99 protein-coding genes and 1 pseudogene (2 of these 100 running past the window's edge) are annotated in these 115,343 nt (G+C 46.5%); 18 read left to right on the top strand and 82 right to left on the bottom strand.

Annotated elements, in window-relative coordinates:
- From MKY73_RS03205 to xylA, 7 genes are all read right to left on the bottom strand, one after another.
- A protein-coding gene (locus MKY73_RS03205) for an S-layer homology domain-containing protein (protein WP_339305624.1) crosses the window boundary here: on the bottom strand, nucleotides 1–1,096 show its start. The gene continues 1,298 nt to the left of window position 1, outside the view; 1,096 of the gene's 2,394 nt are visible here — the first part of the coding sequence; it begins with the start codon at nucleotides 1,094–1,096; the stop codon falls past the left edge of the window.
- A 226-nt stretch (nucleotides 1,097–1,322) separates the two neighbouring features.
- Complete coding sequence (locus MKY73_RS03200) at nucleotides 1,323–2,249, bottom strand: alpha/beta fold hydrolase (protein WP_339305622.1); 927 nt, start codon at nucleotides 2,247–2,249, stop codon at nucleotides 1,323–1,325.
- Nucleotides 2,250–2,415: 166 nt separating this feature from the next.
- Complete coding sequence (locus MKY73_RS03195) at nucleotides 2,416–3,042, bottom strand: bifunctional 4-hydroxy-2-oxoglutarate aldolase/2-dehydro-3-deoxy-phosphogluconate aldolase (RefSeq protein WP_339305620.1); 627 nt, start codon at nucleotides 3,040–3,042, stop codon at nucleotides 2,416–2,418.
- Nucleotides 3,043–3,291: 249 nt separating this feature from the next.
- Complete coding sequence (locus MKY73_RS03190) at nucleotides 3,292–5,448, bottom strand: glycosyltransferase (protein WP_339305618.1); 2,157 nt, start codon at nucleotides 5,446–5,448, stop codon at nucleotides 3,292–3,294.
- 11 nt (nucleotides 5,449–5,459) lie between these two features.
- Nucleotides 5,460–6,176: a glycosyltransferase family 2 protein gene (locus MKY73_RS03185; protein WP_339257428.1), complete on the bottom strand. Its 717-nt coding sequence runs from the start codon at nucleotides 6,174–6,176 to the stop codon at nucleotides 5,460–5,462.
- Nucleotides 6,177–6,394: 218 nt separating this feature from the next.
- Complete coding sequence (xylB, locus tag MKY73_RS03180; protein WP_339305617.1) at nucleotides 6,395–7,888, bottom strand: xylulokinase; 1,494 nt, start codon at nucleotides 7,886–7,888, stop codon at nucleotides 6,395–6,397.
- A 981-nt stretch (nucleotides 7,889–8,869) separates the two neighbouring features.
- A complete protein-coding gene (xylA, locus tag MKY73_RS03175) occupies nucleotides 8,870–10,186 on the bottom strand; it encodes a xylose isomerase (RefSeq protein WP_253440956.1) in 1,317 nt (438 codons plus the stop codon).
- 198 nt (nucleotides 10,187–10,384) lie between these two features.
- Between xylA and MKY73_RS03170 the strand changes: the two genes are divergently transcribed.
- Both MKY73_RS03170 and MKY73_RS03165 read left to right on the top strand, forming a co-directional pair.
- Complete coding sequence (locus MKY73_RS03170; RefSeq protein WP_339305614.1) at nucleotides 10,385–11,551, top strand: ROK family protein; 1,167 nt, start codon at nucleotides 10,385–10,387, stop codon at nucleotides 11,549–11,551.
- Nucleotides 11,552–11,698: 147 nt separating this feature from the next.
- Nucleotides 11,699–11,896 (top strand): hypothetical protein, encoded by a 198-nt coding sequence (locus tag MKY73_RS03165; RefSeq protein ID WP_339237780.1) that lies wholly within the window; start codon nucleotides 11,699–11,701, stop codon nucleotides 11,894–11,896.
- Nucleotides 11,897–12,720: 824 nt separating this feature from the next.
- Here MKY73_RS03165 and MKY73_RS03160 read toward each other — a convergent pair.
- The gene (locus MKY73_RS03160) at nucleotides 12,721–12,951 is read right to left on the bottom strand and encodes a glutaredoxin family protein (protein ID WP_339237784.1); all 231 of its coding nucleotides are present in this window, start codon (nucleotides 12,949–12,951) and stop codon (nucleotides 12,721–12,723) included.
- 62 nt (nucleotides 12,952–13,013) lie between these two features.
- Entirely contained in the window at nucleotides 13,014–13,955 is a 942-nt protein-coding gene (gene trxB, locus MKY73_RS03155) for a thioredoxin-disulfide reductase (protein WP_105601888.1), read from the bottom strand.
- A 256-nt stretch (nucleotides 13,956–14,211) separates the two neighbouring features.
- Between trxB and MKY73_RS03150 the strand changes: the two genes are divergently transcribed.
- Entirely contained in the window at nucleotides 14,212–14,943 is a 732-nt protein-coding gene (locus tag MKY73_RS03150; protein ID WP_253440965.1) for a ZIP family metal transporter, read from the top strand.
- Between the two features lie 176 nt (nucleotides 14,944–15,119).
- Here the strand turns inward: MKY73_RS03150 and MKY73_RS03145 are convergent, their stop codons facing one another.
- The 27 genes from MKY73_RS03145 to MKY73_RS03015 all read right to left on the bottom strand — a co-directional run bounded on the left by MKY73_RS03145 (nucleotide 15,120) and on the right by MKY73_RS03015 (nucleotide 51,005).
- Nucleotides 15,120–15,929, bottom strand: a complete 810-nt coding sequence (locus tag MKY73_RS03145) for an alpha/beta hydrolase (protein WP_339305613.1) — start codon at nucleotides 15,927–15,929, stop codon at nucleotides 15,120–15,122.
- A gap of 142 nt (nucleotides 15,930–16,071) precedes the next feature.
- Complete coding sequence (locus MKY73_RS03140; RefSeq protein ID WP_339305612.1) at nucleotides 16,072–18,087, bottom strand: heavy metal translocating P-type ATPase; 2,016 nt, start codon at nucleotides 18,085–18,087, stop codon at nucleotides 16,072–16,074.
- 427 nt (nucleotides 18,088–18,514) lie between these two features.
- Complete coding sequence (locus tag MKY73_RS03135) at nucleotides 18,515–19,822, bottom strand: homocysteine synthase (protein WP_091019287.1); 1,308 nt, start codon at nucleotides 19,820–19,822, stop codon at nucleotides 18,515–18,517.
- A gap of 244 nt (nucleotides 19,823–20,066) precedes the next feature.
- The gene (locus MKY73_RS03130; RefSeq protein WP_339237793.1) at nucleotides 20,067–20,912 is read right to left on the bottom strand and encodes a sugar phosphate isomerase/epimerase; all 846 of its coding nucleotides are present in this window, start codon (nucleotides 20,910–20,912) and stop codon (nucleotides 20,067–20,069) included.
- 37 nt (nucleotides 20,913–20,949) lie between these two features.
- Complete coding sequence (gene kduD, locus MKY73_RS03125) at nucleotides 20,950–21,702, bottom strand: 2-dehydro-3-deoxy-D-gluconate 5-dehydrogenase KduD (RefSeq protein ID WP_339237795.1); 753 nt, start codon at nucleotides 21,700–21,702, stop codon at nucleotides 20,950–20,952.
- A 76-nt stretch (nucleotides 21,703–21,778) separates the two neighbouring features.
- The gene (locus tag MKY73_RS03120) at nucleotides 21,779–22,537 is read right to left on the bottom strand and encodes a DeoR/GlpR family DNA-binding transcription regulator (RefSeq protein WP_339237797.1); all 759 of its coding nucleotides are present in this window, start codon (nucleotides 22,535–22,537) and stop codon (nucleotides 21,779–21,781) included.
- Between the two features lie 86 nt (nucleotides 22,538–22,623).
- The gene (gene kduI / locus MKY73_RS03115; RefSeq protein ID WP_124118136.1) at nucleotides 22,624–23,463 is read right to left on the bottom strand and encodes a 5-dehydro-4-deoxy-D-glucuronate isomerase; all 840 of its coding nucleotides are present in this window, start codon (nucleotides 23,461–23,463) and stop codon (nucleotides 22,624–22,626) included.
- Between the two features lie 214 nt (nucleotides 23,464–23,677).
- Nucleotides 23,678–24,007, bottom strand: coding sequence for a cytochrome o ubiquinol oxidase subunit IV (cyoD, locus tag MKY73_RS03110; RefSeq protein WP_091019256.1), 330 nt, complete (start codon nucleotides 24,005–24,007; stop codon nucleotides 23,678–23,680).
- On the bottom strand, nucleotides 24,008–24,628 hold the full coding sequence (gene cyoC / locus MKY73_RS03105; protein ID WP_253440979.1) for a cytochrome o ubiquinol oxidase subunit III: 621 nt from the start codon (nucleotides 24,626–24,628) through the stop codon (nucleotides 24,008–24,010).
- Nucleotides 24,629–26,599: a cbb3-type cytochrome c oxidase subunit I gene (locus MKY73_RS03100; RefSeq protein ID WP_339305609.1), complete on the bottom strand. Its 1,971-nt coding sequence runs from the start codon at nucleotides 26,597–26,599 to the stop codon at nucleotides 24,629–24,631.
- A gap of 21 nt (nucleotides 26,600–26,620) precedes the next feature.
- Entirely contained in the window at nucleotides 26,621–27,595 is a 975-nt protein-coding gene (cyoA, locus tag MKY73_RS03095; protein WP_339305607.1) for a ubiquinol oxidase subunit II, read from the bottom strand.
- Nucleotides 27,596–27,913: 318 nt separating this feature from the next.
- Nucleotides 27,914–28,177, bottom strand: coding sequence for a hypothetical protein (locus tag MKY73_RS03090; RefSeq protein WP_091038518.1), 264 nt, complete (start codon nucleotides 28,175–28,177; stop codon nucleotides 27,914–27,916).
- Nucleotides 28,178–28,550: 373 nt separating this feature from the next.
- Complete coding sequence (locus MKY73_RS03085; protein WP_339305606.1) at nucleotides 28,551–29,897, bottom strand: GH1 family beta-glucosidase; 1,347 nt, start codon at nucleotides 29,895–29,897, stop codon at nucleotides 28,551–28,553.
- A 16-nt stretch (nucleotides 29,898–29,913) separates the two neighbouring features.
- A complete protein-coding gene (locus tag MKY73_RS03080) occupies nucleotides 29,914–32,298 on the bottom strand; it encodes a glycoside hydrolase family 95 protein (RefSeq protein WP_339305605.1) in 2,385 nt (794 codons plus the stop codon).
- A gap of 191 nt (nucleotides 32,299–32,489) precedes the next feature.
- A complete protein-coding gene (locus tag MKY73_RS03075) occupies nucleotides 32,490–34,175 on the bottom strand; it encodes an ABC transporter substrate-binding protein (RefSeq protein ID WP_339243209.1) in 1,686 nt (561 codons plus the stop codon).
- A 334-nt stretch (nucleotides 34,176–34,509) separates the two neighbouring features.
- Nucleotides 34,510–36,213: an ABC transporter substrate-binding protein gene (locus tag MKY73_RS03070; RefSeq protein WP_339305604.1), complete on the bottom strand. Its 1,704-nt coding sequence runs from the start codon at nucleotides 36,211–36,213 to the stop codon at nucleotides 34,510–34,512.
- A gap of 375 nt (nucleotides 36,214–36,588) precedes the next feature.
- Nucleotides 36,589–38,277, bottom strand: coding sequence for an ABC transporter substrate-binding protein (locus tag MKY73_RS03065; protein WP_339305603.1), 1,689 nt, complete (start codon nucleotides 38,275–38,277; stop codon nucleotides 36,589–36,591).
- Between the two features lie 187 nt (nucleotides 38,278–38,464).
- On the bottom strand, nucleotides 38,465–39,367 hold the full coding sequence (locus MKY73_RS03060; protein ID WP_278298248.1) for a carbohydrate ABC transporter permease: 903 nt from the start codon (nucleotides 39,365–39,367) through the stop codon (nucleotides 38,465–38,467).
- 15 nt (nucleotides 39,368–39,382) lie between these two features.
- Entirely contained in the window at nucleotides 39,383–40,366 is a 984-nt protein-coding gene (locus MKY73_RS03055) for a sugar ABC transporter permease (protein WP_339257451.1), read from the bottom strand.
- A 277-nt stretch (nucleotides 40,367–40,643) separates the two neighbouring features.
- Nucleotides 40,644–43,553 carry a sugar-binding domain-containing protein gene (locus tag MKY73_RS03050; RefSeq protein WP_339305602.1) on the bottom strand — a complete coding sequence of 970 codons (2,910 nt, stop codon included), beginning with the start codon at nucleotides 43,551–43,553 and terminating at the stop codon, nucleotides 40,644–40,646.
- Nucleotides 43,554–43,727: 174 nt separating this feature from the next.
- Nucleotides 43,728–45,329 (bottom strand): response regulator transcription factor, encoded by a 1,602-nt coding sequence (locus MKY73_RS03045; protein ID WP_339305600.1) that lies wholly within the window; start codon nucleotides 45,327–45,329, stop codon nucleotides 43,728–43,730.
- On the bottom strand, nucleotides 45,322–47,112 hold the full coding sequence (locus tag MKY73_RS03040) for a histidine kinase (protein WP_339305598.1): 1,791 nt from the start codon (nucleotides 47,110–47,112) through the stop codon (nucleotides 45,322–45,324). The genes MKY73_RS03045 and MKY73_RS03040 overlap by 8 nt, the downstream gene beginning before the upstream one ends.
- 286 nt (nucleotides 47,113–47,398) lie before the next feature.
- Complete coding sequence (locus MKY73_RS03035; RefSeq protein WP_017692209.1) at nucleotides 47,399–47,821, bottom strand: OsmC family protein; 423 nt, start codon at nucleotides 47,819–47,821, stop codon at nucleotides 47,399–47,401.
- Between the two features lie 101 nt (nucleotides 47,822–47,922).
- Nucleotides 47,923–48,669 carry an amino acid ABC transporter ATP-binding protein gene (locus MKY73_RS03030; protein WP_339257462.1) on the bottom strand — a complete coding sequence of 249 codons (747 nt, stop codon included), beginning with the start codon at nucleotides 48,667–48,669 and terminating at the stop codon, nucleotides 47,923–47,925.
- Nucleotides 48,670–48,685: 16 nt separating this feature from the next.
- Entirely contained in the window at nucleotides 48,686–49,330 is a 645-nt protein-coding gene (locus tag MKY73_RS03025) for an amino acid ABC transporter permease (protein ID WP_253441002.1), read from the bottom strand.
- Between the two features lie 32 nt (nucleotides 49,331–49,362).
- Nucleotides 49,363–50,214: a transporter substrate-binding domain-containing protein gene (locus MKY73_RS03020; protein ID WP_339257464.1), complete on the bottom strand. Its 852-nt coding sequence runs from the start codon at nucleotides 50,212–50,214 to the stop codon at nucleotides 49,363–49,365.
- Between the two features lie 158 nt (nucleotides 50,215–50,372).
- Complete coding sequence (locus MKY73_RS03015) at nucleotides 50,373–51,005, bottom strand: TetR/AcrR family transcriptional regulator (RefSeq protein ID WP_339305597.1); 633 nt, start codon at nucleotides 51,003–51,005, stop codon at nucleotides 50,373–50,375.
- A gap of 214 nt (nucleotides 51,006–51,219) precedes the next feature.
- Between MKY73_RS03015 and bacA the strand changes: the two genes are divergently transcribed.
- Complete coding sequence (bacA, locus tag MKY73_RS03010) at nucleotides 51,220–52,029, top strand: undecaprenyl-diphosphate phosphatase (protein WP_339305595.1); 810 nt, start codon at nucleotides 51,220–51,222, stop codon at nucleotides 52,027–52,029.
- A 678-nt stretch (nucleotides 52,030–52,707) separates the two neighbouring features.
- On the opposite strand, the gene MKY73_RS03005 is transcribed toward bacA, so the two are convergent.
- The 5 genes from MKY73_RS03005 to MKY73_RS02985 form a co-directional block, all read right to left on the bottom strand.
- Entirely contained in the window at nucleotides 52,708–53,034 is a 327-nt protein-coding gene (locus MKY73_RS03005; protein ID WP_017692202.1) for a thioredoxin family protein, read from the bottom strand.
- Between the two features lie 86 nt (nucleotides 53,035–53,120).
- Nucleotides 53,121–54,029, bottom strand: a complete 909-nt coding sequence (locus MKY73_RS03000) for an aldo/keto reductase (protein WP_339305594.1) — start codon at nucleotides 54,027–54,029, stop codon at nucleotides 53,121–53,123.
- A 181-nt stretch (nucleotides 54,030–54,210) separates the two neighbouring features.
- A complete protein-coding gene (locus MKY73_RS02995; protein ID WP_339305593.1) occupies nucleotides 54,211–54,381 on the bottom strand; it encodes a hypothetical protein in 171 nt (56 codons plus the stop codon).
- A 160-nt stretch (nucleotides 54,382–54,541) separates the two neighbouring features.
- The gene (gpmA, locus tag MKY73_RS02990) at nucleotides 54,542–55,285 is read right to left on the bottom strand and encodes a 2,3-diphosphoglycerate-dependent phosphoglycerate mutase (RefSeq protein WP_339305592.1); all 744 of its coding nucleotides are present in this window, start codon (nucleotides 55,283–55,285) and stop codon (nucleotides 54,542–54,544) included.
- Between the two features lie 63 nt (nucleotides 55,286–55,348).
- Complete coding sequence (locus MKY73_RS02985; protein WP_017692198.1) at nucleotides 55,349–55,921, bottom strand: DUF420 domain-containing protein; 573 nt, start codon at nucleotides 55,919–55,921, stop codon at nucleotides 55,349–55,351.
- A 376-nt stretch (nucleotides 55,922–56,297) separates the two neighbouring features.
- On the opposite strand from MKY73_RS02985, the gene MKY73_RS02980 reads away from it, so the two are divergent.
- Nucleotides 56,298–57,488, top strand: coding sequence for a cation:proton antiporter (locus tag MKY73_RS02980; protein WP_339305591.1), 1,191 nt, complete (start codon nucleotides 56,298–56,300; stop codon nucleotides 57,486–57,488).
- 370 nt (nucleotides 57,489–57,858) lie between these two features.
- Entirely contained in the window at nucleotides 57,859–58,044 is a 186-nt protein-coding gene (locus tag MKY73_RS02975; RefSeq protein ID WP_339305589.1) for a hypothetical protein, read from the top strand.
- A 181-nt stretch (nucleotides 58,045–58,225) separates the two neighbouring features.
- On the opposite strand, the gene MKY73_RS02970 is transcribed toward MKY73_RS02975, so the two are convergent.
- From MKY73_RS02970 to MKY73_RS02925, 10 genes are all read right to left on the bottom strand, one after another.
- On the bottom strand, nucleotides 58,226–58,711 hold the full coding sequence (locus MKY73_RS02970) for a DedA family protein (protein WP_339237841.1): 486 nt from the start codon (nucleotides 58,709–58,711) through the stop codon (nucleotides 58,226–58,228).
- 13 nt (nucleotides 58,712–58,724) lie between these two features.
- Nucleotides 58,725–59,270: a CDP-diacylglycerol--serine O-phosphatidyltransferase gene (pssA, locus tag MKY73_RS02965; protein WP_253441014.1), complete on the bottom strand. Its 546-nt coding sequence runs from the start codon at nucleotides 59,268–59,270 to the stop codon at nucleotides 58,725–58,727.
- Between the two features lie 21 nt (nucleotides 59,271–59,291).
- The gene (locus MKY73_RS02960; RefSeq protein WP_339237846.1) at nucleotides 59,292–61,040 is read right to left on the bottom strand and encodes a HAMP domain-containing sensor histidine kinase; all 1,749 of its coding nucleotides are present in this window, start codon (nucleotides 61,038–61,040) and stop codon (nucleotides 59,292–59,294) included.
- A complete protein-coding gene (locus tag MKY73_RS02955; RefSeq protein ID WP_339305588.1) occupies nucleotides 61,037–61,717 on the bottom strand; it encodes a response regulator transcription factor in 681 nt (226 codons plus the stop codon). Before MKY73_RS02955 ends, MKY73_RS02960 begins: the two co-directional genes overlap by 4 nt.
- Nucleotides 61,718–61,968: 251 nt before the next feature.
- Nucleotides 61,969–62,781 carry a bifunctional hydroxymethylpyrimidine kinase/phosphomethylpyrimidine kinase gene (thiD, locus tag MKY73_RS02950; RefSeq protein WP_278298228.1) on the bottom strand — a complete coding sequence of 271 codons (813 nt, stop codon included), beginning with the start codon at nucleotides 62,779–62,781 and terminating at the stop codon, nucleotides 61,969–61,971.
- Nucleotides 62,782–62,886: 105 nt separating this feature from the next.
- On the bottom strand, nucleotides 62,887–63,585 hold the full coding sequence (locus MKY73_RS02945; protein ID WP_339305586.1) for an ABC transporter permease: 699 nt from the start codon (nucleotides 63,583–63,585) through the stop codon (nucleotides 62,887–62,889).
- On the bottom strand, nucleotides 63,578–64,501 hold the full coding sequence (locus tag MKY73_RS02940) for an ABC transporter ATP-binding protein (RefSeq protein WP_339305585.1): 924 nt from the start codon (nucleotides 64,499–64,501) through the stop codon (nucleotides 63,578–63,580). The genes MKY73_RS02945 and MKY73_RS02940 overlap by 8 nt, the downstream gene beginning before the upstream one ends.
- A gap of 125 nt (nucleotides 64,502–64,626) precedes the next feature.
- The gene (locus tag MKY73_RS02935) at nucleotides 64,627–65,559 is read right to left on the bottom strand and encodes a sensor histidine kinase (RefSeq protein ID WP_339305583.1); all 933 of its coding nucleotides are present in this window, start codon (nucleotides 65,557–65,559) and stop codon (nucleotides 64,627–64,629) included.
- Complete coding sequence (locus MKY73_RS02930; RefSeq protein ID WP_339305582.1) at nucleotides 65,556–66,272, bottom strand: response regulator transcription factor; 717 nt, start codon at nucleotides 66,270–66,272, stop codon at nucleotides 65,556–65,558. The genes MKY73_RS02935 and MKY73_RS02930 overlap by 4 nt, the downstream gene beginning before the upstream one ends.
- A gap of 162 nt (nucleotides 66,273–66,434) precedes the next feature.
- Nucleotides 66,435–67,280 (bottom strand): DegV family protein, encoded by an 846-nt coding sequence (locus MKY73_RS02925; protein ID WP_339237859.1) that lies wholly within the window; start codon nucleotides 67,278–67,280, stop codon nucleotides 66,435–66,437.
- 305 nt (nucleotides 67,281–67,585) lie between these two features.
- On the opposite strand from MKY73_RS02925, the gene MKY73_RS02920 reads away from it, so the two are divergent.
- The 4 genes from MKY73_RS02920 (at nucleotide 67,586) to MKY73_RS02905 (ending at nucleotide 70,924) form a co-directional block, all read left to right on the top strand.
- Nucleotides 67,586–68,362, top strand: a complete 777-nt coding sequence (locus MKY73_RS02920) for an ABC-2 family transporter protein (protein ID WP_339305581.1) — start codon at nucleotides 67,586–67,588, stop codon at nucleotides 68,360–68,362.
- Nucleotides 68,359–69,159 (top strand): ABC-2 family transporter protein, encoded by an 801-nt coding sequence (locus MKY73_RS02915; RefSeq protein WP_339305580.1) that lies wholly within the window; start codon nucleotides 68,359–68,361, stop codon nucleotides 69,157–69,159. Before MKY73_RS02920 ends, MKY73_RS02915 begins: the two co-directional genes overlap by 4 nt.
- Nucleotides 69,160–69,181: 22 nt before the next feature.
- Nucleotides 69,182–70,150 (top strand): ATP-binding cassette domain-containing protein, encoded by a 969-nt coding sequence (locus tag MKY73_RS02910; RefSeq protein WP_339308469.1) that lies wholly within the window; start codon nucleotides 69,182–69,184, stop codon nucleotides 70,148–70,150.
- A gap of 96 nt (nucleotides 70,151–70,246) precedes the next feature.
- On the top strand, nucleotides 70,247–70,924 hold the full coding sequence (locus MKY73_RS02905; RefSeq protein WP_339305579.1) for a succinylglutamate desuccinylase/aspartoacylase family protein: 678 nt from the start codon (nucleotides 70,247–70,249) through the stop codon (nucleotides 70,922–70,924).
- A 90-nt stretch (nucleotides 70,925–71,014) separates the two neighbouring features.
- Here the strand turns inward: MKY73_RS02905 and MKY73_RS02900 are convergent, their stop codons facing one another.
- The 10 genes from MKY73_RS02900 to MKY73_RS02855 all read right to left on the bottom strand — a co-directional run bounded on the left by MKY73_RS02900 (nucleotide 71,015) and on the right by MKY73_RS02855 (nucleotide 81,779).
- On the bottom strand, nucleotides 71,015–71,416 hold the full coding sequence (locus MKY73_RS02900) for a MerR family transcriptional regulator (protein ID WP_339305578.1): 402 nt from the start codon (nucleotides 71,414–71,416) through the stop codon (nucleotides 71,015–71,017).
- 26 nt (nucleotides 71,417–71,442) lie between these two features.
- Entirely contained in the window at nucleotides 71,443–72,939 is a 1,497-nt protein-coding gene (locus MKY73_RS02895) for a prolyl oligopeptidase family serine peptidase (RefSeq protein WP_339305576.1), read from the bottom strand.
- A gap of 81 nt (nucleotides 72,940–73,020) precedes the next feature.
- Nucleotides 73,021–74,583 carry a glycoside hydrolase family 32 protein gene (locus MKY73_RS02890; protein ID WP_339305574.1) on the bottom strand — a complete coding sequence of 521 codons (1,563 nt, stop codon included), beginning with the start codon at nucleotides 74,581–74,583 and terminating at the stop codon, nucleotides 73,021–73,023.
- Between the two features lie 42 nt (nucleotides 74,584–74,625).
- Nucleotides 74,626–75,453, bottom strand: a complete 828-nt coding sequence (locus MKY73_RS02885) for a carbohydrate ABC transporter permease (RefSeq protein WP_339308467.1) — start codon at nucleotides 75,451–75,453, stop codon at nucleotides 74,626–74,628.
- Nucleotides 75,453–76,337: a sugar ABC transporter permease gene (locus MKY73_RS02880; protein ID WP_339305572.1), complete on the bottom strand. Its 885-nt coding sequence runs from the start codon at nucleotides 76,335–76,337 to the stop codon at nucleotides 75,453–75,455. Before MKY73_RS02880 ends, MKY73_RS02885 begins: the two co-directional genes overlap by 1 nt.
- 147 nt (nucleotides 76,338–76,484) lie before the next feature.
- The gene (locus MKY73_RS02875; protein WP_339305571.1) at nucleotides 76,485–77,813 is read right to left on the bottom strand and encodes an ABC transporter substrate-binding protein; all 1,329 of its coding nucleotides are present in this window, start codon (nucleotides 77,811–77,813) and stop codon (nucleotides 76,485–76,487) included.
- Nucleotides 77,814–77,973: 160 nt separating this feature from the next.
- Nucleotides 77,974–78,954 carry a LacI family DNA-binding transcriptional regulator gene (locus MKY73_RS02870; RefSeq protein WP_339305569.1) on the bottom strand — a complete coding sequence of 327 codons (981 nt, stop codon included), beginning with the start codon at nucleotides 78,952–78,954 and terminating at the stop codon, nucleotides 77,974–77,976.
- Between the two features lie 92 nt (nucleotides 78,955–79,046).
- Nucleotides 79,047–79,490, bottom strand: a complete 444-nt coding sequence (locus MKY73_RS02865) for a FixH family protein (protein WP_339305567.1) — start codon at nucleotides 79,488–79,490, stop codon at nucleotides 79,047–79,049.
- A gap of 19 nt (nucleotides 79,491–79,509) precedes the next feature.
- A complete protein-coding gene (locus tag MKY73_RS02860) occupies nucleotides 79,510–79,959 on the bottom strand; it encodes a disulfide oxidoreductase (RefSeq protein ID WP_339237880.1) in 450 nt (149 codons plus the stop codon).
- A 191-nt stretch (nucleotides 79,960–80,150) separates the two neighbouring features.
- Nucleotides 80,151–81,779 (bottom strand): copper amine oxidase N-terminal domain-containing protein, encoded by a 1,629-nt coding sequence (locus MKY73_RS02855; protein WP_339305566.1) that lies wholly within the window; start codon nucleotides 81,777–81,779, stop codon nucleotides 80,151–80,153.
- Between the two features lie 329 nt (nucleotides 81,780–82,108).
- Here MKY73_RS02855 and MKY73_RS02850 point away from each other — a divergent pair, with 329 nt between their 5' ends.
- Together MKY73_RS02850 and MKY73_RS02845 are read left to right on the top strand one after the other, a co-directional pair.
- On the top strand, nucleotides 82,109–82,315 hold the full coding sequence (locus tag MKY73_RS02850) for a hypothetical protein (RefSeq protein ID WP_339305564.1): 207 nt from the start codon (nucleotides 82,109–82,111) through the stop codon (nucleotides 82,313–82,315).
- 200 nt (nucleotides 82,316–82,515) lie between these two features.
- Entirely contained in the window at nucleotides 82,516–83,625 is a 1,110-nt protein-coding gene (locus tag MKY73_RS02845) for a hypothetical protein (protein WP_339305562.1), read from the top strand.
- Nucleotides 83,626–83,748: 123 nt separating this feature from the next.
- Here the strand turns inward: MKY73_RS02845 and MKY73_RS02840 are convergent, their stop codons facing one another.
- The gene (locus MKY73_RS02840) at nucleotides 83,749–85,218 is read right to left on the bottom strand and encodes an amidohydrolase family protein (RefSeq protein ID WP_339305560.1); all 1,470 of its coding nucleotides are present in this window, start codon (nucleotides 85,216–85,218) and stop codon (nucleotides 83,749–83,751) included.
- A gap of 277 nt (nucleotides 85,219–85,495) precedes the next feature.
- On the opposite strand from MKY73_RS02840, the gene MKY73_RS02835 reads away from it, so the two are divergent.
- Complete coding sequence (locus MKY73_RS02835) at nucleotides 85,496–86,191, top strand: ABC transporter permease (RefSeq protein ID WP_339305558.1); 696 nt, start codon at nucleotides 85,496–85,498, stop codon at nucleotides 86,189–86,191.
- 85 nt (nucleotides 86,192–86,276) lie between these two features.
- Here MKY73_RS02835 and MKY73_RS02830 read toward each other — a convergent pair whose 3' ends face one another.
- Nucleotides 86,277–87,329 (bottom strand): hypothetical protein, encoded by a 1,053-nt coding sequence (locus MKY73_RS02830; protein ID WP_339305556.1) that lies wholly within the window; start codon nucleotides 87,327–87,329, stop codon nucleotides 86,277–86,279.
- 90 nt (nucleotides 87,330–87,419) lie between these two features.
- Nucleotides 87,420–89,135, bottom strand: a complete 1,716-nt coding sequence (locus MKY73_RS02825) for a DUF6138 family protein (RefSeq protein ID WP_339305554.1) — start codon at nucleotides 89,133–89,135, stop codon at nucleotides 87,420–87,422.
- 332 nt (nucleotides 89,136–89,467) lie between these two features.
- On the opposite strand from MKY73_RS02825, the gene MKY73_RS02820 reads away from it, so the two are divergent.
- Nucleotides 89,468–89,719 carry a hypothetical protein gene (locus tag MKY73_RS02820; RefSeq protein ID WP_339305552.1) on the top strand — a complete coding sequence of 84 codons (252 nt, stop codon included), beginning with the start codon at nucleotides 89,468–89,470 and terminating at the stop codon, nucleotides 89,717–89,719.
- A 58-nt stretch (nucleotides 89,720–89,777) separates the two neighbouring features.
- Here the strand turns inward: MKY73_RS02820 and MKY73_RS02815 are convergent, their stop codons facing one another.
- The 3 genes from MKY73_RS02815 to MKY73_RS02805 form a co-directional block, all read right to left on the bottom strand.
- Nucleotides 89,778–91,430, bottom strand: coding sequence for an extracellular solute-binding protein (locus tag MKY73_RS02815; RefSeq protein WP_339305550.1), 1,653 nt, complete (start codon nucleotides 91,428–91,430; stop codon nucleotides 89,778–89,780).
- Nucleotides 91,431–91,550: 120 nt separating this feature from the next.
- The gene (locus MKY73_RS02810; RefSeq protein WP_339305548.1) at nucleotides 91,551–93,143 is read right to left on the bottom strand and encodes a response regulator; all 1,593 of its coding nucleotides are present in this window, start codon (nucleotides 93,141–93,143) and stop codon (nucleotides 91,551–91,553) included.
- Complete coding sequence (locus tag MKY73_RS02805) at nucleotides 93,118–94,878, bottom strand: histidine kinase (protein ID WP_339305546.1); 1,761 nt, start codon at nucleotides 94,876–94,878, stop codon at nucleotides 93,118–93,120. The genes MKY73_RS02810 and MKY73_RS02805 overlap by 26 nt, the downstream gene beginning before the upstream one ends.
- Before the next feature lie 317 nt (nucleotides 94,879–95,195).
- Between MKY73_RS02805 and MKY73_RS02800 the strand changes: the two genes are divergently transcribed.
- Nucleotides 95,196–96,116 (top strand): ABC transporter permease subunit, encoded by a 921-nt coding sequence (locus MKY73_RS02800; protein ID WP_339308466.1) that lies wholly within the window; start codon nucleotides 95,196–95,198, stop codon nucleotides 96,114–96,116.
- Between the two features lie 34 nt (nucleotides 96,117–96,150).
- Complete coding sequence (locus MKY73_RS02795; protein WP_017692164.1) at nucleotides 96,151–97,029, top strand: carbohydrate ABC transporter permease; 879 nt, start codon at nucleotides 96,151–96,153, stop codon at nucleotides 97,027–97,029.
- 64 nt (nucleotides 97,030–97,093) lie between these two features.
- Here the strand turns inward: MKY73_RS02795 and MKY73_RS02790 are convergent, their stop codons facing one another.
- From MKY73_RS02790 to MKY73_RS02780, 3 genes are all read right to left on the bottom strand, one after another.
- On the bottom strand, nucleotides 97,094–97,282 hold the full coding sequence (locus MKY73_RS02790; protein WP_339257504.1) for an aspartyl-phosphate phosphatase Spo0E family protein: 189 nt from the start codon (nucleotides 97,280–97,282) through the stop codon (nucleotides 97,094–97,096).
- Nucleotides 97,283–97,531: 249 nt separating this feature from the next.
- A complete protein-coding gene (locus tag MKY73_RS02785) occupies nucleotides 97,532–98,554 on the bottom strand; it encodes a hypothetical protein (protein ID WP_339305544.1) in 1,023 nt (340 codons plus the stop codon).
- A 24-nt stretch (nucleotides 98,555–98,578) separates the two neighbouring features.
- Nucleotides 98,579–99,577: a hypothetical protein gene (locus MKY73_RS02780; protein ID WP_339305543.1), complete on the bottom strand. Its 999-nt coding sequence runs from the start codon at nucleotides 99,575–99,577 to the stop codon at nucleotides 98,579–98,581.
- On the opposite strand from MKY73_RS02780, the pseudogene MKY73_RS02775 reads away from it, so the two are divergent.
- Nucleotides 99,546–100,364, top strand: a pseudogene (locus tag MKY73_RS02775) (WYL domain-containing protein); the annotation flags it as partial. The gene MKY73_RS02780 and the pseudogene MKY73_RS02775 sit on opposite strands and share 32 nt — an antisense overlap.
- 290 nt (nucleotides 100,365–100,654) lie before the next feature.
- Here the strand turns inward: MKY73_RS02775 and MKY73_RS02770 are convergent.
- Together MKY73_RS02770 and MKY73_RS02765 are read right to left on the bottom strand one after the other, a co-directional pair.
- A complete protein-coding gene (locus MKY73_RS02770) occupies nucleotides 100,655–100,843 on the bottom strand; it encodes a hypothetical protein (protein ID WP_076253532.1) in 189 nt (62 codons plus the stop codon).
- Nucleotides 100,844–100,985: 142 nt separating this feature from the next.
- Nucleotides 100,986–101,309, bottom strand: coding sequence for a helix-turn-helix transcriptional regulator (locus MKY73_RS02765; protein ID WP_339237907.1), 324 nt, complete (start codon nucleotides 101,307–101,309; stop codon nucleotides 100,986–100,988).
- A gap of 205 nt (nucleotides 101,310–101,514) precedes the next feature.
- Between MKY73_RS02765 and MKY73_RS02760 the strand changes: the two genes are divergently transcribed.
- Nucleotides 101,515–102,885 carry an MFS transporter gene (locus MKY73_RS02760; protein ID WP_339305541.1) on the top strand — a complete coding sequence of 457 codons (1,371 nt, stop codon included), beginning with the start codon at nucleotides 101,515–101,517 and terminating at the stop codon, nucleotides 102,883–102,885.
- Between the two features lie 120 nt (nucleotides 102,886–103,005).
- On the opposite strand, the gene MKY73_RS02755 is transcribed toward MKY73_RS02760, so the two are convergent.
- The 10 genes from MKY73_RS02755 to fabD all read right to left on the bottom strand — a co-directional run.
- On the bottom strand, nucleotides 103,006–103,290 hold the full coding sequence (locus tag MKY73_RS02755; protein ID WP_339305539.1) for a hypothetical protein: 285 nt from the start codon (nucleotides 103,288–103,290) through the stop codon (nucleotides 103,006–103,008).
- A 40-nt stretch (nucleotides 103,291–103,330) separates the two neighbouring features.
- Nucleotides 103,331–104,197 carry a hypothetical protein gene (locus tag MKY73_RS02750; protein WP_339305537.1) on the bottom strand — a complete coding sequence of 289 codons (867 nt, stop codon included), beginning with the start codon at nucleotides 104,195–104,197 and terminating at the stop codon, nucleotides 103,331–103,333.
- Nucleotides 104,198–105,137: 940 nt separating this feature from the next.
- Nucleotides 105,138–106,160, bottom strand: coding sequence for a BtrH N-terminal domain-containing protein (locus MKY73_RS02745; protein ID WP_339305536.1), 1,023 nt, complete (start codon nucleotides 106,158–106,160; stop codon nucleotides 105,138–105,140).
- Entirely contained in the window at nucleotides 106,157–106,720 is a 564-nt protein-coding gene (locus tag MKY73_RS02740) for a hypothetical protein (protein WP_339305535.1), read from the bottom strand. The genes MKY73_RS02745 and MKY73_RS02740 overlap by 4 nt, the downstream gene beginning before the upstream one ends.
- Before the next feature lie 32 nt (nucleotides 106,721–106,752).
- Entirely contained in the window at nucleotides 106,753–108,519 is a 1,767-nt protein-coding gene (locus MKY73_RS02735; protein WP_339305534.1) for an ABC transporter ATP-binding protein, read from the bottom strand.
- Nucleotides 108,516–110,261: an ABC transporter ATP-binding protein gene (locus MKY73_RS02730; RefSeq protein WP_339305533.1), complete on the bottom strand. Its 1,746-nt coding sequence runs from the start codon at nucleotides 110,259–110,261 to the stop codon at nucleotides 108,516–108,518. The genes MKY73_RS02735 and MKY73_RS02730 overlap by 4 nt, the downstream gene beginning before the upstream one ends.
- A gap of 11 nt (nucleotides 110,262–110,272) precedes the next feature.
- The gene (locus MKY73_RS02725) at nucleotides 110,273–110,746 is read right to left on the bottom strand and encodes a hypothetical protein (protein WP_339305531.1); all 474 of its coding nucleotides are present in this window, start codon (nucleotides 110,744–110,746) and stop codon (nucleotides 110,273–110,275) included.
- Nucleotides 110,733–111,002, bottom strand: coding sequence for a phosphopantetheine-binding protein (locus MKY73_RS02720; RefSeq protein WP_339305529.1), 270 nt, complete (start codon nucleotides 111,000–111,002; stop codon nucleotides 110,733–110,735). Before MKY73_RS02720 ends, MKY73_RS02725 begins: the two co-directional genes overlap by 14 nt.
- Nucleotides 111,003–114,659: an amino acid adenylation domain-containing protein gene (locus MKY73_RS02715; protein ID WP_339305528.1), complete on the bottom strand. Its 3,657-nt coding sequence runs from the start codon at nucleotides 114,657–114,659 to the stop codon at nucleotides 111,003–111,005.
- A gap of 83 nt (nucleotides 114,660–114,742) precedes the next feature.
- On the bottom strand, nucleotides 114,743–115,343 hold the final stretch of the coding sequence (gene fabD / locus MKY73_RS02710) for an ACP S-malonyltransferase (RefSeq protein ID WP_339305527.1). Its footprint extends 659 nt past the window's final position; the window shows 601 of its 1,260 coding nt (coding positions 660–1,260); its start codon lies beyond the right edge, outside the window — the gene reads right to left on this strand; it ends in the stop codon at nucleotides 114,743–114,745.

Genomic DNA, 115,343 nt, shown 5'->3' with positions numbered 1-115,343 from the left:
ACTGGCTATGTTCCAGCTTATAACCCTTGGGAATATCAAAGTTTGTTGCGACCCGATTGGCGGCCTGCTGAACATTTAATCTCGTACCATTGGCCGGGACAAAAGGAGTCACATCACCTTTTAACTTCGTATCCTGCTGTAAAGAGTTCTCATCTACAGCTTTACCTGTTAATGTATTAATCCGTTCCAACGTATTGGCTTCGATCGGAACGATACTGATATTTTTCGGTGTATATGCGAGGTAATACTGCTGACCCTGCTTGGAAGACAAACGATCTTTGGCGATATAAGCCAGTTCCACATCGAACTGTTCTTCAAACAGCTGTCTGGCCTTCTCTTCTGAAGCTGCCGGTTTTGATGAGGGATACTTGGCTTCGGTCGTACCTCGTGAGTAACCTGTCACCAAACCACTTTCGTCCACATTGATGTAGACTGTCTCTGCGTCAGATAACAATCCGTCATGTTTTAACTGGTACCCGTATCGATACTCAGTTCTACCAAACAATGACTGTTGTTCGATCGAAGAATACAGATCTCCAAGCGGAGCATAATCGTTGTCTTTAAGACCTGGAATCGCTTGGTACAACAGTGCCACGGCCTTTTCTTCAGCTTCAGCTTTGGTTAACTTCACATCCGACTCCGAGACATGTTTATCCAGAATATCCGATGGTAGATGTACACTTAGCACTTCCCCTGTGCCTGCATGTACAGTCCCACTGAATCCCGATGTATGATTGCCTTGTGTAATCTGGAATCCAATCTCCCATGCCTTGTAGTCTGGCGGTGGATAGGAATTAGGTGAATCGAATCGTGCAGATGAGATCGTTGCTTTTTTTAACAATGGAAATAATCTAAGTATATTTTCACTGGCTTGCCTGGATGAGATTTTCGCTCCCTCTGGCACGTCATTGCTGGTTGCGTCTAGTTGTTCATTTTCCCCCGTTGTCGCTTCATTCACCTGCTCTGCTTGCGCGGCTGATGCACTGCCTGCAAAACCTGGTGTTTGCGAAGCAAGCAGCAGTGTTGCCATCGCTGCAGTTGTTGCTTTGGTGGCGAACATTTTGATGCGTACATTAAACTTCCAATTCAAACTCAAATCTGGACCTCTCCCTTCAATTTCATACAAAGAAGCATAACAAATAACCTCGCATGAATATTGCCAGTCTACTCTATGATACCATAAGCTTCCTTTTTAATCGTCTTTTCCCGTCAATTTTACAATTGTGAATTTCTGCATATTGCTCATAACAGCAAAAAAACGCCAACCACGTTGGCGTTTTTTCTGTTAGCCTGCACGCTTATATGTAGGCTGTTCTATCCTGTTAACTACTCGCTATAGACGAATCATTCGACTTCGCCTGACCATGGACATGGGTTTTCAAAAATGGAATAACGGTATCCCAGAAGGCAGGATCTTCCTCGGAACAACTGTGGCCTCCGCTATTAACCCATAGATGTTCCACAGGCGGATCGGCTTTGGACATAAAATATTCAAGCTCACTCGGAGGAATGAAATTATCTCCCTTGGAGTGCACCATGAGCAACGGGAGTTGCATCCCCCTGCGCCGTTCATTCAGCATCATCACCGGATCGCGCTGACGATAGGATTTCAGAGATTCACCCAGTCGCCAGAACCAGATTCTCGGAATTAACTGGGCCAGGGGAAACAGAGGCAGACGTCGGCGTCTCAGCTCCGAACTGACAATAACCTCAAATTGCGATGGCATGGAATCCGTAATTACTGCTGATACCGGAATGCCTTCCGTCACTGCAAGAATCGTACCCAGTCCACCCAGTGAATGTCCAAGCACTCCGATAGCAGATGCATCAATCTCTGGCCGTGCAGACGCATACTGCAATGCCGCCAGCAGATCATCCCGGAACAGATAGGCAGATGCAGCACGAACCGGATCACTGGCCCCATGACTGCGGACATCATACATAAACAGGGCATATCCTGCTTCCCAGATCGGCCTCGCATAACGTAGAACACGAGAGCGATTGGAGCCCCAGCCATGTGCAATAATCACGAGCGGCCATGGTTTCGGAATATCAGCTCTGGCCGGGATGAACCACCCATGCACCCGACCTCCCCCACTGTCAAAGGTCACGTCCTCAAATGGCATTGGAGGTGTCAGTGTGATTGGAATCTTCTTGGGTGTCTGGCTCTTTACCGCCGCCTTCCATAATCCACCTGCCGTTACTGCAGCAACGGCCAGCATGCCGCCAATCATTGTTTTAGCTTTCACAGGGCATCTCTCCTCTCCGAATTCTGGCATACATCCATCATACGACACTAGAATGAACGGCACGTTAAACGACATCGGTTCTTATGATAACGAATAATCCAGCAATTGATCTAAAGCTACCTTAATATATACCCAAATGGACATATCCCTCATCTTTTGCTGAAGTCTAAACTTCAGCTGCTTCCACAAATCTCCGTGCACATGCTGCAATCTGCTCATGATCTCCTGCTACAAGGGCTTCACGTGGTAAAAGTGCACTTCCCAGACCTACGGCAGCAGCACCTGCTGCATAATAGTCAGCAATATTCTCCAGTGTAGCGCCGCCTGTTGCCAACAGCGGGATATGGTTCAGCGGAACTTTAATCTCCCTCAGATACGGTATGCCCAGGCTCGCCATTGGAAACAGCTTCACAACACGTGCTCCTGCCTCATGGGCTGCGACAATCTCCGTCGGTGTCATGGCTCCAGGCCAGATCTCGACACCATGTTCTACAGCATATTCAATGACAGACAGATCGACATTGGGGGACACCAGAAACTGTGCTCCTGCAGCGACCGCTTCCTTCGCCATCTGCACATTCAGTACCGTACCAGCTCCGACATAAGCCTTTCCTTCATGCCGTTCACGCCAGTCTGCAATAATATCATGTGCTCCAGGTGTGTTCAGCGTGACTTCCATCAGTCGAATTCCACCACTCGTCATGCCTTGTCCAGCTGTAACTGCCGCTTCACGGCTAATACCGCGCACAATCGCGACCAGCCTCGACTCCAATAGTACTTCCGTCAGATTCATATCCAGTTCCCCTTATTTCATCAATTCGGCAGCCGAAGACAGGTAATCATGTTCACTGCTTTTCCGTTATTCATTATTGTAAAGCATATCCTCCCCTGGATGAAATACATTAATCCATTTCCAAAGTGAATCCGTATTCAATCGATACTATGGAGTCATTGCATTGCAACGTAAAAAAACCTCTTCATGGAACATGGGACTGATTCACCCATTCAATTCCACGAAAGAGGCATCATTGAGACCTTAATGCTAAGCCTTTTCCAATACGTTATCCTTCTCCAGATCTTTAAAGTAACGATCGTTATATAACATGCTCGGATGTGTTGGATGATAGGAGAGTGCGATATCATTATGTTCCCGGGCCTTGGCACGGTTACCCATCCGGTCATAACAGACACATAGTTGCAGATGCGGCATCCAGGTCCAGGCTGCTTCATTTAGCACCACCATAGGATCATCAGGACGTACAGCACGAGTCGCCTGTTCGTACCAGAACAGGGCTTTGCGATAATCTTCACGGTCGGCAAAATAACCACCCAATCGACAGCAAATCTCGGCTCTTGGCAGATCATAGGCGAATGATCGGAACAACGCTGTTACTTCCTGTTCTGATCGTTTAAGTGCAGCTTCACAATCCGCAATTTTCTGGCAAGCCGCAATCTGGTCTTCCACCCAACCCAGCCCGGTGTCCAGAAACTTTTCATAGTACTTCACCGCATCCTCATGCTGTCCATGGTCCTTCAGTTCATTGCCAAAATAGTATAAGTCACGCGGTGAGAATTCCTCTCCGGCCTGTTCCCTCTTGCGATAGATCCGCAGATTCCGATCGGTGTACTCCTTATCTTTCTTGTGGGTAACCGCTATATCACTATGCAGCAGATTGCCTGCTACAGCCAGATATTCATGCACCGCGCCAATCCAGCGAAATTGCCGATCCCGACGCACCAGGCGATTCCGGCGCAGACTGTAGGATACTCTGCCTTCTGCCGTAAATGACAGATTGTAATCCATTGTGACACTATCAACAGCCGGATCCAGCGAACGTTTCAAGGCAATAAGCTTCGCCCGATCTTCTGCTTCAAATACATCGTCGGCATCCAGCCACAGAATATATTCGCTCTTCGCCTGATCGAAGGCAAAGTTGCGTGCTGCTGCAAAGTCATCCACCCATTCAAAATCAACGATACGATCCGTATATCTGGAAGCAATCTGACGGGTACGATCCGTTGAACCGGTATCAACGATCACAATCTCATCGGTAATGCCGTTGACCGAGTCCAGACATCTGGCGAGGGATGCTTCTTCATTTTTCACAATCATACAGAGCGTAATGCTGATCGTCTCTTCGCCACGTTTGGCTCTGCGGTTAAAGGCAGCTACCCCCGGCAGTTCGGACAAACGGTAGATGTGGTACGCAGGGAGATGCGTATCAACGAAAAGGCGAAAACCAAGTGCCTGCGCACGGATACAGAAATGACGATCTTCGCCCCAGAAGGATACATTCGGAATCTGGTCATAGGAAACCCCGGCGGCCAGAACATTTTTGCGAATGAGCGTACATGCCCCCAACCCTCCAACTTCGTAACAACCTGGTATCCGCAGTTGATTCAGAAAAGCAGTCGTTTGCGCGCCCTCGTCTTCCGCTTCATTTCCGGCTGAAGATTTGCCGCCTCGACGATACAAAGCATACTCATCTTGCAGCCATACCTGAGGCATTTCCCTGGCCCCCGGCTGCCACCGGGTCCAAAAGATATTGGACACGATGTCTTTGCCACTCGATACGAGTTGTTCCAATGTCCGCGGATGCAGCACCAGATCAGAGTCTATCAAGAAAACAGCATCGTACTCGTTGTCGCGTGTATAATTCAAAATGCGGTTTTTCAGACCAGCTACACGCCAAATCTGTTCATCCTGCCAATAGTGGCCTCCCTCATCCTTGGTGTACAACCCTTTGTTGTCAGGACTATCACTGCTATGTTCATCTGCCTGAATAACCGTCCCTTCATGCTGGAGCACAAATTCACGTAATATATTCGACGCAGCTTCTTCCTCGTTATCGTCAACAAACAGATAATCCGTCTTCACTGTTGTTCGTTCCAGTGCATGCAGAGAATCCAAAAATTCACGCAGCACCGGAGTTGTCTGACGAACCGGGCTGGCAATCAGTATTCTTTCCTGGACAAGCGTTTCAAGATTTTCCGGTTGGCGGGTTTCCTTCGATATAACAGAACGCCTGGACGGTCGATGATTACTCTGGCTCTTTATTTGGCTCTCTACATGGCTTTCATGTTGGTTTTCATGTTGCTTCTCTTTCTGTTCCTCATTTTCTTGGGAATTCGGCTCTATTGGAGGTTTCGATTCCTCTTGCGATTGGTGTAACGGGTCTTTCTTGCTCAACGTGCTCACTCCTCCTCTCCTTATTCGACCCATGCCAACAGTCGTGGCTCTTGATCCAATATCGATTCGTACTGTTCCTTCCAACCGTATCTTGCTTCAGGGTCCAATGCTTGATAGCGCTCATATTTGCGGATGCGGTCTTCTTCCCGCGCCCATCCATAATGCTTCACCCGGGGAGCATGACATCCATAACTCCAATGCTGGATCGTTAACGGAAAACGCCCACAATGCTGGGGTGTTTCCTTCCATTCATAGCTCATCCCCGGATGATAACGAATCAGAAACGGCCGATAGTAGGCATGGGCTTGCCAGAACTCATCTTCCCGGTAATGCGTATCACTCCACATATCAAACAATCTGAAATAAATCGCATCCTCGTTGCCACGAAGCAGCAGATCGCGTACAGCCCCAAAGTCACTGGTTAGAATCTCATCCGCATCCAGATTCAAAATCCATTCCGGATCGGTCGCCACTGTTTCTTCCCATTGTTGTTTCCTCAAGCTTACTTCGTCTGCAAAACGTGAAGAAGCGTTCTCCACCAATACAAGTGGAATACCGTCCAGAAGTTCCCGGCACATCGCCACCGTTCCATCCGTGCTTCCATCATCAATAATTACCGCGCGATCAATCCAGGCACGATGTGTCTCCAAAGCCTGCTTGAGATAGCGATTCTCCTCATTACGAACGATCATCGACAAGGTAATATGTGGTCTTCCATGTACCTCATGTTCATCCAAAGCTTCACCCCCCACGCTCAAACTTCCACCTATTAAAATCGCCGGACACCCGATGTCTGGACAGATCACAATCCTCTATTCTCAATCTATGCAGAGCCGGAATGTGGATATGCAGGACAAGGAAACCTTTCATGGGGTTAATCTTGTTGAACGACAAAAAAAGCACCCGCCTGTGCGGATGCTTCTGCATGTATGATATACATGTTTAATGTGATGAATTAACGGTATTCAGCCAAACGATCATTGAGACTACGTGTCTGTCCATAGACTTCCTGGTACAGCGCGAACAATCCATCATAGACAGCAACCGTTTCCGGGTTCGGCTCATAGGACTTCGCTGGACGAATAAACGCCGTTGCACATTCTTGCAAAGACGGGAACCAGCCACATCCATAGGCAGCCAGCATTGCTGCCCCCATAGCCGGACCCTGTTCGCTCTCCAACTTCACAATTGTGGCGTTGAAGACATCTGCCTGCATTTGCAACCAGGCTTCATTTTTGGCACCACCCCCAATGGAGATGACTTCATTAACGGTTTTACCTGCGCCGCGCAGAATATCAATGGATTCACGCAGCGAGAAGGTGATGCCCTCCATCACCGCACGTCCAAAGTGCTCCAGCTTGTGCCCGGCATCCATACCGATGAAGCTGCCCCGGATATTCGCATCTGGATGAGGTGTACGCTCCCCAACGATATAAGGTGTGAACAATAATCCGTTGCTGCCGGCCGGAATCTGATCAATGCCCTGTAAGAGCACATCAAAGGATTTGTCCGCTGCAAACGTATCCTTGAACCAGGACAAGCTATATCCTGCGGCAAGTGTTACCCCCATAATATAGAAGGCATCTTTCTCCCCATGATTGAAAAAGTGTACTTTGCCTTCGAAATCGAGATCTTTACGCTCTTCGTAGGAAAGCACCACCCCGGACGTTCCGATGCTGCACATCGTCTGTCCTTCACTCAGAATGCCTGCGCCAATGGCACCGCATGCATTGTCCGCGCCACCTGCGTACACTTTCGTCGCAGCTGCCAGACCTGTTTGATCCGCAATCTCAGGTAGCAAGGTACCCACTTCCTCAAACGATTCCACAAGACGTGGACATAGGGAGATCGGCAGCTTGAATGCTTCTGCAATCTCATTGCTCCACTGCTTGCCCGCAACGTCCAGCAGCAAGGTACCTGCTGCATCGGAATAATCCATGGCATAATCCCCTGTCAGGCGATAACGCACATAGTCTTTGGGTAACAGGAATAAGGATGCTTGCTGTAACAATTCAGGCTCGTTCTCCTGAACCCACAGAATTTTTGGCAAGGTAAAACCTTCAAGGGCGCGGTTCCGGGCAATGCTTAACAGCTTGCCATCCAGCACTTTTTCAATCCGGCGGCACTGAGCCGTTGTGCGTGTATCATTCCACAAGATTGCATTCCGCAGTGGTTTACCTTCGGCATCCACCAAAACCAGTCCATGCATCTGTCCGGAGAAGCTCATACCTTCAATTTCCGAAGGCTGCACGCCAGATACTTCGAGCAATTTGCGCAGGGAAACAATCGTCTGCTCTACCCAATCTTCGGGATTTTGTTCACTGTATCCAGCCTTGGGCTGGTACAACGGGTATGCCTCCGATGCTTCAAATGCCACTTTTCCTTCACGATTGACCAACACGGTTTTAACCGCACTGGTTCCCAGATCGACACCAATTACGTAACTCATAGGTTAACTCCTCTCGTTTGTAACAGGATTGTATAAATGAAACCCTTGATGCTCATGTGGCCACTCCGTGATCAGAAAACCCTCGGATCGCCGTTACCCCCGGATTTCCTTTAACCCCTTTAGCAAGGGTGAAATCCGGGGATAAATGCGACCGCTTTGCTTCCTTAGGTCCTTTCTGCTCACTTCGTTCTGCATGCACCATCTTAGACAAACATTTATATCAAAACAGTAAAAACGTACTCGTTTTTGTAGCAAAAAGATGATCCAATGACCTTGATTCGTCATTGGTTATAAATGAAACCTTGATGCTCACATGGTCACTACGTGATCAGAAAACCCTCGGATCGCCGTTACCCCCGGATTTCCTTTAACCCTTTAGCAAGGGTGAAATCCGGGGATAAATGCGACCGCTTCGCTTCTTCGGGTCCTTTCTGCTCACTTCGTTCTGCATGCACCATCTTAGACAAACATTTATATCAAAACAGTAAAAACATACTCGTTTTTGTAGCGAAAAGATGATCCAATGACCTTGATTCGTCATTGGTTATAAATGAAACCCTTGATGCTCATGTAGTCACTCCGTGATCAGAAAACCCTCGGATCGCCGTTACCCCCGGATTTCCTTTAACCCCCTTTAGCAAGGGTGAAATCCGGGGATAAGCCTATGCTTCCGAAGCCAGCTTTCTTTCAGAAAGCTCTTAGCGCACGCTTCGCTTCCTCGGGTCCTTTCTGCTCACTCCGTTCTGCATGTACCATCTTAGAAGAACATTTATATCAGCAATTTAAAAACCTCATTGTTTGTTTAACCAAAAAACCGCCCCCGTCTTCCCAAGGGAAAGTCGGGGACGGTCCGAATGTCATGCTTGTTCAGGCGTTCCGTGGTACAAGCTAATCTTGTGCATAGGCTGGCTTGGATATAATGTCCAACCACATATGAATAACCATCGGTGGTCGTCGTGACCAACCCTGCCTAACCCGCTATTAGTCAGCCAAGATGTATTGGTTCAGTTGCGCTCTCAGCAATTCCTGACGTCCGGATTGGTTTTTGCGTGGGTTTTCATTGTTGAGTGCATACTCAGCAAGGGAAGCAAGTGTTGCTTTACCTGCAACCACATCTGCACCAATGCCTTCGCTGAAGCTGCTGTAACGTTTTTCGATGAAGTCATCGAATACACGATCTTCGATCAGTTTTGCAGCTACTTTCAGACCTTTGGCATACGTATCCATACCTGCGATGTGTGCCAGGAACAGATCGTCTGCTTCGAAGGAACCACGACGTACTTTCGCGTCAAAGTTCACACCGCCGCGGCCGATACCACCGTTTTTCAATACTTCATACATTGTCAAAGTCGCATCGTACATATCAACTGGGAACTCATCTGTATCCCAACCGATCAGCATATCACCTTGGTTCGCATCAAGGGAACCGAGCATACCGTTGGTACGAGCAACGCGGATTTCGTGATCGAATGTATGACCAGCCAGTGTAGCGTGGTTTGCTTCCAGGTTGAGTTTGAAGTGTTTGTCCAAACCGTATTTTTGCAAGAAAGCAATGGAAGTTGCTGCATCATAGTCATATTGGTGTTTCGTTGGCTCTTTCGGTTTAGGCTCGATCAGGAATTGTGCGTCAAAGCCAATTTCCTTCGCGTAGTCTACAGCCATATGGAACATGCGAGCAATGTTATCTTGCTCCAGTTGCATGTCTGTGTTCAGCAATGTGTCGTAACCTTCACGTCCGCCCCAGAATACATAGTTTTCAGCGCCCAGACGTTTACCCACTTCCAGACCTTTCTTGATCTGTGCTGCAGCATGAGCATACACGTCTGCGTTACAAGTCGAAGCTGCACCGAACATGAAACGTGGGTTCGAGAACATGTTCGCTGTGTTCCAGAGCAGTTTTTTGCCGCTGGATTTCATATGATCTTCAATCAGATCAACGATTGTATCAATGTTGCTGTAGAACTCGCGCAGGTTGTTGCCTTCTGGTGCAATGTCCACATCGTGGAAACAGAAGAACGGGAGATTCATTTTTTCCAAAAATTCAAATGCCGCTTCCACGCGCACTTTCGCGAGGTCCAGACCCGAGTATTTATCCCACGAACGAACAGCTGTCTCTGCACCAAACGGGTCACTTCCGCCTGCAGTTAATGTATGCCAATAAGCCATACCGAAACGGAAATGTTCTTCCATCGATTTGCCGGCTACCACTTCTTCTGGATTATAATGTTTAAAAGCAAAAGGATTCTTGGAATCTTTACCTTCGAATGAAATTTTATTAACGGATTCAAAATAGGCCATGTGTAAAATGCCTCCTCAATAGTTTTAAGAAATCGTTTACACCGTTATCCTAACACATCGAATTTACTTTGTCTATTGGTTAAACAAAGTAAAATAAAATTGTTTTTTACACGCTTGTTTACGCTATAATAGTCGAATAACTTGTTTCGGATGTGGGTCAGAACCCTTTGATCAGAAGAATAGGAGTGCCTTAACGATATGAAAATAACCGGAGACCAGATGCTGGTCAAAAAAATAAACAAATCGATTGTTCTGGATACGATCCGGCGCCATGCCCCTCTTTCTCGCGCGCGAGTGTCCGAGGTTACCGGGCTGAACAAAGCAACGGTATCCAACCTGGTTGCTGATCTGATCAGTGATGATCTGGTGCAGGAGATTGGCCCTGGGGAATCCAGTGGCGGACGCAAACCACTCATGTTGCTGTTTCGGGGGACATCCGGCTATGCAGTCGGCCTGGAACTCAGTGTGACCCATTTAAAAGGCGTACTCACAGATCTGGAAGGACACATCATTACAGAGTACGCAGTGACCTTGGAGCATCATGACGTGTCCTCTGTATTGGAGCAATTGAAATTGGCAGCAAAACAGCTCATTGAAGCGGCTCCTGCTTCCCCTCACGGTGTCATAGGCATCGGTATCGGAGTACCCGGCATGGTCGATGAGGCAGGAACAGTCCTGTTTGCACCCAACTTGGGGTGGGAGAAGGTAGCGCTGCGCTCCATGCTTGAAGAAGAATTTGAACTGCCTGTCACCATCGATAATGAAGCCAATGCTGGCGCTCATGGAGAGTTAAATTTTGGTGCAGGCATCGGTGTCCGTCACATGATCTATATCAGTGCAGGCATGGGGATTGGTTCAGGCATCATGGTAGATGGTGAATTATACAAAGGCGCGTGGGGTTACGCAGGGGAAACAGGCCACATGTCCATTGAAGCGGAAGGTCTGCCCTGCTCCTGTGGAAATCGTGGTTGTTGGGAGTTATACGCTTCGGAAAAAGCCTATGAACACCCAGATCATCAGCTGAAATTACCTGCTCATACCACACGTGAGCTGATCCATTATGCGGAGCAAGGCCATAAGAATGTTCAGGAATTATACGACACGATTGGACGCAAACTGGGTATTGGCATCACCAATATCGTCAACAGTTTCAACCCGGAACGTATTATCATTGGTGGCCCGCTCTCTGAAGCAGGTCCCTGGATAGAAACAGCTTTAAAACAGGTTGTGGAGGAACGTACATTACCTTATCACCGTCGCAGTTTGCAGATTGAATGGGCAGCTCTGGGCAGCCGTTCCACCCGTGTTGGTGCCGCTTACTCTGCAATATCCCAATTTTTAGGTAAAATAAGAGTTTCCGTCTAATAACAGCTGAAAATTGACATCATTTCGCCCCATTTCCTCCCTTTTTGTTAAAGAAATCCAGATGTATAATGGGGTTATGTGATTTTTGTCATGGCTGTGTCGATATAGCTGTGTTAATTCCGATAATGAAACGGAGTGAAAAGAAGCGTGACCTACGTGGATACTTCAGATATCTCGGCGCCAGTATTTGTCACCGTCCTCCTGTTCCTGATTGTGCTTGCGCCCCTGTTCAGCCTTGGCATACTCCGATTGTTCCAGAGCAAAAAGAAGGCTGGTTTCATGTACATGCTGTCAGGAGTGCTGGTATATGTTGTGTTTCAGACTTTCATGAGTATTTTTTTCTAGAGTAATCATTTGATTTTATGCAAAACCCCTTTCGCAGTAATTCAATTGTACACGTGATCATGTACTCTGAATTACGGGCGCAAGGTTTTTTTTGCTTCTATTTTCCCATTATTAACATAGATGCCGGATTATTACAAATCGAGAATTCTTTCTTCCATCATATAAAGGAATATCCTGTATTTTCCTATTACGAAAAAGATAAGAGAGGAGCTTTAATATGCTTAAAAAGACATTTGGTTTCCTGTTTGATTTTATACTTTGTTCTATTCTTTATTTTATTGGTATAACCTTACTATGGGGTATAGAACTGCAAGTTTATCCTATGATGGGTGTTAATCCAAAAGACTATATTTTGATATTCTTTGTAATTAATTGTTTGATAACTTTTCTTATTCATTCTAGATTTTATAATTTTGGAGAATGGTATACTTCGCGAAAACTAATGATCAAATCCCAAACAAAAAAAATAATAATATCGGTTATAATAATACTGGCCTTAATTCCAGTTGTTTTAACTAGTATGTGAGCGTGGATATCTCTAACTCGCCTGTTACCAGAATCGAAAATGCTGCTCTTAATCTTATAATCATGCTGCTTGTTCACCTCAATTATGCTCTGCGTCTTAGAAAAATGATATCGTACTTCTGTATATCGGACAATTCTGAATGATGTTTACGACCATCCGATCCACTCAAAGAAAACGCACAAAAAACCGTACCCTTCGGGGTACGGTTCTTTCTATATCCTAACGGCTCGCGAAAACCGGAATTGCATATGAATTGAAACGTTCTTCAACACATCATGTTCCAGATGATCAGCGTAATTTAAGCGTCCAATACTTTGGCAAATTGAGTTTTGTTCATACCCAGAATGCGGTGTTCACCAATGACAGTCAATGGCACGGCACGTACACCCATGTCCCACACTTGTTGTGCAAATTCATCGCTAGTTTCGATGTTGCGCTCTTCATAAGAGATCCCTTTGTCAGCCAGGAATGTTTTAACGGATTTGCAGTTCGGGCAGTTCGTTGATGTATATACAATTACGTTTTCCATGTTTAATTCACCTCATATGGTTTTATATTAATCTATAGTCTGGTTGAAAACAGCTCATTCTATTACAGAACAACGGCGCTGTGCTCCAAGCTTTCAATGTATTTCTCGGTGTCCATAGCAGCCATACATCCGCTACCAGCCGCTGTAATTGCTTGTTTGTAACGTGTATCCTGAACGTCACCACATGCGAATACGCCTGGGATGTTTGTCTCGGATGTACCTGGTGTAGTCAGGATATAACCGTGTTCGTCCGTAGTGATCTGTCCGCCAAGGAATCCGGTATTTGGTGTGTGACCGATAGCTACGAATACGCCGCTTGCCGGAATCACTTCTTCTACACCTGTTTCGTTGTTCAATACTTTCAGACCTGTTACGCCGTTGTCACCAGCAAGGACTTCAAGTGGTGTACGATTCAAAGCCATTTCTACTTTTTCGTTGCTGCGTGCACGATCCTGCATGATTTTGGAGCCACGCAGTTCTTCACGACGGTGTACCAGCGTTACTTTGGAACCGAAACGGGACAGGAAGCTTGCTTCCTCAAGGGCAGAGTCACCGCCGCCGATCACGATGATTTCTTTGTTACGGAAGAAGAATCCATCACATGTTGCACATGTGCTGACACCGCGGCCCACATTTGTTTCTTCACCAGGGATACCCAGGTATTTAGCAGATGCACCTGTAGAGAGGATCAATGTTTCCGATACGAGTTCACCCATACCTTCAACTTGAATCTTGAACGGACGCTCGCTCATGTCGATGTTGTTCACCCAGCCTGTACGGAATTCAGCACCGAAACGTTCTGCTTGTTTACGCATGTTGTCCATAAGTTCAGGACCCATGATGCCATCAGGGAAACCTGGGAAGTTCTCCACTTCCGTTGTTGTTGTCAGTTGGCCACCAGGTTGTGGACCTTCAATAACGAGCGGGTTCAAGTTGGCACGTGCCAGATAGATTGCTGCTGTCAGCCCTGCAGGGCCTGTTCCAATAATAATTGATTTATACATGTATAGTTCCTCCCCCGGGTTCTGCAAAAAGGTTAGTCCCTCCGGCATCAAAAGCTGTTGCTTTTGCATACACTAGAACGAAAAGCCTAGATCATGTCCACAAGACCTGCCTGCGTAATGACAATAATCCTATGCAGAAACGGAATTCTAATTTATAATCATTCTAATCTGTTGTTCATTATGATCTCTTTTATGTACGGTGTCAATGCTCGGCAGCGATTATGAAGAAGTCTTCATCAGGAGGGAAAATGGAAGCATGAACGATGCACTCATTGGCAGTATTATATCAGCCATGTCTACCGGCCTAGGGGCCGTACCGATTCTATTTATGCGCAAAATATCGCACCGTCTGCGTGATATCTTGCTGGCATACGCTGCAGGTATTATGACCTCAGCCTCGGTTTATAATCTCATTCCGGAAGCGCTCGGCCAATCGAATCTCTTTGTACTCGCATTTGGTATTATGCTTGGTAGCCTGGTGCTACTGGTGCTCGAGATGAAGATTCCACACGTTGATCTGGAGAATCCCGAGAAAATGCCTTTCAAAATTGAAGCCAAAGCTTTCATGATTATTGCAGCGATTACCATGCATAACCTGCCAGAGGGGTTATCGGTTGGTGTCAGCTACGCAAGCTCCGATGAGAACCTGGGCAATCTTATTGCCTTCTCCATCGGATTGCAGAATGCGCCGGAGGGATTCCTGGTCGCCCTCTTTCTAGTGAACCAGAATATTGGCCGCTTCAAAGCACTGGGCATTGCCACCCTCACCGGAGCAGTAGAGATTATTACAGCGATGATTGGTTATACATTAAGCAGTCTCGTATCCGGCCTTGTCCCTTATGGTCTGGCATTTGCAGCCGGTGCGATGATGTTCATTGTGTATAAAGAACTCATTCCCGAAAGTCACGGCGACGGCAATGCACGAGTGGCAACTATCTCGTTTTTACTCGGACTCATCACGATGATCGGTCTGACCGAGCTGTTTTAAATGAAGAATGTATACTTACTATGCACGTTAAACCTTGTTTAAGACTCTTACAGTACAGAAAAAAGAACCCGAGCGAACAGCGCCTAAAGCTGTCGACCGGGTTCTTTTTTTAGCCACAAATGAAGATTCCATGAAATTAATGGGATCGCCTGTAAGGTTGTGATGCCCTCTTCTGATCAGGATTGAATGAAACGAATCAATTCCGAATTGAATTTTTCCAATTCATCATAGAAAGCACCATGACCACTCTCTTCAAAAGCAATCAATTGAGACGAAGCAATGCCTTTATGCATCTGCTCTGCGAATTCGAACGGACAGATCTCATCCTTTTTCCCGTGCAAAATGGCCGTCGGCACCTGAATTGAACTCAGGTCACCTCGTAGATCCTCATCCCGCAGGGCAATTGCACTGCGAATGGTACCATAAGATGAAGCCTCCATACCAAGCGCGTGGAACCAATCCATGAATGGCTGGCTGTGTTTCTTCGCGAAGAACATGCCGCCAAATGTCTCCAGCAACTTCGGACGATCTGCAAAAATCGGCTCAATGATCTGCTCGTTCAGCTGCTCTGGAGTCAATCCATACGGATAACCTTCGCGCTGTGTGAACACAGGGGCTGCCGCAGATAACAAGGCCAGCTTGGAGACACCATGCCCCTTATGTCTGGCCATGTAATGTACTGCAATCGCTCCACCCATGGAGAACCCTGCGAGTACCGCGTCTTTCAGCTCCAAATCATCGATAACGGCACGAACATCGTCTGCCATCCGATCATAATCGTATCCGGTGGAAGGCTTATCTGATAAGCCGTATCCTCTAAAATCTATCGCAATGGCACGAATGCCATGGTTCGGAAGTACGTTCAATTGATATTCAAACATTTTATAATTAACAGGCCAGCCGTGCAAAAAGACAACCGGGGTTCCTTCACCGATATCTTCAATATATACTTTTACATTCGGTTCCACTTGTACATAACGTCCCATATTTCACAGCTCCCTTTGTCCTCGAATGATTGCAACTTTCTCTTCGAATCATTACCCTCTGACCCAAGGTTCAAACGTGAGCCGTTCAACCAGCGGCATACTAATCACGAAACCAATCAACCATTTTTCTCTCCAAATCTGATTACCGTAGCAGCCTAAGCCCATTCAGAATAACCAGAATTGTACTGCCTTCATGACCTACCACACCCAGTGGCAATGCCACGTCTTGGAGGAAGTTACCAGCAATTAAGGCCAGAATAACGGTGATGGCAAAACACATATTTTGCTTCACCGTACGCTGTGCTCGGCGTGCCTGCCCAATCACCCAAGCGATCTCTTCGATATTGTCGTTCATCAGCACCGCATCCGCTACCTCCAGTGCAGTTCCGCTACCCGACAGTCCCATTCCCATACCCACAGTGGCTGCTGCAAGTGCAGGTGCATCATTAACCCCATCCCCTACCATCAGCACAGGACCATATTGTTTGCGGAGCGCTTGCACCTGCTTCACTTTATCTTCCGGCAGCAAGTCTGCATAAACCATACTTACTCCCGTTTCATGGGCAATTACAGAGGCCGATCTCGCTCGATCTCCTGTTAACATCGCAACTTTAACCCCCATCGCTTCAAGCCTTCTCACTGCAGCTGCTGCCTGAGGGCGTACCGTATCCCGCATGGCGATCAGCCCAGCCATTTCACCATCAGCCATAACAACGGATACCGTTTTTCCCTCACCCTCAAGACGGGAGCGTACTTCGTTCCACGCTGTAGATACCTTTACACGGTTAACACCCTGTTTATCTGAACCATCAAGGTTTTCATCCTTCATCTTCTCTGACTGCATCGATTCCATTACATTTGTTTTGCCAATACGCCAGAGCACATCGTTTACCGTTCCTTCGATACCCCAACCCGTTAGGGCCTGTACGTGCTCCGCTTCCTGAAGTGTTAGGTTCTCCTTAATCGCCTGATCTACGATCGCACGAGCCAGGGGGTGCATGGAGATGTTCTCAATCGCTGCTACCGCAGCTAACAGCTGGGCGCGATCTATCTTTTCAGCCGTAATAATATCTGTAACTTGCGGGGTGCCCATGGTCAATGTACCTGTTTTGTCAAAAGCAACGACCCGCGTGCGTGCCATATTCTCCATATGGGCACCACCCTTGAAGAGAATGCCACGGCGCGCACTGCTGGACATCGCGGACAGCATGACAGGCATGATGGAAGACACCAGAGCACAAGGCGAAGCAACAACCAGAAATACCATCGCTTTATAAAATGCCTCGTTCCATGTCCAGCCAAGCAGCAGTGGAGTTCCTGCAATCACAAGTAAAGTCACCCCTACAACAATGCGTGCGTATATTCCTTCGAACCGCTCCATAAAGCGCTGGGAATCCGGTACTTCTGCCTGCGCTTCTTCCACCATTTTAATGATTTTTCCGAACAGTGACCCTTCAGCCGATTTGGTGACCTCTACGTATAAGGCGCCCTCCCCGTTTACCGTACCTGCATAGACTTCATCCCCCGCAGCTTTGTCCACAGGTAGGGATTCTCCGGTGATGGACGATTGATTGATAAAAGAGCTCCCCCGGTACACGACACCATCTGCTGGAATGAGTTCTCCCGGTTTCACCAACAGCAGATCACCTGGCTGGAGATCATCAATAGCAACAAGGTTCATCTGTCCATCCTCAATACGCAGTGCTGTCTCCGGCTTCAGCGCGAGCAACGATGAGATATCCTTATGACTGCGCTCTGTCGCATAACTTTCCAACGCACCACTGAGTGCAAAAATAAAGATCAGCATCGCGCCTTCATTCCAGTAACCGATAGCTGCTGCCCCAAGGGATGCGGCAATCATCAGCAGATTTACATCCAGATCACGGTCCTTGACCAGGGTCTCGATGCCTTCCTTCGCTTTGGTCCACCCCCCCACGGCATACGCCACAATGTAGAGCATGATGGATAAGGTACCAAAATAAGGTGCAGTTCCCCAGGCAATCAGCATCAACAGCCCACTGCCCAATGCAGATTGCATCTCTTTATTCTGCACCATGGCTCGAAAATCAGGCTTTTTGCCTCGATTGGGGCCAGGTGTTTGGGACGAGCGTTGTTCTGTTTGTTTCTGTCTGTGTAGCGGTTGATGTATCGCTTGCATATAAATCACAATCCTTTCGAATGTTAGATTTGCGGATGACGAGTCTGCCTATTCCGCTTCCAGAAATGAAGTTGTATTGAGAATGAGAGCCATTGTTAATGCCCTAAAAATGACACATGCTGCTGCGGGAATCCCGCAGCAGCATGGTTTTGTGAATGGTTTTGCAATCATCTTGAATGAGAATGATAATCATTTTTGTACTTATGCAATTATTTTTACCCAATACAACTTTTAATCAGTATATGCCTGTAATCCTCATTTGTAAATGGGTATTTTTCGGACGGTTACTTTTACTCCTACATGCATATTAAAAAAGACAAAAAGCCGCTGTCCCCAAAGACAGCGGCTTAAAGCATCTATTGATAGGCGTTTGACCAATTTTATACCATATCGCTTAAGTGAATGTTTCACATCAACCCAATACCATTTACGCGCCTACACTTGCTCCCTGACTTGCTTTGATCGCTTGCTCCAGATCATGGATAATGTCTTGAATGTTCTCTGTGCCAATAGACAGACGAATCAACTCCGGATTAACCCCTGCGGCAGTTTGTTCATCTTCAGTCAACTGCGCGTGAGTCGTACTTGCCGGGTGAATGATCAGTGACTTGGAATCGCCCACGTTTGCAAGGTGAGAGAACAGTTTAACATTTTCAATCAATTTACGCCCCGCTTCCGCACCACCTTTGATTCCAAAGGTCAGAATGGCGCCCTGCCCTCTTGGCAGATACTTCTGGGCAAGCTCGTAAGAATCGTGGCTTGGCAGACCCGCATAACTTACCCAGGACACATCCTCATGTTTCTCAAGGAATTCCGCAACCGCAAGGGCGTTGCTACTATGGCGCTCTACGCGCAGATGTAATGTCTCCAGTCCCTGCAGCAACAACCAGGAGTTAAATGGAGAGATCGTTGCACCCAAGTCACGGAGAAGTTGTACACGAGCTTTGATAATATAAGCAATCGGTCCAACTGCTTCCGTATATATAACACCGTTATAACTGGCGTCAGGCTCCGTCAAACCAGGGAACTTGCCGCTTGCTTTCCAGTCAAATTTTCCGCTATCCACGATAACGCCACCAATGGATGTACCATGACCGCCAATGAATTTCGTTGCAGAGTGAACGACAATATCTGCTCCATGTTCGATTGGACGAAGAAGGTACGGGCTCGGGAACGTATTATCCACGATCAAAGGAATGCCATGTTCATGAGCGATCGCTGCCACCGCTTCAATATCCAGTACATTCCCCTTTGGATTACCGATCGTTTCGGCATACAGTGCTTTCGTTTTCTCCGTAATCGCTGCCCGGAAATTCTCAGGATCACTGGAATCCACAAATTTCACGTCCAGACCCAGTTTCGGCAAAGTTGTCGAGAACAGATTGTATGTACCTCCATACAAACTCGCTGAAGACACGATCTCATCGCCTGCACCGGCAATATTCAGAAGCGAAAACGTAATGGCTGCTTGACCAGAAGCAGTAGCCAGCGCCCCAGCTCCGCCTTCCAACGCAGCAATCCGTTGCTCAAACACGTCAGTGGTTGGATTCATCAGACGGGTATAGATGTTGCCAAACTCTTTCAAACCAAACAGATTAGCTGCATGCTCAGTGTCCTTGAAGCCATAGGATGTTGTCTGATACAAGGGAACTGCTCGTGCGTTGGTAGTTGGATCAATCTCCTGACCTGCATGAATTGCCAATGTTTCAAATGAAAGCTCACGTTCGTTTGACATAAATCTGAATCCTCCCTTGATATATACGTTCTATAAGTTCATGATGTCTTGACATGGTGGTGTATGTTTTCCATATTCTCTCACAAGATGTCGCATTTGAAAAGACTTATTTCCGATTTTTCCGATGAGAAATACTAAATATGTACATTATCATTTCTATACCAAAAAAACCTTTGCCCTCGCAAAGGTTTTTCGGTTGCAGATGCTGCAGATGCGCTGCATCACTTTTCAACCCGACTGTCTTTTAGACTCGAACTGCATCCCATACTTCACGCAAATGTTTGGCCGCAGGCACAGCTTGCTCCGCAGTTACACCTTCAAGTGAAATATCGATATGCGGCTTATACGTTTTTAGCAATTCAAAAAATAACGGGTAATCCAGTATGCCTGCCCCAGGTACCGGATTAAACTTCTCTCCCTGTGCATCGAAGGCGACATCCTTGGCATGGATCACAATCATGCGCTGATATAGCGATTCCATCACCTCGCGCAAGAAAGCTCCTTGATCTGCTGCATGTGGTTGTTTGATCAGATTACACGGGTCGAACAGCATTCCCAGATTGGATGAAGGAATCTCTTCAAACAAACGTGTCATATGTTCATGCGTATGAAGGGTATGTGTGGACACAGGCTCAATCGCTGCATGCACGCCCCATTTCTCCGCTTCCTCGGCCAACTCCTCAACCGTTTCTTTCAGCACACTCCACGCCTTCTCTTCATATCCATCCGGATGCGTATCCTGATAGGTGTCCAAGCTTCCGGTCTCCGTTGCTACCATGCTGCAACCGAAATCCCGGGCATAACGCAGATGTTCCTTGAATCGATCAATATCCGCACGGCGGCTTACCGGATCAGGGTCAATCGGATTAATATAACAGCCCAGTACCGCAATCTTCACTCCGCGCTGTGCAAATTGATCTCCAATCTCATTCGCCAGACCGGGGCTCAGCTTGCCATTCGATGAGTCCACATCGGATAATGCTTTGGCAAGTGCCAGCTGTACAGAGTTGAATCCGTTATCTGCAATTGTCTGCGCGAGCTGTGCTGTAGGCTGTTTACCAAATGTATGTGCCAGAATACCAAGTTTCATCTCACTGCCTCCTTATGCTAATCCGATGATCAAGCGATTAACGCGCCATCCAGCCACCATCGACATTCAGCACATGTCCATTCAGATAATCCGAAGCGGCAGATGCCAGAAAGACAACCGGGCCTTTCAGATCTTCCGGTGTTCCCCAACGCCCCGCAGGAATACGGGCTGTAATATCCCGGTAACGATTCTCGTCCGCACGGATCTGAGTAGTATTATCGGTTTCCATATAACCAGGTGCGATACCGTTAATCTGGATTCCCTTCCCTGCCCATTCGTTGGCGAGTGCTTTGGTTAAACCGGCAACACCATGTTTGCTGGCTGTGTACCCTGGCACGTTAATCCCACCTTGATAGGACAACATGGATGCGATATTAATGATTTTGCCGCTTCCGCGTTCGATCATATGTCTGCCAGCCAATTGGCTCAGGAAAAATACCGTGTTCAGGTTCAGACCAATGACATCATGCCAGTCCTTCCCTGCATGGTCAGCCGCAGGTGTGCGGCGAATGATTCCCGCATTGTTGACGAGAATGTCAATTCTGCCCTGGAACGCAAGCGCTTGTTCGAACACAGCCGCCAACTCATCTTCACGACTTAAATCCGCTTCAATCACGTAAGCTTTGCGTCCGAGTGCTTCAATGGCACTTGCCGTTTCGGCAGGTTTGGAATAAGAGACCAGCACCACATCAGCACCCGCTTCCGCCAAGCCGATGGCCATCCCTTGTCCAAGTCCTCCCGAGGTACCTGTTACCATTGCAACTTGTCCGCTTAAATCAAATGGGTTCATGAATGATTCCTCCGCATGGTTTTGATATGCAATCCATAGATCCTTCGTTCTTTAATCCCATGAATAATAAATGAGGTTAACTTTGATAATCCACTGTGACACCGCTCTGCTCGTATAAGGCAACTGTCTCTTCATCCAAACGATGATCACTGATAATATAGTCCAGTTCCGAACACTGGGCGAAAGTTCGCAGTGCGAATTGTCCGAATTTATAATGATCCACAACGCCATATACCTGCTGGGAGGCAGATATCATTGCTTTTTTCAAAGGAACCAGATCTCCCGTGTATATGGATAATCCAAATTCCGGATGAAGTGCTGTCGTGGATATAAAGGCTTTATGAATGTTAAGACCGGAGATAAATGCAGCCGTGTCATCCCCCACGAGCATATTCCGTACACGAGCCCCGCCAGGCACAACCAGTCGTACTTGCTCCTTCTTGGTAAGCTCCGCAATAATGAACAGGTCATTGGTCACCACCGTCAGCGGCTGATTGTCGAGACGTTTAGCCATCTCCAGCGTGGTGCTGCCACCATCAAGAGCAACGATATCTCCAGGTCGAATGTAAGCCAGGGCCCTTTCAGCAATCTCCGTTTTCTCCGATTGATGCTTCTCGGTAACTCCCCGGCTGTTCAAGATGCCATACTGGTCATTCTGAGCCAGCATAGCACCACCATGAACACGTACGAGCAGACCCATACTCTCCAACTTGTCGAGATCCTCTCGCACTGTTTTCCCAGTCACCTGCAACAGCTCACTCAGATCACTGACGGTTACTTCCTGGCGCTCCAGCAGAGCCTCCATAATTTTTTCATGTCTTTTCAATGGATTCATCCTAATCAACTTCCTATACTACCTGAGTTAATTGAATGAGTGTTCTAGTGTCTACTCTGCCAATTAACTCAGACATCTGTAATTTATTATTTCAGGTCTTTCATCGCTACGCCGTCCATATCTTCGAACGTCTGGTTCTCACCAGCCATCGCCCAACAGAAGGTGTAATTGCTCGTACCCACACCACTGTGAATGGACCAGCTTGGGGAGATGATCGCCTGACGGTCGCGTACAACCAGATGCCGCGTCTCGTCCGGCTCACCCATCATGTGGAATACAACGCCATCCTCAGGCAGATTCCAGTACAAGTATACTTCGGAACGGCGGTTATGGGTATGTGCAGGCATGGTATTCCACATGTTACCCTTGTCGAGTTCGGTAATACCCATTACCAGCTGACAACTCTGAATTCCACCTTCTCCTTGGTGAATGTAACGATAGATCGTACGCTCATTGGAAGTTTCGATGCTGCCCAGATGATTCGGCTGAGCCTGCTCTTGTGTTGCTTTTACTGTTGGATAGGTATGGTGAGCCGGTGTGGATACAAAATAGAATTGTGCAGGTTGAGCCTTGTCACTGCTCGTGAACACAACTTCTTTCACACCTCTACCGATATAGAGACATTCCTTTGCTCCAATCTCATAACCTTGGCCATCCGCTGTTACTGTTCCATGACCACCTACATTAATGATACCGATTTCACGACGCTCCAGGAAAAAGTTCGTTCCGATATCCTTCAGGTTCACTTCAAGGGTAATGTCTTTGCTCTCAGGTACAGCCGTTCCCACAATATAACGATCCACATGAGAATATACCGTTACCAATTCATCGGTAGCAAACAGTTGCTCCATCAAAAATTCCTCACGCAGGCGAGATGTATCATACGTTTTCACTTCATTGGGATGTGCAGCATAACGATTTTCCATTATTAATCCATTCCTTTCGTCATTTAAATTAGTTGGAATTGAGTTTGAACATGTTCATATAAGTTCATTTTAGTTCATTATATATCTTTTGTGTACCTTTATTTTTAAAATGATTTATTTCATTAATAATTAACGATGTTTATTTCTTAATAAGAACAAAAAAAGATCTCCCCAGTCTGTATCACAGACCGGGAGATCTTCTTTGATTCACATATTAATGTGCAACAGCGTTGTTAAGCATAATCCAGATCGAACCAATTACGATGGTCATCATAATCAGCAATCCGAATATAAGTGCCATTACATTCCAGCGTGGTTTTTCTGTTTCACGAATATGCATGAAGAAGAAGAGTTGAACCACAAACTGAAGTGCTGCTGTACCCAGAATCACAATAAGTGTTCCTGTTTTGCCCATCATGTCGTTCAGAACCACCACAAGTGGAATGATTGTCAGTACGACGGACAGAATGAAGCCGATGACATAAGACTTCAGTGAGCCATGTTGTTCATGGCCGTGGGAATCATGTGAGTTGTGCTCTGCCATCTACATCACCCCCATGAGATAGACGATCGACAGGAGGAAGATCCATACGACGTCCAAGAAGTGCCAGTACAAGCTGATAACGTTGATCTTACCACGAGTAACGTCGGTAATCCCACGTTTTTTCAGTTGGAACATGAGTCCGATCATCCAGATCAGACCAAGCGATACGTGAAGTCCGTGAGTACCCACGAGGGTGAAGAATGCACCCGAAGCTGCACTCGTCGTGTAACTGAATCCTTCGTGAACCATCTCAATAAACTCATAAACCTCCAGGGCGATAAAGCTTGCACCCAGAACAGCTGTAACAATCAGCCAGTTAATCAATTGTTTCACTTTACCCTGGTTCATTGCCAGAACGGCAAGTCCGCTCGTAAATGAACTCGTGAGCAAGATAAATGTCTCGGCGATAACGCCAGGCATTTTGATCAGTTCGGACAAAATCGGTCCGCCCGCCGAATTGTCACGCAACACAATGAAGGTTGCGAACAATACGGAGAACAAGATAACGTCGGAAATCAGGAAGAACCAGAAACCGAGAATTTTCATTTCCTGTGGATCATGGTGGCCATGGTCATGACCATGCGCATGATTCTCACCGTGCTTAGCGGCTGCTTGAGCCATCTATACCGACCCCCTTAACGACGCTTCGGTACGCTTGATTTCGTCGACCGGAATGTAATAATCCGTATCGTAAGAGAATGAACGGGCGATCATACAGATGCCTACGCCAGCAAGTCCGAGAATCGCCATCCACAGCCAACCGAATACGAAGCCAAAGCCGGCTACAAACCAGAAGACAGACATGATGAACGGAATGGAAGAATTCTTCGGCATATGAATTGGCTCATATACAGGCTCAGGCGGATGAATGCCTTTCGCACGACGTTCTTTCTCTTCCCACCACTCATCAATATCATCTCCGCGCGGTGTAACAGCGAAGTTGTACTCTGGAGCTGGTGAAGGAATCGACCACTCGAGCGTACGACCATCCCATGGATCGCCGGAAGCTTTAAGTGTTTTGTATTTGCGAATACCGTCTGCAATTTGTGCAACTTGGAACAAGAATCCGACACCCATCAGGAATGCCCCGATTGTGGATACGAAGTTCAGTTCCCACCAGCCAGTATCCCAGCCGTATGTGCTCAGACGACGTGTCATACCCATCAGACCGACAGCGTACTGCGGCATGAAGCAGACATAGAAACCAATATTCCAAGTCCAGAATGCCCATTTGCCCAGTTTCTCTTCGAGTTGGAAACCGAACATTTTAGGCCACCAGTAATACAGACCAGCGAAGTATCCGAAGACAACGCCACCGATCAATACTTGGTGGAAGTGGGCAATCAGGAAGTAACTGTTGTGGAACTGGAAGTCAGCAGGAGCAACGGATAACAGAACGCCTGTCATACCCCCGACAATAAAGCACGGGATAAAGGCAAGTGTCCACATCATCGGAGTCGCCATGCGAATCCTTCCTCGATACATGGTAAACAGCCAGTTAAATATCTTAACCCCTGTTGGAATGGCAATCAACATCGTAGTTACGGCGAAGAATGCATTCACGTCCGCTCCTGAACCCATCGTGAAGAAGTGATGCGCCCATGTGAAGAAGGACAGGAAGCTGATGATTAACATTGCAAATACCATTGACTTGTAACCAAACAGTTTTTTCCGCGAGAAGGTACTTACAATCTCGGAGAACACACCGAATGCCGGCAAGACGACAATGTATACCTCAGGGTGACCCCACATCCAGATCAAGTTGATATACATCATTGGGTTACCGCCCAGATCAAGTGTGAAGAAATGCGCCCCGGCAAACCTGTCGAGGAATAGCAATGCAAGTGTCACAGTCAAGATCGGGAAAGCAAACAAGATAATGATACATGTGGAGAATACCGACCATGTGAACATCGGCATTTTCATCCATCTCATACCTGGCGCACGCATTTTAATGATGGTAACCAGGAAGTTGATACCGGTAGCCAGGGAACCGATACCCGATATCTGTATACCCCATATATAGAAGTTCTGTCCGACCCCCGGACTGTGTGACAGCTCCGATAGAGGTGGATAACTCAGCCATCCCGCATCCGGTGAACCACCGATAACGAAGGACAGGTTAAACAGCATTGCTCCCAGGAAGAATAACCAGAAGCTCAATGCATTCAAGAACGGGAAGGCGACATCCCTTGCTCCGATCTGTAATGGCACGATAACGTTAAATAAACCAAACATAAATGGCATCGCCATGAACAGGATCATGATCGTGCCGTGAGTTGTAAAGACCTGATTATAATGCTCAGGATGTAAGAAATCCATGTTAGGCATAGCCAGCTGCAGACGCATCATCAATGCATCTACACCACCACGGAACAACATGATAATAGAAGCAATGATATACATAATACCGATCTTTTTATGATCGACGGTAGTTAACCAGTTACGCCAGAGCCAGCCCCATTTTTTGAAATAAGTCAGCACCGCTACGATCGTAATCATCGTAATACCGATGGCCACGTCTGCTCCATAGATCAGCGGGTCGCCAGTTACGAAAAACTCCGATGCAAACTCTTTTAGTCTCTCTAACATTGGGGGCCTCCTTTCGAATCTTTAGTTAGCACTCTTGTCCTCGTCTTGATTGGACGCATTGCTTGGACTTTGAACGGCTCCAGAAGCTTCACTTGAACTTCCATGCTTGCTGTGAGCACTTTGACCATCTACAACATACTTGGTCACGATATTTTGGAACAATCCTTCTGGGAACGCAGAATAATAAGCTACATTGCTCGTTCCTGGTTCAGCCAGCGCTTTGTAACCTTCTGTAGTCAATTCCTGAGAATTCTGTTTCACTTCAGCGACCCATTTGTCAAAATCTTCGTCCGATGTAGCATTCACATCAAAACGCATTTCTCCGAAATGCTCACCTGTGAAGTTGGCGCCTGAACCCCAGTACTTGCCTTCATGATCTGCCTGCAGATACAAGGTCATCGCCATACCCGACATCGTATAAATCTGTCCTCCGAGTTGCGGAATCCAGAATGAGTTCATTGGTGAATCCGCAGTGAGTTCAAATTTCACGGGCCGGTCTGCCGGAATATTCAGCGTGTTGACCGTTGCAATCCCTTGCTCCGGATACATAAACAGCCATTTCCAGTCCAGTGAAGAAACTTGGATGGTGATTGGTTCCTTCTCATGAGCCAGCGGCTTCGAAGGCTCCAGATCATACGTGTAACGAATCGTTACAATTGCAAGTATTCCAATAATGATAATTGGAACCGTCCACCAGATTGCCTCCGCTTTCGTACTATGAGACCAGTTAGGCTCATAAGCAGCTTTGTTATCCGGCTTGTCGCGGTAACGCCATACGATTACGGCAGACAAAATGAGTACTGGCACAATGATGACAGCACACAAAATTGTCGAGATGACAATCAAATCTCTCTGCGAAGCGCCAATTGGCCCCTTCGGATCCAGAACAACGTACTGCCCGCCTGCCAGCATTGGCCAGACAATCAATGCAATTGTAACCAACGTCAGGACAACCGGAATGATAATCCGGATTAGCGACCTAGGTTTCTTGTTCATTTTGATCCCCTCTCCTTAAATTCGCTCATACTGAAAAATCAGTATACTACTCTCTTCCTACTAAAGATATCAGAAATGAACAACTTTTTTGTTCTTGTTAACAAATTTGTCGATTTTACACCTTAAATGTGTGAATTTTTTCTCACAAATCGCTTGCGTGCTTGATATTTGTACTTCGTAATCTTTACACATCAAGTCACAAAATAAAACCCTTTGCAGTCCCGTTGATCAGTGTCAACGAATCCGCAAAGGGCTTTATTGACTGGATTCCGGGTACTTATCCAGTCTTATTATGAACGAATTAACGCAGGATTATAATCAATCGGCGCCTTCGTCTTCCCGGCGTGTATGAACAAGGCCAATTGCTTTGGCAATTACGTAAATAAACACACTACCTACAAGGAATCCAATACCGACCATCAAGCCAAGATTACGATCATTAAAATCATTCAAATTGATCAGACACATGACCACTCCCGTAATGAGTGCGACCCATGCCAGAACTGTCATCGTCAAGACGGCGCGCCGCATATTTTTGTCTTTGCGCTCCAATTGGCTGACCATTGCTGTCTTCGATGCCATAGTAAACACTTCCTTTTCCCTTTTTGTAAGTGCTTTCCTTATACCAATATACCACATCAGTATGAATTTTAGTCAACAAATGTTCAAATTTCATTCGCAATTTGGACACTTTATTTTATTTTCAACTGTTGACAAAACATTAATCCATTTACTCATACTTCTTATAACCCAAAAATCGTCTTTTCATAACAGGAACTCTACTTGACCTTATGAAACCTTTATGAACTACTCTTTGATAACTGTAAAAATACAAAAAAGACGGTGCATTGGAATACTCCAATGTTACCGTCTTTTTCTTCATTAATAAGGTAGCCATGTATAATGCGAACCTGATTTCCCCTTAAAAATACTTTTGCATTTATTGGGGAACCCCTTAGTTCCGTGTCTCTAACCAATTATTCTTGATGACATTCTGATACCAGTAATAGCTCTCTTTCGGCGTTCTCACGAGTGAGCGATAGTCCACATGAACAAGACCAAAACGCATCCGGTAGCCTTCTGCCCACTCGAAGTTATCCATCAATGACCATGCCATGTATCCTTTCAGATTAATGCCATCGTTAATGATGCGATGAATTTGAGCCAAATGCTGTTCATAATAGGCAATCCGGCGATCATCATTAATTTTGCCATTCTCCAAATCATCATTAATACAGGCACCATTCTCCGTGATATATACATCCACATTGCCGTACTTTTGCAAGTAATGCATGAATTCATACAAACCGCGTGATTCCACCGGCCAGCCGATATCTGTCTTGGTCAAGCCCATGTCCACTTCTTCCGATTGAAGAACACCCGCTTCCGGATTGAATCGATTAATTCCCATCGTATAATAGTTAATGCCGAGCAGATCGATTGGTTGCGAGATAATCTCCATATCGCCTTCCTGGATTGGCACCGTAGCTCCTGCTTCTGCGAACCAGTCCACCATAAACTGCGGATACGTGCCTTTGTAGATCGGGTCTAGGAACCAATCGGTATTGAGCGCAATGGATCGATCACACGCTGCCTGGTCTTCAGGAGATTTGCTGTACGGCTCAGCCCAGCACACGTTCGGAGCGATACCAATCTGACCGGTTGTTCCCAGGCGACGGAACGATTGAACGGCTTTACCATGAGCAACCAGCAATCCATGTGCTACATTAATTGATGTTTGCAGGTCTTTGTTTCCTGGCGCATGAATCCCGAGAAGGTTCGACAGGAATGCGATGCACCAGGGTTCATTAAATGTTAGCCAAAAGTTGATCTTGCCCGAGAATTCCTTGAAAATCACTTCGGCATATTTCACAAAAGCGTCTACAGTTCTGCGATTGCCCCAGCCACCGTCATCCTCCAGCGTTTGTGGAAGGTCCCAGTGATACAGGGTGAGGAACGGTTCGATACCCGCCTCTATCAATGCATCCACGAAGCGATGGTAGAAGTCCAGTCCTTCCCGATTGATCTCTCCATCTCCGTCAGGAATAATGCGCGGCCATGCAATGGAGAACCGATACGTATTAATTCCGAGTTTCTTCATCAGTTCGATGTCTTCCTCATACCGGTGGTAACTGTCACATGCGACATCCCCATTGTCTCCGTTAAATACTTTGCCAGGTGTGCGAGCAAATGTATCCCAGATGGATACCCCGCGTCCACCTTCCTGTGCCGCTCCTTCTATTTGATAGGAAGCAGTTGCTGTTCCCCATCGAAAATCTTGTGGAAATTGAAAAATGGTCATGGTTAGCTCCTCCGTCTCATGATGACACGCGGATCGTCTGTCCTGCGGTCATCGTTAAAATAGTTACATAATCGCCCTGGGGCGTAAGCTCTGCCTTCGCTTGTTCATTTCCTTCCACACGTAGCGGATAAGTACTGCGAAGGGTTAGTGAATCACTTCGATCTGCTTTGATAACCGCTGACGCAAGCTTGTTGTCCGTCCACGTAATTGCTACCGTATAACCACCTCTAGCACGAAGCCCTTCAACACGACCTTGAGTCCAGAGTTCAGGCAGTGCAGGTAGCAAATGTAACTCGTTCAAGTGGCTCTGCAACAACATCTCGGCAATTCCAGCCGTACCTCCAAAGTTACCATCGATCTGGAATGGTGGATGGTCATCGAACAGATTCGGATGTGTGGATCGGGCCAGTAACGTGCGCACAAACTGATGTGCATGGCTGCTATCCAGCAGTCGTGCATACAGATTGATTAACCATGCACAGCTCCATCCTGTATGCCCGCCACCTTGTGAGATACGACGTTCCAGCGATATTCGTGCTGCTTCCACCAGTTCCGGTGAGTGCACTCGATTGATCTGCTCCCCGGGATACAGTCCATACAGGTGAGAGACGTGACGATGCCCTGGCTCGGATTCGGCAAAATCCTTAAACCACTCCAGCAATTGTCCTTCACTTCCAATACGGAATGGATAGAGTTTGTCCAGCGCCTCACTCCACTCACTTGCCAACGATTCATCTATATTTAGTTGCTTCGAGGCTTCAATACAACGGCTAAACAATTCACGAATCAAAGTCATATCCATCGTTGAAGCCATGGATATACTGCGTGACTCTCCAGCTTCTGTCAGAAACTTGTTCTCTGGTGAAGTGGATGGAATTGTAACCAGATATCCCTCAGGTCCTTCCACCAGCCAGTCGAGACAGAACAACGCCGCTTCCTTCATGATGGGGTAGGCACGTTCCTCAAGAAAACGTTGATTACCGGTAAATTGATAGTGCTCCCATAGATCCGAGGTAAGCCACACACCGCCCATCGGCCAAAAAGCCCAGCTTGCATCTCCACCTGTCGGCGTAGTGGTTCTCCAGATATCTACATTATGATGAGCAGCCCATCCACGGGCTCCATACAGAATACGCGCCGTTCTGCGTCCTGTATCACTGAGATCGGTCAGCATATCAAACAGCGGCTCATGACATTCACTGAGATTGCAGACTTCTGCCGGCCAGTAATTCATCTCCGTGTTGATGTTGATGGTATAGTCACTATGCCACGGCGGTTCTACCTGATGGTTCCAGATTCCCTGAAGATTGGCAGGCTGGCTGCCCGGCCGCGAACTAGCCATTAACAGATATCTTCCATATTGGAAATAAAGTGCCTCCAATCCGGGGTCTTGTTCCCCGTCCTGATAGGCCTGCAGCCGTTCATCCGTAGGCAATTCTGCGTTAACCGATGCACCTAAATCAATAGAGACTCTGTTAAACAATGCGCGATGATCTTGTACATGTCTTTCCCGAAGCACTTCCGCACCATGTGTGATCGCTTTGGAGATCATATCCACGCATTCCTTTTCGAGCAACCAGTTATCCTTCACAGGCAACACATCGTAACTTTCAAAGGACGTAGCCGCTGCCAGATAGAAAACAACCTGATCAGCACCCTGAATGTGCAACTTGCCTTCCAGATTGGAGACCTTTGCGTGCTCCCCTGTTGCCGTAACTGCTACACGCACTGCATATGCGGTTCCCCGATCTTCTTCATACAGGACGGATTCCGGGTGATCTCTGAAATAATTGGATTCCACGTGACTCGGGCAACGGCTAAACATCGTGAGTGCATCTCCTGAGGTCTCAATGCGATAAGGGTGGGGACTGTCTAGCGTAACGCTGGCATTCAAAGCAGCCTTTCGATCCGCAGTCCATGTGCAAACCATCAGATTATCCGAAGCACTGGAATACACTTCACGTACATAACGAATTCCTCCCCGTGAATACGTCGTGGTAGCAATACCCGACTCCAGATCAAGTTCACGCTCAAATGCTTCATACGAAAGATCGTCCAGACCCTCATGGTGTAACAGAAAATGCCCCATTGGCTGGTAAGCCTCCACGTCACGGCCGAGCATCTCTCGGTTCAACAAATCCTCAGCTTCACCATACTGTCCAGACATGATTAACTCACGCGTCTGCTTCAAATACCGCTGACTGCTGTATTGAATCGTATCCCGCGGAAATCCTGACCATAATGTATCTTCATTGAGCTGAATTCGTTCATCCGCTGCGCCGCCATACACCATGCCTCCAAGACGGCCATTTCCGATGGGTAGTGCTTCTTCCCAGCGTTTTGCCGGTTGTCGATACCATAAACGGTTGATTTTAGTTAGGTTATTGTGTAGGGACATCATTAGCTCCTTTTCCTCAATTAGCTATTGAAGTATTTATGACATAAAACGTTTTCGGTAAGTGCTTACATTAAGGAGATTATATGTGATTTCCAAATTTGCGTCAATGTAAATCATCACACCTCATCCACATAAAAAAAGGCCCCTATGAAGGGGCCTTTTTTTATTTCAGCATGGGTTGAGGACAATGCATGTTATTTTATATCTTTTCCTGTCCAAAGGGAGACACGGTCTTTCACCCAAACGGTATATTGTTTCTCCATCTCCACTGCACCTGCTTTGTCCAATTCATCCAGGAAAGCATCATAGGTTGCGTCAAAGTTTGCTGGTGAAGTCAGAACAGCCTCCGGAATACGTTTACGAACGATATCCTGTGTTTTTCGGAACGTTACTTCATAATCTGTACCTGAAGGTACAGACATGTTGTATGCTGCTCCCCATTCCTTGAGCTTCAGATCATCTTCGGAAGGATAGAAATCTTTCCATGTTGTAATACCGTAGGCTTTCAACGTTTCCTTCTCGGCTGCAGTATAACCCGCTTGAATCTGCTCAGGGAAGTTCGTTGTATAATAGTTATCCGTAGAATCTTTCACACCATCGCCGTATCTTGCACTAAAGGCACTATACATCCCAATGCCTGTTTCTTTGCTGAAATTCGAGTTGTCATTGGTTTTGCGATCCTGAATCTCGTCAGGGATCACACGTTTGCCATTTTCGACGTTATAGTGTTGGCCTTCAATACCCCAGTTTCTCAGCACTTGTCCTTCATCAGAAGCAAGCCAATCCAAGAATTTGATGATACGTACCGGATCTTTGGCCGAAGTTGTGATCCCGATGCCATAACCGTCAAATCCGGTTGGTTGGAACGTATGATCTACAATATCCTTGTTCAAAGACACGGAGAAGTGAGCATATGTGGCATCGTCCTTGCCTGCTGATTTGAGTGCATTTTCAGCTTCTTGATAGTTCCACTCTTGATCGATCAGACCGAGTACACGGCCACTGGCAATTTTGGACTTATATTGATCATCCTTTTGAACAAATGTATCTTTGTCCAACAGTCCTTCATTATACATTTTGTTCAACCAACGGAAGTACTCTTTCTCTTCAGGACGCTTGTAGTGAAGCATCGCTTCATACGTTTCAGGGTTAATGTAGTATTCACCATCATCAGGGGCACCTGTTGCCTGGAAGGCCGGGTTCGTTACCGTGATCATGATCTTCCAGTCATCTGCATTCAATGTCAACGGAATGGTTGGTTGACCATCAATGGTTGGATGTTTTTCATAATAGGCTTTTAGTACATTCTCATAATCCTCAAGTGTCTTCACTTCAGGGTATCCAAGCTCTTTCAATACTCTTTGTTGAATTTCGAATCCGCCACCTGCATCAAATACAACATTATCTACACCCATGTTTGTTGGGATCGTATATATCGACTGATCTTCCGTGTTATATTTCAGACGGTTCATCTGGTCGCCATAGATTTTTTTCAGGTTCGGAGCATGCTCTTCAATCAGATCGGTCAGATCCAGCATTGCACCTGCATCCACAAGCTTAGACAAGTTACCTTTAGGGAAGATGAGGTCAGGGTAATCACCGCTGGCCGCCATAAGTGCAATCTTCTGATCGCCACCGTTGTTCACATCATACTCAGCTTCAATCGTAACGCCTGTTTGTTTAGTAATCTCTTTACCGACTGCATCTTGCATCTTGTTCCAGGTCGGGCTTGGATCTGCACCGAAGAACGTCACTGTAATGGGTTCAGTTCCACTGGACTCCGTAGTTTCTTTTGTTCCCGAATTCCCGCATCCAGCTGTGACCAGCATTGCACTTGCGAGCATCAACATTGCAAACGTCTTGGGTGTATTACCTTTCATCTTGCCTCTCATTGTCTAGTTCCCCCTATTATTTATGAAGGTTTTATCTGTATAACAGGCTTTATGCCTGAGGATACCACTTTTTTGAATGCGCTTACGACTTATGCTGTAAAAGCCTGATTTTCAAAGACAATCGTCAGCAGCACCTATTTTACAACATGGTTCTTCTAACACACATAAAACGTTTTCGAAACATACTATAAAACGCTTACTGAAAGTGCTTACATGATAGATTATAGGCTATCCATCCGCTTACGTCAACAATAAAAAAAGCCCTTTCTCAAGGGCTTTTTTCGCTATGAAAATCCTTCACTTTAATGCTTGGTTTTCAACCTTATTTCACGTCTTTACCAGTCCAGAGGGATACCCGATTTTTAATCCATACCGTATATTGTTTTTCCATCTCCACTGCACCTGCTTTATCCAGTTCAGCCAGGAGACCATCGTATACGCTGTCGAAGTTTTCAGGTTTGGCAAGGATCGCCTCTGGAATACGTTTGCGTACGATATCCTGTGTTTTTTGGAACGTTACGTTGTAATCCGTGTCAGAAGGTACAGGCATGTTATATGCTGCGCCCCAATCTTTCAATTTCAGATCATCTTCGGAAGGGTAGAAATCTTTCCATGTTGTAATTCCATAAGCTTTCAATGTCTCTTTCTCTGCTGCAGTGTATCCAGCCTGAATCTGCTCAGGGAAGTTGGTTGTGTAATAGTTATCCGTAGCATCTTTCACGCCATCTCCGTATCTCGCACTGAATATATTGTACATACCCACGCCAGACTCTTTCGTGAAGGCAGAGTTATCATTGGTTTTGCGATCTTGTACGTCTGCCGGGATAACGCGTTTGCCATTCTCTACTTGGTAGTGCTTGCCTTCAACGCCCCAGTTTCTCAGGACTTGACCTTCATCAGATGCAAGCCAATCCATGAATTTGATAATGCGCACCGGATCTTTGGCCGAAGTTGTAATCCCAATGCCGTAACCATCAAAACCTGTCGGCTGGAATGTATGATCCACAATGTCCTTGTTCAGGGACACGGAGAAGTGAGCATATGTTTTATCGCCACCGTTGGACGATTTCAAAGCATTTTCCGCCTCACCATAGTTCCACTCCTGGTCGATCAGACCAAGTACGCGGCCACTGGCAATTTTGGATTTATATTGGTCATCTTTTTGAACAAATGTGTCTTTGTCCAGCAGACCTTCATTGTACATTTTGTTCAACCAACGGAAATACTCCTTTTCCTCAGGACGTTTGTAGTGGAGAACGGCTTCATAGGTCTCAGGATTGATATAATACTCACCATCATCCGGTCCACCCGTAGCTTGGAATGCAGGGTTCGTTACCGTGATCATGATCTTCCAGTCATCTGCGTTTAATGTCAACGGAATAGTCGGTTGACCATCAATCGTTGGATGTTTTTCATAATACGTTCTCAGTACGTTTTCATAATCCGCAAGCGTTTTCACTTCAGGGTAGCCAAGCTCTTTTAATACTCTTTGTTGAATCTCGAATCCGCCCGTAGCGTCAAATGCAACGTTATCTACACCCATATTGGTCGGAATCGTATAGATCGCTTGATCTTCCAAGCTATATTTCAGACGGTTCATCTGATCACCATAGATTTTTTTCAAATTGGGAGCATGCTCCTCAATCAGATCGGTCAGGTCCAGCATCGCGCCTGCATCCACAAGCTTCGACAAGTTGCCTTTAGGATAGATAATATCAGGGTAATCACCACTCGCAGCCATCAAAGGAATCTTTTGATCTCCACCATTATTCACATCATACTCAGCCTCAATTGTAACTCCCGTTGCCTTGGTAATCTCTTGACCGACAGCATCCTTCATGTTGTTCCAGTTCGGACTTGCATCTGCACCAAAGAATGTAAAGGTTACTGGACTGGTTGTGTCTCCGGAATCAACCGGCTTTTCTGAAGCGTTACTTCCTCCTCCATTGCTGCTGCATCCTGCTGTAATTGCAAGAGCACTGGCTAACAGAAGCATTGCGAATGTTTTTGGTGTTTTGCCCTTCATGTGTAATCCCCCTTATGGATATAATGAAGCTGTATATTTGTATAACAGGCTGACCTGCACATACCGTGACCAGATGAAACGAAGGTAATTTTCTTGTTCTTATAACATTAGAAGCGTTTTCTGAAAAATGAAAAACTGCCCTACACTACCTTACTTCCTTCCCCTTAGGGAATTTTCACCCTGCAATCAGGCTACATATCACATGATGTACAAGCAAATGTAAGTGCTTTCATAATTGAATAATAATGCCTCTTAAAGTCCTTGTCAATAGTGAATTTATAAAATTGAAAACGTTTTTTAGAAAACGTTTTAGATAAAAAAAAGAACCCGTATAATACGGGTTCTTTCTCTTTTTAAATCTGTCTTGCTTATTGTTTATTTAGCCTCTTCACCGCTCCACAACTGAACACGGTTTTGAACGAGTTCTGTATATTGTTTCTCCATGTCCTCTGCTCCTGCTTGGTTCACTTCTGTAATCATGCCATCATAGATGGCATCGAACTGCTCAGGAGTACTCAAAATGGCTTCCGGAATACGTTTCCGGATGATATCCTGGGTTTTCTTAAAGATGACGTTGTAGTTGGAGTCCCCTGGTGTTGGCAGATTGTATGCTGCTCCCCATGGTTTGATTGGGAACTCGTCTTCACTAGGGAACATATCTTTCCAAGTTGTAGCTCCGTAAGCTTTAAGTGTTTCTTTCTCAGCATCGGAATATGCTGCCACGATCTGTTCAGGGAAATTCGTAGTGTAGTAATTGTCCGTTGAATCCTTCACACCATCTCCATAGTGCCCAGAGATATTGGTGTACAGTCCTATACCCGTCTCTTTCTGGAACACAGCTGCATTATTCGTTTTTTGGTCCTGAATGTCGGCAGGAATGACACGTTTGCCGTCCTTCACTTCATACTGTTTACCTTCAATTCCCCAGTTCATCAATACTTGCCCTTCTTCAGAAGCCAGATAATCGAAGAATTTGATCGTACGAACCGGATCCGGATTGGTCGTTGTAATCCCTACACCCCAACCGGATACAAAACCAGGGTCTTGGAAGGTTTGATCCTTGATATCCTCGGAGAGGGTAACCGGGAAGTGTGAATACGTCGCTTCAGACTTGCCCGCGGATTTCAAAGCATTTTCTGCATCGGAATATCCCCAATCCTGGTCAATAACACCAAGAACACGCCCACTTGCAATTTTGGATTTGTATTGGTCTGTTTTCTGGATGAAGCTGTCCTGATCCAGCAATCCAGTGTTATACATATGGTTCAACCAGCGGAAGTACTCTTTTTCCTCTGGACGTTTGTAATGCAGCATTGCTTCGTACGTTTCTGGATCGATGTAATATTCACCATCATCCGGTGCACCCGTTGCCTGGAAAGCCGGGTTCGTTACGGTAATCATGATTCTCCAATCATCCGCATCCAGTGTTAACGGGATGGTTGGCTGACCATCAATCGTAGGGTGTTTCTCTTTGTACGCCTTCAAAACATTCTCGTAATCCTGAAGTGTACGCACTTCCGGATATCCGAGTTCTTTCAGTACACGGTGCTGAATTCCAAATCCACCACCTGCATCAAAGTATTTCTGGTCTACCGCATAATACGTCGGCAGCACATAAATAGCCTGATCCTCATTACTGTATTTCAACCGGTTCATGTAATTACCATACAGCTTCTTGAGATTGGGAGCATATTGGTCGATCAGATCTGTCAGATCAAGCATTGCTCCGGCATCCACCAGTTTGCTAAGTTCTCCTTTGGGTGACACGATATCCGGATAGTCTCCGCTCGCCGCCATTAAGGATATCTTATCCTGACCACCACTAACGGCAAATTCACCGTTAAGCGTTACCCCTGTTTTTTCTGTAAGGACTTTACCCACTTCATCCTTCATGCCATTCCAGTTCGGACTGGGATCAACACTGAAGAAATCGAAAGTAAGTGGAGTTGTCTCTGCGCTGGTATCCTTGAACGACGTATCACCGCCGCTTCCTCCACCACAACCTGCGAGTAAAGACATTGCAAGCACTGGTGCCAGTGCAATCTTCATTTTGGAACTTGCCATAATGGTAATCCTCCCTGTTTCATATGTCTGTTTTGTCCGGGACTTTTTTGTCCCTGTCTATAGCTTCATGAATACCACACCGCAGCCCTATACGGTGAAGCGCAGACCAAATGGCTGCGCTTCGGGTATCCTGATGCTTCATTTGTAGATGTACGGCCACTCTATGTGGCAGCCTATACAAGCTTGCTTATGCTTTTACTGCGCCCAATGTCATACCGCCAACAAAGTACTTCTGTAGGAACGGATATACAATCAGGATTGGAACCGTTACAACGATCGTAATCGCCATCTTGATTGATTCAGGTGAAATCTGTGTCATCTGTTGTGCCATGTCATTGGCATTCCGTCCAGCACCTGAGCCTTGCTGCGTACTTTGCAGTACTTTCATCAGCTCATATTGGAGCGTGGTCAGATGTGCCTTCGAACCATTATACAGGTACGTATCGAACCATGCATTCCATTGACCTACAGCCAGGAACAATGCGATGGTTGCGAGTACCGGTTTACACAGTGGCAGGATGATTCTGTAATAGATCGTAAAGTCATTCGCACCGTCCAGCTTCGCGGATTCCTGCAATGCATACGGCAGACCATCAATAAATGAACGGATAATGAAGACGTTAAATGCACTGATCATGCCTGGCAATACATATACCCAGAATGTACCGATCAGGTTCAGGTCACGCATCAGGATGTATACCGGAATCAGACCACCGGAGAAATACATCGTGAGTGCAAGTGTTGTAGAAACAAATTTACGAAGTCCAAAGTCAGGTCTGCTCAGTGTAAAAGCGATCATGGAGGAACTGATCAATCCGAGCACAGTACCTACAAGTGTACGCAGGATGGAGATCTGCAAACCTTGTAACAATCCATCATATTGGAAGATCGTTTTGTAGTTCTGTAATGTGAATTCGCGAGGCCACAAGTAAATCCCGCCACGTACTGTATCTGTCGAGTTATTGAGTGAGATGGCTAGTACGTTAAGGAATGGATATAGTGTTACGATCAGCACCATGGTCATCGCGAGGATGTTGAATATATCGAACAGTTTATCGCCCCGAGTAGCATTGAATGCTTTGTTCGCCATAATGTCGTCCCCTCCCTACATGATGCTTTCTTTGGTGAATTTTTTGAACAAGCCGTTCGCAGTAAACAGAAGGATGATACTGACAACGGAGTTGAATATACCTATGGCTGTACCATATGAGAATCGTCCCATATTCAAACCATAATTGAGCGCGTATAGATCAAGGACTTCCGAGTAGTCTGTGACCAGACTGTTGCCGAGCAAGAACTGCTTCTCGAAACCGATACTGATAAGATGTCCAATCGACATGATGAAAAGTACGGAAATCGTGGTCCGTATGCCAGGCAGCGTGATGTGCCACATTTGTCTCCAGCGGTTGGCTCCATCTACACGGGAAGCTTCATACAACTCTTGGTCAATACCGGTAATGGCTGCAAGATAGATGATGGCATTCCAACCGGTTTCTTTCCACATATCTGAAGCGGTTACAATGTACCAGAACAAGTTCCCCTTAGCCATGAATTGGATCGGCTGATCGATAATGTTCAGGCCTACCAAAATGTCATTGATAATTCCTCCATCGGTGGAGAGCATTTTGGTAATGATCCCGGCTACAACGACCCATGATACAAAGTGAGGCAGATAGGATACCGTTTGCACAGCACGTTTGAAGAACATACCTCTCATTTCATTCAGGAGAATGGCGAAGAATATCGGTACGATAAAACCGACAACTAGTCCCATCAAGCTCATTGCAAGCGTATTCCGAAGTACCAGATAGAAACGTTCATCACTGAACAGCTCTACAAAGTGTTTAAAACCAACCCACTCTTGATCACCAAACGATCTGGCAGGTTTATAATTTTGGAAAGCCATCGTCCATCCCCATAGTGGCAGATAGTTAAATACGAAAACCCAAGCTACGAATGGCAATGACATGAGATAGAGATATTTCTGCTGTTTCATTCTGTCCCAAATTCCGTTCCGCCGATTCTTTAAAGGCGGTTTGGGGTCACTGCTTCTGTTCGCGGAAGCGGATTTTTTTGTTAGCGTTTCCATCTCCGTTCCCCCTCCTCTGTTTTATAAAATAATCATACTCGATAGAGCGTTTTCAAAATACCATCTGGATTTTAGAGAAAATCATATAAAAATTAGATATAGACATATATAATCAGACATTAATTCGTTAAAATCAGTGATAAATTCTACTTTCAAATGCATTAAAAGCAATATAAAGGTAAAATTAAGTTTTATATGTAATATTCGAAAACGTTTTATAGTAATCGTTTACTTCAACATAAAGGCACACAAAAAGGACCCTTGAAGGTCCCCGTGTCTACAATGTAAATTGAATGGTCTGCAGTTTGGCGATCCCGAGCAATTGTGCAACCGATATGGAGCTTTCCGGTTGAAAGTGATCTCCATGCAGATACGCAAGTATTTCCTGAAATAAACAGGAGGCTTCCGGACGCTTCATTAACGACAGGTTAGTAAAAGGAAGTGAGGACACCAGAATCTTGCCCTTCCCTATAGTTGCCTCAAATGCATAAGCAAGTCGTTTGGCCCGATGGAAGTGGTCCACCACCTCGATCAGCGGCTCCACTCCTGGCAAAGTATCCAAACATATCGCTGGTGTATTATTTACAAGATGATACCAATGCCAGTCGGAAGCTCCATCATGAGGGAAAGAGCCCAGCAGTGGTACCTGATCTCTCAAATACATGCCCATCGTTGCACCAGGCTGTGTAGCGAACATAAGGTAATTCCAGAATACAGGCAGATATTTGGTCTCCACTGAATCATATAGCCCTTCTGCAATTGGCTGTAGCCACACACTCCCCCCGTTAACCACATAGTCAACGACATTGGGTGTTAACGACTGAACAATAACCAAGTCCATCTCCCGATTCTTCAACAACTGGAATCCATCGATGTGATCTACGCAATCATGATGCGCTTCAAGTAGGAATGGCTGCAACTCTACAACTGTATTCCAGATCCGATTCGAACCCGGATGGGACTGATACAAAGGAAACGACCAGCCATGCCATACATTGGTTGCATGAATGTCCGAATCACCTGACCGCAGCTCTGCTTCAATCCAAAACGCTGCCGCCCCCTCATGAGGCGCTGTAGCAACAATGCTTCCCATTGAAATGACGGACCCACATTGAATATCTCCGGTTCTCCATTCCCCTTCGGTATGTACCACTTCATCGCTAATCAACTTCCAATGTATGGATACATTTTCAAGCGGAACTTTACCATAGTGAGATATGCGAACATCCACATCAATGGATTCTCCAGCGTAAAATGTACGCTCCTTGCAGCTTAGCAACACGACCACATCGGAGTTGAATTGCATGAATTCTTCAGGTGTTGTAATGCCTTTGTCGTCCCAGAATACATCCAGAATACCCGTCGTAGCATGTCCCTGACCCGGAAAATCACGGATATCCAGCAATTGCACGCCCGCAGCATCCGGTGTTCGTCTGATCCGCTCCATGGCTTCTTTTAAGGATCGTACCAGATGTGTACCGCTGGCTTGTTGAAAATGCTCCAGATCTGCCATCATTCCTTTGCGAGTAAGCGATTCCTCAATGGGTAACAACCAGGAGGGACGCAGAACGCCCGTATATTTGGCTCTTTCCTGAGGCCGCACATACATGGTGTACTGTGCATGTTCATGTCCAATTACGGGATGCTCTGCAAGTCTGGTAACGGCATGATAGTCCAGTGTTGTATCCGGTACAGCAGAATACGCAGACTCCAGCGGGGGATGCCAGTTCAACGACTGAATATAATAATCCCCTTCCCGCCCTTGCGCTGGAAGCTGTCCAAAACCTGTATTGTCCGTATATAAACGGGTTGGGTCCATCTCTTTTGCCCTGGAGACCCATGCATTAAGTTCCGGATGGCCATTCGCACCGATAAGTTCATTCCCCATGGAGAACATGACAAATGAAGGATGTCTGTGCAATGACAGGAGCAACCCATCCAGTTCCTTTGTCAGATAGGTCAACACTTCAGCCGGCGCTGACTGATCTGACTTTTCAAAGAATCGAGACCAATGGGGCAGCTCTGCCTGCACCAGCATGCCCTCTTCATCAGCCGCATCCCAGAAAGGCTCCGGCGCGCTCCACCCATGCAGCCGGACATGATTGAAGCCATACGATCTGGCGACTCGAAACTGGCGAATGTAATGTGCCTTGTCCCAGACGGGATAACCTGTGAGTGGAAAGATGCAGCAATCCACATAGCCGCGTAAATAGACCGGCGTTCCATTCAATTTGAGCTGCTTACCATCTGCAACCAGAGAACGTACACCAAATGTTTGCTCTACCTGATCCAGTTCCCGTTCACCATCAAACAGACGGACCACGGCTTTATACATTTTGGGAGATTCATCCGACCATCTGGCGACAGATTTCTCCGTCCCAAGTTCCAATCGCCAATGATCAATTACAGCATGGCACTCAGTTGAACCTACTGAGCTTGAATCAGTTGGCGGTCGAGCTTCCAGCTTCACATGAGAACTATATCGATCAAGCCACGTGCCATCTGGATGCTGGATATCCACATGTAATTGAACCGCTCTATCCGATCTATTGGCGGGAGCGCTTACAGTGCAGCCCACCAGAATGGTTCCATGTTCAGCATCGGGTTGAATGCGTAACGTCTCTAGTCGACATGGAGGCAGACAGTCCAGATAAACCCCACCGGTGATTCCACCCCAGGCTGTAGCTGTATGCAATGAATGTATATGGCTTCCGGCCAGCGGAAGTTTCATCGTATTATCCACGCGCATCTCCACCCGATTCACTTCTCCCTGCTTCACCAGAGAGGTGACATTCCACTTTTGTTGATTCACCAGACTATCTTGCTGCCCGGCATAATGCCCATTCATCCAGAGATCCGTTGTCCAGCGAACCCCTTCCAGTCGAAATACATACTGGCAGCCAGGGTCATCTGATGGAACATGTACATCCTGAGCATACCAGGCCGAGCCTTCATACTCACGTATTTTGGTCCAAGTATCGAGCCTTTCATATTCAGGCTCTTCTCCGTATCCTTGCTCTTCCCATGAACCGGGAATCTGAATGGTCTCCCATGATGTATTTTCACACTGTGAAGGCGGTAATATCTTATGTGCAACCCGCTCATCGGGCTCCAGATCCAATCGAAACTGCCATGTTCCATTGAAGTTCAATGTATGACGTGCCTTAGCTATATCAGACAAATTCATATCGTATAACCATCCCTTCACCTGAGTTCTTGTAAACTCAGTCTATGATGTAGTGCCCTCCGTGACCATTGCTTATCATGGGAAGTGCATGGACAATATGATGAAGCTGGAACATGTCAGTGATGTCGAAAACGTTTTATTTTATAAGCAGGGGCAAGGCCCATTACTTCGTACTCATTCCTCGTTTAGGTCAGCCATTGATGCTTTGGACGAAGATTGGGTTCTCGCCTGTTTGTAAGCAGAAGGAGATTCCCCAACATATTTCTTGAATTTACTGTGGAAGTAGTCCACATTCGCATACCCGACTCTCGCCGCGACCTGATGGACCTTCAGTCCTTCATCCAGCAATTCCTTGGCCTTTTCCATACGAACCTTGTCCAGGAATGCATTGAAATACTCTCCAGTATGATTCTTGAACAACTTCCCCAAGTAACTGCTGTTATAGTTAAACACTTCAGCAAGTACCTCCAGCTTGAGATTTTCGCCAGGGTTACGTTGGATAAATTCAATCATCTGTTTCAATACAGTATCCTTGCTCCCCCCACCCATACGTTGAATAAGGCGATTAAAATGTTCCAATGCCATGACCTTGAGATCCGACATCGTAAATTGATGATAGACTTCATTAATCAGAACCGAATGTTCCTGCATAATGGAGTGCATATGTTGATTCGTAGCTGCAAGCTTGTTGAACGCTAGGGAGAACACTTGGGAGAAGGCCGTTTTGATCGCTTGCTCTGTTCGGTGATACGGGACCAAGCGCTCTTCCATCTCACCCAGTACCCGCATAACGGACTCACTGCTACGGATGTCTAACGCATAATACAGCTTGTCCGCGAGCTCGTCCTCAACGGGCTCATGTGTTCCATCCACAGCTTCAGCTCCTGGCTTAGCAACGCCGCCTTTGCCTTCGCTACCTTCAGTCCACAGCATGATGCGCTTCTCTGTGAACAAGAAGCGTTCACCGAGTGTACGATTCGCCTGCGTGAATGAACGCGCAATTTCAGAAGTGAAATGTACGGGTTCACCCGCAGCACCATACATGTGGACCTCCCATTCTCCCAGAAGTCCTTCCAGCTCATCATAAAGAATTCTTGCAGATGACTCGGATGTAATTGTTTCCTTGCTTAACAACCCCAGACCGGAATGGAACGAGAATACGATACCCCGGTCTTTCTGGTCAAACGCTTCAATCAGTTTGCGTTTCATAACACTTCCTCGTTGCAGATCGGGGGCCGCATGCATCTCAAGCAGAATAATCTGATAATGAGGCCAGTGCAGCCCCAGGCTATCTTCTTCCATGCTGCCCGCACCTTCCAAACTGTCAAAGAGCAACGCCTCAATCTGGTGCTCCAGATAGACAGTATCTTCACCAGCTTGACGTGCCATTGTCTCCCGTTCACGGGTCAGGATCGTAGCAATTCGCTCCAGTTCACTGATGATCTCATCTTCATCCACCGGTTTAAGCAGATAACCATCCACACCAAAACTGATGGCTTTCTTGGCATAATCAAAATCGGCATAACCGCTCAATATCAAAAAGTGCGAATCCGGATGATTCCGGCGCACTTCTTCAATCACATCCAGCCCAGTCATACCGGGCATGCGAATATCAATAATCGTCAGATCAGGCTCCAATTCCTCAAACCGGGAGATAGCCTCACGCCCGCTTGCAGCTGTCGCGATGACCTGGAATCCATATTTTTCCCAATCGATAATGGTTGTCAGTCCCTCACGTATGCTCGGTTCGTCATCCACCAAAAACACTTTATACATGTTGGTCCCCTCCTGCTGGCAAGGTGAAAGAAACCTCTGTTCCTTCCCCATATACACTCTTCATCTGCAATCCATATGGCTCCCCGTACGTCAATGTTAAGCGTTGATGTACATTACGCATGCCAATGCGACTCTTCTCCTGTTCCTCCGGTCCACAGATAAACTGCATCACCTCAGCCAGTCGTTCTGGCGTTATGCCTGCACCATTGTCATCCACACGGATCTGCACAATGTTCTCTACTAAACGAATACTTATATGAACACGGACTGTGCCCTCTTTGTTCTCCAGACCATGGACAATCGCATTCTCAACCAAAGGTTGAATAATGAGAGGCGGAATGTACATCTTCTCCACCTCGGGATCAATATCGATCTGGAATGCAAGACGGTCGCCGTAACGGAATTTCTGAATTTCCAAATAGGAACGTACCATTTCAAGTTCAGCCCGGAAGGTTGTTTTTCCACTGCCAATCTCCAGACTCTTGCGCATCAGCTTGCCCAGCAGTCTGACGATGTTGGCAATCTCCGCTTCTCCCTTAATATGCGCTTTCATCCGAATGGACTCCAGTGCATTAAACAAGAAATGTGGATTGATCTGGCTCGCCATCATTTTCAGTTTAATCTCTTTTTGGGCGATTTCCAATTGATTGTTCTGTTCTGTCGCTTCTACCACCTGCGTCATGAGTTCATTGATACTTTTCACCATATAGTTGAACTGTCGTGACAATTGTCCAATCTCATCGTTTCCATCAATTCGCGAAGTCACGTTCAGATCACCTAATGCCAGCTTGTTGAGGTGTTTACTCAGCCGGAGCAATCGGTTGGAAGTGAGGAACGAGATGATATATACGAATAATAGGGCGATAACGAGCACAAGTATAATGAAAATCATGCCAATCATGCTGACAGTGTTGGCGTCTTTGACGATATTTTTGGTGGCAAAAACCGAAATAACCTTCAGGCTGTTCATACTCGATCCAGGGCCCAACTCATCAATAACAATGTTGGAGGGCTCCCCCCGAAAATCAGCTTCAATGGTTCCCTTTGCCTGATTCTGCAAATCAACGCCAAAATCAAGCTCGTCCAGCGTTTTCCCTACCAGTTCGGTATTCTTGGCTGCAACCACATACCCCTGCTCGTCCGTAATCATCGTCTCAAACTGTTCCTGACGGAGCAATCCATTCAGTTCATCCTGATTGATGACAATCATCAATACGCCCTCGGTCCGATATTCGGCAAAAGGTACTTTGCGTACCAAGCTGAGCTTGTGTACAGGATTATCTTCCTTGTCCGGAATGTAGAACCACCCGATGCTGGTTGTTTTCAATGCCTGTTGGTACCAGTAGCTCTCTTCCGTCTTCTTGTCTACCGGGATGAATTCAAGGTTGTTGATCAATGTTGGGTTCGTGGAGTAAAAACGAATACCCGCTATCTCGCGGTACAAACGCCTGTACTCCTGAAAGTCTTTGTACGCAAGATAAGCCGAGGTTAGCTCCACAACGCTCTTATACCGTTTATTCACGATCTCCTTGAGATCCGCATTAAACATTAAAAGATTGGATATATCCGTTGGTACACGCAGCATCGTCGCCGTCTGGCTCTTGATCTTGTCCACATTGATGATTGTCTGTCCTATCGCATTGTCTAGGGCTTGCTGGCGAAAATAACTGGTCACAGCAAGACCAACAATCAATACCGGAATCATGACAACCAGTACATAGGAAATGAGCAATTTATGCTTTAATTTGAGATTATTGGTGGTTCGTATCAACCGTTTAAACATGTCTGCACCTTCCGTCATCTGTATAAGCGCTTACATATAAAGAGCAGGATCAGGATGTTCTGTCCTCTAAATTAATCATACCACATAACCGCCAGAATTCGGATTGTCATCACAATGGATATATCTGTTGTCGGGCAAAAAGCCAGTATAGTCTCTCATGTTATAGCGGCTTCTTATGCGGTCGGTCGAGCTTACCAAATTATTTCGTTGATAGGTTAAAAAGGCCAAAAAAGGCACTTCCACAATTGGGAAGTGCCTGCTCAGTATAAAGTTTATGCGCGTGCTGTTAAGGACGAGGTGTGCTTACGCCGTTCAGGATCAGCTTCGGATGAATGTCGGCGTTCAGTGAAGCGGAAACTGCACAATATTTTTCCTCAGCCATCTGGATGGCTTTCCAGATACGGTAATCTGGGATATCCCCATCGACTTTGAAGATCAGATCAATGGATGTGAAGCCTTTCGGCATCTCTTCGCTGCGTGTCCCCTGCGCTTCAATCTCAATCGACTCAATTTTGTCCAGGAATGCGTCCAGAATCATCGTAATATCGATTCCCATACAGCCGCCGAGACCCGCCAGTAACAATTCCATCGGGGTTGCACCCTTGCTGTCACCACCATAAGCAGCAGTGGCATCCATGCCAACCGCGTAGCCAGACGGTCCTTCGGAAGTAAATGCGCGTTTGCCTTTCCATACGGTTGTTACATTCATGATGTTATCCTTCTTTCTTAAAATAGGTTAAGTTCAAGCAAAAAAAGGTTTGCACTTTCCACTCCGATGACAGAATAACCTTCCGATCGCTGTTATCTTCATCAAAATTCAGTAATTTGCTGCAAGAAACGACGGGTGCGTTCTTGCGTCGGATGTTCAAAGAATGCTTGTGGACTTGCTTCTTCCACGATCGATCCATCCGCCATAAAGACGATTTTGTTCGCCACATTACGGGCAAACTTCAATTCATGCGTCACGACCAGCATCGTCATGCCTTCCTCTGCCAGCTCCTTCATGACGGAAAGAACCTCTCCGACAAGTTCGGGATCAAGGGCAGAAGTTGGCTCATCAAACAGCATCACTTCAGGCTCCATCGCAAGTGCACGTGCAATGGCGACCCGCTGCTGTTGTCCACCGGACAATCGGGATGGATATGCATCCTGCTTGTCCGACAGACCCACGCGATCCAGAAGAATCCGGCCGCGTTCGGCCGCTTCGTCACGCTTGATTTTTTTCACCGTCACAAGACCTTCCATGACATTGCCCAGCACCGTCTTGTGCGGATACAGATTGAACTGCTGGAATACCATGCCGGTCTGGCGGCGAATCTCCAATACCCGGGCACGCTGTACACGCAGCGAATCAGCACTGTTGACCACAACACCGTTCACTTCAATCTGTCCTCCAGACAGTTCTTCCAGTCCATTCAGGCAGCGCAGCAAGGTACTTTTGCCTGAACCACTCGGACCGAGCAATACAACAATGTCTTTGGCATCGACATGAAGATCGATGTTCGTGAGCACTTCATTTTGTCCAAAACGTTTGGTAAGTCCGGTTGTTGTAATCATCGGTTCTCTCCTCCCATCAGTAAGCGCGGGCTAACCGGCGCTCCACTTGTTCCAGAATGGCCGAGAAGCCGATACTCATAATCCAGTAGATCACACCGATCGCCAGATAAAACGGCATATTCACCGCATATTGTGATACCAGCAGTTGTGCCGAGCGCAGCAACTCAGTAACACCAATCGCAGCCACAAGTGATGTTTCCTTCAACATGCCAATAAATGTATTCCCCATCGGCGGGATGGCAATGCGCACAGCTTGCGGGAAGATAATGCGTCTCATTGCTTGAGCCGGGGTCATTCCGGTTGCGTATGCAGCTTCCATCTGTCCTTTCGGTACAGCCTGAATCGCTCCACGGAACGTCTCCGACAGAAACGCACCTGCATTCAGACTTAGTCCCAAACAGGCAGCTGTAAGGGACCCCAGGGTCACTCCATAATCGACCAATCCGTAATAAATGACGAATAATTGCACCAGCAGCGGAGTTCCCCGCATGATGGATACATAGAACCTTGCGATCAGCCTGAGCCACATCGGTCCCTTTAGACGAGCAATAGCAACAAGTAATCCGATGATAAAGGCAAAAAACATCGAGATCACCGTTACGTATAACGTATAGTAAGCCCCCTTCAGAAAGAAGGGGATATTCTCAAATACCAGTTCCATGGGTTAAATCTTCCCTTCGCCTTGCCAGTTCATTATTGCGCAGGCTCTTCACCAAACCATTTTTTGAAGATGGTGTTGTATGTGCCATCATCTTTCATGCCTTTGAGCGCGTCATTCAATGCTGCAACGAGTTCCGGATTGTCTTTGCGAACAGCGATACCTGCTTGGTCACTCTTGATTGCTTCGCCTACAGCTTTGATCTTTAATCCATTGGCATCAACAATCGGTTTCAGTGCGTACATGTTGTTGATTGTGGCGTCAATCCGTCCAGCATTCAGGTCTTTCAGTGAAGAGATGACATCGTCATAGGTTTTAATCGTGAAGTCTCCCACTTTAGGCAACACTTCATTACGCAGATACGTCTCATCATTTGTACCCAGACCTACGCCAATTGTTTTTCCTTTGAAATCTTCCAGCTTGGTGATATCGTTATTGTCTTCTTTTACAATGATTTTCACTTGGTTCGTAATATACGGATCACTGAAATCGAGAACTTTCTTACGATCATCGGTAATGGTCATCTGGCTGATAATGGCATCCAGCTTCTTCGCTTGCAGACTTGGTGTCAGTCCAGAGAACTCCTGGGATACAAATTCAACCTTAACCCCAAGACGCTTCGCAACCTCACGTGCGATATCGGCATCATAGCCGTCCATTTCTTTCTTATCGTTCAGGAAGTTGTATGGTGCGTATGTGCCCATCATGCCCACTTTAATCACGCCAGCAGACTTGATCTGCTCCAGTTCATTGCTTGCCTGTGCACCATTCGTGCCCCCATTGTCTGTTGCCTTACTTCCACAAGCACTAAGTACCAGCACAGTCATCAGCAGAATCGCTGTCAAAGACCAGCCTTTACGCGTTTTCGATCCATATGTTTTGTTCATTACGTTAACTTCCTCTCATTCGTGTATTGATCTGGGTGTACATTTGGTTACGTTATTGTGATCAAACAGCAGTTGTATCCATTATTCCCTGCTAGTTGTGTAATCATGTGAATCTCTGGTCTCTCGTTGAAAAATAAAGCTGCGGACTTTGCACATGCTTATGTACCCAATAGTCCGTAAAATTCAAAGCTTGCTGCCTCAGCAGCCAACGAAGAAGCTGTCATGGCGGAGAACTTGCTGTGCAACTCATCCGAACCGAACAACCAGCGCGATATCATGCCTTCGATCATGCTTACCAACAGCGCTGCACGCAGCGGTACATCCATGCCCCGAGGCAACATGCCGAGTTCGATGGCACGTTCCATATTGTGACGGAACGCAGTCTCGACGGCATTTCGTGTCTCCTCGACCAGCCGTTGTACGGATTCTTCGGTCACGATGCCTTTAAGCAACAGTTCCATAAAATATCGATTCTGTGCGGCGAATATGAACAGGTCAGTGAATAGCCTCTCCGATGCTTTCACCATATCTTCTACCGATCCGGCATCCTTGCGGTACCCTTGTCCAATCGCCTCAAGCAATTCCTCCTTGCCCGTTAATATAATTTCCGAAGCAATGGCTTCTTTGCTTTTGAAATGCCAGTAAAACGTTCCTTGCGCCACACCAGCCTCACGGACGATATCGGAAATTTTCGTCTGATGGTAACCTTGGGTTGCAAAACGCTCCATTGCTATGCGTATTATTTGGTCCCGCCGTTCTTCACCGGGTTCCAAACCGTTGATTTTGGTCATTTCTGTAACCCTCCCGATTGATGAGTCAGTCAGTTAATGTATATCCTATGGGATAACTAGGTTTTTGTCAATATAGTTTTAAACAAATGATTATAAGCATAAGTTGAAGTTGAGTGCATTTGTGATCATAATAGGTGATAGCCTTGTTCAAATGAACAGGCATGGTCAAGCAGGACAGCCTGTGCTGTCACCTGCATATCAAGGAGGAAGAGAATTGGACATTATATCATCCATTATTATGGGCATCATCGAAGGTTTGACTGAGTTTTTGCCCGTGTCCTCCACTGGACACATGATTCTGACTGCCCACTTGCTGGGTTTATCGGAGGACAACGAGTCAGTCAAAACGTTTGAGGTGGTTGTTCAACTCGGAGCTGTACTTGCTGTTGTTGTACTGTATTGGAACAAGTTCATTGATATGTTCCGCTTCACTGGAGGCAGCAGACCTTACTCCCGCCGCCTCAATCTGGGACATATCTTTCTGGCGATGGTTCCTGCCGTAGTCATCGGACTTGTATTCCGCGACTGGATCAAGGCACATTTGTTTGGTCCGGAGACAGTGCTGTACAGCCTCGTTATAGGTGGTATATTGATGATCGTGGCCGAACGCTGGAGCCGTAAGAGTGAACGAATTACTACCCATGATGTCGATGATATTTCCTACAAACAGGCATTCGCAGTGGGTATATTTCAGATCTTGGCATTGTGGCCAGGCTTCTCCCGTTCCGGATCAACGATCTCAGGCGGTCTCTTTGCAGGGATAAGCCGCGTAGCCGCTGCGGAGTTCACATTCCTCGTGTCTGTGCCAATTATGATTGGTGCTACGGGATATGACCTGTACAAAAGTATTGATCACCTGAACGGCAGTGATTTCCCGATCTTTGCGATAGGATTCATCGCTGCTTTCATCGTCGCCATGCTTGCGATCAAGACGTTCCTGTCCATTTTGAAAAAATTGAGCCTGACCGTCTTTGCCGTGTATCGCTTCGTCTTGGCAGCCGTGTTCTTTATTATTTTAATGTAACCTTACATTGCAATGAATTAAGACAGGCAAAATCAATGGCGGCCTCACATTCCATTTGGAACGAGGCCGCCATATTTATGTTCTATGTTATGCTTCTGTTCATTCACGATTCCGTTGATCTATGATTTTTGGGCTGCTTAGAAACACGAATAGCTGTACTTAGATGAAGTCTTGCTCTTCGTGACTTCCTTTTTGGTTGGGTGGGACCATTGGTGATGCCGACTAGGTTCACTATGTATCATGGACATTCAGACTCATGTTCACTTCTCCAAAAACAGTCTGGCTTAGGACCACTCTTTCACTTGAATGCTCCGGTGTTTCTTTCGATATTTTAATCTTTCACACAGATTATATCTATTCTCCTTTTGTTCCTGCAGCAATTGCTTGACTCCGATCATCAACAATCGGTATCTTCGGTCATCATTGTGGCTTAATTGGTGCATTTCCTCAAAAATTTCATTTTTCATACGGATCTTGTTCACTCCAAATATTCAGTTTGTTCTCACAGTATACATGGGAGCACTTAACAAATTCTAAACAAGCGATAGTCCTCAACTTCACTTATTCGAATACACATTTTGCGTACTGGAATGAAGCAGAAAAACCCCTTCCTGTCGTCGGACAAGAAGAGGTCTCCGTAGTTAAGTTAATTAACAAGCAGCTTTTGCCTTCATACGCTTAAACTTTGGATTCAAGCGTCTCCAGATACTCGGAGATTTGAGCAGGTGTTTTAGCCCATTTGCTATGCAGATGTGCGATTTTCTTGCCGTTTTGGAAGACAAGCAGGCTTGGAATACCGCGTACACCATTTTCTTCAGCAAACGGCTGGAACTTTTCTGCATCCAGGGCATAGAAGGTTTTGTCCGTATGTTGGTCGATAACATCCCCGATAAAACGATCCAGGTTTTTGCAGTCTGGACACCAGGTTGTATCAAATTTAATGACGGTAAAACCATCAGAGTTGATTGTATCCAAATATTGCTGTTCACTTTGAATTCTTTCCATAGGTCTTCTCTCCCTTATATGTTGCTTTTAATGGCTGATCTTCATTGTACCTTGTATAGTTACAATTGAAAATAGGCTTAATGGCGTTAGCGATGCTGCTTGTATAGATTAGCGGGACTAAGCTCACGTATTTGCTGAATTTCTGCGGTGGTAAGTGCAGGCGAATTCGAAGCGGCAATATTGTGCAGCAACTGGTCTCTCGAGCTAGCACCAGGGACAACGGCTGCAACCGCAGGATGGGATAACGCATACCGAATAGCCGTCTGAGCCATGCTGCGTTGGTCCGTAACAAGACGACTTAACCCTTGCCGAATGGTATATAGTTGCTCTGGCGTATAGTCCAGATAACCTTTCTCTGCCTTGGCAGATCCGGAATCGGCGAGCACACCACTAGCTACGGGCCCACGGGCAATTACACTGATCCCCTTTTGTTCCAATAAAGGCAGCACCTCTTCTTCCGCTCTGCGGTCAGCAACACTATACTGGTTCATCACACTGACGATGGATGCCCTCTTTACATACTCCCGAATCACATTAGGACGAATGGAGGAAATTCCGTAATATCGGATAAGTCCTTCCTTCTTCAGTTCCTCAAATGCTTCGATTGTCTCTTCAATAGGATCGTCCAACGTGCCGCCATGCAGCTGATACAGATCAATGTAATCGGTCTGCAACCGCTTCAAGCTTTCATGTACAGCCTGTTTAATGTAGGCTTTGGATGGGTCCCAAGACCAGCCCTCTTTGCCGGGCAGACGACGATTTCCTACTTTGGTCGCCACAACGACTTGGTCCCGGCGCCCCTTAATAGCTTGTCCTACAATCTCTTCATTACGTCCTGCGTCGTAAAGATCGGCTGTATCCAACAGGTTGACCCCATGATCCAAGGCCTCGTGAATCAGGCCCATTGCGGGTTCCATTTCGGTTCCAAGTGACATACATCCCAGCCCAATCTCCGACACCATCAGTTCGGAAGTACCCAGACGATTTTTCTTCATACGTGCATCTCCCTCCATACGTTCTGCAAGTATCCATTGTATCATTCTTGCTGGCAAAAATCGCATTATAGATGAAAGCCAGGGGTTGCTCTCAGATTGCACAAAAAAACCTGGAAGGACTTCATCTCCAGGTTTTTCATGATCATCATGTTCATTCAAACGAAAAACGAACGACCAACATCTATTTCACTTCCACGCGTGGTCTGGATTTACTTGTTCCATTGGACGAATTGGAGCTTTTCATCATACCCGAGACCGTGCTGAACAGCTTATCTCTTGCTTGTTTGTTCCTCATCAGATAAGTCACACCTGCGCCGATCGCCGTCATGAGTATTCCTCTTCTTTTAGACATGTGCTTCTCCTCCTTCAGGATAAATGTACATCGTGTCTTGTTTGACAATTACCCTTTGGGAGCAAAACGAAACGAAGTACAGGCTTGATCACACAAAAAAAGATGACCTCCGAATCGTTATCGTTCAGAGGTCATCTTTCACGCCACATTTGACGTCCGCTTAATCGGACGGTGTTGCCATATGGGTCATTTCTTCATGTTTGTAGGTTGAACCATCCGCGGTCAGATAAAAGTGTCCGAGGGGATGCAGGTTTTCATCCAATTCATAGACAAGCGGAATGCCTGTCGGGATATTGAGCGCCACCACGTCTGCCTCGGACAATTGGTCCAGATGCATGACGAGTGAACGAAGCGTGTTACCGTGCGCAGAGATCAGCACTCTTTTGCCCTCAGATACCATCGGTTTAATCTCCGCATTCCAGTACTCCAGCACACGCTTGGATGTATCCATCAGGTTCTCTGTAAAGGGGATGGTGCACCCGAGCCGCTTGTACTTGTCCAGATCCTGTACATATCGTTCATCGGTCTCATCCAATGCAGGGGGAGATACGTTAACGGAGCGTCTCCATTCCTTCACTTGGTCCTCCCCATACTTCAGCGCAGTCTGCTGTTTATTCAGTCCTTGCAGCGCACCATAATGACGTTCATTCAGCTTCCAGGTCTTCGTAATGGGAATCCACATGAGGTCCATCTCATCGAGCGCAATATCCAGTGTACGGATGGAACGTTTCAAGACGGAGGCATAGGCATAATCAAAATCAAACCCTTGCTCCTTCATGATCTTCCCAGCTTTACGAGCTTCTCCGTAACCATCTGTTGTGAGATCGACATCCGTCCAACCCGTAAAACGATTCTCTACATTCCACATGCTCTGTCCATGACGAATCAAAACAACTCTGTACATAACCGTGAACCCTCCTTCCATGGAAACATTACCCTCAAGTTGAGCAAGATATGCTTAATTACTTTAATAATACGGTGCCATCATCAGGTATACGACGACACCTGTGGAACTGACATACAGCCAGATTGGCATCGTCCAACGTGCAATTTTGCGGTGTTTCTTCAATTGATTCGTCCAACCCCATACAAGTGTGAACAACGCCAAAGGAACGATCAGGGCTGCCAATATACTATGGGTGATCAGAATGAAGAAATAAATGGAACGAATGATGCCCTCGCCGCCGTATTTGGACGTCTCTGGTGAGAGGTAATGAAACGTCAGATAGGTCACGAGGAATAACAGTGTTGTTGAGAATGCAGCAAGTATAAATCGTTTGTGCAACTTCACATTCCGCTTGATAATAGCAATTAGCGCTGCGAGCAGGAAGATGAAGGTAAAGCTGTTAAACACGGCATTAAACCGTGGCAACACCGTAATATCAAAGGTCACATCACCTTTGTATCCAATGGACGGTGCGAAGAACAATAATAAAATAATGACATTAGCGAGAATGGAAATCGTAATAATGATGCCTGCGAAATTTTTATTGCTCGTCGGGGATGGAATGTTCGGCTCCCCTTTGTTATTTTTGCCCAATGCAAAATCCTCCTCATATCCTAACTTCTATGTTCTATATCATTATATCTCGGCAATTCCGGGCTGTTAAGTGACAACACTCTGAACAAAAACCGTTGCACTCCCCTATAAAATGCCCCTTTGCGGCTGTTTTCAATCAAATCCACCGCAGCTCCCATTTACCCATGTCTTTATTTGTGGTATAATTAATACAATTAATCACATACGCGTTGAAACTGGAGGAGCCTGTCACCAAGGGCCCCTCTTTGTCTTTTTCAGGCACAGAACGGCACTTTTCCTAATGCCTTTCTGTGTCTTTTTGTTTTTTGAAGCTGAGAATGGATAGCCCTTGGGCTGGTAATCCTATAAAACGCAACTGCTGGAGAGGAGCACACTTATGGAATTTGTTTTGGTTCTTGCACTTATTTTGATCTTCACCAAACTTGCGGGTGATTTGTCCGTTAGACTCGGTCAACCTTCTGTTTTAGGGAAACTGATCGTCGGTGTCATCCTCGGACCTGCGCTGCTTGGTTGGGTTCAACAGAGTGATTTCGTCCATTATATGGCCGAGATCGGGGTACTTCTTCTGATGTTTATTGCCGGACTTGAAACTGATCTGGAACAATTGAAGAAAAACTGGAAAGCAGCGTTTGCTGTTGCTGTAGGTGGTATCATTTTACCCTTCATTGGAGGTTATGGTTCTGCCATTGCTTTCGGAATGTCGCAAACGCACGCATTGTTCTTTGGACTGTTATTCTGTGCAACGTCTGTCAGCATTTCGGTTCAGACACTAAAAGACATGGATCAACTCAGCTCTCGTGAGGGGACAACAATCCTTGGTGCAGCTGTCGTCGATGATGTCTTGGTCGTTGTCATTCTCGCTGTTATGATGAGCTTGCTCGGTACGGGCGGTGGAGATACTTCGATCTCTCTACTCATCGGTAAGAAGTTATTATTCTTTGTTATTATTATCGCTGCCAGCTGGTTCCTTGTTCCACGCATCATGAAGTGGATGGCACCATTGAAGGTAACGGAAACCGTTATTACTGCGGGACTGATCATTTGTTTCGGATTTTCCTACTTTGCGGAGTGGATGGGTGTTGCAGGAATTATTGGTGCTTTTGCAGCAGGTATTGCGATCTCTCAAACCAACTTCAAACATGAAGTTGAAACCAAACTTGAACCAATCGCCTACGGAATTTTTGTTCCGGTGTTCTTTGTCAGTATCGGCTTAAATGTGACCTTTGACGGGGTGGGTTCACAGATTTGGTTTATTGTTGTCATCAGTATAATTGCCATATTAACCAAACTTCTTGGTGGAGGAGCCGGTGCACGTCTTACCGGATTTGATCGTACGTCATCCTTGGCTATTGGATCAGGAATGATCTCTAGAGGAGAGGTTGCACTCATTATCGCGTCAACGGGCCTTGCTTCCGGATTGCTTGATTCGGAGTACTTTACCAGCGTCGTGATCATGGTTATCGTGACCACATTGGTTACGCCTCCTCTGCTCAAAATTACCTTTGCACGCAAAAAGGGTGAAAAGCGAGTCGAAAAAGGAATTGAAGAATCATATTTGAATGGGTAAGGGAATTCGCAAGCCAAAGCTTAACCTTAAAAATTTAAGTTCGCTCGTATATTAAGACATGTTCATACACGTTCAAAGTGTAACACTTACCAGATCCAAGTACGCTCAGTCTCGTTTTGGCTTTCAGACTAAGAGTTGAGATACGGTCTAGTTGAAAGGTATTGAAATCATTCCGTATTTAAAGCTATACTTGATCTAGAAATGTAATATATCGGTCGTGAAGCACACGCCGCTTTGATCCATTCCTCCCCTTCAGCGCGAAGGTTGGAATTGGTCAGAGCGGCTTTTTGTATTTTCACAGAACGGCTTGAATCCCTATTCGCGCTGGTTTTGTTTTATTTTATTTTATTTTTAGAGGAGTTGAAGGACGATGAGCATTGATTTTGATGAGGCTTATGAAGTGTGGATGCACTCCCTTTTGGAGAAGGAAACGAACCCACGAGTGCCGATACTGTCCGTTATGCCAGACGCATTATCCTTCCTTTTGCCCCATCGGAACTTACTACGCATCTGCGAATCACAGATCAACACGCTCGAAGAGTTTTTCACAGCCTGATTGATCAAGAGATATTACATGTCGCTAGCGGCACCCAACGATATCGAAGAGCAGTAAGTTACTTGAAGTTGATTAAATTACTTAGAAGAGGCCTCCCATCCTACACAGAAAACAAAAAAAGACCACCTTACACTCAAGAGGTCTTCCATCTATGCCCGTTCTGACAGCAGGCTGTCCCATTTTAAGTTAACACGCCAACATAAAAACCAATTGAAATAAAGACAGCACACCATACAAATGCGCCGATGCTGGATACCACTACATATCTGCCAATCGCCATACGACTAATCCCAGAGAAACAGCACATCAGATGACGAATGCCTGGAATGAAATAACCCAGGATGATGGACCAATACCCATATTTGAGAAACCATGACTCCACCCTGCCAAATCGTTTGGCATTCACACCGACCCACTTGCCGTATTTTTCAATCAGTGGTCGGCCGGCCTTCTTACCAATCGTATAGCTGAGCAGCCCTCCGGTAAATGCGCCACCGAAACTGACGGCGATGGATACCGAGTAATTCAATACCGAGATGGAGGCGAGATAACCGACAAACGTCATCATCACCTCATCCGGAATCGGCATCCCGATAACGCCAAGAGCCAGTAGTCCGTATATTGCGAAATAACCATATTGCCCAATAAATTCTTTTGCAAATTCCATACTGACTCGCTCCTTATTTCGGTTCCACAATATCCTTCTCATGTGAGGCTAGCACTTGTTTTAGAGACGGGAATCGGATTTGGCTCACCATGAGACCGGATAATACAATAATGACAAGATAGGCTACACCATGTGTGAAATAAGGACTCCAGAGGGCGAAAAAGGACATCAGACCTCCGGCAAATGTAATCGGCATCCCGACAAAACCGCTGCTTGCTGTCTTCTGACAGTTATAACGGGCCAGGCGCAATGCACCGCAAACCGGAAACAACGCGGTCAGTGCCATTCCCAGCACACTCACTTCATTCATGGAGTTCAGGTACAGAATCAGCACAGGGGCTGTTCCGAATGAAACTACATCCGCAAGCGAGTCCAGGGCTTTCCCGAACTCACCCTCACAGTGCAATTTGCGGGCTGCGTAGCCGTCAAACAGATCAAAAAACATCGCTACCCATATCATCATTACAGCCAGGGCAAATTCACCATGAATAGCCATAATGACTGCCAGCATGCCTGAACTCAGATTCCCCAAGGTTAAAATCGATGGTAAAGACTTCATAAGAGTTGACTCCCTTTCGTACTAGGCTTTAGGAAAAATAATATAAAAACGGACTCCATCCGGTGTATTCTCCACTCCATAATTGCACCCATGCAGATCGAGAATCTGCTTCGCAATGGCCAGACCGAGCCCGGTTCCCCCCATTTTGCGATTACGTGAGCGCTCGACCCGATAGAACCTCTCCCATATATACTGCCGCTCAGCTTCAGCAATGTGCTCGCCCTTGTTCTCAATGGAAATATGGACAAAACCTTCACGCCTGCTGATCTCAATAGTTATATCGGTATGTGGTATTGCATGACGTATAGCATTCATCATGATATTGAAAATAACTTGCTCCAGCTTGCTGCGGTCACCTTCAACCGTCTGTTCTGTTGTGGATACAAGCACCACATCCAACCCTTTGTCCTTCAGTTGTGGACCCAGACGGCCGGCGATATCTTCAATCATGTCAGCAAGCGCAACAGCATCCGTATTCAATTGAACCGCTGAGGATTCCAGTCGCACCAGATCCAGCATCTCTTCAACCATCGTTTCCATCTTGATCGCCTCATCGGCAATGATCTCAATGTAGCGCTCCCGCTTGCTCTCACTCACGCCGTCCTTCAGCCCTTCGGAATATCCCTTAATAATGCTGATTGGTGTCTTGAGTTCATGGGATGCATCGGCAAAAAACTTGCGCTGTCGCTGTTCAATCTGCTGCTTCATTTCCATATCTGTACGCATCTGTGTGTTGGCCTGCCTCAGCTCTTCGAGTGTCTGACCCAATGTCCCCGATAAGGCATTAAGGCTGTTAGACAGACTGCCGATTTCATCATTACGCCGAATGGGTGATTTCACCGTGAAATCCAGCGTAGACATTTTCTTAGCAACATGGTTCAAGGCCAAGAGCGGCTTCGTTACAATTCGGGACAGGAGCAACGCCAGCAACAGAATCAATATAAATGCCCCAATGCCAAAATATGCATAAAACAAACGTGTTGCCTCATTTGCTTCCCTCATTTCCTGTAGAGAGGTGAGGGAGAAAATCAGTTGCTGCTCAGGTCCGGAACGATGCACTGGAGCAATGGTGATCACATTGCGAACACCACTCCAGCTATCCATCCATTCTTCGTTGAGCATTTTGCCGTTGGCCAACGCAAGTTGGTCTTCTGTGGACAAAGGGAACCGGCTATCCAGTGCCTGCACCAACAATCCCTGCCTCTGACTCCATGTTGCCAGATTAGGAAGAACCACCTCGGTCAACACACCTGACCATTCCTTTACCGGTTCAATGGATTCCTGAAAGCTTTCTGTTCCCCATGCAGCAGAAGTGGCATCCTGAATTTTGTATGGATAGACCATGGACCCGCTGGCCGGGCCTTTCACCGTGAGTTCCTGCCCATATTTCAGATGAGATGTAATCCAGCCAGCATTCTCACTATTGATAAACAAGGACAAGGACACCTTCACGTGACTCCCATCCTGCTGTAACAACGTAATATGGAACGGGTCATTAACCAGTCTTCCGGTATTGGTCAGAATCACCAGATGTGACTGATTCTGACGCATGAACTTACCGGTTTCCTTGGCTAGCTGCAGATCACTCCAATGGCCATTGGAGTATTGCTGTTCGAATTTGGACAGCTTTTTCTTCATACTGCTGACCTTCTGATGCTGATAGAAGTCCGGGAACCAGACCAACTGGGCAAATACCGTTGTTCCATATAGAAGAACCAGACATCCTGCCATGACCAGGAAAAGCTTCATCGTTACGCCATTTCTTCTCATGCTTCTGCCTCGAAACGATATCCGGTGCCAATCACCGTCCGGATACACTTGGCTTCATCACCTAATTTGCCGCGCAGCTTCTTGATATGAGTATCCACAACACGTGAGTCTCCTTCAAAATCAAATCCCCAGATCCGATTCAAAATGGCATCTCGGGACAACACAATTCCTGCATTTCGCACCAAATAAAGCAACAGCTCATATTCTTTTGGCGCAAGTTCCACTTCAATTCCGTCCTTCTCCAGCCGCCGAGCCCATGGATCAAGCGTTACCTGTCCGAAGCGAATGACACCTTGCTCTCGTCCAACTGCGCCTTCAACACGCTTCATTAATGTCTCTGCACGTGCAACCAGCACACGTGGGCTAAACGGCTTGGTGACGTAATCGTCTACGCCCAGCTGAAATCCATGAATTTTATCGTCATCCTCGGACCGTGCAGTCAGCATGATAATAGGTACGGTGGATTGGGATCGAATATGCTCACATAACGTCCATCCATCCATTTCCGGCATCAAAACATCCAAAATGACCAGATCCACCTCATGCAGAGCCAACAGTTCCAATGCCTGTACTCCATGTTCTGCTTCTATAACGTTCCATTGTTCTTTTATGAAATAATCGGCCACAATCTCACGAATGCGGCTTTCATCTTCCACCAGAAGCACTGTTCTGATCATGGCCGACTCTCCTTTTTAGATTTCTGATGATAACATACCTATTCCATGTGTCGTTCATGTGTCCAGACATGTTTTGGAATGAACTCCATGATATATACGATTAATATAAGCCAAAAGTTACTAATTTTTATCAAAATTCGCACAAAAAAGAAGCCGTCAACGAGCAAGCTCTTGCTCATTGACAGCTACTTGGATGAAATCGACGTGTGTTATCCAGAATTGAAGCGCTACTGCGCGCTCACAGGTAACACTTAGCGTTGTTGCTCCAGACGGTGTGCCACATGCAGTGTAGGACCAACAAAACGATTCAACGGGAATCCGCCGGCAATCGCTTTGGTCACGAAGGCTTTACCTTCACGAACAGCCTCTTTCACTGAAAGACCACGAGCCAAGCCTGCGGTAATCGCCGCAGACGTAGTGCAGCCCGCACCATGCGTATATCCAGAGCCGACAACATCGGCTTCAAACCATTCGTAGTTGGTTCCATCATAGAGTAGATCCATTGCTTTACCCGGGCTAATTACACCTCTGTCCTTAATCAGAACATGTTTCGAGCCATGGGCATGAATTGTTGCTGCTGCTGCTTCCATCTGTTCCTTGGAACGAATCGGTCCACTTTTCGCCAGTTGAGATGCTTCGAACAGATTAGGTGTAACCAGATCCGCACCTGGCAACAGGAATTCGATCATCGCTTCCGTATTTTCAGGTTGCAGCACTTCATCTGTACCTTTGCAGACCATCACGGGATCAATAACGATCTGTGGCAGGCCACTGCGGCGAATATGTTTTGCCACCAATTCAATAATATCTACAGAACCGAGCATGCCTGTCTTCATGGCATCAAAACCGATGCCGTCCAGAACCGTGCGAAGCTGGGCTTCAACCACATTTAATTCCACAGGAAAGACCTGGTGATCCCATGTATCGGGCTCCATCGCCACAACTGTAGTCAGTACGGTCATGCCATACACACCCAGCTCCTGGAAAGTTTTCAAATCAGCTTGAATCCCTGCACCGCCGCTCGTGTCCGAACCAGCTATTGTTAATGTTTTTGGAATCGTCATGATCGTTGCATTCTCCTTCGTGTCTCAGTTGACATTATCCTATCCCTTGTACGAGCGGATGTCAATGGCATCTGAAGCTATACGGAGCATGGTTTTCAGGATGATTCAGTTCACATCTTTGGTCTCCAGACGAAACATGGACAACGAAGCAATCCATATGCCTACAGCTCCAAGGGTCAGAGGGATAATAATCAGTGAATGAATGGAATACTCCGACCCGTTAAATCCGGAGCAGACAATCAACACCAGCAGAAGAGAAGAGGTCATTGTAGTTGTAACTGAATGCTTACGCATACCAAAGAATAAGGGAATGAGTGCCATGCTGGCTGCCGACAAAGAACTAATACCATACTTCAACAGAAATCCCAACGTATCCTGATATGTCAACGAGCCAGGAATGAAAGCGTAGAATTGATTAGCAATCAACAGCAGTGAGCCCATCAACAGGTCGCTAACCATAATCATCACAAAGGTGAAAAGAAACACGATAATCAATTTCGCTGCAATGATTTTATGACGCTGGATTGGATAGGTGAACATCACGTTCATCGTTTTATTTCGATACTCACTGATCACCAGCTTGGATAATAAAGCTCCTGCGAACACGATAAAGGTTGCCCTCACAAACGTATCAATAATCATAAAGGCCATCTGATAATCGGCATAGGCATAATCGTCTGCTCCAATATCCACAAATCCTATCATAATCAGAAAAAGAAGAATGCCCACATTGGCAATACCTGCAGCTGCAAAATTCCGCGAAAAGCGGTGCTTCCGCATCTCAAGCCTGATCAGTTTAAGCAACGTCATCATCCCCTTTCACAAGCTTCATGAAGTGTTCCTCAAGGGAATGAGCCCGTTTGGATAAGGATTCGATCTCAATGTCATACTGGATCAGCTTGGTGTTTAGTTCCGAAGGAATGATTCCCGGATCATAAATGCGTACCGTGCGGTCATCGACCAATTTATAATTACTCAAACCAAGTTGATGTTCAATGACATAGGTCGCTTTGCGGATATCTACCGCCTGCAGCTCAATGTACTCATTTTGACTTCCCCGAATGCTCTCCATCGATACTTCTTCGACCAAGCGACCACCGCGAATGACACCAACCGTGTCGGCAATCTGCTCTATCTCGCCAAGGATGTGACTTGAGACCAACAGGGTGATGCGATACTCGTTGCTAAGGCGCTTGAACAAATCTCGCATTTCCCGGATCCCTACAGGGTCCAATCCGTTGATCGGTTCATCCAGAATGAGCAGTTCAGGTGTGGTTATGAGTGCACGAGCCAGTCCGAGCCTCTGCTTCATGCCGAGGGAGAAGTCCTTGACCGATTTCTTGCCTGTATCCTTCAACCCTACCATCTCCATCGTGTTGTCGATGATCTTTTTGTTGTAGAATCCCATGTATTCACAGTGAAGCTCCAGATTCTCGCGAGCAGACAATCTATCATAGAAAAAAGGATATTCAATAATGCTGCCCATTCGCTTCAGCACTTCATAGGAGGTCGGCGTAAGCTTCTCCCCAAACAATTCAATCTCCCCTGAGGTGGGTTTGACGAGATTGGTCAGCATCTTCATGATGGTTGTTTTCCCTGCACCATTCGGGCCAAGAAACCCATAGATCTCACCTTGCTTAATACTCATATTGACGTTGGATACAACCTCTGCCCCTTCATATACTTTGGTCACATCTATCGTTCGTGCGATATAATTCATCGTCTTGTTCTCCTTTACGTCCCCTGTCCGGGTTCCTATATCTGTATTGTAAAGAGAAAAGTCTGCTTTTTTATTAATCAAATCTTACAAAAACCTTAAGCTTACCCGATAAACCAAAAACAGCTCTACCAAGCCTTGAAGGTCACTGAAAATACAGTCCGTTGATGTGGCACACTATGTAAATGAATGCTTCCACCCATCCGCTCAACTAACCGCTTCGTGATCGTTAGACCAAGACCGCTGCCCTGATAGAGTCGATTACGGGAATCCTCCAGCGTATACATCCGTTCGAACACACGATTATGCTCACTTTCCGGAATCCCCTTGCCTTGATCCCAGATCTGCAGCGTAACATGTCCATCTGTCGATCGTTCAATTGATAGCCCCAACACCTTACCCTCTGCTCCATATTTCATCCCATTGGTAATCAGATTATCCAACACTCGGTCCAGAGCTTCTTCATTCGCTTGCACGAAGATATCCCCCTCAGGTATCTCCAACGGAACGTGCAACCCGAGATTCGTCAACATTTCATAAAAGGAGAGCATCTTCACGCGGCTTAATTCGCTTATATTCACCCGACTAAGCACCAGCTCCGTGTCTCCGGATTCCAGCTTCGCCAAGTCAAAAAAGGAATGGATCAAACGCAAAACTTCCTGCGCCTTATCCTGGATTTTCTCCGTCATAATCTTCCGTTCCTGATCGGTCAGTGATGAACTGTGCAGCAAGGTCTCACTGTAACCCAGCACAACTGTGAGCGGCGTTTTCAAGTCATGTGAAATGTTGGAAAGCATATTGCGCATTTCCTTCTCCTGATTCGTATAACCGGCCTTAGCGCGATGCGCATGGTCCAACAGCTGGTTCATGTCTTTCAGAAGCTGGCTAACCTGCTCATCACTGTTGAATACAAGCAAACGCTCAAAGGTGCCTTGATCCAGAATTGCGGATATTTTCTGATGAATATAGGACAGGTGTTGGCTGCGTTTCCGCGATCTCATCCACAATCCAATGACCATAATGGCTAGAATACCTGTTATGATAGCAAAAATCAGTGTCATGCCTGCTCCGCCTCCAGCTTATATCCGATGCCCCAGAGTGTCTTGATATACTGGGGATCTGAAGGATCAGCCTCCAGTTTCTCACGCAGACGACGCATATGGACGTTAATGATATTTTCGTCCCCATAGTAATGATCATCCCAGACCGAGGCGTAGATCTGGGCCTTGGTGAACACTTTGCCCGGATGGGTGACCAATAGCTTCAGAATGCCAAACTCCTTGGAGGTTAGCTTGACGGGTGTACCTTCACGCTCCACCTCGTACGTCTCCATGTCGACAACAAGTCCTCCAATGTGAATACGCTGATTTTTAGCCACTTCTGCCACAGGCTGAGCGGTATAATTGGCGCGACGAATGGCAGCTTTAATGCGGGCGGTCAGTTCGATTAACGAGAAAGGTTTGCTCAAGTAATCATCTGCGCCGAAGCCCAGACCGAGCGCTTTATCCACCTCCCCATCCTTCGCAGACAGAATGAGCACAGGCACCAAACTCACTGCCCGAATGGTTTGCAGTACATCCATCCCACTCTTGAGAGGGAGCATCAGGTCCAGAATAACCAGATCATACCCCGGTTGTGACTGGCTGAACTGGCGTTCTGCTTCTAAGCCGTCATATGCATACGTGACGTCGTAGCCCTCTTTTTCCAGATAAGGTCCGACCATTTCACTAATTGAACGATCATCTTCAACAAACAACAAGCGGTGACTTGACACGTGTTTCCCTCCAACATGAACATTTTTTCCTATATTACCTCACAGTTTGGTTGAATTGGCAATGACATACGAAAAAACCTGACAGGAACTACACTTCGATATAAAGTGTGTTTTCCTGCCAGGTCTATGAGCGTTTATAGATGATTGCTTGTTCGTTTAATCTCAATATCCGTTCTCGCTGTGTATCCAGCATAGTCCAATGGTTCCTGCACCTGCATGGATACTCACCACAGGGATGAACGGCATGATTTCGGTCTTTAATTTGGGGAGCAGATTGGCAATCTGCTTCTTGATCGTGACGGCTTCTTCCTGATTGTTCGCATGCATAATGCATACGTGCTTTACTTTCTCCATATCCAGCTTAAGCATATCCAACATGCGATCTTTCGTTCGCTTGAACGTGCGAATCTTCTCATTCACAACCACTTTGCCCTCTTCAAATCGGAGCAGCAGATGGATCTTGAGCAGTTGACTGATGATCAGCTGTGTGCCGGACACCCGGCCACTGCGATGAAGATGCTGAAGGCTCGCTGGTATGAGGTAAAAGGACATGTTATCAATCATTTGTTCAATATTTACTTTGATCTCGGAAGCCGAACATCCCTGCTTCTGCCATTCCAATCCTTGCATAACCATCTCACGAAGAGGATAGGCACCTGCCTTTGAATCAATTGCGGTCACCGTCACTCCTGCAATCTCTGCAGCCTGCATGGAAGTATGCAGCGTTCCGCTAAGCGCTGTAGAGCAATGAATCGTAATAATCTCATCGTACTTGTCTTTGAGCGATTCATACAGTTCAATGAACTCGCCAATAGGTGGCTGCGAACTGCTCGCACGTGAAGCCTCCGCAAGTTTCTCATAGAACATTTCAGATGTAATGTCATCGGTTTCCCGGTAACATTCCTCTCCAAATACGATGCGCAGCGGTACGATGTAGATATGATTTTGCTCCGCAAAAACGGGATCCAGTGTACTGGTACTATCGGTGACCCATGCAATTTTCTTCATGACATCCTTCTCTCTTGCCGGATTGTTCGTTCTGTATCCTCAATCGTCAGGCACAAGCCCGGCGGTTTATTTAAAATTTGAATATTTTACATTGTAAACGTTTGCGATACTGCCCCTCAATTATAAATGACTGGATAGACCGTTGTCTTGTGGCGCAATCATGAACGCCCCTATTAATACCATTATTAGCTAAAAAAATGTCTTGCCTGTGAAGGAATAAATTGGTATGCTGTTGTCCTTCTCTCTTTTTCGCCTTGACTGAAGTGAACGGAAACGCCGTTCAATCCACTTATCGGAGGTGTCACATGCTTTATTTCACTCTGGCTTCCAAAGCCTACTCCCGGAATCTGCAATACCGCGGGGCACACATGGTACATAACCTGGCAAGCGCCATGTTTGGTTACATGTATGCCTGCCTCTGGATCGGCATCGGGGCCGACCATACACTCGGGGAATACGGGACACAGGGGATGATCAGTTACATTGCATTCACGCAATCCTCTCTCTGGATCTCGGGTTTTCTCACAAATGGATTGGGGATTCCCCTATCCGTCAGGACAGGGCAGATTGCACTGGATCTGATGAGGCCTGTTCATCTGTTCACCCACCTGATGGCACGCGAATGGGGGCAGATTGCCTACCAGTTCGTGTACAAAAGTATTCCAATCTACCTGCTCTTCTCCATTGTCTTTTCCCTGCATTGGCCCTCAGACGTTTCAACACTTGGTTATGCTGCACTTGGTCTTGCCGGCGCCGCATACTTGTCCATCTGTATGAACTACATCATTGGTGTCACGTCGATGTGGACTACAGAGTCCTCCTGGCTTCACTGGGGCAATCACGCGATGATGAATCTGCTGGCTGGTTTTTTCATTCCGCTGGAATGGCTGCCGAACTGGCTTGAACAACTTGCCTGGATATCCCCCTACCCATTTCTTCTCTATGTACCTACCCGAATCTATCTTGGTTTCGAAGATGGCTCCTTGTTATGGGGAACCTTGATTTGGTGCGTCTTTATGACGTTGATCTGTCTTGTGATCACCCAAGTGTTACGTCGTAAAGTGGAGGTGCAGGGCGGATGAAGCGAACTTCCTGGTTCCATTTATATAAAATGCTCATTCGAACAAGCATCCGCAGCCGGATGCAATACAAGTTCAATTTCATCATGGCGTCCGTACTGGCCGCTTTAATTCAGATCTCCGAGTTCCTGATGGTTGCTCTTGTACTGCACCGATTCGGTGCAATTAAGGGCTGGTCCCTCCATGAGATCGGTTATCTCTTTGCGATCATGACGTTATCCAAAACGCTGTATCGGACATTCGGCAATGAGGTGCATCATCTGGAAAAATATCTGGTTAATGGTGAGCTTGATCAACTGTTAACACGTCCCATGCCCGTATTGCTGGCACTGCTGCCGCAAAACTTCCGCATCATGGCTGGAGAAGTCCTGCAAGGCGGATTCATTCTCTGCTGGTCTTTGGCAGGCATGATGCACAGCGGACAGATCGGCTGGATCGCCATTCCCTTCTCCCTGCTCATTATTCTTACGGGCGCAGTCATTCTCTTTTCCATCGGACTCGCGACTGCCACACTCGGATTCTGGACCACACGCATCGAGGAATTACAGACGATTACTGAAGATGCAGCACGAACGGCTGCCCAATATCCGCTAACGTTATATCCCAAATGGATGTCTGGCATTCTGCTAACGGTGATTCCCGTAGGGTTCGTCAACTATATTCCATCACTCTATCTACTGCGAGGTGAAGGAGGAGCGTGGATTCTTGTCGCTATTGCGGCGGTTGCCGTACTGAGCTTGGCTGCAAGTTTGCGATTCTGGCAATTCGGCTTGACCAAATATCAAAGTACAGGTAGCTAAGGAGGCGAAACGACTCATGAACATGATCACAGCACGACATCTGCAAAAGGAATTCAGAACTCCGGTTATTCGCGAAGGACGTTTCTCCGGATTACGTACGTTATTTTCACGTGAAACTGTGTCCAAGGAAGCGGTACGCGATATCAGTTTTGATATCGGCCCAGGTGAGTTTGTAGGCTACATCGGTCCAAACGGGGCCGGCAAATCTACAACGATCAAAATGCTGACAGGTATCTTGCACCCTACTTCGGGTGAGGTACAGCTTGACGGTATGAACCCGCATCTGGACAGGCGCAGAACCGTTGGTCGACTCGGCGTCGTGTTTGGCCAGCGCAGCCAGCTCTGGTGGGATCTGCCTGTGAAAGATTCATATGATATTCTGGCCGAGATGTACGGCGTCCGTACCGAGGACAAAAAGAAACGGCTGTCCCAGTTCGCCGAGCTGCTGGACCTTGAATCGTTCTGGGCCACGCCTGTCCGCAAGCTCTCGCTTGGACAACGCATGCGTGCGGATCTCGCAGCTTCCATGCTGCATGATCCCGAACTGCTTTTTCTCGATGAACCCACGATTGGACTGGATGTGAACGCCAAACGGAACATACGCCAATTTCTACGTACATTAAATGAGGAGTTTAGCAAAACGATTTTGCTGACCACACATGACATGGACGACATCGAGCAGCTATGCAGCCGGGTCATGGTGATCAACCATGGTCAACTTACATATGACGGCTCGATCCCTTCTCTGCGTGACACTATCGGTCTGCCGACACTTATCCGAGTTACGTATCGGGGTTCATTTCTTATGCCTGATACCATACCGTCCGCCATTCAGATCACAGCAGTGGAAGGGCAGATTGTCACTGTGGAAGTTAACCGGAAGGAATGGAGAACGATGGACATTCTGAAGCAGCTTGAACAATGGGGTGAGATTGAAGATGTGGAGATGAAGGAACCCGACTTCGAAGATATCATCCACCGGGTGTATTAGTTGGCCCATTTTGTGAGGAAATGGGATGAAGACCTGTTCTTACGCCGTTACATGAAAGAGGGACATGGCGTACTGTACTAATGGAGGTGAAGCGTCATGCTTGTGACCAAACATGTCCTTGCAGCATCCAGTGTACACGCCACTCCCTATTTCATCGTACGTGGCATGATGCCGGGACCGGTAATGTTTATTACATCCGGGGTTCACGGGAACGAAACGGCGAGCATGGCTGCTGCGCAAAAACTCGCAGATGATTGTGCGACTGGTCGCCACGTCATTCAGCGAGGGCTGTTAATTATGGTGCCACGTGTGAACCAGCAAGCCTACGCCAAGAAAATCAGAGGCAAGCCAGATCTGAATCGTACGTTTCCACGCCGTATGTCAGGCAAGGCCAAGCATCCGCTCGCTGCGGCAGTTTTTCGTTTGGCGCGTGAACATCGGGCCGATTGGTGGCTTGATCTGCATGAGGCCAATGGCCTGTCTCAACTGAGTTCCCGAGTGCTTGGACAGACGTTGATCACCAATCCCGGCAGTCGAACCATTCCAGCTTGCAGGAAAGTTATTGAACGGATGAATCGGTCGATTGCCATTCGTGATCGTCATTTTAACCTGAAGCAGCATGAATTGCCGGGATCTGCCCGTACTGCGGCTTCAAGAGTACTACAAGCCCGTTCTGTTACCGTGGAGACCTGCTGGAGTCTGAAGCGCGCGACCCGTATCAAGTATCAGACGGAGATTGTGCACCATTTTCTGCGTGAAGCGGGCATGTCATGATGAAGACCATTACAATAGAAATAAAATAAACCTCGAACAGAGCGTGCCCGAAGTACATCTTAAGGCGCTCTTTGTCCGAGGTTTTACAGTTTATAACTCTTTCTTTTGCACCCTGAACGATTGAATATAATTGTCGATATCGTCCTCTGGTGTATGCAACAGTCTAGCCAGATGAATCTGCATCTGTTCCAGATGCTCAATATGCTTCTGAATATCAGCGATTCGGTCACGGACGAGTGTTTTTAACGTATCCTTTTCCATGTTTTCCTGGCTAAGCAGTTGCAGGGTCTCTTGTATCTCCTTTAAGGAGTAACCCAGCAACTGGGCATCCTTAATGAACTTAATTTTGACCAGATAATCCTCGGTATACACCCGGTATCCGTTGGAGGAACGACGGGGAGCAGGCAGAATCCCACTATCCTCGTAGTAACGGAGGGTTGCCATACTCACACCGGTACGCTTGGCCAACATTCCTCTTGTCATGGTTTCCATGCCTACCCCTCCACCCTTCTGCAGACTTATTGTGCTTGTTCGTTGCGTATCTTGGTATATTTGGCATCGTAAGTAACCTCAGGAAATGGAGATGCAGGGCCTTGCAATAACGGCTGCTCCTCCCCTTTGAAATAACGGTCAAAGAATGCGAGCGCATAGGATCTAGTTATATCCACATTATGTTCTGGCGTCATGCCTCTGGCAAATAGTTTCGGTGAAATCAATGAAATATCCGTAAAGCTTTGATGGAAGAAATTGTCCACCGTCAGATAATAGGTATCATTCAGACTGCTCGTCATCACATGGTCCAGATCCGGCTCAAATTCAGGGTAGAACACGTTATCTTTGGACGAAGCATTCGGATCGAAGCTTTTAGCTGTTTCGCCAGACATGATGTACATAAAAGGCTGTTTCAGGGCTGTCGTGGATACCGATCCCCAGAATCCGCCTTCCAGACTCAGGCCTGCTTGAAAACGTTCATCCTGTGCGAGTGCTTCGGCTGTTGTAGCCCCGCCATACGAATGTCCCATGATGCCGACGTGGTCCAGATCAAGTTTGCCCTCCAGCACCTGATTGGGATCATTCAGGTTCCACTGTTCAAGCGTGTCAAGTACAAAACGTGCATCCGCTGCACGAATACCTACCCCCTCCACATTATATTGATACAGTTCTTCTGACGTTGCAAATTCAGGCCCAGCTTCATAAGACACTTTACGTCCATCGGGGAAGGTAACACGTGCTGAGGTATACGGATGATCCATACCAACAACAATATAGCCATGGCTGACCAGTTCCTCGACAGCAGTCATGCTCTGGAAACGGGCAGAACGGACACCGGGAGAGAACAGCACCACCGGATAAAAACGGCTTGCGTCTGACATGGCTGCACCTTTAACCACATGTGTCGGAATGGTATCGAGGTAGCTGAACACCTTAGGCGGGATGCCAAATACCAGACTGATGGCTTCACCGAGTTCAGACGGGTAAGACTCAGGAGATAACCCCTTCGCATCCTCCGGGTTTACCGGATACCACACGTTGATCATCAGTTCCCGTTTGTCCCCGCTTTCGGGTGTAAACGTCTCTTCACGGGTTTCATCCACCAATTGTTGAGAAAACGTACCGATAGCAAACTTCCCTGTAGGCTCAGGCATTGTAAACGCTGGAAAATACCAAGTGAGCAGACCTGATCCGGCGCCAGAGACCAGAGCTAGCACCCCAACCAGCGTGAGTTGAAGCCACAAACGCCATTTCGGTTTCTGCTTCTCTGCTAATTGCCCAGTGACTCTGTTACGATACCCTTTCACTAACTTAATGATTAATACGATGAAGATTATGCCTGCAACAAGATACGTTGGCAGCAACATCACGCGAAAAGAATCCAGTATGCCGTGAAGTGCCACTGCCAATATCATGGCAGCAAACATGCCTGCCACGAGCTTCCGACGCTTCGAATACATGGGGATACACACCGCTGCGGCAATCGTTACAAGTACCAATATCCATTCCATTAATTTCATCATTCAGCCTCCAATATTTCTTGATGAAACAAGGATAAACCTTGAAGTATACTTCAAGGTCAAGGCTGAATCTCAGAATAAAATTTATCGAGGAATTCGTATATCCCATTTGCGAAGTTCGGTCAATGTACACGTTCCGGACGCGAAAGCCTTAATACCTGATGAGTTCGGCCCAGGATATATCCGCCCTGTCATGACCTGCTCTCCCTGCTGAATGAACACCTCAATGGAGCTGACATCCATAAAAATATGAAGCTCCAGTTTCCCATCAAGCAGGTCCACGGTCGCAGCACGTTCTCCCCCCGGCCCTTGTCCGGCCCGATCGCGATTTAAGCATAGACGACGCTGCTGCACATCATAGGAAATCACGGTTTCTTCATCCTCACCCGTGCGCAGCTTCAATCCGAATTGTCGTGCCTCTTCCGCTTCGAATACAGCATGTATTTCGTAACGGTCTCCGCTGATTCCAAGATCAAGATCTTGTTCATCACCATTTAGATGTATACCGTACTGTTCGTTGCCATCCAACCTGTACTGTATAAGTTCGGGAAGCGGCTGGAATATCAATCGTTCTCCCCTGCGAATGAGTTGTCTCGGCAACGTCATCGCTCCAGCCCAGGCATGGGACTGTTGTGTCGGGATTTCCGTTTCCCACGTATCCATCCAGGCCATCATGATTCGTCGTCCCTGTGCATCCTCCATCGTCTGGGGCGCGTAAAAGTCGAAGCCACAATCCAGCGGAACGTACTGCTCGTACTTCAGCACACCTTGGTCTTCATCCAGCGTTCCCATCATATAAACGGTCGAATGCAAGTTGCGATAGTTATCTCCCTGAGCAGGCATGCGCTGCGGAGACATGATCAGCACATCTCGGCCATCCAGTGTAAACAGATCGGGACATTCCCAATTGTCTCCAAGCGTCCCGTCACTCTGGGCCATGATGTTAACATAACTCCAATCCAGCAAGTCCACTGAACGGTATAACAGAATGACACCTTTACCCGCAGCATCATTCGATCCAAGGACACAATAGTACACACCGTTTCGTTCAAACACTTTTGGATCACGGAAGTCCTTGGGACTGGTATGCTCTGGGATTTGATCCAGTCGAATGACCGGATTCATTGCGCTTTTGACAAAATCAATTCCATTGTCCGAGACAGCGATATTCTGTGTCTGCAAGTAATCGTTATCCTTGTCGGGTCCAGTCACCACATGCCCCGTGTACATCAGCACCAATTTGTCATCCTGCACGATTGCACTTCCGGAGAAACAGCCTCCACTGTCGTAGCTCTGATCGGGTGCCAGAGCAACAGGCAGATAAGACCACGTAACCAAATCACGGCTCACCGCATGGCCCCAGTGCATAGGCCCCCATACCGGTTCGTAGGGATAATGTTGATAGAACATATGATACATCCCACCGAAGTATATGAAGCCGTTGGGATCATTCATCCAACCCACTTCCGGCATCAAATGATAGGCCATTCGATAGGTTGGATCAACCTGATGCCGATGTTCCTTGATATATGCGTTGGCCCGGGCGAGTGTATAACTCTCCTTCGTGTGAGCCGAAGCACTCGTCAGTCCAAGGTCTGTCTCTTGCCTTGTGTCTATTTCCTGTTTCTCGTATCGTTCCTGATTCATATGTCCTTCACTCCTGTCTCTCTCTATATCACCCAACTGAACTTATTTGATAGCCCCTTGCATGACCCCCTGAATAATGTACTTCTGCGCAAACAGATACACGATCAGTACTGGCAGCAAGGTCAAGACCAGACCAGCCATCAATGGACCGTAATCAACTGTGTATGTCCCATAAAAATAAAATGTGGACAGCGGCAGCGTACGCTGCTCGGATGATGTCAGCACCAGGGAAGGCAGCAGAAAATCATTCCATATCCACAATACATTCAGCACGCTAATCGTTACGGTTGTTGGCAGTAACACCGGCAATACGATGCGAAAAAAGGTTTGCACTCTGCCGCAGCCATCCATTAGAGCCGCTTCTTCAAGCTCCAGGGGAATACTTTTGATAAAGCCATGATAGATAAATACGGCGAGCGGACTGCCAAAGCCAATATACATGTAGATCAGCGACCACTTGTTATCCAGCAGGCTGAGCGAGCCGTATATTTTAACCAGCGGAATCATAATAGCCTGAAACGGAATAATCATCGCAGCTACCATCAGGAAAAAGAGATACTGATTCACCTTGCTTTTGTGACGAACAAAGTAATGGGCTGTCATCGCCGCAAAAAGAGCAATCAGTAATACACCGGCTATGGTAATGAGCAACGAATTGCTGAAGGCGGATACATATCCCATTTTGTCAAACGCATTGACGTAATTATCGAATTGAAAGGAGCTTGGCAAACCCAGTGGATCGGAGGTAATTGCCTGATTAGCCTTGAACGAATTGACGATTAGAAGTACAAACGGAAATACAAACAAAATCATCACAACGATTAATGCAATAAACTTCATCCAGTTGAGAATACGCGATTGTCCAGCCATCATGCCTCGACCTCCAGTTTTTTGCTGAAATAGACCTGGAGCAATGTAATGGCGGCTACAAGGATAAACAGAACAAAGGCTTCTGCCTGACCCAAACCGTAGTCACGAGCAAGAAAGGCCTGCTCATAGACGTGCATGGATACCATCTCTGTACTCTTGAAGGGTCCGCCACTGGTCAGGGATACGTTCAGATCATATACCATGAAACCCCGTTGCAGTGACAAAAAGATGCATACAATAAATGAAGGAACCATCAGTGGCAGTACAATACGCGCCAGCATTTTGCGATTACTTGCCCCATCAATGCTGGCTGCCTCCATAACATCCTTCGGCACATTCATCAGTCCTGCAATGTAGATGACCATCATATAACCGGCATACTGCCAAACCGTCACCACAATGAGTGCCCAGAACGCTTTATCCGGGTCAGCCAGCCAAGAGGTGGAGAACAGCGAGAGATTCATTTTTTGTCCTGCAAAGACGAGTACCTGATTAAAAATAAACTGCCAGATGAAACCAAGCACGATTCCGCCCACCAGATTCGGCAGGAAAAACCCGGCCCGGAACCAGCCCTGTGCCTTCATTCCCCGAGTTACCGCGTAAGCGAGCAGGAAGGCAACCGCATTGGTCAGTACAACGGTAATAAATACGTACTCCAGCGTCATCCCGAATGATTTCCAGAACACGGTGTCCTTGAACACACCAATATAATTATCCCAGCCAACAAAGGTTTGATCGATGGCAATGCCATCCCAGTTCGTAAACGTCAAATAAATACCATACAAAAATGGAATAATCATCACTGTAGCAAACGCAAATAATGTCGGGCCAGTAAAGATCAGGCGGGTGCGCAGACGTGTCCATAATCCTTTTTCGGTCAGCATTGTCAACCTCCACTCTATCCAAATGATTAGCCTAACGGTTCTGCCGGAAATAAGTTAAACAGACCTCATGTGGAAGCTGTACATTCATCATCTCCGGCGTACCGCAAGTCTCTCTCTATGTGCTGCACAGGGCTAAAATTAATTTCTTTATTTCACGTTGCTCCAGTATGCCTGAATTTCGCTGGCAAGTCCGGCACGGTCAATGACGTCAGCCAAATATTTCTGCATGGATGCACCCAGTTTGGACCAGTGATCCGCAGGAAGTGTGCTCATTGATTCCTCGATTTTGCCTGCCTTGATGTATTCACTAATGGATTTGCCAAGCGGGTCGGTTGGCTCCAGTGTAATGTTGCTGAATGCCGGAATAATACTGGCTTGATTCACCAGGAAATCCTGACCTTTTTCGTTATAAACGATCCATTCCAAAAATTTCTTTGCAGCTTCCTGTTGTGCTGGTGTGCTCTTTTCCTTATCCAACAATATTCGTTTGGATACGGCAGCAGAGATTTGCGTATTACCGAAATCATCCGCATTATTGCTCACAGGTACTGGCAGGAAGCCGTATTTTCCATCTGCTGTATCAAAGCTTGAAATTTGCGGCCATGCCCAGTTGCCCTGGAACCAGATGCCAACCTCACCCTTGCCAAGCACCTCAGGTCCACGTTCATAAGTTCCGGACAGGGGAGAAGCCTTGTCAATATTGTAGGTTTTCATCAGATCAAATGTATCTAACAAGCCATTAAACACGGCGTTGGAAGCAAGGTCCACTTGACCTGCCTTCAGATCAGTAATGAATTGATCCACCTTCGCACGGTCCGGCGACTGCCCACCATATGCAAGCCCAAGATAATGCGCACCAAGCGACCAATCCATCGGAGATACAATCAAAGGTGATTTTCCAGTAGCAGCGATCTTTTGGAACAGCTCATCAAGCTGTGCAGTGGTCTGTACAGACTTTGGATCAAATGTTCCACCTACCGCCTGGTCCAAAACATTCTGGTTATAAATGAATCCATATCCTTCAATAGAGAACGGGAAAGCATAATTTTTGCCATCAAACGTCGTAGCCGCTGTGCTATTCTCCACAGCGTCCTTCATCCAAGACTCGGATGTGAGATCCAGAACACGATCCTTGAATTTCTCGACATCCCCTGTATCCAGCATCATCATCGTTGTAGGACTGCCGGAAGCGTACAAAGCAGACGCTTTTTCAAACGGAGACTGTCCACTGCCGACAGGTACAATTTCAAGTGTAATATTTGGATTTTCGACCTGGAAGTCCTTGGCCGCTTGTTCCAGCTGACTGTTAATTTCCGACTTGGAATTGAGCAGGGTGATTTTGACACTCTCACTGCTGCTCCCCTCTGAGGAGGAGTTGGACTCCGTCGCTGCTTTGCTTCCACATGCTGACAATACAAGCATCATAATCAAAGACAATACCGATAATTTCATCATCCATCTCTGTTCTCTTTTCATCTTGTTATGGCCCCCGATCAGTAGTTTAAAAGGAAACGCTTACAAATCGAATTATAATGTCAAAGGTTTGACATGTCAATCGTTTGACACACCGTTTAAAAAAAATATTGATCCTTGATTTTTTCGAGGCAAAAGGACAAACAGGAAAAAACGACCTGTATCAGGTCGTCTCTCTCTCCACGATGGTAACTGGCAAAATATGTTCCATACCAATCTTCTCTTCCGCGAGCTGGCGCCGAATCAGATCAATCGCAAGCTCAGCCATAGCCTCCACCGGCTGCCTGATCGTTGTTATGCCAGGCACCGTATACGCTGCCGCACGACTGTCATCATAACCAACAATAGCGATATCGTCGGGTACCTTGCGCCCACCTAATACGATCTGCTTCAGCGCATGCACTGCCATCAGGTCACTTGTTACAAAGAGCCCGTCCACCTCCGGGTGTTGTGCAAGCAGTTTATCCACCAATTCCGTATACTGGTGCTGATCAAACACATTCAGATCGGTTTCATGAATCATGACTGGTTTGACTCCATGAGCCTGCAATGTATCAACGAAACCTGTCGTCCGGCGATTGGACAGCATTTGCAATTCCAAATTACCGCAAATATGTGCCAGATGCCGTCTGTTCTTCGCGAGCAGCAATTCAGCAGCCATAACCCCTCCCTGATAGTTATCAGATGAGATAAACGGGATGTCTTCACCGATCTTACGATCAAAGGTTACGATTGGGGAATGCAGATTCATATACTCATCAACTTCCAGTGTATGACTTCCCATAATAATGCCATCCACGCGATTACCCTTGAGCATTTCCACATATTCACGTTCTTTGGAAGGGTCCATGTGGGAATTGCATAACATAATTTTAAATCCATTCTGGTAAGCATGATACTCAACATAGCTAGCCAGTTCTCCAAAAAAAGGATGGGATACATCCGGAATAATCAAGCCTATCACATTGGATTGCTTACGCAGAAGAGAACGGGCAATTTCGTTGGGTCGATAGTTCAATTCGTCCATGGTTTGATACACTTTGTCCCGAGTCTTCTGACTGATATATCCCCGATTGTTTAATACACGCGAGACGGTAGTTACAGAAACTCCTGCCCTGAGTGCAACATCATGAATAGTTGCCATAACAGCCTCTTTTCCTACAACATTCTTCATACCTTTAACATTATAAACCTATTGCTAAACTTGAACCAAACCCTCGGTACCCGCCTGCTGCTTCATTCCACTACAATTCTCGCTCTCGGCATGCTATGCATAGCTCCGTGCGTAACATGGACCTGTACCACATACGTACCTGGTTCTTCAAAGGTATGCTGGATTTCATACAGCCCTTCCTCTGACTCATTGGCAGTAATAGCCCCCTGATTCTCCAGTTCTTCAGCTGTCATCATACCTTGCTCCGGAGATACAGAAGGCGGATCATCAAGCTCATTCCAGATCTGGAATTGCACATTGTCGGCATGACTTAACGGTGCATCGCCCTGTGTAAGCTTCACCTGCAACCGTGTTGGTTTATGAAGAGTAGCCTTCTCCGGAACGTCAAGTTTCACCCGGACCATCTCTGGCATCTCCCCGGAAGCAGACTGTTCCTCATAGGAGCAGCCAGCGACCAAAAACATTAGCACCAAAAAGGGCATGAACCAACGAGCTTGTCCGCTCATCACCATCTATCCTTTCTTATCAAGAAGATTTGGGTGTTTTACCGATACCCCACAGCATCACAATGATGATAATAAAGGCGATCAGTGCCAGTAGTGGAATGGTGATGAAACCAAACCAGTTCAAATAGTCGGTATAACATGGAACCTTGCCACACGCTACGGCATTACCTGTAGCCGAAAAAATACGCTGGATCGTTACATGATATAACGAAATGCCGCCACCGACGAAACTAAGTGGGAGTACGTATTTCGTGATGCCCACGTCATCCTTAAAGTAGGCAATGCCCAGCAAGATGGTTAGTGGATACATGAATATACGCTGATACCAACACAGATCACATGGAAGATAGCCCTTGATCTCACTAAAATAGAGACTCCCCCCTGTTGCAATAACCGATACCGCCCAAGCAACAAATAACCGGGTATCCACATTTTTCGCTGGACGCTCCGATTTTGATGATGTACTCATTCCTCTGTCCCCCTCTTCATTTTGCTTATGCCAAATTATCATACCTCATTCTGGACTTCATCGGCTATTCCAGCTGTTATGTAGGTCATTCTCGATGATTATACCAAATATTTGAACTTATGGGTGAAACCAAAAAAAGCTGCCATATGGGGCAGCTCTTTTTGGTTGATTCTGTTATGAAAGATGTTGTATTACATGGATTTAGTCAGTGTAATAGAACCATCTTTTTGTGCCCATTTTACATCCCAGTTCAGAAGTTCAGCAATGAAACGCAGAGGTACTTGCGTACGTCCATCTTTGTTTACGAATACCGTTGCACCCACGTTTTTCTTCACGCCGTTCACTTCCATAACGTTGTTGTTTACCCAGAATTCAAGGGTATCATCGCCAGCCATTACCGTTACTTGTTGTGCTTTTTTGTCCCATTTCACTGTTGCGCCAATACCTTCACTCAAGAAACGCAGTGGAATGTAGGTTGTGTTTTTCCAAAGCACTGGTGTGGTGTCCATGTTGGTTGTTTTGTCGTTAATTTTCAGCATTTTGCTGTTCAGTTGCATCCATACCGTTGTCATTTCTGGTGCTGGTGCAGGTGTTGCTGGCTCTTGGAATTTGTCGTTAAATTGAGTCACAATTGCGTTACCCAAGGCTTGACCTACACCAAACATCACTTTGAAGCCTTCACGATTGGTAGTGTAAGAAGCATCATAGTTGCCTGCTGCATATTGATTCAATACGTTTTGCACTTGATTTTCATGTGTTGTCAGCGCTTGTTGTCCTGCTGCTTTTGGCAGATTACCAGCTGTTGCGGAATCCAGGAATGCTGCGAATTCTGTTGTAAATCCGTCAATACGTTTCTCTACTGCTGCACGAGCCGCAGCATCGTTGATTTTCACAGCTTTTACATAATCGCTTTGCGCATTAACGTGATTGGTTACCCAAATTTTCTCGAAAGCATTGGCACCATCGTTACCGTAAACGGAAGCAATCGCTGCTTTGAAGTCAGCTGTGTTTCCAGCTTCAGCTGTAATCAGTGCGTTGGAAGCGGCTGTACGTCCATCATATTCCTCTTGCATTTGCAAAGCCGAAAGCGCAAAGTGCTCGGAAGCCAAATGGTTGAGTGCAGATCTCAGATCAGCTGCTTTTGTATCTGCTTTGCTATTTTCGAATTTCTCGGGCATTTGTGTAGTAATTGCTGTGGAAAGTGCCTTACTTACGTCGAACATTTCTTTGAAACCTTCACGGTAAGCCTTGTATGCATCAGCGTAATCTCCAGCTACATACTCATCAAATACTTTTTGCACGAGATCTTCATGTACTTGCAGAGCTTGTTTGGCTGCTGCTTTTGGCAATTTGCCTTCGGTAGCTGTGCTCAGGAACGTGGAGAACTCATCCACGAAACCGTTGATGTTGGCCTGTGCTTGTTTGATCCCAGCCTGGTTGCCCATTTTGGTTGCTTTCACCAAATCATCGGTGTATTTGTTATGAGCACGGAAGATACGTTCGAATTCTTTGGCACCTGCCTCACCATATAGGGAAGCGATTGCTGGCTGCATATCCAGTGCATTCTGGTCGAGTGCTTTGTAAGCTGCATCTGCATCTTTTGCTCCGTCATATGCTTTTGCCATTGCCGTTACTGCGAGTGCAAAGTGCTCGGACAGCAGGTGGTCCAGGTTTGCTCTCAAGTCAGCCGCAGGTGTGTTTACGGATGCTTTCATCATTGTCATTGGTGTCTGTGGAGCGGATGCTGCTCCAGCGATCCCCGGCATCAACAGTGTCAAGCTAAGTACAGGTGCGATAAACTTCTTCATCTTCATTTTCATTACGTGTTCACTCCTCGATTATGTTTTGTGTATAATTTCTTTCCTCGTCGTCGTCTTCATAGGGTGTAACGCAGGGTTTTCTATTCTGGATCACTCTGTGGGCAAAAAAAATTACAGCCTTCAGTGAAGAAAGCTGTAGATGCCTGATGTATCAAGGTTTTTTTGAATTAAAAAAAACTAAAATTATAGTGATCTTTCCGATCCAAGACTACCTACATACTGTAAGACAGATACTTTATTTCCCTATATTTCTCAATTAAAGCTTACATCAAAGGTTATCCTGAAGTACAATGAAGACATATCAACTTATTCGCGAAGGAGGTCCATTCATGACCTGGTTGCCTTATGTTTTAATTGTCGGTATCGCCTTGTTTGGAGGTGTTGCTACCCTGATTATCGGTAATTCCAAAGCCAATCAGACCAGCAACCCCGAATATGACCGCCGCACCAAACAAAACTTAAGCAAACTTTCCTATGTATACGTTGGTGCGATTGTACTTGGTTTTGGCGGACTAGTCCTCTATCTCTTCAACTAAAATGTTTCGATTCAGCAAAGAATACGTTCAAACATGCCTAGCAGCTTCCGTTTTCGTTCTCCATCCTCCGTATATACACACATGTTTACAAGTTGGAGATAATTCAGAATTATTCTGGATATGTTCGGGGTTTAGTATAAAGCCATAAGGGACAGCGAGCCCATTAGATTAAACCAAACCCCAACTTGAAGGAGAGATATATGATGAAAAAAAACATGAAGAAATCCGTAGCAACGATGATGGTACTGGGCATGACATTAACAGGAGCAACGGGCGTATTTGCCGGAACGCAGCTGGAGAAGATCTCGGCATACCTTAACCATGGAATCAGCTTCAATGTAGATGGCGCGGCTTACTCACCAACGGATGGCAATGGCAACAAACTGGCTCCAATTACCTATAACAACTCTACTTATCTGCCTGTACGTGCCCTTGCTGATGCACTGCATGTACCCGTATCCTACGACGGCAAAAAAGGGCAAGTCATTATCGGTCAAGCTACGAGCAATCCATCAGCTCTGACAAATGTAACGTATAGCGCAGCACAAAAAGAGGCCATTCAAAAGGCTTTTGCACAATTCGATGGGTTCGAGACAGCTTATGCCCCTCAGCAGATGATCGCAGGTGATACGTTCAAAAGTGTAGGTGCGGGTGGCGACGGTGTAAGCTTTATTTTTAGCCATATGAAAGTGGATGTATCTCCAAGAGATTATTCGGACGGCTATACGAGCAAAGACGTGAAACTGTCCAATGGCGTTATCGCCAAATGGTACACACCAGACCAAACGGGTATGCTCACGTTCCAACTGGATGATCGCTACGTTACCCTTAGCTCGCCGGATCATAAGTTGAGTCAAGCTCAGTTGCAACAATCAGCTGTCTCTGTTCAAAAGTCTAACAGCAACAATGATCAAGGGATCACTGCATTCGCAGATGTGAACTACAGCAAGCAACAATTCGATAACATTCGCAAAGCATTTGCGAAGTTTGACGGGTTTACAACAGCTTATGCCCCACAACATATGGTTGCCGGAGACACGTTCAAAAGCGTAGGTGCAGGCGGCGATGGGGTAAACTTTGTTTTTAATCGCATGAATGTCACGGTATCTCCTAAAGACTACTCGTTCAGCTATGATGGCAAAACGGTAAAACTGCCTAATGGCGTATCCGCCAGATGGTATACACCAGACCAAACGGATATGCTCACGTTCAAGCTGGATGATCGTTATGTAACCCTCAGCTCACCGAATAACCAATTGACTCACACTCAACTGGAGCAAATGGCGGTATCCGTACAAAGAGTGAAATAATCGATGCACCTTCATTATTAGAAAATGGAAATATAATAGCCAAGGCACAGTAATAACACTGTACCTTGGCTATTTTTATCATCCAGGTTTATCTTCATAACAGAATCTACACTAAAAAAGGGTTTATTGGACAGAAGGCTTGGATTCTTCAGGTTCATCTTTTAGATCGGCAACCTTTATCAACGGGTATGTTTGTACCGCACGGTCCAAAGTCTGCTTCTCCATCAGTTTTCCATCCAAGACAACTGCGGAGATGCTTGTCGTGTTTCGAATGTCCTCCAGCGGGTTCTTGTCGAGCAGCACAAGATCGGCGAGCTTTCCTTTTTCTACAGTGCCCAGTTCCTGCTCTCTCTCCAAATATCGCGCCGGATTCAGCGTTGCCGCCTGTAAAGCCTGTAGCGGGGTGAGGCCGCTCTTAACTAGCAACTCCAGCTCATCATGCAGAGAAATACCGTATATAAAGTTAGTCATTTCGAAACTGGAATCACTACCTGCAAGCATAGGTACGCCAGCATCATTCAATTTTTTGACCATGCCTGGCGTTAGGGAATTGATGGCCTCCATTAATTCCGTTTGTTCGGGAGGAGTGGCACGAATCACTTCAGCCCATTGCTTCTGCACGGCCGTCGGTACATATTTGGACCGCTGATCGATCTCGGTTTTGGCCATATTCAAATAGGTAACAATGGTCGGTACAGGCCAGACTCCCTTTTCCTTGAATTTGCGAAAAAGCTTGTTGGCCTTAACAGAATCATAGGATTCAGACGCCTCAATCTCCGCCAATGAATAACCGAGCAAATCGCTCATGTCGGCATGCTTGAAAATATCGTCTTCAATGCTTGAAGTGGCAATAAACAAACCGTGCAGATGCTCTATGCTCTTGAATCCGAGTTGAATGGCTTCAGTGGCACGTACCTCAACCGGCAAATGGCCCACTACCGGCAAACCGTACTTTTGGGCTTCATCTGTGACCGCCAGAAACAGAGGACGAGGCAACCAGGAGTATACCTTGATATGATCCGCTCCATGTGCAACGTTCAGACGTACGGCTTCCCGTGCCTGTTCCTCTGTGTTTAAATAAAACATGTGGGGAGCCTCATCAGGCGGACCTCCATTTAAAGTAGATCCCGCATAGACAAGACGTGGGGCAGGCATACCAGCACGCATACTTGTTTTCCATATATCGACGTTCTTCAATGATGCTCCCATCTCTCGTATCCCGGTCACTCCGTTTGCCAGAAACAGCGGGAAAGCGGTTTTGTAGTTATCTTCCACATGGACATGCATATCCCACAAACCGGGAATGATGTATTGGCCTGTAGCATCACGTACTTGCGCATAATCAGGAGTGGCCGTTTGCTTGCTGTTTCCAATGTAACTGATCTTGTTATCCTTTATGATAATGGTTTGATCGCTATTTAACTTTCCAGATCTTACATCCACGATCGTTGCATGCTCAAGCACCAGCGTCTGCTTAGTCACAGGCTCAATGCTTGCATATCCAGTATCTGTACCTCCCGTTAATGCAATCAATAATGCAAAGATCCCTAACAGTGACTTTCTGAAGCTGCGTATTTCTTTCTTTAAACTCATGCTTATCCTCCTCGTAAAATTAAATCATATCAACCGATATAACTTGATTATAGAGTTCGGATCCTGCTTTTTTATTAATTCATCCTTACAAAAAGCTTACACTCTTGCACGAGCTTAAGGGTTTTGTAAGAATCGAGTAATAAAAATGAAGGCTTTCATCTTTATAATATAGATAAAATGACTGCAAGGGACTGTATATAGAGGAGAGCAAAAGTAATGACATTTATTGTACGTAGTATTAACGTCACCAGAGAACTGCGGAAGGGGGTTGGAGTCGTTGCTTAAACTGATCTCGATGGAACTAAAGAAGTACCGGTTCGCCCGTTATATCGGCTATGCCGCCATGGCTAACCTGGCGATCCTTCTGTTCCTGACGATGATAGGTATTAGCGATTATGGGGCACAGGATTACGCTTTTGCCACTTACTCGGAGTCGTTCATGCTAATCGATACCTTTGTCAGGGCAACCTTTATGATATTTGCTGGGGCGCTGCTCTCAACTATGATTGTTGGGGAATACAAAAACAAAACGCTCGGCGTGCTCTTTACATATCCGATCAAACGCCGCAAGTTTATCGCTGCCAAATTGGTCATCATCTTCGTCTTTACGTCCGGAATGATCCTGCTCACCGACGTGCTGATGGGTTCCGTTATGTTTGCCATGGATGGCTTCTATCCCTTCATTGCGGATTCGCTGACGATGGAACAGGTTGGGGCGCTATTGCTCGAGTACACCTTTAGCTCGCTATCTGCTGCAGCAATGTCCCTTATTCCTTTGTTATTCGGGATGCACAAAAATTCGGTTACGGCCACTATGGTTACCTCCATCCTGCTAACGACCATCGTATGCTCCGGATTTAATGGACCGCTGGTATCCATTAACTCCTTGATGGCGATCCATTTGTCGCTTGGGGCCGCCGGATTGTTGATTGCCTTACTATCCATGCTTCGTCTAGAGATGAAGGACGTATAGACAGAGGAAATCGTAATTAGACCGGGGAGAAATCCCCGGTTTTTATATTTGGTCTACATCCGGAGCCTCCCCCCCACAATCATAATCACAATGCCACTTCCGTTAAACGAACAACCCTGCGATAGACCATCGCATCCATCAAATCCTCCCAGTCGAGTTCACTGGCATTAACGTCTCGATAATAGACCGCAGCAGCAGGCAAGAAACCAACCAGCGGCCCTGTACCACCACATATCAGGCTCCCGCCGTCTCCGCCTTTGGGCATCACATCCCCAGCCGAATCCAGTGTAAGCTCATACTTGTAGGGATCACCAGCAAACTTTATGCCAAAGAAATTCGGCAGTTCCAGATCATAAGCACGATCATCCTTTTCTTCAACCCGTGAAGAGGCCGTCTCTGCCGATCCATCCACAGTTTCATCCATGCCTTCCAGACTTCCAAAATGCCTCAATCTCATCGTATAGTCGAAGCTGTCTCCCCAAGGGAATAACGTGCGACAACCGCCACCATAGATATACTCCCATTCGTCTTCAGTCAGCAGACCAAAGCCCGCCGCTGCTTCCTCTCTCACGACGTCTTCCAGTTCTATTCCCTCGTTGAACCACAGGATTCGCACTTCATCTTCACTTTGGCGAATCAGACGGAATTGTTGATGCAATTCATATTCACGGATCTCCGACTGTTTAAACTGCTCCAGTGCTGCCGGAAAATCAGAATCTTCCTGCGCGAAGGCTTCCTCCTCGGACACTTCAATCCAGCCCAGCGAAATGGTCTCACATTCCACGAGCATGGGCGCAATGTTAACCGTTCTGACAGGTGACATCTGACTCGCCAGAAACGAATCCACGTCCTCTACACCATACTCACTGACCGTTTCATGCAGTTCGGCTGAGGTTTCTTCGTTCATACCATGCTGCCAACGATCCCAGCCGAGTGTAACCTGATCCCCAGGCACAAATACAAATCTAAGCCCATCCTCCGTAAATACACCTGTCTCCATCCGCTGACCGAATCGTTCAAATGTCTCGAGACCCTCATATTGCATACCATCTGGTAACTGATGAACCAACTTACGCATCCAAGCCTCTTTGTCTTGGGCATCTAACCCCTGCCACATGTCTCGACTACATGCTTCCACAACTTGCCCCGCCTTTCCTTATGCACTTTCAATTCGCTAAAATGCTCCACTGTCTGGCCCAGTACAATCTTCCTTACCCTTTTTTCATTTTTATTTGCCTGCGGCCTGCAACAGTTTCAGCAATAATTCCTTCCGTCTTCCTTCCGCTTTGCGAGCGAGCGTTGTGAGCTTCTCCACCTTGCCGAAGATTGGGTAAAGTACACGTTCCACTTCGTAATGCTCAAGTCCTTGAATCTGCTTAACCAACCGTTCGAGTATTTCATCATTCTCCAGCTCAGTCTGAATCTTCAGCTTCAGACTATCCGTTGAACGACGCAAGCTGGCGACTAACGCAGGTATGGACTGAGCCGTTACACCCTGTTGTTCCACAAATGCCACAATGAACTTATCCTGAATTAACTGATGCTCATCATCCACTTCGCCCATGTAATATTCAATCAGCGGGAAATACCGCTCATCCACAAGACCCAGTCCAAAGGTTGCATAACTGCCTGGCATACCATTTTTCTCTCCCTCGGTATCCTCGTAAAACTCAAACTCCTGGATAGCCTCACGCGCATACTCTTCCAGGAGTGGATGTAGCTCCGGGTACTCCAATGCATTGGCAAAGAATCGGTGCGTATCCGACTTGGCGAGCCCTTTGATCGGCAAATACTGTTTTACACTGGACTTGAGCTTGATCTTATAACTTTTCGGAAAGCCCTGCTTCAATAAATGCGTGATAAAGGTAAGTGCCTGCTGATAGGCACTGGGCTCTTCCTTCCGAATGTGAATGGTCATCAAAGCAAATACATCATTTGCTTTGCATTCCACTTCTTCCGTTTTCACATGAATATCGTCTTTCGCATACGTCCCGCTACCTTCCGTCATCATCAATGCCGCACGTCTGCTGCCGAGTTGCTTCGCGAGTTCCAGGTAAGTCTGACCTTCAGCTTTGCTATAATTCGGCTCATATCGTAGAATCATCACCGCTGCGTATAACAGCAGATCTATGGGGTGAGTCCCAGGTATTTGCGCCTTCTCCTTCTTATCCGACGATGGGTCTGTCTGTGATTCAACATCCCATTCCAACGTCGCTCCTGGCTTAAGTGAATATTCATTGGTACGATACGCAGAAGACTGCACATCATAGTACTGCGGCAAAAACTGATTCTCCGCCCATGCCCTTAAGGCACGAGTAATATCACCACGGTGTTCGGCAAGTGCCTCCGGGCGACCCTGATTCAACTCTTGAATCCGGTCATACTGCCTGATGACCCAGGCTACATCCAGCTCAGGAAACAGTTTCGGGTCAAGCAGATGACGTGTCAAAAAGAAGGACTCCAAGGGCTTTGTTGGATATGCACCGTTCTCCAGCTTCTGATCAATGTATGTATGAATACGCTCAAGCAACTGCTGCTTTTTCTCTTCATGGATATATTCCAGCAAAGTCAGTTGCAGTTTCCCTTCTGTTGTAGGGAATTTACCACGGAAGGTAAATCGATAGTCAATCAACGGGGAATCGGCCAGCTTGTCCAATCTTCCCTGAACAACCTCTACAAGCTTAGGTCCAATCTCGTTACGAACCTGTTCTTCGGTAAAGGCTCCTGCCTGCTTCGATTTCAGGCCATCATCCAAACCCAGATCCACACTGTCCACTGTAGTCCGTCCAGGTCTATAATCCAGCAAAATATCATTGAAGATGCCTATTTGCAGCGTAGTTCGCTTCGTAACATTTTCCAAGTCGTCCCGCTTTTCCTGTTCATCAAACCATTCATGAATTGTCGTCATCATCTCTTCCATTGCCTGATCATAAAGTGTACTCATCTAATCTCCTGCCTTTCCATGCATCTAATGATGTTCATCAACCAAACTTGAACCTCTTATGAATCCCGGATCATTCCGGGGCATCTCTGTTATAAATACGTATTGATGTTCGCATACTACCTATTATTTTACTCTCTCAAGTACACCGGGAACAATAAGGCAGCAGGGGGAGATAAGGTGGTGAAAGATGCCCATAAGTGGTATTTAAGACACGCCCTAGTCAAAGAGATCTACGGATACCTTTCACATCTATGTAGGCTCTCGGTATGCCCTCGCTATCATCACCCCCACATTGTATAATCATTGTATTCCTTTTCAGGAGGTCTGACTAAATGAGCTATAGCAAATACTTCCCTTTGGAAAACTATTTGAATCAGGTTTCAATCACCCTTACATATGCAGAGCTTGAGGAAATTCTCGGATTTAAATTACCCCCGACAGCCTATAATCGCGAGCAATGGTGGGTGAATAATTCCATGAACCATACACAGGCACTATCCTGGTTAAATGCCGGATGGAAGGTGGATCATGTGATTCTAGGAAAAAACGTTACCTTTGTCCGGTGCGAGTCATCATCGGTCTGAGACATACCAAAAGCAGGGTAGATCCGATGAATTCATCGTCCTACCCTGCTTTTGTTGTTTAATTGACTGTCTTATACCACTCGTTCACTTCGGCGGTAATATCATCGCCGCCCATGGATTTCCACTTTGTCACAAACGCATCGAATTCCTCAATGCCTACTTGACCATAGATGATCTTGCTAAACGTATCCTTCTCCAGCTTGTCGATCGCATCCTTCTTCATTTTCATCGTCTCCGTCGGTGCCCCGGTGAACTTATTCTTGATCGCATTATCTTTATTCGCTACGACGACTTCAGCGGCTGCAAATACTTCAGGTTTGTTGGCAATCTTCGTATTTTTCTCAAAAGGCGTCTCCGGTTCCTTGCCCTTCGCAAGTTCCGCCAGCGTATCCATCATCAGATTCGGAATCCGTGCACCATCATACGTAATCGTATATTTGAGTGGTGATACGCCGTCCTTCACTTCGGCTTCACCAACCACTTTGCCGTCCACGATGTCATAGTCGTATCCTTGCGCAAAGCCATGTTCGAACTCGCTGCCCACTTCCGGGTTGGCAAAGTTGTCGAACAGATAATTCTGATATGTGAAGAATATCTCCGGGTTCGCCATGTCCTTGTTAATCAGCACCACCCCGTTGCTTGCACCAGATCCATGTTGGTGGCTTTCACCTGTTGGCCCAGTAGGTAATGCAATGGCTTTGTACGTGGCACCATCCACATTTTTCTTCACATCATCAATCGGCCAGTTTGGCATCCAGTGTGGCCCCACGATAATGCCTGCTTTACCTGCGGTGAACAGCTCTGCTGCCTTGATCTCGTCATAGACACCTGCTTCTTTGGGCAGGTAACCTTTGGACAACCAATCTTTCATCGTTGCCAGGCCTTCCTTCACACCTGGCTGAATGGAGCCATATTGCAATGTGCCGTCTCCAGCATCATTCCACTGTCCAGGCATCGTGTTGTACATGCCGAAGATCCAGCCGGATTCCGTCATCCACGTATTGAGCGCATTCTTCATGCCCACGGTCAGACCATACGTATCGTTCTTGCCGTTCCCATCCGGGTCCTGATTCGTAAAAGCATCCATGACCGTAACCAGCTCATCCATGGTTTTGGGTTCTTCCAGTCCCAGCTTCTTCAGCCAGTCTTCACGGATGAACATGACCGAATCACCATTGTAGGCATAATCGAAGATTGGAATGCCATAACGCTCGCCCTCATACATGTATGGATACCATTCTTCCGGTGCCGATTCGGATGCCTGTTTCCAGGTGTCCGAAGCATACTTGTCAAACAACTCGCCAGCATTCGCAAATTTGCCTGACTCAATTAATTCCCGTACCAGATTGTAGTCTCCCCGAATGGAGACGATATCCGGCAATTCTTCGTTAGCGGACAGAGACAAGCGCAATTTCGTATAAAATGCATCATTGGTCACCGATACGGCCCACGGTGTGGTCAGATCGATGCCAAGTCGTTCCTTGGCCCATTTCGTATGCACATTGTTCTGTGCCGTTTCCCCATTCTTGAATTTCGTATCATCATTCCAGGCCCGCAGATAACTCATCTGTACCGCAGGTTCATACTTCCCGTCTTGCAGAGCAAGTGGTGCAGCAGCTTCCTTGGCCGGTTCTTCCTTGGCCCCCGAACTACATGCCGTTACAGCAACCATCGTTATTGCGAGTAATGCCGTCATCATTTTTCTATACATGAACTAACCCCTCCTCAGGTAACTTGGATACCCTTATGTGCCAAATGCACCTTACATGAAAAGGATAGTGCAGCCGGGGAGGCAAACATATATCACAATTTCAATGTTCATATCGATTTGTTAACCGTTCCGAAAATCCTGCGGGGTCAGTCCATAATGTTTGCGGAACACCTGAATGAAATAAGGCGTGTTGTTGTACCCCACTTCCTGACCGACTTCATAGATCTTCATCGCCGTATGCTTAAGCAAATGAACCGCACGTTCCATTCTGGAACGGATAATGTAATCACTAATGCCTTCGCCTGTGGATTGTTTGTACATTTTCGACAGATATACCGGGTGCAGATGCACCTCTCCGGCAATGACCTGCAACGACAGATCCTCGCCCAGATGATGATCAATCCATTGCTGCACCTGCCGAATCAGCGTTGATCCGGCATCCTGACCCGCATCGCTAGTGCTCTCAGCCCACTGCTGCATCACAGACCGAGTCCACGTTTCCAGACCACGCAGTGAGATGCCATAACCATCCTTGAGCAACTGCTGGTACTGCTCGCCAAGCACTTCGGCTAACTGCCTTCCTTCCCGATGAGCCATATAGGAGAAGGCCGCCGCCAGATAATGAAAAGCCACATATACATGTTCCGGGAACACACTGTTCGACAGTTCAGCAAAGATCTGATCAATCTTGCGGTGTGCATCCTCCATGCGCCCCGCTTCCAGCAGCGCCGTCAGACCTGGCGGTTCATACAGCGCCGCAAGTGACTTCAACGTAGCTCCATTGGTTCCCGCTGCCGGATTCAGATGTAATCCTTTGCCCGCATCGGCTTGCTTGCGAAGTGCACTGACGGCTTGATGATATAACTGAGGCACCTGATCTGGAAAACGTCCCATACGACTAACGGACAGGGAAATGGTCGCATTCAGATACTGCCTCACACTGTGAAGCAACCGTTCTCCAAGTCGGCCCATTAGCATTTCCGGTTCGGCTTGGGTTTGTTTCGGACTGGCCATAAAGACCAGATCATCATAGGCGTCATCCGTATGGCAGAGATGATAGGTACTGCCGTAGATCTCTTCCACCACATTGGAGATGGCGTACTTCATCAGTCGAAATGCTCTATGTGTGGGTTGATGGTCATCATACCGGATGAGCAGCAGTTGCATTTTATCCTGTGGCCGGAACCCGATCTCCAATTGCCTCAGCTTGCCTTCGAGTTCAGCATCCGCAAATTTATGCCCTAACAGTATATCCTTCATCAGCTCCGCCCGCTTCTCGGGCAGATGCTCCCTTACCGAATACATGGCCCGCTGATGCAGCATTTGTTTCTCACCTTCCAGGCGAATCTGCACGGCGGCCTGCTGCACGGATTCGATCAGTTCCTCATCCCGGACCGGTTTGAGCAGATAACTGACTGTCCCATGTTTGAGCGCCTGCTTCGCATAATCGAAGGAAGCATGCCCCGATAAAATAATACATTTGGTCTGTTCCCACTTTTGCCGAATGTGACTGACCAGATCCAGACCGGACAGACCCGGCATGCGGATATCCGTGATAATAATATGGACCTGATGTGTTGCCATATGTTCCAGTGCCTCTTTGACTGAATAAGCTTTGAATACCTGACCAATCCCGTGTTCTCTCCACGGTATGGAGACGGCGATCGACTCTACTGCGGAATGTTCATCATCCACGACCATCAGATTCATCATGTGGTTGTTCCTCCTCAAACCATCGAATTTCTACACTAAGTCCACCGTAGGGAATCGCTCCAAAATGAAGACCAGACGACAGCCCATAACGCGTAACGAGACGCTGGTGTACATTCCACGTGCCTGTTCCAATCTCCTCGCCCATCGGTTCATTGATCTCCCGTTCCAGTTCCGCAATCTCTTCCGCTGTCAGCGTGACACCATCATTGTCAACAAACAGGCTGTATCTTGTATATTTTCGTCCCTCAATATGTTCGGGTACCGCCATCCCCGTTACGACGACATGCCCACTGCCTTCCATCGGCTCAATGCCGTGGATCACCGCATTCTCTACGATTGGTTGAATGAGCAGCCGCGGAATGTGAAGCTGCATCAGTTGCTGCGGTACGGCGATTTCGTAGGTCAGCCGGTTGGTCCGCATCTGTTGAATGGACAAGTAATGGTCCAGCAGCCGGATCTCTTCCTCCACTGTCGTCATATCATTCTCGCCCCGCGTAATGTAGCGATAGTAGTCTCCCAGGCTTAGCGACATGGCAATCACCGCTTCCCGGTTGCCGAGCTGGGTCATATTTTTGATATAAAACAGGCAGTTGTACAGGAAATGCGGATTGATCTGTGATTGCAGATGTTTCAGTGTTGCTTCCCGTGACCGGATACGTTCCTCATATACTTTCTCGATCAATTCCTGAATCTGCTCCGCCATATGGTTGAAGCTCTGGGTCAGGTACGCGAATTCATCACGGGAGTGATCGACTGGAATCCGCGTGGACAACTGGCCTTTGCGAATCTGTTGCAGCCCTCTCATCAAGCGATGGATGGGCACCTGAACTTTTCGATACAAAAGTAGTGCAGCCCCGATACTCAGCACGAGCAATAACAGAATGGAGGTAATAAACATATTTCGGCTCTTATCCATCGGGTTCAGCAGATCATCCAATACCACCGGGTTCACGTACACTGCTTGCAGTTGTTTGGAGTGCACGTAACTGACCAGATATTGCTTGTCACCTACCTCCAGCTGATGATTGCCTTCCCTCTCCGGTCCGTTAAAGGGGATATCACGCATGATCGCTTCAACCAGTTCGGGATCTGCCGTACGGTTCAGCAAGGGATCATGACCTGGTACGAGCAAGAAGGGATCTCCACCCTGCGTTTCTTTGAAATCATCCAGCATGGCAACCACGTTCATCGGGTCAAAATTAATCTCCATCACCGTTCGCACGCCTGTGTTCACCGGTTTTTCATTCCACTCGTAGTTGTCCGTGAAAAAGTAGGTGAAACTCCCCTTCTCCAGCTGCCATTGGCCAGGTTGCGGGAACGTCAACATCTTCTCATCGTAGACCGTCCGGCTGGACATAGTGGATAATACAAGTTCCGCTTGCGGCAGCACAATGGTAATATCGTTCTTCCAACGGCTGGTGGACTGGTACAACGATAATTTGTCGAGAATATCCAGATAGATGCTGTTTTTCTCATATTGGCTGGTTGAGTCCGTCATGTAACGGTAATGCAGAATACTCGGATCTCGCAGCAATGTCAGGCCATACAGCGAGAGCTGCTCGATATTTTTATCCACCTGGGAACTGAAATAATTGAACTGATTCAGACTCGATTGCTGTTTCTCTTCAACGACCATATCGACATTTGCCTGGTTCGCGTACGTATAGAGCAGCAGAATCGGTACGAGCAGGCAGATCAAGAGAATGACCGTCTTCGCAAATACTGTGAATTTCATCGTTTCACCCTGTCCCTGATTTGAAGTCGTTCTACATCGAAGTCCTATTTTATATTGAAAACCCTTACATATCTAGTTGAATTTATATTCGCCTGCTTTCCTGCAACTCGTAATCCCCTGTTTCCATCAACAAGTTAATATTTCAACATCCGCATTGAAATGTTGTTCTATAGTCCGCCCTTTTCCATTGCTATAATTCAGTTGCTCCACTCTGTGCAGAGGCTTTCTCGCCTCATGTTTCCAGGGTTGGACGAGATAAAGGAGGGACCCTGATGGCTATCGAACAACCGTTAACAACCCATACGCCGGTACGAAAAATGACACTCCATCCACGCAAACGTACCCGCTGGAATTTCAAACGCACGTGGCCGCTGCATCTGATGCTGCTGCCTGCTGTACTGCTCACCTTACTGTTTGCCTATGTGCCCATGGGCGGCATTATTATTGCTTTTCAAGATTTCAAACCCTGGCTGGGGTTCACTGGCTCCAAATGGGTGGGCTGGGACAACTTCCGGTTCATGTTCGAATATCCCGACAGCGTTCAGGTCATCTGGAACACGGTACTGATCGCTTCAATGAAAATTGTGGCCGGACTTATCGCCCCTGTTGTATTTGCCATTTTACTGAATGAGGTTCGGAACTCCACGTTCAAACGTTTCTCACAGACCTTGGTGTATCTGCCCCATTTCCTGTCCTGGGTAGTCCTGGGCGGCATTCTGCTCGATATGTTATCACCGGAAGGTGGTCTGGTAAACCAGGTGCTGGCGGCGGCTGGTGTTGAACCGATTTTCTTTCTGGGGGATGGCGACTGGTTCCGTGTAACGGTGGTGGTCAGTGATGTATGGAAGGAATTCGGATTCGGCACGATTGTATTTCTGGCAGCACTTGCAGGCATTAATCCCGCATTGTATGAGGCTTCTGAGGTAGATGGAGCAACGCGGCTCAGACAGACATTACATATTACCCTGCCTGCACTTGTGCCGATGATTATCGTGGTAGGTACGTTATCGCTGGGCAATATCCTGAATGCAGGTTTTGACCAGATCTTTAACCTGTACAATCCGCTGGTGTATGAGAAAGGCGATATTATTGATACCTTTGTCTACCGGATGGGGATTCTGAATGGCAAAATGAGTTTTGCGACCGCCGTTGGACTATTCAAATCATTTGTCGCGATGTTCCTGGTCATATCCGCGTACCGAATGGCGTACAAAATCGCCAATTATCGTATTTTCTAAAAGGGTTAGCATAATGCATTAAGGGGGAATCAAGGTGTATCACAAAACAACCGGGTACCGTATATTCAATGGTTTCAACCTGATATTCATCGCGGCCGTTTCGATCCTGTGCATCCTGCCGCTGGTCCATATTCTGGCCGTTTCCTTCAGTGGCAAAGCGGCAGCATCCGCCAATCTGGTAACACTTTGGCCCATTGATTTTACGGTGGACGCGTACACCAAAACATTTGGTAACAGTAACTTTCTCAGTGCACTCTGGATCTCAGTCCAGCGTACGGTTCTGGGCACACTGCTCAGTATGACACTTGTCTTTCTGACGGCTTATCCGTTATCCAAGGAGAGTCTGCATTTCAAGGGGCGGTCATTATATGCGTGGTTTTTCATCTTCACGATGCTGTTTAGCGGGGGATTGATTCCGTCCTATATTTTAATCCAGAAGCTTGGTCTGATTAATACGATGTGGGCTCTCATTTTGCCAGGAGCGGTCGCTGTTTGGAACCTGATTCTGATGATGAACTTTTTCCGCAACGTACCGAAAGAACTGGAAGAAGCTGCATTCATCGACGGGGCCAATCATATCACGACCCTGTTCAAAATCTATCTGCCAGTCTCCATGCCCGCGATTGCGACGATCTCTTTATTCACCATGGTAGGTCAGTGGAATTCCTGGTTCGACGGGCTGATCTATATGAATGATGCATCCAAATATCCACTCGCCACGTTAATGCAGACCATCATCGTACAGCAGGATTTCTCCAACATGAACGTGGATGCCACACAGCTCCAGAACATGTCTCAGCGTACGGTGAATGCGGCTCAGATCTTTATTGGCGCTCTGCCGATTCTGCTTGTGTATCCGTTCTTGCAGCGTTTCTTCGTAAAGGGAATTGTGCTCGGGGCGGTAAAAGAGTAAGGCAAACACACGGAATCCCGTCATGGGATTCTTCTTCGTTGTATAAGTGCTCTCTATAAGCTCATTATTTCAGTTGTTTTGAGATTTTTCTGCCGCGAATAGCGTTGTTATATTCATTAATTAATTCATCCAGCACCATGGATTGGCGAATAACCTCCGGATGCCACAGTTCCGCATATTGATCAGCAATCTGGTAGAGCCTTTGCCGTGCATGTTCGATACATTCCTGAATGGTTTCCGGATTATGTACCATACTCCCGCCCCCTGTTATCCTTGAATATCATCATCCAAAAAAGACCATCTAATATAATATTCGGAACAATAGGGGGTTTGGATTACCCCAAAATTAAAATTTTGGTTATTTTTTCTTGTAAAATTTATTATGGCGTGGTTCACATGAACTGATGTTACACATCTGTTCAAATCAAATAAACCGGATCGGCTGTCGCCTCTCCGGTTTTATTCAGCTGAGCTTTTCAATATGTTAGCTATCATGCTTCATTCATCTTAAACCTACGTCATCAAAGCGATTGTGTATCGTCTCTGGAAAGGCACGTTTAATGGCATCAATGGCACGTTGTTCGGTCACTCCTGCCTCTCGGATAAGCTCAATCACGTTTTGCATACATTTCGGTTCCTTCGTATTCCATGAGATTGAATCATTAACTACATCAACAATCTCCGAATACAGTTCTGCGAGCAATGCATACTCATGCATGACATGAACCATCCGATCTGATAGATACGCCAGCCCTGCAACATAAGAGGCAATGTCCAGTCTTGATCTGGCATAATAGCGCAGTACAGTCGCCGCTTGTTCTGTATCATATGCTCCAGCCTGCAAAGTAGCAGCCATAACCGTATAAGCAGCCGCTCCACAGGCATAATCCTGGGACGGCAGCATGTAGTCGTGGGTTTCCCATTTGTATACGGCCTGAATTAATGATTCTTTGCAAACTTCCCATAGATCCACAGATTCATGTGATTCCAGCACCTGATAGTACCAGTATGGCGTACTGTTCCTGCCAAATGAATCATAAGAAAGACGAATGATTTCATTGCCTTTACTTTCACAGATGAATAGCACCTGATCCACATCATCATATCCGGCAGCAATGACAAATTGATCATGCCAGAGAATCGCACCTACGCCCCGGTCAATGGACGCCTTGATGTCCAGCACGGCCTGCTTCTGATAGAGCGGAAAAGTCGGTTCAAATGAAAATCCACCATGTTGTCCCGTTGTTACGCCAAGAAAATCAGCCGCCACAAAGTTCTCTGCCATCCAGTTGTATGCCGAGATTGATTCTGCGGTCAGACGCCGATCCACCACTAATCGGAATGCACTTGCCGTCATACCTGCAATCATGTGGCGCGGGAACTCCATCCACTGTGTGTGCAATAAAATGCGGTATATCGCATCTGTATACGAACCCACACCATTCCATGATAGGTGTGCATCAGCAGAGGTTGGGGCTTGTGGGAAGCGAATCCAGTCCTGCAATACTACTTTTGTCGCCATCATCCTTCACTCCCTTCCTCTCTCATCCTATCGTGCTGAATGTGCTCCCCACCGTGGTATAGTAGACCTTTTACGGTCAGGATACTTCCTGGATATCAATCGAAAATAATCAATAGCCTGCTCTTCCAGTGCTTTCGCCTTCACTAGTAACTGTGCTAGATCTTCTGTGATATCTGGTCTCAAGACACATCTATTCTCCTGCTGAACCATATATCCTTTCATTTGGTCAATTAACGTCCCAAGCTGTTCATAGCATGTATAAGCCTGATCCAGTTCGTTCCATATCCCTCGAACATCCTGCAGATACATTCTTATTTCGGTTCGCGAATGGCAGAAGGATTCCAAAATATAACCCGCACCCGACTCATCAAAATCCCCACTCCGTAAAGCCAGCACCCACACCTCATATGCCTTTCTACCTGAAGCAATATTCTGATCAGGTAACAGACGATAGGGAATGTCCCAATCCTCAATCGCCAGTCGCAGGGATTCCAGCAGCATCTGTTGTTCAGAAATGCGGACCTGATCACCAAATACCTGACAGTACCAAAATCCGGTAAAGTTTAAACCGAAATTGTCATACAACAAAATCTGCGCTTCCTTGCTCCATCCGTCTTGCACATAAAAGATGCGGTCACGGTCATCATATCCAGAAATAACACCGAACTCAGGAATCCAGTAGATCACACCAGTGCCTTCATCAATACTGCGTCTCACCCAATTCACTGCATCCTGCTGGTAATAACCAAACGTGGAATGACGTGTACGTCCCCCATCCCAGATCGTAAATATTCCCAGGTTATCAACTCCGGGACGATGTGCTTCCCCCCATTGTCCATACGCTGTAACCGACATGGGAAGTAGTCGGCGATGCACCGCCAGCTTGAAAGCCATGCCTGTATATCCGGCAAGTACATATTTGGAACCTTGAAACTGGCCCGTATGGGTTAGTATCGCATGCAGACTATCCACGTATGATTTGGACTCCCGCTTCATGATGAGGTTATTTAACACGACTTCAGCCAAAGAAAAAGCTCCTCTCCATGGTGGTTTGCCTGATGTACTTACGAGAAACACAGCTTGCTCTACATCTGCTCGTTTGTTGCCTGTTTACAGACTCACTCTATGTTCCAAGCCTGTGGATCAACCCTTCTGCGCTTTGCTGAAGCTTGCGTCTAAGCCACCCAGGAGACAAAAGCTCTTCCCATTCGCTAATAATCAGACTTTTCGATTGCCCCATTTGTATATGACAGAAGAAGAGCAGCGTGTGTTGAAATATCTGGCGCATCGATATCGACATTACGATTATGATCAAGCAGACGCGGTGAAACGTGTAGCACATTTGCTGGAGCGTTTTACGTTGGAGGAACAACAGATGGGAAGTAGCGAGCTTCCGGTGTTTTCGGCGCAACCGAAGCAACTGCAATTCTTTGAATTATTGTCCCATGCCATAACTGACTCGCGCAGAGTACATATTCATTACAGGGATCATGATGGAGAACAGCAGTTTTCCTTGTGCCCATTAAAGATGATATCCCAATTTAATGCCGATTACGTGGTGGGTTATGAAGCAGACCCCGTGCAGCAAGTGGCCATTCGATTGGAAGGCATTGTTCATGTATCGGTATCGGATGAGAGATTTGAGTACAGATCAGACGCCTTGCTAGGTGGATGGGAGGAATCATTGCCTGTGCGTAAACCGTTTGTAGCTGAGATTCGTTTGAAGGAAGTGCAGCAAATGGAGATGTGGCAGGGGTATCGTATTCGGGCAAGCCACGATCGGATTTATTCGATTGAATTTTATGACACGGACGCTTTCTTGCAGCATTTCCTCATAACAATAGCCCCGATATTTTGCCATTTACACCAAAGGGGCTCGCAGGGAACTTGCCATATATTCAATATCACGCTGAGCCTGACGACGGGAGATTTCAAATTCACGGGCAAGCCAGCTGCTATTCGGGAAACGCCCACCCCGAATCTGTTCATCAAACCAGTGAATCCGATGCATGTTACTCATCTTCCCGCCCCCCATCTTTTCCGATCCTATTTCACTTATTATATCAAAAGACATGGCCTGTTCCGAAGAACAGGCCTGATATGTCAGACGTGTGCCTTATCCACTCTGGATTGCACTGCTTTGGAGCATTTCTTGCATACTTTCAGACTTGTACCGTCTGTTTTTGTTTGCGTATACAACAATTTTATTCGGGTACTGCTACATACCGGGCATGTTCCCCGGCCCCTGGAAGGAAGACTCCACAAGACGCGTCCTCTTTTGGTTTTTGCCAATGGTTGTGAACCTCTTTTCAATATGGTTTGTGTGTTCACCGTTATTATATATGGCATGGTACGACACAGAATGTCGCAGCAGTATTAGAGGTGTTTCAGAAAATAAAAATGTCCCCTCTTCGACCTGAAGAAAGGACAACATCTAGGAAAGATCTGTGCTCGACTGAGCTGCGGCCTGCAATAATGGTTGCAGGAGTCCTGGAAAGCGCATTTCCAAATCATCGGACCGCAGGGTGAGAAAATGCTGGGTGCCTTGCACTCTGACCCGAATAACTCCGGCTTCCCGCAGAGTTCGAATGTGGTGTGACATCGTTGACTTCACAACAGGTGCATGAAAATGGCTGCACGGCTGCTCCCCGCTTCTAGCTGCTTCCGCAACAATCCCAAGGCGAGTCGGGTCACTCAGCGCATACAGTACGGAGGAAAGTTCAATATCTGACACCTGTGGATGATGTAAAATTTTCATACGGTAGTCTCCTTTTTTCAGACTATGCATTGTATTCTAACACAGATCCATGATATATTTCTAATGTTCGACACCAATCGAACTTTAATGATTTCGTTATGTAACCCCTGCTGTTAGGTACGGGATTGACATCATACTACATTTTGCAAATGTTACACACCGTTTCTGAAATGTTGCGAAATACATATCACTTTAGGAGGTTTTTATGAACAACACCGCAACCGCATCATCAGGGGAACGGACGGGAATACAGGAAGGATTAATTGTAAGCTTGCTTGGCTTCACCGTTGTACTCGTTGTTATGAATACAATGATGTTTAATCTGGCGCTGCCCAAAATTGCAGCCGAATTCATGCTTACTTCTGTCGCTTCCTCATGGATTGTTACAGGGTATTCCATTGTATTTGCCATTTCCTCGATTACGTTCTCACGTCTATCGGATTTCATACCCATTCGTACATTATTCACAACCGGGCTTACGTTACTTGGTGCAGCATCCGTTCTCGGGTTCTTCAGTAATCATTTCATCATTTTGCTCATTGCACGTCTGATTCAGGCTGCGGGTGCTGCTTCTGTTCCGGGTCTCGCCATTGTACTGATTACACGATACATTCCCAATGATCGCCGGGGTAAATCGATGGCTGTCATCATGTCCGCCAGTTCACTGGGGCTTGGACTTGGTCCCGTCATTGGGGGAAGTATTACTCAATTTCTGGGATGGCATGATCTGTTTATCGTTACAGGACTAACGTTATTCTTGATTCCTGTATTCTTTAAACTGCTTCCTCGGGAAACCCCGCAAAAAGGTTCATTCGACCTGCTCGGTGCCGTGCTTCTTGCGATCGGTACTACCGGTGTATTGTTATTCCTGACTTCACGTCAGTGGTTCACGCTTGTTATCGGTGCAGCGGCACTGCTTCTGTTCTGGCTCCGAATTCGGCGCGCGGCAGACCCATTTGTACAGCCTGCTTTGTTCAAAAACAAAAAATATATGATGCTCAGCTCGCTGGGGATTGTATCGTATATCAATAACTTCTCAACGCTGTTCCTGCTGCCGCAAATTTTGGCGCATCTATATGGACTGACCCCTGCTCAATCCGGACTTGTCATCTTCCCGGGCGCAGTCGTGTCCATGCTGCTGTCCAATCGAATCGGTCGAATGATTGACCGCCACGGCAATACATTATTACTGAAGTTTGCACCATGGTTGCTCCTGGCCGCTGCCGGGTTGTTCGCCTTATTTGCAGACAATAACATCTACGCTATTATGGCTGTGTATGTCCTGCTCAGCGTTGGTTTCTCATCCCTGACCACCAGCGTGTCCAATGAATTGTCTGGTAACCTGACCATGGATCAGGTGGGCGCAGGTATGGGACTGTTCCAACTCAGTCAGTTCTTCAGCGGTGCTTTCAGCGTTGCAGTTACTGGCGTAGCCTTAACGGCGATGCAGAACTTGCCACTCTCCTCGGCGTACACCAATATTTTCTGGGGTATGACCGTGGTCGCACTGGCATCCGTTATTTTCTCTCAGGTTTATCTGAGCATGCAGTCACGGAAAAATAAAAATTTTGTGTAAACGATCCTCTTCAGGATCGTTTACATTCCGGTACTATTGTATTAGAAAAACAAGCTGTTTAAGTATTTCCAATAAAACAAAGGAAGCCAACTTTGTCATTGGCCTCCTTTGTTTTATTTTTTATGACTCTTTTAATTTACCATTGCTTGTGAGCAATAAAATGACGCTTCCCAATAAAGTTAAAATAAAGATGGTATATACAAGACGTGAAGTTTGCAACTCGTACATCGGGTTAAATCCGTTCACTGAATTAGATTGATCTACTAATGACCACAATGGCGCATATTTCACATCAAAAATCGTATGTTCAGGACCATACACCAATTTGAATGGGACGAGAATTACACCAAACAAGATTAGTAAAACTCCATATGTAATAAGTATTCTTTTTTGAATCTTGTTCATATAAAATAATCTCCCTTCAAATCATTCAGTGGTTTAGAATTTAGGCACTTGGAGCACCCGTTGGAGGAGCAGGAGTTGTTGCAGAGCTATTTTTACTGCTATTTTCTCGAGACCAATATTCGTTAGATTTTGTTCTTAATTTTTTGTTGATTCCAGACACAGGTCCTTCAATGACTTGAACGATGCCACCTGTAGAATCAATATAATAATATGTTCCAGTCCAGTTTTCCTCAGTCCATTTAATATACGGTCTTGTCCCCCAAACTGTCCATCCCGGTACTGTAGCTCCCTGAGCTATTGTCGACTCTTGCGTAGCACTAAATGTAGCATTGAATCCCATTTTATTTTTTATCACATTAGCACCCGTGAAGCCGAGCGAAACACTTGTTGTAAGTTTTTTAGTATACGTCGCGGTTATGGGTACACTCGAACGGTAATTATCTTCTGTGATCCAAGTTGTGCTATAAGTGATCAAATCTTTTGAAGAAGTAATGGCAGGTTCCTTGGACCAGCCTTGCCCAACAATAGCAGACGGAGAGATATCCCCATTTTTAGTGTTAGAAATATTTTGAGATGTTGTGATGACTGCATTCTCAACAATTGTATCAATATCTCTTATACTGTCTCCATATTTTTGTGGATCAGAGTTAAAAAACTTTAATAAAGACTGTGCATATGCAGCTCTATTAGTAATCTCACCGGTTTCTTTGTCAACACCTCTAATCGGAATGGTTGTTACTTTTTCAGACTTCAGTGCAGTTTGATCGAATATCTGAGACGACTCAATTATAGTCAAATCTTTTAATTGTTGTGCCTCATTTTCCACGTTTTGAGCACTTATACTTGCTACTTCAGATCCCAAAAGCAACGAACTAATCACTATAGAACTAATTAAAATCTTCTTCATTTGAACGCCATCTCCTCTATAATAGATTAAAATTTTATATGAAGCCTTATCCTCCCATCATCCTATATGTTTACAATACATATAATCTATTCAATATAAAACTATATATCCCTTCTTTTCCCATAAATTCTCTTAAAAAAATACAGTGTCATCTAACCCATCTAGAGTAAAAGGCTGGGCAAAACCCAACCCCTCCTCATCAAACCGTACGTGAGGTTTTCCCTCATACGGCTTTCCGATGTTCGTCTTTCATGGGCTTGCAGCATATTTGCTATGGCCTCATGACCTAGTTTCCCCTATGAGAGTTGTTGAGTGTTTTCTAGCCTGTCGTTAGCCATTTTGGTATTCACGAACTCGTACCTCTTGGTGAAACGTGAACAAAGCAGGGCTCCTTCCCTCCCCAAGGTTATGTTGTCCTTGGGTTCTTCGGTACTTATGAACTCCCTTCCCACAGAAGTTTCACTTCGTCTGTTGGAATTATAGAGCATCTCTTTATGGATTCCTAAAAAAATTCGTGTGGGGAAGGGTCTTCCCAGTTCACTATATGATCTTTCAAACCATGCCGCTCCCTTTACGCCGGAAGGTTCTTCACTGTTGTTCCAAGTTCTGCACAGCTTCCTTGGCCTTCATCTATATGACCGAGACTCGGCACCTTCTTTTTCCCTTTGCAGGGCCTTTTTGACGACGCGGCAGGATTCACTTCATGTTACGGCCTGGCTTGTTGCTCGCCCTGCTTCTAACAGGTACTTTTGTCGATGCGCTTTTGCACACAGATTTCGCCGTATGCAAGCATCCTAGCTACCAAGGTGGCTTGACCCCTCCTTGGGTTGGACTTTCACCAACAAGATCATGCGTGCCTCTGGGCACGCGTCATAAAAAAGACCCGTTAAGCGATATTCGCTTCACGGGCCTTTTTGCGTAAAATATACTGACTGACATCCTAACTCGCAACAAAATGTTTGACCATGTCATGAGCCTCTTGTTCTACACCTATAATTTCTCCGATTTTACCCAGAACCCGATTTAACATCTTATGACGACTATCCATATCCAGGTACTGACTCTTCAATGTCATATTAGCAGCAAGATTCCATCGTTGCGCAGCATATTCGTACGTTTCCACCAGTTGATCAATATCCGGATTAAACGGTATTCCTTCTCTTAGGAAATGGCCATACAAATATCTGTTATTACTTATGCTCGCCAAGTCGCCATACATATTGTCCAGGTATTCTTCGGTCAACGCGGATGAATCTTTCATATGCTGACGTGTAGAGTGTATATACCTTTCAATGGCAGGCAGGCCTACTTGCGGATTAACCAGTTCGTACCACTCAACCTGCTTGATCAGCTGCTCGGATTTCCCATCCATGATTTCATGATTTTGATGAAGCATGTTATAGAACTCTCTTTCTTTCACCTGCTGGACGGCATTCCCAACATCCAATGTAGCATATCGATAACGCGTGCCCTCACGAATTAAAGGCGTCTGACCTAGATCAAGCGCTTCAAGTAACGTCTGTTCATCCATATTGCCTTTCAAATGATAAAAATCATCGATAAACTCAAACTGCCCGTCTGCATAGTCGGACAAGACAATGCAATGCGACGAATGAAGTAATTGATAGAGTGAATTATATTGCATGTAAAATACATCAACCCATACAATAACTGCTTCTTTTTGCTGAAGTAACGTCATGATTTCCTTTATTACCTCGGTCTGTTCATTTTTTCTGACGATGTTCAAATCAATATGATGAATGCGTTGAAACTCATTTTCAACAGTCATATACGTAGGGACAAGTTTCGGGGTGCCTCTCTCCGGGTCTTCGTGGTACATCATCCCGCATTGCTTCCATACCGCCAGGAAATTCGTGATTTCTTTATAGTTGAGAATGCTGCTCACACATAGGGTAAAGCAATCTTCACCTTCTGTATGTGCTTCTCTTGGCTGAATATTCATATATTCCACTCCTTCCCTAAGGTCAGTGCAAAGATATGCATGCATGGATTGTCTGGCATTAGAATCTTGTCAAATGAAATGGGTTCTTTCAGCGTAATCTGCTGAAACCAAATAATAGGCTGTTTGGATGTCAGCAAGGTCCCCTTTTGTGTACACGTCCCACTACACTGAAACATAATCTTTTCATTATAATGTGGAGTCGTCGCGGTCCAGTTGGTCAGATCCAATGATGCTCTCCCCATTCGCTCTCCAGCTCGTTCAAAACTAATGAATTCATGGTATGAACCATTATCTGCCGCACCCAGAATATATACTGTCGAATATAGATCCAATGGTACTGGAATCCGCTGGCTATCCAGTTCTATATTATTAAATGCCTGTCTGGGTAGAGGAAAATGAAACGGAATATCCTGCCATTGGACGTTCTCCTGATCAGGGAGTTCATCACCCGGGTATGAGGAACCAAAGGTCGTGAAATTCCCAATCTGGTTTGTAGCAAGATAGCTAAACCCATTGTTGTTATAGTGCTCTTCCAAAGGTAGTGGACAATAGATGGTCATGTCATTAACCTCCTAGAATCATTCTATTTACGTCAGGTGACCGCTGACCCGATACCTTGTCGCTGCTCCTTGAACAGCGTGTCATACACCTCATGCCGACCAGCCAGTTCCAGATGAGTGCCCGTAGCAACAATCTCGCCCTGATCGAGCACAATGACTTGCTTGGCATCCTGAATAGCTGAATAACGATGCGCAATCACAAGCACCGTCATATCCTGTGCGATCCTGCGGATCACCTCATTTATTTTGCGTTCCGAGTCATTATCCAGTGCAGATGTAGCTTCATCCAGAATAAGCATTCGGTGTCTTGTTAACAGCACCCTGGCAAGCGCCAACCGTTGCTTCTGGCCTCCGGACAGCTTAATACTTGACTCACCCAGAACCGTATTATACTGCTCGGGCAAACTTTCAATGAATTCATCCAGCATAGCCATGCGGCAAACCTCTCGTATCTCTTCTTCTGTAGCCCGTGGCCGTACAAGTCTGAGATTATCCAGGATGGACATACTGAACAGAGCATTCTCCTGCATAACAACCCCAATATGCTGATACAGGTATTCTGATCCCAAGTCACCAATGGGCTGTCCGTCAATAAGAATAGCTCCCTGTTGTGTTTCGTTCTGTCCTAGAATAAGTTTGATTAACGTGCTCTTTCCCGAACCACTTCTGCCTACAATCGCTGTATAATCACCGGGCTGGATGTTCAGATTAATCTCATGCAAGACATCACTTTGATTCTCCTGATAACGAAAGGACACATCCTTGAATTCGAGATGCCCTTGGAACTCTGGCTGTAACCCGAGCTTTCTCTGTGCCACAACCGGAAGTTCCAGCAATTCAACGATGCGTTCAATGGAAGGTGTCACATCGTGAAGTTGAACATTGGAGGCATTAATTTCATTAATGTTGTTAATCATCTGTTGATAATATGTCAGGAAGACAAGCAGTCCCCCGATTGTTAATTCTCCCTGAAAAATCAGCAACCCACCGATAAAATAAAGATTCATCTTATTAATAAAGTCATCCTGAAAGGTGTAGTACAGCTCATTGGCATAGGTATATGCCAGATGTCGGAATTTGATTTTGCCGAAACGTTTCCAATATCCCACAAACTTGATCGATTCTTTGCGCTGCATGTTCAGTGCCTTGATTTCCTTCCAGTGTCTGAAGCTGTTCGATATCCATGTCTCATATTCTCCGGTAGTCTGGCGGAATTCAGAGACCAGTACTTTGGCCTTTTTGCCCAATCGGGAACTGATAACAAAGGAAATCGGAAGCATAATAAAACCCAGCAAAGCCATCTTCCAATTCAGCGATAACAGAATAACCACATAAGCCCCTACGCTGATCCATTTGAACGTATAATCAATCAAGTGCAAAAAGATAAAGTCTTTGACCAGTGTGACATCTCCATCCAGTCTGTTCTTCAAATCTCCCGCACTATAGCGCTCATATGAAGTCGGCTTCATGCGCACTAATCTTTTCCACATGTTCAGCTGCAAATCGAGCTTGGTTCGACCTAATAACCGGTTACTGAACAGCGTTTGTAAACCCAGAGCGGTGGTCTCCAACGCAAATAAGCCCAGGTATCCGGCAAGGATATAGGGCAACATGTTAAGCTCCCGTCCAACCATGACATGATCAATGAGCAGCTTGTACAGATAAGGGATCATGAGCGCAATAGCAGTCAAGGCCAATTTCAGTGTACCCAGAATGAAAATTTGACGGTTCGCATTTTTGATAAATGGCTTAATCTGTTTAAAGAGTGCATACCGGGAAGTGGACGGTGGCTTCGTCACGACATCAGTCCCTCCTTCCGGATGAAATCTTCTGCAAATAACTCACGGTAGTGCTCACTGTGCTCCAGCAGATATCCATGCGTGCCTGTAGCCACAATGCGTCCCTGATGTACAACAGCAACCCGATCAGCATTCAGGATGGAGGATAAGCGATGGGCGATGACAATTGAAGCCCGATCCTTGCTTAATTGCTGCCAGGAATGCTGAACCGCTTGTTCAGCTTCATAATCCAAAGCGGAAGTGGCTTCGTCGAATATAATTAATTTGGGTTGCTTCAGAAAAATGCGGGCAATAGACAGACGCTGCTTTTGTCCACCAGAGAACTCCATTCCTCCTGCGCCAATAACGGTGTCCAGACCCAGAGGAAGAGAACGAATAAAGTCTCCAATATAGGCCTGATCACATGCCTCCAGCAATTGATCATCATCCGCATGGGCGCTGCCCAGCATCAGATTGTAACGGATGGTTTCATGGAACAGAATGGCTTCCTGCTGCACAATTCCTACATTCTTGCGCAGCCGAGACAGAGAATAGTCATCTATATGCCTGCCGCCAATTCGAATCTGCCCTTCCTCCGGGGCGTAGAAACCGAGCAGCATGTTCACAATCGTGGTTTTGCCCGAGCCACTCTTACCTACAAGCGCAACAGATTCATGGGCACCGATCTCCAACGTAAGACCGTCCAGCACATAGGGACCCTGCTCCTCATACCGAAATCTCACTTGCTCGAATGACGTCTCTCCATTTTCCATCTCCACTTCCGATTGACCACCGCTCCTCTCCGTCTCTTCATCCAGAAGATCAAAGACTTTGCGGGACTGTACCGTCAGCTTGGGCAGATTCACAACCGCCTCGTAGATCATCATCATGGATTGATTATTCTTGGTCAGATACGACATAATGGCAACAAAGGCTCCTGCCGTAAGCTGTCCCTGAACAATAAGCACACCCGCAATGGCGTAGATACATAGATCCGACAACAAAAAAATAAATGCATTGGAGCGGGTAGACATCCACTTCATGACTTCTGTCTGATTGTCGAGACGAATAACGTCTGCGCTCTGTCCCGTGAACAGTGTAGTGACCCTTCTGCCACTCCCGAGCAAACGAATGTCTCTCATGCCTTGAAGCATCTCCAGCATCCAGCTGACAAAATGGCCGTATTTCCCCCGCAAGATGGTCTGCTGCTTGGTCATCTTACGATTAAAATACTGTGATACCCAGACCGAAACCGGAACCAGTACCATCATGGCCAGGGCGATATACGGATTGAGATAAAATAAAAAAACAAACGAAACCAGCAACTTCGTAAATGGAGCCGCCATCTGAAAAATGATTAACTCTATTAACTGCATGACAGAATCCGTGTCTCTTGTTAGACGCGTGACCAGATCACCGGTCTGGGCTTTCTGAAAATAAGATGCTTTGAAATGAAGAATACGATCAAATAAACTTTTTCGAATATCAAACAGAAATTTAACATTCAGATAGATCCAGATGGATTTAATGATCCAACTTAGAGCCCTTACACCTACATACAAAGCAATATAAGTCAAAATAACATAGCCGAAGAAATGAAGATTACGGTGATAAAATACTTCGTCGATCAAGATGGCAAAAATAAGCGGTCCAATCAGATCCACGACCACCATGATTAGCTCGCAAAACAACATGGTAATCAAGCTGATTCGGTAGGGTTTGGCGAATGTACGGATTCGTTTGCTCAGTGAAATATTCTCCATGCCATCCTCCTCTAGGATATCCAGCTCTCAAGTACGGTCTGGCTCTGGGATTGTACCTCGGTCACAATCGGGAACTCGGTTGTATGGGATAACTTCATCTGTTCCGCCAGCTCTTCATTCCATACACCTTCAGCTGTGATACGAGTCGTAGCTGATGAGGAATCTTGTTTAACCTCAAGGATCTGGGCAGCGTAACGTTTACCTTGTTCCTCTATATACCAGATCAAGGCGTCGCCCTTCTGAAACCCCTTAATAGGCTGTTCTGTAAATTCAGCTATAATGTGTACTTTGACATCCTCCCCTTGCTGAGATTCAGACACTGCAGTTGCCGTTGCCGTTTCACTGCGCAGGTAGGAGGTCGTATGGAATTGCATGGCTAACGTCACTAATGCGGTCACAGTTAAACCAATAATGACAAGTGCAGCCACGGGTAATTGAATAGAAAGCCTGAACCAGATCTGTCCTATTCGTTTAGTCCGGCTCATGTTCCGAATCTCCTTCAATGAGGCTGACCAGGTAATCCCTGAAATCACCAATCGTATCCGTTTGCACATATGCCAATCGATCATCGTCTATTTCAATGTTGAATACTTTCTCCATCTCCACCACAATTTTAATGTAATCGAGCGAATTCGTACCAAGTTCCTCCCAGGCTTGATCCATCTGAATATCCGTTCCACACACCATAACCTTGTCGATGACCTGTATTATTTGAGTCTCCAATGTCATAATTTCACTCATTCAGATCCTCCCCGTCGTGTAAGATTGAACCAACTCGTCGTAATACTCCCGTTCAAGCACACTAATATTTCTGTACATCTCAGGGAGCTTATGAAACGATGTTGGTTTATATGAAGAAGTAAGCACATACTTGGCCAGAACAGCGCGAATGTCACTCCACTTCATGACAATACGCTCACGAATATGTGTCAATTGGGAATCCGCACCCGTTAGATTGGCACAACGGTACACCTCTGCCTTTTTGGCACTAATCAATTTATGAAGCGAAATGACCCAATCCTCGGCCATTGAAGACACCAAATGTGGGTCCTGAACAACGAACTCAAACTGCGGCACACTCTCCTCCAGTCTTACCAGACTCTTCTCCACCCGTTCCTTTTGCTCTTCAATATGATCCACATAGATCTTCCAGTAATCCTCCAACTGTTTCGCACCGGCATCTCTTTGATGTATCACCGGATAATGCTTATTGTAGAACGTATAGAAGGTGTGGTTTTCCATATTAAAATGCTCGATATAGCCATGATAGCTATCCGACAGATCCTGATAACTAACCGTTCGTTCTTCATAAGACAAGTTGTCATGATGCTTATGCTCCATCACGGTAAATGTCTGGTTAATCGGATCAGCACCGTATACAAGCCAGGTATGTGGAATATGCTTTTTGAGATACGTATCATTGCGTATGGATGTGTAATAGACGTCAACCCATACAATAACCGGTCTGGCATCCAGAACTGCTCGACTGACATCCTGTATAATGTCTTCGCTGATTTTCACCATTTCATAGCCAACGCCCAGATCGTCCAGAATGTCTGTATCCTTGCGGCAGGAGACGAAACCATTCACAAGAAACTGTTTCTTCTCAGACCATAGATACTCGTCCACATGATGGATGAAAAACGGTAATATGCTTTTTTTCTGTTGCAATACAATGGGAAATAAAGAGTTATAGAAACATAATTTAAAAAAGACATCGTTAAATGGATGATATCCATCAGAGCGCGCTAACCTGGAATGCTCCACATCCATTGAGGATAACGTCTTGTTCACCTTTATAATGCCAGATACCTGCCCGTGATTTTCACTTGCATATGAATCTCCAAGCTCTGGATTCTCTTCCAGAACCGTTGCAAGCATCCTTATCGTAGGATTGTCGTACAAAATGGAAGGCAGGACCCGAATACCGAGATTCTCCAGTTCAACTTCCATTCGGATTACAAGCAGGGAATGCCCGCCAAGCTGAAAGAAGTCGTCGTCAATACCAATCTGGTCCATTTCCAGTAATGTACACCAGACATTTACCAATTGATGTTGCAGCTCAGTTTCAGGTGGTGCATAATTCATTCCAAAATGTAAAGACTGCTTCTGATTCAATAACTCTCGCGTGTCTATCTTCCCGTGAATCGTCCGAGGCATATGTGATATTTGAATATATTTTGAAGGCAGCATATACTCGGGCAACAAAGATATCAGATATTGGCGAATATCCATGACATACAGCTCCGTATCGGCCACGATATAAGCGGTGAGCACCTTCTCACCTTCTACTCCGGTTGTCAGTACAACAGATTCGGCGATTGGACCGTAACGGTTCAGATGTCGCTCTACTTCTGCCAATTCAATCCGATGGCCTCTGACCTTAACCTGCTTGTCCATCCTTCCCAGAAACAACACGCGTCCTTCCGCTGTCCACATTCCCGTATCCCCTGTGCGGAACATCCGAGCTCCTTCAACAAACGGTGACTCGCTAAACTTTTGTTCCGTTAATTCCTGTAATCCTATATACCCTCTGGACACCCCTTTACCCGAAATACATATTTCTCCAGGTACGCCCACGGGTAACATTCGTCCATGGTGATCTCCAATATGTACGAAATAACCCTGAATGGGACGTCCCACTGGAATCGGATCCATACTCTCTGATGACAGCTTCTCATAGAGAGCACATACCGTCGTCTCGGTGGGGCCATACGTATTGTATACATCCGTATAGGTGAGCAGATGTCCAATGTCCGCCACCTTCAACACATCCCCACCGCTGATAAAGGTGCGAACACTTGTAAGATTGGGCATCCGGTTTAGCTCTTTCAGAATGTGAGGTGTAGTACTGACAAGGGTGACTTGGTGTCTATCCAGTAACTGTACCAGTCCTTGAATATCTAGCAGTTGTTCACGCTGAACCACAACAAGTGTCGCCCCGGCAGTTAATGCAGGAAACACTTCCTCCATATACGTATCAAAGGTACTTGCGGCTTGTTGAAGCACTCTGTCTGTTGCATTGAGTTGAAACTCGGCCTGAAAAGCGTTCACGTATGCACTCAGATTTCGTTGCTCTACTCCGACCCCTTTGGGCTCACCCGTGGATCCGGATGTATACAGAATGTAGGCCAGTCCATTCATATCGGGTACGATCCTTAAACCACTTCCATCTTCTGCTCTCCATGGGGCGTCATCCAGCTTCATCATTGCTATGCCTGAGCCCGAAGACATGGCCAATGTCATCTCCTCCAGAGCCTGATGTACATCCTTTTCCAACAATCCCGTAAGTAAAATACGGGCATTCGATGCCATTAAAATATGGCGGACACGCTCAAGGGGATATTCAGGATGAAGAGGGATATAGGTTCCTCCCGCTTTGAACACCGCCAGGATCGTAATGATTAACTCTATGGAACCTGCCATCATAACGGGTACTGAACTTTCCGCAGTTACCCCGGAAGTAATCAGGAGACGGGCAAGCTGATTGGATTGCTCCTCCAGAGAATGATACGAAATCTGGCGTTCCCCCTCTATAACCGCAGTCTGTTCGGGTGCTTTGTTCACTTGTTCAAGAAATTGAGCACAGACAGAACGCGCCTCCGGCAGGAACAAACGTGGACTCCTGTTCCACTCTTCCATGATTTCGTTCTCTTCTTCCAAAGAAAGGATCTGACTCATGGATAGAGGTTGGTCTGGTAGGGCTGTTGTCTGTTCCAGCAATCGTATGTAGTGGGAACACAAACGATCAGGTTGACTGGGTTCAAGGGGGATTGCACCATAACGGAGGGTCATGTGAAGTCGTTGATCTACCCGGTCAAACCCGAGTGAACACTGGGTTCTTTCATCCAGAATAGGCTCCTCATGAATTCCCTTCATATACAAAACCGTCTTCAACGCGCACTCTTCGGGAATCCGCCCCAGCTTCTCTGCCATCTTATCGTAAGGAAAATGCCAGTACGTTCGGGCTGACATGACTTCAGCCTTGGTATGCAATACCAGTTGTCTGAACGATGCTGTCTCGTCTACTTTTCCACGAATTGCGAGCAAGTGGGCACTCCGAAAGTCTTCGACTTGTTCGGGAGTCAGAGGCATACCCAGCAACATATCCGGCTGTCCATAGTAACGATACAACAGGTGTTGAAATCCCGATAAAAGCAATATATACAACGCCAAATTTGATCCCCCACTCATGCGGATCAATCTTGCGGACAGTTCATCTGGAAAGGATAAGGAAAGAACCTGTACGTTAGGTTCACTTGTCTGGATCGAAGGTTGCTGAATTCTATCAAACAGAGTTCCTATATGAATATCGCCATCTAGTTGTTTCTGCCAATACGCTCGTTCTTCCTTAAATTTATCACTCGACATCATAACATTAAGCAGATGGATATCCATGATCTCACCCCGAATACATAGTAAACCGGCACAACAAGTGTGATCTCACCTGTCATGCCGGTTGTTGTTGTACACGTGCTTGGTTATGCCGTAGGAACTTTATGGTCACTCCACAGATAATACTGTCCCGTCTCGTCCAGGATCTGGTGGAACCAGTCATCTCGCTCTTCCTGCTCTACTTGTTTGGTTTCGAAAATGGTCCCCAGCCATTCCAGGGACAATTTCATCTGCTCCGTAGTGGGTGCCTGATCCGCCGCTTCAAGCTCCTCTTGAAGCTGTTGAATTTGTTTATAGGGCTCAACGACTCCTTTCTGGTATTGCTCCTGATCCCAATTCCGATTAGGTGTAGCTACAGCCGCGGCCATACATTTGGTTACTACCGTTGGTCTGGGTCTGGATACTACGGCCTGATCCAGCAACTCTTTCAGTGCTTTGCGATCCTCTTTCTGTCCGTAGGCAAAAGATTTCATACCGAGCTTATCCAATTCTACCAGTCCACTCAGGACATTTTTGGGTCCGAGTTCAATCGTTAGCGTAACTCCATGCTTCTTAAGATACTGCATCGTCTGTGCCCACTTTACCGGCTGGGACAAATGCCTTTGGAGCAGTCCCGTAATTCGCCCAGCTTCGGTGTACGGAGTAGCGGTTACATTGGATACGACAGGCCATTTGAATGGATGGAAA

Origin of the sequence: Paenibacillus sp. FSL R5-0519 (assembly GCF_037974275.1) — a bacterium.
GTDB lineage: Bacteria > Bacillota > Bacilli > Paenibacillales > Paenibacillaceae > Paenibacillus.
Note: the sequence above shows the minus strand (reverse complement) of the source record. Positions and strands in the feature narration are given on the sequence as shown.

Coding starts and splice junctions, on each gene's coding strand:
- MKY73_RS02895 (WP_339305576.1), bottom strand. CDS start 72,939: ATGATGAAATTAATGGAATGGATATTGGTACTTGTAACGATTGCCGCA.
- MKY73_RS02970 (WP_339237841.1), bottom strand. CDS start 58,711: ATGGAATTTGCAAAAGAATTTATTGGGCAATATGGTTATTTCGCAATA.
- MKY73_RS02810 (WP_339305548.1), bottom strand. CDS start 93,143: ATGATGAATCTGATGGTCGTGGATGATGAACATTCCGCAGTAGAGTCG.
- MKY73_RS02825 (WP_339305554.1), bottom strand. CDS start 89,135: ATGAGTACACTTTATGATCAGGCAATGGAAGAGATGATGACGACAATT.
- MKY73_RS02720 (WP_339305529.1), bottom strand. CDS start 111,002: ATGAGTGAAATTATGACATTGGAGACTCAAATAATACAGGTCATCGAC.
- MKY73_RS02910 (WP_339308469.1), top strand. CDS start 69,182: ATGATCACAGCACGACATCTGCAAAAGGAATTCAGAACTCCGGTTATT.
- MKY73_RS03150 (WP_253440965.1), top strand. CDS start 14,212: ATGAACGATGCACTCATTGGCAGTATTATATCAGCCATGTCTACCGGC.
- MKY73_RS03100 (WP_339305609.1), bottom strand. CDS start 26,599: ATGTTAGAGAGACTAAAAGAGTTTGCATCGGAGTTTTTCGTAACTGGC.
- MKY73_RS02785 (WP_339305544.1), bottom strand. CDS start 98,554: ATGATGGCGACAAAAGTAGTATTGCAGGACTGGATTCGCTTCCCACAA.
- MKY73_RS02960 (WP_339237846.1), bottom strand. CDS start 61,040: ATGAGAAGAAATGGCGTAACGATGAAGCTTTTCCTGGTCATGGCAGGA.
- MKY73_RS03035 (WP_017692209.1), bottom strand. CDS start 47,821: ATGAATGTAACAACCGTATGGAAAGGCAAACGCGCATTTACTTCCGAA.
- MKY73_RS02925 (WP_339237859.1), bottom strand. CDS start 67,280: ATGAAGAAAATTGCATGGGTCACCGATAGTACCAGTACACTGGATCCC.
- MKY73_RS03015 (WP_339305597.1), bottom strand. CDS start 51,005: ATGACCAAAATCAACGGTTTGGAACCCGGTGAAGAACGGCGGGACCAA.
- MKY73_RS03130 (WP_339237793.1), bottom strand. CDS start 20,912: ATGAAACTTGGTATTCTGGCACATACATTTGGTAAACAGCCTACAGCA.
- MKY73_RS03145 (WP_339305613.1), bottom strand. CDS start 15,929: ATGGGACGTTATGTACAAGTGGAACCGAATGTAAAAGTATATATTGAA.
- MKY73_RS02750 (WP_339305537.1), bottom strand. CDS start 104,197: ATGAAGAAGATTTTAATTAGTTCTATAGTGATTAGTTCGTTGCTTTTG.
- MKY73_RS02885 (WP_339308467.1), bottom strand. CDS start 75,453: ATGGCTGGACAATCGCGTATTCTCAACTGGATGAAGTTTATTGCATTA.
- xylB (WP_339305617.1), bottom strand. CDS start 7,888: ATGAGTTACGTAATTGGTGTCGATCTGGGAACCAGTGCGGTTAAAACC.
- kduI (WP_124118136.1), bottom strand. CDS start 23,463: ATGGAAAATCGTTATGCTGCACATCCCAATGAAGTGAAAACGTATGAT.
- MKY73_RS02730 (WP_339305533.1), bottom strand. CDS start 110,261: ATGGAGAATATTTCACTGAGCAAACGAATCCGTACATTCGCCAAACCC.
- MKY73_RS02805 (WP_339305546.1), bottom strand. CDS start 94,878: ATGAAATTCACAGTATTTGCGAAGACGGTCATTCTCTTGATCTGCCTG.
- MKY73_RS02940 (WP_339305585.1), bottom strand. CDS start 64,501: ATGAATTATATCGCACGAACGATAGATGTGACCAAAGTATATGAAGGG.
- cyoA (WP_339305607.1), bottom strand. CDS start 27,595: ATGAACAAGAAACCTAGGTCGCTAATCCGGATTATCATTCCGGTTGTC.
- MKY73_RS02855 (WP_339305566.1), bottom strand. CDS start 81,779: ATGAAAATGAAGATGAAGAAGTTTATCGCACCTGTACTTAGCTTGACA.
- MKY73_RS02800 (WP_339308466.1), top strand. CDS start 95,196: ATGACACTCCATCCACGCAAACGTACCCGCTGGAATTTCAAACGCACG.
- MKY73_RS03075 (WP_339243209.1), bottom strand. CDS start 34,175: ATGAAAGGTAATACACCCAAGACGTTTGCAATGTTGATGCTCGCAAGT.
- MKY73_RS02890 (WP_339305574.1), bottom strand. CDS start 74,583: ATGAATCAGGAACGATACGAGAAACAGGAAATAGACACAAGGCAAGAG.
- MKY73_RS03170 (WP_339305614.1), top strand. CDS start 10,385: ATGAAAATAACCGGAGACCAGATGCTGGTCAAAAAAATAAACAAATCG.
- MKY73_RS02715 (WP_339305528.1), bottom strand. CDS start 114,659: ATGGATATCCATCTGCTTAATGTTATGATGTCGAGTGATAAATTTAAG.
- MKY73_RS03060 (WP_278298248.1), bottom strand. CDS start 39,367: ATGGCGAACAAAGCATTCAATGCTACTCGGGGCGATAAACTGTTCGAT.
- MKY73_RS02865 (WP_339305567.1), bottom strand. CDS start 79,490: ATGAGCGGACAAGCTCGTTGGTTCATGCCCTTTTTGGTGCTAATGTTT.
- MKY73_RS02760 (WP_339305541.1), top strand. CDS start 101,515: ATGAACAACACCGCAACCGCATCATCAGGGGAACGGACGGGAATACAG.
- MKY73_RS03050 (WP_339305602.1), bottom strand. CDS start 43,553: ATGAATTTGTCTGATATAGCTAAGGCACGTCATACATTGAACTTCAAT.
- MKY73_RS02880 (WP_339305572.1), bottom strand. CDS start 76,337: ATGCTGACCGAAAAAGGATTATGGACACGTCTGCGCACCCGCCTGATC.
- pssA (WP_253441014.1), bottom strand. CDS start 59,270: ATGAAGTCTTTACCATCGATTTTAACCTTGGGGAATCTGAGTTCAGGC.
- MKY73_RS03135 (WP_091019287.1), bottom strand. CDS start 19,822: ATGTCAAACGAACGTGAGCTTTCATTTGAAACATTGGCAATTCATGCA.
- cyoC (WP_253440979.1), bottom strand. CDS start 24,628: ATGGCTCAAGCAGCCGCTAAGCACGGTGAGAATCATGCGCATGGTCAT.
- MKY73_RS03160 (WP_339237784.1), bottom strand. CDS start 12,951: ATGGAAAACGTAATTGTATATACATCAACGAACTGCCCGAACTGCAAA.
- MKY73_RS03065 (WP_339305603.1), bottom strand. CDS start 38,277: ATGGCAAGTTCCAAAATGAAGATTGCACTGGCACCAGTGCTTGCAATG.
- MKY73_RS02755 (WP_339305539.1), bottom strand. CDS start 103,290: ATGAACAAGATTCAAAAAAGAATACTTATTACATATGGAGTTTTACTA.
- MKY73_RS02820 (WP_339305552.1), top strand. CDS start 89,468: ATGAGCTATAGCAAATACTTCCCTTTGGAAAACTATTTGAATCAGGTT.
- MKY73_RS02845 (WP_339305562.1), top strand. CDS start 82,516: ATGATGAAAAAAAACATGAAGAAATCCGTAGCAACGATGATGGTACTG.
- MKY73_RS02955 (WP_339305588.1), bottom strand. CDS start 61,717: ATGATCAGAACAGTGCTTCTGGTGGAAGATGAAAGCCGCATTCGTGAG.
- MKY73_RS02875 (WP_339305571.1), bottom strand. CDS start 77,813: ATGAAAAGAGAACAGAGATGGATGATGAAATTATCGGTATTGTCTTTG.
- xylA (WP_253440956.1), bottom strand. CDS start 10,186: ATGGCCTATTTTGAATCCGTTAATAAAATTTCATTCGAAGGTAAAGAT.
- MKY73_RS03020 (WP_339257464.1), bottom strand. CDS start 50,214: ATGAACAAAACATATGGATCGAAAACGCGTAAAGGCTGGTCTTTGACA.
- MKY73_RS03080 (WP_339305605.1), bottom strand. CDS start 32,298: ATGATGTCCCTACACAATAACCTAACTAAAATCAACCGTTTATGGTAT.
- MKY73_RS03040 (WP_339305598.1), bottom strand. CDS start 47,112: ATGTTTAAACGGTTGATACGAACCACCAATAATCTCAAATTAAAGCAT.
- MKY73_RS02850 (WP_339305564.1), top strand. CDS start 82,109: ATGACCTGGTTGCCTTATGTTTTAATTGTCGGTATCGCCTTGTTTGGA.
- trxB (WP_105601888.1), bottom strand. CDS start 13,955: ATGTATAAATCAATTATTATTGGAACAGGCCCTGCAGGGCTGACAGCA.
- thiD (WP_278298228.1), bottom strand. CDS start 62,781: ATGACGATTCCAAAAACATTAACAATAGCTGGTTCGGACACGAGCGGC.
- MKY73_RS02745 (WP_339305536.1), bottom strand. CDS start 106,160: ATGAATATTCAGCCAAGAGAAGCACATACAGAAGGTGAAGATTGCTTT.
- MKY73_RS02725 (WP_339305531.1), bottom strand. CDS start 110,746: ATGAGCCGGACTAAACGAATAGGACAGATCTGGTTCAGGCTTTCTATT.
- MKY73_RS02765 (WP_339237907.1), bottom strand. CDS start 101,309: ATGAAAATTTTACATCATCCACAGGTGTCAGATATTGAACTTTCCTCC.
- MKY73_RS02900 (WP_339305578.1), bottom strand. CDS start 71,416: ATGGAAACCATGACAAGAGGAATGTTGGCCAAGCGTACCGGTGTGAGT.
- MKY73_RS02790 (WP_339257504.1), bottom strand. CDS start 97,282: ATGGTACATAATCCGGAAACCATTCAGGAATGTATCGAACATGCACGG.
- MKY73_RS02905 (WP_339305579.1), top strand. CDS start 70,247: ATGCTTGTGACCAAACATGTCCTTGCAGCATCCAGTGTACACGCCACT.
- cyoD (WP_091019256.1), bottom strand. CDS start 24,007: ATGGCAGAGCACAACTCACATGATTCCCACGGCCATGAACAACATGGC.
- MKY73_RS03195 (WP_339305620.1), bottom strand. CDS start 3,042: ATGAATCTGACGGAAGTACTATTGGAGTCGAGGCTGGTCGCGATTGTG.
- MKY73_RS02995 (WP_339305593.1), bottom strand. CDS start 54,381: ATGTCTAAAAGAAGAGGAATACTCATGACGGCGATCGGCGCAGGTGTG.
- MKY73_RS03030 (WP_339257462.1), bottom strand. CDS start 48,669: ATGATTACAACAACCGGACTTACCAAACGTTTTGGACAAAATGAAGTG.
- MKY73_RS03090 (WP_091038518.1), bottom strand. CDS start 28,177: ATGGCATCGAAGACAGCAATGGTCAGCCAATTGGAGCGCAAAGACAAA.
- MKY73_RS02870 (WP_339305569.1), bottom strand. CDS start 78,954: ATGGCAACTATTCATGATGTTGCACTCAGGGCAGGAGTTTCTGTAACT.
- kduD (WP_339237795.1), bottom strand. CDS start 21,702: ATGAACCCATTTGATTTAAGCGGACAAGTTGCAATGGTAACAGGTACC.
- MKY73_RS03070 (WP_339305604.1), bottom strand. CDS start 36,213: ATGAAGGGCAAAACACCAAAAACATTCGCAATGCTTCTGTTAGCCAGT.
- MKY73_RS02975 (WP_339305589.1), top strand. CDS start 57,859: ATGAGCATTGATTTTGATGAGGCTTATGAAGTGTGGATGCACTCCCTT.
- MKY73_RS03045 (WP_339305600.1), bottom strand. CDS start 45,329: ATGTATAAAGTGTTTTTGGTGGATGACGAACCGAGCATACGTGAGGGA.
- MKY73_RS03085 (WP_339305606.1), bottom strand. CDS start 29,897: ATGACCATTTTTCAATTTCCACAAGATTTTCGATGGGGAACAGCAACT.
- MKY73_RS02980 (WP_339305591.1), top strand. CDS start 56,298: ATGGAATTTGTTTTGGTTCTTGCACTTATTTTGATCTTCACCAAACTT.
- MKY73_RS03005 (WP_017692202.1), bottom strand. CDS start 53,034: ATGGAAAGAATTCAAAGTGAACAGCAATATTTGGATACAATCAACTCT.
- MKY73_RS03055 (WP_339257451.1), bottom strand. CDS start 40,366: ATGGAAACGCTAACAAAAAAATCCGCTTCCGCGAACAGAAGCAGTGAC.
- MKY73_RS03025 (WP_253441002.1), bottom strand. CDS start 49,330: ATGGAACTGGTATTTGAGAATATCCCCTTCTTTCTGAAGGGGGCTTAC.
- MKY73_RS02915 (WP_339305580.1), top strand. CDS start 68,359: ATGAAGCGAACTTCCTGGTTCCATTTATATAAAATGCTCATTCGAACA.
- MKY73_RS02815 (WP_339305550.1), bottom strand. CDS start 91,430: ATGTATAGAAAAATGATGACGGCATTACTCGCAATAACGATGGTTGCT.
- MKY73_RS02935 (WP_339305583.1), bottom strand. CDS start 65,559: ATGACACTGATTTTTGCTATCATAACAGGTATTCTAGCCATTATGGTC.
- MKY73_RS03120 (WP_339237797.1), bottom strand. CDS start 22,537: ATGAATCCATTGAAAAGACATGAAAAAATTATGGAGGCTCTGCTGGAG.
- MKY73_RS02860 (WP_339237880.1), bottom strand. CDS start 79,959: ATGAGTACATCATCAAAATCGGAGCGTCCAGCGAAAAATGTGGATACC.
- MKY73_RS03140 (WP_339305612.1), bottom strand. CDS start 18,087: ATGCAAGCGATACATCAACCGCTACACAGACAGAAACAAACAGAACAA.
- MKY73_RS02740 (WP_339305535.1), bottom strand. CDS start 106,720: ATGACCATCTATTGTCCACTACCTTTGGAAGAGCACTATAACAACAAT.
- MKY73_RS02920 (WP_339305581.1), top strand. CDS start 67,586: ATGCTTTATTTCACTCTGGCTTCCAAAGCCTACTCCCGGAATCTGCAA.
- gpmA (WP_339305592.1), bottom strand. CDS start 55,285: ATGTACAGAGTTGTTTTGATTCGTCATGGACAGAGCATGTGGAATGTA.
- MKY73_RS03000 (WP_339305594.1), bottom strand. CDS start 54,029: ATGAAGAAAAATCGTCTGGGTACTTCCGAACTGATGGTGTCGGAGATT.
- MKY73_RS02840 (WP_339305560.1), bottom strand. CDS start 85,218: ATGAGTTTAAAGAAAGAAATACGCAGCTTCAGAAAGTCACTGTTAGGG.